General features: G+C 37.2%; 110 protein-coding genes, 4 tRNA genes, 2 other RNA genes, 1 pseudogene, 2 riboswitches and 1 other annotated feature (2 of these 120 cut by a window edge). Of the genes and pseudogenes, 32 read left to right on the top strand and 85 right to left on the bottom strand.

The annotated features are described in order from the left end of the window. Positions 1 to 802 carry the 5' portion of a YitT family protein gene (locus IGL13_RS04710; RefSeq protein ID WP_194181325.1) on the bottom strand. 155 nt of this gene lie to the left of the window's left edge, so only the first 802 of its 957 coding nucleotides appear in the window; the start codon lies at positions 800 to 802; its stop codon lies off the left edge, out of view. Positions 803 to 1,033: 231 nt separating this feature from the next. Here IGL13_RS04710 and IGL13_RS04705 point away from each other — a divergent pair, with 231 nt between their 5' ends. Further along, complete coding sequence (locus IGL13_RS04705; RefSeq protein ID WP_002357974.1) at positions 1,034 to 1,528, top strand: YajQ family cyclic di-GMP-binding protein; 495 nt, start codon at positions 1,034 to 1,036, stop codon at positions 1,526 to 1,528. Between the two features lie 16 nt (positions 1,529 to 1,544). Here IGL13_RS04705 and IGL13_RS04700 read toward each other — a convergent pair whose 3' ends face one another. The 16 genes from IGL13_RS04700 to IGL13_RS04625 all read right to left on the bottom strand — a co-directional run bounded on the left by IGL13_RS04700 (position 1,545) and on the right by IGL13_RS04625 (position 17,175). Next, positions 1,545 to 2,228: an HD domain-containing protein gene (locus IGL13_RS04700; RefSeq protein WP_002378196.1), complete on the bottom strand. Its 684-nt coding sequence runs from the start codon at positions 2,226 to 2,228 to the stop codon at positions 1,545 to 1,547. A gap of 21 nt (positions 2,229 to 2,249) precedes the next feature. Next, complete coding sequence (locus IGL13_RS04695) at positions 2,250 to 3,215, bottom strand: asparaginase (protein ID WP_002378195.1); 966 nt, start codon at positions 3,213 to 3,215, stop codon at positions 2,250 to 2,252. Continuing rightward, positions 3,212 to 5,674, bottom strand: a complete 2,463-nt coding sequence (locus IGL13_RS04690) for a helicase C-terminal domain-containing protein (protein WP_002401447.1) — start codon at positions 5,672 to 5,674, stop codon at positions 3,212 to 3,214. The genes IGL13_RS04695 and IGL13_RS04690 overlap by 4 nt, the downstream gene beginning before the upstream one ends. A gap of 36 nt (positions 5,675 to 5,710) precedes the next feature. Next, positions 5,711 to 6,229, bottom strand: coding sequence for a GrdB-related putative oxidoreductase (locus IGL13_RS04685; RefSeq protein ID WP_002378193.1), 519 nt, complete (start codon positions 6,227 to 6,229; stop codon positions 5,711 to 5,713). Positions 6,230 to 6,246: 17 nt separating this feature from the next. Beyond that, a complete protein-coding gene (gene celB / locus IGL13_RS04680; RefSeq protein WP_002384702.1) occupies positions 6,247 to 7,602 on the bottom strand; it encodes a PTS cellobiose transporter subunit IIC in 1,356 nt (451 codons plus the stop codon). A gap of 18 nt (positions 7,603 to 7,620) precedes the next feature. Next, positions 7,621 to 7,950, bottom strand: a complete 330-nt coding sequence (locus tag IGL13_RS04675; protein ID WP_002357981.1) for a PTS sugar transporter subunit IIB — start codon at positions 7,948 to 7,950, stop codon at positions 7,621 to 7,623. 19 nt (positions 7,951 to 7,969) lie between these two features. Continuing rightward, a complete protein-coding gene (locus tag IGL13_RS04670) occupies positions 7,970 to 8,923 on the bottom strand; it encodes a N(4)-(beta-N-acetylglucosaminyl)-L-asparaginase (protein ID WP_002361636.1) in 954 nt (317 codons plus the stop codon). Positions 8,924 to 9,092: 169 nt separating this feature from the next. Beyond that, positions 9,093 to 10,391 carry a Sapep family Mn(2+)-dependent dipeptidase gene (locus tag IGL13_RS04665; protein WP_002386630.1) on the bottom strand — a complete coding sequence of 433 codons (1,299 nt, stop codon included), beginning with the start codon at positions 10,389 to 10,391 and terminating at the stop codon, positions 9,093 to 9,095. Next, a complete protein-coding gene (locus IGL13_RS04660) occupies positions 10,388 to 11,152 on the bottom strand; it encodes a GntR family transcriptional regulator, LSA1692 subfamily (RefSeq protein WP_002361633.1) in 765 nt (254 codons plus the stop codon). Before IGL13_RS04660 ends, IGL13_RS04665 begins: the two co-directional genes overlap by 4 nt. A 173-nt stretch (positions 11,153 to 11,325) precedes the next feature. Further along, positions 11,326 to 11,973 (bottom strand): endonuclease III, encoded by a 648-nt coding sequence (nth, locus tag IGL13_RS04655; protein WP_002357985.1) that lies wholly within the window; start codon positions 11,971 to 11,973, stop codon positions 11,326 to 11,328. Between the two features lie 14 nt (positions 11,974 to 11,987). After that, the gene (locus IGL13_RS04650; protein WP_002361632.1) at positions 11,988 to 12,704 is read right to left on the bottom strand and encodes a DnaD domain protein; all 717 of its coding nucleotides are present in this window, start codon (positions 12,702 to 12,704) and stop codon (positions 11,988 to 11,990) included. Between the two features lie 32 nt (positions 12,705 to 12,736). Continuing rightward, positions 12,737 to 14,233, bottom strand: coding sequence for a carboxypeptidase M32 (locus IGL13_RS04645; RefSeq protein WP_002377826.1), 1,497 nt, complete (start codon positions 14,231 to 14,233; stop codon positions 12,737 to 12,739). 18 nt (positions 14,234 to 14,251) lie between these two features. Beyond that, positions 14,252 to 15,415, bottom strand: a complete 1,164-nt coding sequence (locus IGL13_RS04640; protein ID WP_002357989.1) for a THUMP domain-containing class I SAM-dependent RNA methyltransferase — start codon at positions 15,413 to 15,415, stop codon at positions 14,252 to 14,254. Positions 15,416 to 15,652: 237 nt separating this feature from the next. Next, positions 15,653 to 16,021, bottom strand: an RNA gene (gene rnpB / locus IGL13_RS04635) — RNase P RNA component class B. A gap of 107 nt (positions 16,022 to 16,128) precedes the next feature. Then, positions 16,129 to 16,539: a cell division regulator GpsB gene (gene gpsB / locus IGL13_RS04630; RefSeq protein WP_002363721.1), complete on the bottom strand. Its 411-nt coding sequence runs from the start codon at positions 16,537 to 16,539 to the stop codon at positions 16,129 to 16,131. A gap of 93 nt (positions 16,540 to 16,632) precedes the next feature. Continuing rightward, on the bottom strand, positions 16,633 to 17,175 hold the full coding sequence (locus IGL13_RS04625) for a DUF1273 domain-containing protein (RefSeq protein ID WP_070415908.1): 543 nt from the start codon (positions 17,173 to 17,175) through the stop codon (positions 16,633 to 16,635). A gap of 62 nt (positions 17,176 to 17,237) precedes the next feature. On the opposite strand from IGL13_RS04625, the gene recU reads away from it, so the two are divergent. Together recU and IGL13_RS04615 are read left to right on the top strand one after the other, a co-directional pair. Further along, positions 17,238 to 17,855 (top strand): Holliday junction resolvase RecU, encoded by a 618-nt coding sequence (recU, locus tag IGL13_RS04620; RefSeq protein WP_002388848.1) that lies wholly within the window; start codon positions 17,238 to 17,240, stop codon positions 17,853 to 17,855. A 41-nt stretch (positions 17,856 to 17,896) separates the two neighbouring features. Then, positions 17,897 to 20,233, top strand: a complete 2,337-nt coding sequence (locus tag IGL13_RS04615; RefSeq protein WP_002360569.1) for a PBP1A family penicillin-binding protein — start codon at positions 17,897 to 17,899, stop codon at positions 20,231 to 20,233. Between the two features lie 83 nt (positions 20,234 to 20,316). Here the strand turns inward: IGL13_RS04615 and IGL13_RS04610 are convergent, their stop codons facing one another. The 3 genes from IGL13_RS04610 to IGL13_RS04600 all read right to left on the bottom strand — a co-directional run bounded on the left by IGL13_RS04610 (position 20,317) and on the right by IGL13_RS04600 (position 23,366). Next, a complete protein-coding gene (locus IGL13_RS04610) occupies positions 20,317 to 21,927 on the bottom strand; it encodes a CTP synthase (protein WP_002357995.1) in 1,611 nt (536 codons plus the stop codon). 307 nt (positions 21,928 to 22,234) lie between these two features. Then, entirely contained in the window at positions 22,235 to 22,852 is a 618-nt protein-coding gene (rpoE, locus tag IGL13_RS04605) for a DNA-directed RNA polymerase subunit delta (protein WP_002357996.1), read from the bottom strand. 76 nt (positions 22,853 to 22,928) lie between these two features. Continuing rightward, a complete protein-coding gene (locus IGL13_RS04600; RefSeq protein ID WP_002382132.1) occupies positions 22,929 to 23,366 on the bottom strand; it encodes a DUF1934 domain-containing protein in 438 nt (145 codons plus the stop codon). Between the two features lie 331 nt (positions 23,367 to 23,697). On the opposite strand from IGL13_RS04600, the gene IGL13_RS04595 reads away from it, so the two are divergent. From IGL13_RS04595 to yidA, 3 genes are read left to right on the top strand one after another with little or no spacing between them, the layout of a single operon-like run. Next, a complete protein-coding gene (locus IGL13_RS04595; protein WP_002401349.1) occupies positions 23,698 to 24,513 on the top strand; it encodes a lipoate--protein ligase family protein in 816 nt (271 codons plus the stop codon). Next, positions 24,510 to 25,880: a dNTPase gene (locus IGL13_RS04590; protein WP_002357999.1), complete on the top strand. Its 1,371-nt coding sequence runs from the start codon at positions 24,510 to 24,512 to the stop codon at positions 25,878 to 25,880. The genes IGL13_RS04595 and IGL13_RS04590 overlap by 4 nt, the downstream gene beginning before the upstream one ends. Before the next feature lie 18 nt (positions 25,881 to 25,898). Continuing rightward, positions 25,899 to 26,711, top strand: coding sequence for a sugar-phosphatase (gene yidA, locus IGL13_RS04585; RefSeq protein WP_002360571.1), 813 nt, complete (start codon positions 25,899 to 25,901; stop codon positions 26,709 to 26,711). A gap of 66 nt (positions 26,712 to 26,777) precedes the next feature. On the opposite strand, the gene IGL13_RS04580 is transcribed toward yidA, so the two are convergent. Continuing rightward, positions 26,778 to 27,224 carry an NUDIX hydrolase gene (locus IGL13_RS04580; RefSeq protein ID WP_002363716.1) on the bottom strand — a complete coding sequence of 149 codons (447 nt, stop codon included), beginning with the start codon at positions 27,222 to 27,224 and terminating at the stop codon, positions 26,778 to 26,780. Between the two features lie 148 nt (positions 27,225 to 27,372). On the opposite strand from IGL13_RS04580, the gene gloA reads away from it, so the two are divergent. Further along, a complete protein-coding gene (gene gloA, locus IGL13_RS04575; protein WP_002358003.1) occupies positions 27,373 to 27,747 on the top strand; it encodes a lactoylglutathione lyase in 375 nt (124 codons plus the stop codon). Between the two features lie 142 nt (positions 27,748 to 27,889). Further along, positions 27,890 to 28,612: a gamma-glutamyl-gamma-aminobutyrate hydrolase family protein gene (locus IGL13_RS04570; RefSeq protein WP_002358005.1), complete on the top strand. Its 723-nt coding sequence runs from the start codon at positions 27,890 to 27,892 to the stop codon at positions 28,610 to 28,612. A gap of 50 nt (positions 28,613 to 28,662) precedes the next feature. On the opposite strand, the gene IGL13_RS04565 is transcribed toward IGL13_RS04570, so the two are convergent. After that, positions 28,663 to 29,535 carry an aldo/keto reductase gene (locus tag IGL13_RS04565; protein WP_002382129.1) on the bottom strand — a complete coding sequence of 291 codons (873 nt, stop codon included), beginning with the start codon at positions 29,533 to 29,535 and terminating at the stop codon, positions 28,663 to 28,665. A 28-nt stretch (positions 29,536 to 29,563) separates the two neighbouring features. Further along, positions 29,564 to 29,926 carry a hypothetical protein gene (locus IGL13_RS04560; protein ID WP_002358008.1) on the bottom strand — a complete coding sequence of 121 codons (363 nt, stop codon included), beginning with the start codon at positions 29,924 to 29,926 and terminating at the stop codon, positions 29,564 to 29,566. A gap of 169 nt (positions 29,927 to 30,095) precedes the next feature. Here IGL13_RS04560 and IGL13_RS04555 point away from each other — a divergent pair, with 169 nt between their 5' ends. Next, positions 30,096 to 31,016 (top strand): mechanosensitive ion channel family protein, encoded by a 921-nt coding sequence (locus tag IGL13_RS04555; RefSeq protein WP_002382128.1) that lies wholly within the window; start codon positions 30,096 to 30,098, stop codon positions 31,014 to 31,016. A gap of 44 nt (positions 31,017 to 31,060) precedes the next feature. Here IGL13_RS04555 and IGL13_RS04550 read toward each other — a convergent pair whose 3' ends face one another. The 10 genes from IGL13_RS04550 to ulaG form a co-directional block, all read right to left on the bottom strand. Continuing rightward, on the bottom strand, positions 31,061 to 32,230 hold the full coding sequence (locus IGL13_RS04550; protein ID WP_194180153.1) for an N-acetyldiaminopimelate deacetylase: 1,170 nt from the start codon (positions 32,228 to 32,230) through the stop codon (positions 31,061 to 31,063). A gap of 36 nt (positions 32,231 to 32,266) precedes the next feature. Beyond that, the gene (dapD, locus tag IGL13_RS04545) at positions 32,267 to 32,968 is read right to left on the bottom strand and encodes a 2,3,4,5-tetrahydropyridine-2,6-dicarboxylate N-acetyltransferase (protein ID WP_002358012.1); all 702 of its coding nucleotides are present in this window, start codon (positions 32,966 to 32,968) and stop codon (positions 32,267 to 32,269) included. Positions 32,969 to 33,048: 80 nt separating this feature from the next. After that, entirely contained in the window at positions 33,049 to 33,537 is a 489-nt protein-coding gene (cbpB, locus tag IGL13_RS04540) for a cyclic-di-AMP-binding protein CbpB (protein WP_002358013.1), read from the bottom strand. 257 nt (positions 33,538 to 33,794) lie between these two features. Next, entirely contained in the window at positions 33,795 to 34,505 is a 711-nt protein-coding gene (locus IGL13_RS04535; RefSeq protein WP_002378186.1) for an L-ribulose-5-phosphate 4-epimerase, read from the bottom strand. After that, complete coding sequence (locus IGL13_RS04530) at positions 34,495 to 35,355, bottom strand: L-ribulose-5-phosphate 3-epimerase (protein WP_002358016.1); 861 nt, start codon at positions 35,353 to 35,355, stop codon at positions 34,495 to 34,497. The genes IGL13_RS04535 and IGL13_RS04530 overlap by 11 nt, the downstream gene beginning before the upstream one ends. A gap of 4 nt (positions 35,356 to 35,359) precedes the next feature. Beyond that, positions 35,360 to 35,998 (bottom strand): 3-keto-L-gulonate-6-phosphate decarboxylase UlaD, encoded by a 639-nt coding sequence (locus IGL13_RS04525; protein ID WP_002401348.1) that lies wholly within the window; start codon positions 35,996 to 35,998, stop codon positions 35,360 to 35,362. A 13-nt stretch (positions 35,999 to 36,011) separates the two neighbouring features. Beyond that, positions 36,012 to 36,311: a PTS sugar transporter subunit IIB gene (locus IGL13_RS04520; RefSeq protein WP_002358018.1), complete on the bottom strand. Its 300-nt coding sequence runs from the start codon at positions 36,309 to 36,311 to the stop codon at positions 36,012 to 36,014. A 14-nt stretch (positions 36,312 to 36,325) separates the two neighbouring features. After that, a complete protein-coding gene (locus IGL13_RS04515; RefSeq protein WP_002361608.1) occupies positions 36,326 to 37,813 on the bottom strand; it encodes a PTS ascorbate transporter subunit IIC in 1,488 nt (495 codons plus the stop codon). 12 nt (positions 37,814 to 37,825) lie between these two features. Continuing rightward, on the bottom strand, positions 37,826 to 38,284 hold the full coding sequence (locus tag IGL13_RS04510) for a PTS sugar transporter subunit IIA (RefSeq protein ID WP_002378185.1): 459 nt from the start codon (positions 38,282 to 38,284) through the stop codon (positions 37,826 to 37,828). Positions 38,285 to 38,301: 17 nt separating this feature from the next. After that, on the bottom strand, positions 38,302 to 39,369 hold the full coding sequence (gene ulaG / locus IGL13_RS04505) for an L-ascorbate 6-phosphate lactonase (RefSeq protein ID WP_002378184.1): 1,068 nt from the start codon (positions 39,367 to 39,369) through the stop codon (positions 38,302 to 38,304). Between the two features lie 193 nt (positions 39,370 to 39,562). On the opposite strand from ulaG, the gene IGL13_RS04500 reads away from it, so the two are divergent. After that, entirely contained in the window at positions 39,563 to 40,327 is a 765-nt protein-coding gene (locus IGL13_RS04500; RefSeq protein WP_002381990.1) for a DeoR/GlpR family DNA-binding transcription regulator, read from the top strand. Between the two features lie 93 nt (positions 40,328 to 40,420). On the opposite strand, the gene IGL13_RS04495 is transcribed toward IGL13_RS04500, so the two are convergent. From IGL13_RS04495 to racE, 3 genes are read right to left on the bottom strand one after another with little or no spacing between them, the layout of a single operon-like run. Then, complete coding sequence (locus IGL13_RS04495) at positions 40,421 to 40,933, bottom strand: metallophosphoesterase (protein WP_002381991.1); 513 nt, start codon at positions 40,931 to 40,933, stop codon at positions 40,421 to 40,423. Between the two features lie 12 nt (positions 40,934 to 40,945). After that, positions 40,946 to 42,301: a ribonuclease PH gene (rph, locus tag IGL13_RS04490; protein ID WP_002358026.1), complete on the bottom strand. Its 1,356-nt coding sequence runs from the start codon at positions 42,299 to 42,301 to the stop codon at positions 40,946 to 40,948. Then, entirely contained in the window at positions 42,294 to 43,121 is an 828-nt protein-coding gene (gene racE / locus IGL13_RS04485) for a glutamate racemase (RefSeq protein ID WP_002369623.1), read from the bottom strand. Before racE ends, rph begins: the two co-directional genes overlap by 8 nt. A gap of 264 nt (positions 43,122 to 43,385) precedes the next feature. On the opposite strand from racE, the gene IGL13_RS04480 reads away from it, so the two are divergent. Genes IGL13_RS04480 through IGL13_RS04465 form a run of 4 tightly spaced genes read left to right on the top strand, consistent with a single transcriptional unit; the run spans position 43,386 to position 46,415 of the window. Further along, complete coding sequence (locus tag IGL13_RS04480; RefSeq protein ID WP_002361604.1) at positions 43,386 to 44,117, top strand: amino acid ABC transporter ATP-binding protein; 732 nt, start codon at positions 43,386 to 43,388, stop codon at positions 44,115 to 44,117. A gap of 34 nt (positions 44,118 to 44,151) precedes the next feature. Further along, the gene (locus IGL13_RS04475) at positions 44,152 to 44,979 is read left to right on the top strand and encodes a transporter substrate-binding domain-containing protein (RefSeq protein ID WP_002360586.1); all 828 of its coding nucleotides are present in this window, start codon (positions 44,152 to 44,154) and stop codon (positions 44,977 to 44,979) included. Between the two features lie 45 nt (positions 44,980 to 45,024). Further along, positions 45,025 to 45,738 (top strand): amino acid ABC transporter permease, encoded by a 714-nt coding sequence (locus tag IGL13_RS04470; protein WP_002363695.1) that lies wholly within the window; start codon positions 45,025 to 45,027, stop codon positions 45,736 to 45,738. A gap of 11 nt (positions 45,739 to 45,749) precedes the next feature. Then, complete coding sequence (locus IGL13_RS04465; protein WP_002382114.1) at positions 45,750 to 46,415, top strand: amino acid ABC transporter permease; 666 nt, start codon at positions 45,750 to 45,752, stop codon at positions 46,413 to 46,415. A 197-nt stretch (positions 46,416 to 46,612) separates the two neighbouring features. Here IGL13_RS04465 and pheT read toward each other — a convergent pair whose 3' ends face one another. The 9 genes from pheT to IGL13_RS04420 all read right to left on the bottom strand — a co-directional run bounded on the left by pheT (position 46,613) and on the right by IGL13_RS04420 (position 62,038). Continuing rightward, complete coding sequence (pheT, locus tag IGL13_RS04460; RefSeq protein WP_430604625.1) at positions 46,613 to 49,036, bottom strand: phenylalanine--tRNA ligase subunit beta; 2,424 nt, start codon at positions 49,034 to 49,036, stop codon at positions 46,613 to 46,615. A gap of 7 nt (positions 49,037 to 49,043) precedes the next feature. Then, positions 49,044 to 50,090, bottom strand: coding sequence for a phenylalanine--tRNA ligase subunit alpha (gene pheS / locus IGL13_RS04455; protein WP_002358034.1), 1,047 nt, complete (start codon positions 50,088 to 50,090; stop codon positions 49,044 to 49,046). A gap of 56 nt (positions 50,091 to 50,146) precedes the next feature. After that, positions 50,147 to 50,365, bottom strand: a binding site (T-box leader). A 43-nt stretch (positions 50,366 to 50,408) separates the two neighbouring features. Next, entirely contained in the window at positions 50,409 to 50,753 is a 345-nt protein-coding gene (locus IGL13_RS04450; RefSeq protein ID WP_002358035.1) for a winged helix-turn-helix transcriptional regulator, read from the bottom strand. 69 nt (positions 50,754 to 50,822) lie between these two features. Further along, complete coding sequence (gene addA / locus IGL13_RS04445) at positions 50,823 to 54,617, bottom strand: helicase-exonuclease AddAB subunit AddA (protein ID WP_002361599.1); 3,795 nt, start codon at positions 54,615 to 54,617, stop codon at positions 50,823 to 50,825. Continuing rightward, positions 54,610 to 58,200, bottom strand: coding sequence for a PD-(D/E)XK nuclease family protein (locus IGL13_RS04440; RefSeq protein WP_002415187.1), 3,591 nt, complete (start codon positions 58,198 to 58,200; stop codon positions 54,610 to 54,612). The genes addA and IGL13_RS04440 overlap by 8 nt, the downstream gene beginning before the upstream one ends. A 110-nt stretch (positions 58,201 to 58,310) precedes the next feature. Further along, a complete protein-coding gene (gene lepB / locus IGL13_RS04435) occupies positions 58,311 to 58,859 on the bottom strand; it encodes a signal peptidase I (protein WP_002358039.1) in 549 nt (182 codons plus the stop codon). A 220-nt stretch (positions 58,860 to 59,079) separates the two neighbouring features. Then, entirely contained in the window at positions 59,080 to 59,799 is a 720-nt protein-coding gene (locus tag IGL13_RS04430) for a LutC/YkgG family protein (protein WP_002361597.1), read from the bottom strand. Continuing rightward, entirely contained in the window at positions 59,792 to 61,264 is a 1,473-nt protein-coding gene (locus IGL13_RS04425) for a LutB/LldF family L-lactate oxidation iron-sulfur protein (protein ID WP_002378181.1), read from the bottom strand. The genes IGL13_RS04430 and IGL13_RS04425 overlap by 8 nt, the downstream gene beginning before the upstream one ends. Positions 61,265 to 61,276: 12 nt before the next feature. After that, the gene (locus IGL13_RS04420) at positions 61,277 to 62,038 is read right to left on the bottom strand and encodes a (Fe-S)-binding protein (RefSeq protein ID WP_002365495.1); all 762 of its coding nucleotides are present in this window, start codon (positions 62,036 to 62,038) and stop codon (positions 61,277 to 61,279) included. 369 nt (positions 62,039 to 62,407) lie between these two features. Here IGL13_RS04420 and IGL13_RS04415 point away from each other — a divergent pair, with 369 nt between their 5' ends. The 4 genes from IGL13_RS04415 (at position 62,408) to IGL13_RS04400 (ending at position 65,096) form a co-directional block, all read left to right on the top strand. Beyond that, positions 62,408 to 62,695: a hypothetical protein gene (locus tag IGL13_RS04415; RefSeq protein ID WP_002386008.1), complete on the top strand. Its 288-nt coding sequence runs from the start codon at positions 62,408 to 62,410 to the stop codon at positions 62,693 to 62,695. Between the two features lie 180 nt (positions 62,696 to 62,875). Next, positions 62,876 to 63,061, top strand: a complete 186-nt coding sequence (locus tag IGL13_RS04410) for a hypothetical protein (protein ID WP_002358046.1) — start codon at positions 62,876 to 62,878, stop codon at positions 63,059 to 63,061. 171 nt (positions 63,062 to 63,232) lie between these two features. After that, the gene (locus tag IGL13_RS04405; protein ID WP_002382100.1) at positions 63,233 to 64,585 is read left to right on the top strand and encodes an amino acid permease; all 1,353 of its coding nucleotides are present in this window, start codon (positions 63,233 to 63,235) and stop codon (positions 64,583 to 64,585) included. A 109-nt stretch (positions 64,586 to 64,694) separates the two neighbouring features. Beyond that, complete coding sequence (locus IGL13_RS04400) at positions 64,695 to 65,096, top strand: YxeA family protein (protein ID WP_010710167.1); 402 nt, start codon at positions 64,695 to 64,697, stop codon at positions 65,094 to 65,096. Here IGL13_RS04400 and IGL13_RS04395 read toward each other — a convergent pair. The 3 genes and pseudogenes from IGL13_RS04395 to IGL13_RS04385 all read right to left on the bottom strand — a co-directional run bounded on the left by IGL13_RS04395 (position 65,093) and on the right by IGL13_RS04385 (position 69,500). Beyond that, positions 65,093 to 65,827 (bottom strand): class I SAM-dependent methyltransferase, encoded by a 735-nt coding sequence (locus IGL13_RS04395; protein ID WP_002401345.1) that lies wholly within the window; start codon positions 65,825 to 65,827, stop codon positions 65,093 to 65,095. The two genes, IGL13_RS04400 and IGL13_RS04395, sit on opposite strands and share 4 nt — an antisense overlap. Before the next feature lie 69 nt (positions 65,828 to 65,896). Further along, positions 65,897 to 67,492: pseudogene (locus tag IGL13_RS04390) on the bottom strand (ATP-binding cassette domain-containing protein). 124 nt (positions 67,493 to 67,616) lie between these two features. Then, positions 67,617 to 69,500: a collagen binding domain-containing protein gene (locus IGL13_RS04385; protein ID WP_002378177.1), complete on the bottom strand. Its 1,884-nt coding sequence runs from the start codon at positions 69,498 to 69,500 to the stop codon at positions 67,617 to 67,619. Between the two features lie 334 nt (positions 69,501 to 69,834). Here IGL13_RS04385 and IGL13_RS04380 point away from each other — a divergent pair, with 334 nt between their 5' ends. The 4 genes from IGL13_RS04380 (at position 69,835) to IGL13_RS04365 (ending at position 73,312) form a co-directional block, all read left to right on the top strand. Then, entirely contained in the window at positions 69,835 to 70,140 is a 306-nt protein-coding gene (locus IGL13_RS04380; RefSeq protein ID WP_002360604.1) for a DUF898 family protein, read from the top strand. A 138-nt stretch (positions 70,141 to 70,278) separates the two neighbouring features. Continuing rightward, positions 70,279 to 70,645: a transfer-messenger RNA gene (ssrA, locus tag IGL13_RS04375) on the top strand. 454 nt (positions 70,646 to 71,099) lie between these two features. Next, positions 71,100 to 72,851, top strand: a complete 1,752-nt coding sequence (locus tag IGL13_RS04370) for a DUF262 domain-containing protein (protein WP_002378176.1) — start codon at positions 71,100 to 71,102, stop codon at positions 72,849 to 72,851. Between the two features lie 266 nt (positions 72,852 to 73,117). Next, positions 73,118 to 73,312: a hypothetical protein gene (locus tag IGL13_RS04365; RefSeq protein WP_002360606.1), complete on the top strand. Its 195-nt coding sequence runs from the start codon at positions 73,118 to 73,120 to the stop codon at positions 73,310 to 73,312. 412 nt (positions 73,313 to 73,724) lie between these two features. Here the strand turns inward: IGL13_RS04365 and IGL13_RS04360 are convergent, their stop codons facing one another. The 3 genes from IGL13_RS04360 to IGL13_RS04350 form a co-directional block, all read right to left on the bottom strand. Next, a complete protein-coding gene (locus IGL13_RS04360; RefSeq protein WP_002384733.1) occupies positions 73,725 to 73,910 on the bottom strand; it encodes a hypothetical protein in 186 nt (61 codons plus the stop codon). Then, entirely contained in the window at positions 73,895 to 74,407 is a 513-nt protein-coding gene (gene entV, locus IGL13_RS04355; protein WP_002358120.1) for an enterococcin EntV, read from the bottom strand. Before entV ends, IGL13_RS04360 begins: the two co-directional genes overlap by 16 nt. Before the next feature lie 359 nt (positions 74,408 to 74,766). Next, entirely contained in the window at positions 74,767 to 74,970 is a 204-nt protein-coding gene (locus IGL13_RS04350; RefSeq protein WP_002381996.1) for a DUF378 domain-containing protein, read from the bottom strand. Positions 74,971 to 75,166: 196 nt separating this feature from the next. On the opposite strand from IGL13_RS04350, the gene IGL13_RS04345 reads away from it, so the two are divergent. Beyond that, positions 75,167 to 75,460, top strand: coding sequence for a hypothetical protein (locus IGL13_RS04345; protein WP_002358125.1), 294 nt, complete (start codon positions 75,167 to 75,169; stop codon positions 75,458 to 75,460). Between the two features lie 13 nt (positions 75,461 to 75,473). Next, positions 75,474 to 75,752 carry a hypothetical protein gene (locus IGL13_RS04340; protein WP_010710166.1) on the top strand — a complete coding sequence of 93 codons (279 nt, stop codon included), beginning with the start codon at positions 75,474 to 75,476 and terminating at the stop codon, positions 75,750 to 75,752. A gap of 21 nt (positions 75,753 to 75,773) precedes the next feature. Here the strand turns inward: IGL13_RS04340 and srtC are convergent, their stop codons facing one another. The 4 genes from srtC to ebpA all read right to left on the bottom strand — a co-directional run bounded on the left by srtC (position 75,774) and on the right by ebpA (position 83,503). Continuing rightward, positions 75,774 to 76,631, bottom strand: coding sequence for an Ebp pilus assembly class C sortase (gene srtC, locus IGL13_RS04335; RefSeq protein ID WP_002378175.1), 858 nt, complete (start codon positions 76,629 to 76,631; stop codon positions 75,774 to 75,776). Positions 76,632 to 76,724: 93 nt separating this feature from the next. Continuing rightward, a complete protein-coding gene (gene ebpC / locus IGL13_RS04330; protein ID WP_002378174.1) occupies positions 76,725 to 78,608 on the bottom strand; it encodes an endocarditis and biofilm-associated pilus major subunit EbpC in 1,884 nt (627 codons plus the stop codon). Next, positions 78,605 to 80,035: an endocarditis and biofilm-associated pilus minor subunit EbpB gene (gene ebpB / locus IGL13_RS04325; RefSeq protein ID WP_002378173.1), complete on the bottom strand. Its 1,431-nt coding sequence runs from the start codon at positions 80,033 to 80,035 to the stop codon at positions 78,605 to 78,607. Before ebpB ends, ebpC begins: the two co-directional genes overlap by 4 nt. 3 nt (positions 80,036 to 80,038) lie before the next feature. Further along, positions 80,039 to 83,503, bottom strand: coding sequence for an endocarditis and biofilm-associated pilus tip protein EbpA (gene ebpA / locus IGL13_RS04320; RefSeq protein ID WP_430604641.1), 3,465 nt, complete (start codon positions 83,501 to 83,503; stop codon positions 80,039 to 80,041). A gap of 174 nt (positions 83,504 to 83,677) precedes the next feature. On the opposite strand from ebpA, the gene IGL13_RS04315 reads away from it, so the two are divergent. Continuing rightward, complete coding sequence (locus IGL13_RS04315) at positions 83,678 to 85,099, top strand: helix-turn-helix domain-containing protein (protein WP_002401338.1); 1,422 nt, start codon at positions 83,678 to 83,680, stop codon at positions 85,097 to 85,099. Positions 85,100 to 85,284: 185 nt separating this feature from the next. Here IGL13_RS04315 and IGL13_RS04310 read toward each other — a convergent pair whose 3' ends face one another. The 18 genes from IGL13_RS04310 to IGL13_RS04225 form a co-directional block, all read right to left on the bottom strand. Beyond that, complete coding sequence (locus tag IGL13_RS04310; protein WP_002358131.1) at positions 85,285 to 85,680, bottom strand: DUF805 domain-containing protein; 396 nt, start codon at positions 85,678 to 85,680, stop codon at positions 85,285 to 85,287. A 70-nt stretch (positions 85,681 to 85,750) separates the two neighbouring features. Beyond that, entirely contained in the window at positions 85,751 to 86,464 is a 714-nt protein-coding gene (locus IGL13_RS04305) for a DsbA family oxidoreductase (protein WP_002369662.1), read from the bottom strand. A gap of 139 nt (positions 86,465 to 86,603) precedes the next feature. After that, positions 86,604 to 87,050, bottom strand: coding sequence for a GNAT family N-acetyltransferase (locus IGL13_RS04300; protein ID WP_002390030.1), 447 nt, complete (start codon positions 87,048 to 87,050; stop codon positions 86,604 to 86,606). Between the two features lie 373 nt (positions 87,051 to 87,423). Further along, entirely contained in the window at positions 87,424 to 87,666 is a 243-nt protein-coding gene (locus IGL13_RS04295) for a hypothetical protein (RefSeq protein ID WP_002358134.1), read from the bottom strand. A gap of 69 nt (positions 87,667 to 87,735) precedes the next feature. Next, on the bottom strand, positions 87,736 to 88,167 hold the full coding sequence (locus IGL13_RS04290) for a universal stress protein (RefSeq protein ID WP_002391595.1): 432 nt from the start codon (positions 88,165 to 88,167) through the stop codon (positions 87,736 to 87,738). A gap of 52 nt (positions 88,168 to 88,219) precedes the next feature. Further along, positions 88,220 to 88,525: a hypothetical protein gene (locus IGL13_RS04285; protein WP_194180152.1), complete on the bottom strand. Its 306-nt coding sequence runs from the start codon at positions 88,523 to 88,525 to the stop codon at positions 88,220 to 88,222. A 17-nt stretch (positions 88,526 to 88,542) separates the two neighbouring features. Then, positions 88,543 to 88,740, bottom strand: a complete 198-nt coding sequence (locus tag IGL13_RS04280) for a hypothetical protein (RefSeq protein ID WP_002360617.1) — start codon at positions 88,738 to 88,740, stop codon at positions 88,543 to 88,545. Between the two features lie 71 nt (positions 88,741 to 88,811). Then, positions 88,812 to 89,201, bottom strand: coding sequence for a hypothetical protein (locus IGL13_RS04275; RefSeq protein ID WP_002358138.1), 390 nt, complete (start codon positions 89,199 to 89,201; stop codon positions 88,812 to 88,814). A 4-nt stretch (positions 89,202 to 89,205) separates the two neighbouring features. Beyond that, positions 89,206 to 90,528, bottom strand: coding sequence for a Y-family DNA polymerase (locus tag IGL13_RS04270; RefSeq protein ID WP_002382081.1), 1,323 nt, complete (start codon positions 90,526 to 90,528; stop codon positions 89,206 to 89,208). 144 nt (positions 90,529 to 90,672) lie between these two features. Beyond that, positions 90,673 to 91,827, bottom strand: coding sequence for a multidrug efflux MFS transporter EmeA (gene emeA / locus IGL13_RS04265; protein WP_002358140.1), 1,155 nt, complete (start codon positions 91,825 to 91,827; stop codon positions 90,673 to 90,675). A gap of 192 nt (positions 91,828 to 92,019) precedes the next feature. Beyond that, on the bottom strand, positions 92,020 to 92,460 hold the full coding sequence (locus IGL13_RS04260; protein WP_002378167.1) for a GNAT family N-acetyltransferase: 441 nt from the start codon (positions 92,458 to 92,460) through the stop codon (positions 92,020 to 92,022). Between the two features lie 48 nt (positions 92,461 to 92,508). Then, positions 92,509 to 93,021 carry a GNAT family N-acetyltransferase gene (locus IGL13_RS04255; protein WP_002384748.1) on the bottom strand — a complete coding sequence of 171 codons (513 nt, stop codon included), beginning with the start codon at positions 93,019 to 93,021 and terminating at the stop codon, positions 92,509 to 92,511. Positions 93,022 to 93,087: 66 nt separating this feature from the next. Next, a complete protein-coding gene (locus tag IGL13_RS04250; protein WP_002384750.1) occupies positions 93,088 to 93,387 on the bottom strand; it encodes a hypothetical protein in 300 nt (99 codons plus the stop codon). Between the two features lie 27 nt (positions 93,388 to 93,414). Then, entirely contained in the window at positions 93,415 to 93,981 is a 567-nt protein-coding gene (locus tag IGL13_RS04245) for a kinase (protein WP_002414355.1), read from the bottom strand. Between the two features lie 9 nt (positions 93,982 to 93,990). After that, positions 93,991 to 94,995 carry a LacI family DNA-binding transcriptional regulator gene (locus IGL13_RS04240; RefSeq protein ID WP_002358146.1) on the bottom strand — a complete coding sequence of 335 codons (1,005 nt, stop codon included), beginning with the start codon at positions 94,993 to 94,995 and terminating at the stop codon, positions 93,991 to 93,993. Positions 94,996 to 95,001: 6 nt separating this feature from the next. Continuing rightward, entirely contained in the window at positions 95,002 to 96,492 is a 1,491-nt protein-coding gene (gene galT / locus IGL13_RS04235) for a UDP-glucose--hexose-1-phosphate uridylyltransferase (RefSeq protein ID WP_002378166.1), read from the bottom strand. Positions 96,493 to 96,506: 14 nt separating this feature from the next. Further along, a complete protein-coding gene (gene galE, locus IGL13_RS04230; RefSeq protein WP_002378165.1) occupies positions 96,507 to 97,496 on the bottom strand; it encodes a UDP-glucose 4-epimerase GalE in 990 nt (329 codons plus the stop codon). 15 nt (positions 97,497 to 97,511) lie between these two features. Further along, a complete protein-coding gene (locus IGL13_RS04225) occupies positions 97,512 to 98,675 on the bottom strand; it encodes a galactokinase (protein ID WP_002386588.1) in 1,164 nt (387 codons plus the stop codon). 198 nt (positions 98,676 to 98,873) lie between these two features. Between IGL13_RS04225 and galM the strand changes: the two genes are divergently transcribed. The 3 genes from galM (at position 98,874) to IGL13_RS04210 (ending at position 100,968) form a co-directional block, all read left to right on the top strand. Continuing rightward, positions 98,874 to 99,932, top strand: a complete 1,059-nt coding sequence (galM, locus tag IGL13_RS04220) for a galactose-1-epimerase (RefSeq protein WP_002401587.1) — start codon at positions 98,874 to 98,876, stop codon at positions 99,930 to 99,932. Between the two features lie 130 nt (positions 99,933 to 100,062). Beyond that, positions 100,063 to 100,209 carry a hypothetical protein gene (locus tag IGL13_RS04215; RefSeq protein WP_002384758.1) on the top strand — a complete coding sequence of 49 codons (147 nt, stop codon included), beginning with the start codon at positions 100,063 to 100,065 and terminating at the stop codon, positions 100,207 to 100,209. A 120-nt stretch (positions 100,210 to 100,329) separates the two neighbouring features. Beyond that, positions 100,330 to 100,968, top strand: a complete 639-nt coding sequence (locus tag IGL13_RS04210; protein WP_002365472.1) for a sugar O-acetyltransferase — start codon at positions 100,330 to 100,332, stop codon at positions 100,966 to 100,968. A gap of 45 nt (positions 100,969 to 101,013) precedes the next feature. On the opposite strand, the gene IGL13_RS04205 is transcribed toward IGL13_RS04210, so the two are convergent. The 5 genes from IGL13_RS04205 to IGL13_RS04185 all read right to left on the bottom strand — a co-directional run bounded on the left by IGL13_RS04205 (position 101,014) and on the right by IGL13_RS04185 (position 106,352). Then, positions 101,014 to 101,445: a VOC family protein gene (locus IGL13_RS04205; protein ID WP_002382065.1), complete on the bottom strand. Its 432-nt coding sequence runs from the start codon at positions 101,443 to 101,445 to the stop codon at positions 101,014 to 101,016. A 66-nt stretch (positions 101,446 to 101,511) separates the two neighbouring features. Then, the gene (locus IGL13_RS04200) at positions 101,512 to 101,991 is read right to left on the bottom strand and encodes a GAF domain-containing protein (RefSeq protein ID WP_002365470.1); all 480 of its coding nucleotides are present in this window, start codon (positions 101,989 to 101,991) and stop codon (positions 101,512 to 101,514) included. A 234-nt stretch (positions 101,992 to 102,225) separates the two neighbouring features. Then, entirely contained in the window at positions 102,226 to 103,443 is a 1,218-nt protein-coding gene (locus tag IGL13_RS04195; protein ID WP_002378162.1) for an amidohydrolase, read from the bottom strand. Next, positions 103,440 to 104,690: an amidohydrolase family protein gene (locus IGL13_RS04190; RefSeq protein WP_002378161.1), complete on the bottom strand. Its 1,251-nt coding sequence runs from the start codon at positions 104,688 to 104,690 to the stop codon at positions 103,440 to 103,442. The genes IGL13_RS04195 and IGL13_RS04190 overlap by 4 nt, the downstream gene beginning before the upstream one ends. Further along, positions 104,691 to 106,352: a peptide ABC transporter substrate-binding protein gene (locus IGL13_RS04185; RefSeq protein ID WP_002378160.1), complete on the bottom strand. Its 1,662-nt coding sequence runs from the start codon at positions 106,350 to 106,352 to the stop codon at positions 104,691 to 104,693. A gap of 380 nt (positions 106,353 to 106,732) precedes the next feature. Between IGL13_RS04185 and IGL13_RS04180 the strand changes: the two genes are divergently transcribed. Continuing rightward, positions 106,733 to 108,403: a PucR family transcriptional regulator gene (locus tag IGL13_RS04180; protein ID WP_002378159.1), complete on the top strand. Its 1,671-nt coding sequence runs from the start codon at positions 106,733 to 106,735 to the stop codon at positions 108,401 to 108,403. A gap of 54 nt (positions 108,404 to 108,457) precedes the next feature. Here IGL13_RS04180 and IGL13_RS04175 read toward each other — a convergent pair whose 3' ends face one another. From IGL13_RS04175 to IGL13_RS04165, 3 genes are all read right to left on the bottom strand, one after another. Next, entirely contained in the window at positions 108,458 to 108,883 is a 426-nt protein-coding gene (locus tag IGL13_RS04175) for a universal stress protein (RefSeq protein ID WP_002358161.1), read from the bottom strand. Beyond that, on the bottom strand, positions 108,883 to 110,481 hold the full coding sequence (locus tag IGL13_RS04170; protein ID WP_002382010.1) for an Nramp family divalent metal transporter: 1,599 nt from the start codon (positions 110,479 to 110,481) through the stop codon (positions 108,883 to 108,885). The genes IGL13_RS04175 and IGL13_RS04170 overlap by 1 nt, the downstream gene beginning before the upstream one ends. Positions 110,482 to 110,749: 268 nt before the next feature. After that, positions 110,750 to 111,265 (bottom strand): AAA family ATPase, encoded by a 516-nt coding sequence (locus IGL13_RS04165; protein WP_430604623.1) that lies wholly within the window; start codon positions 111,263 to 111,265, stop codon positions 110,750 to 110,752. A gap of 314 nt (positions 111,266 to 111,579) precedes the next feature. Continuing rightward, positions 111,580 to 111,747, top strand: a riboswitch (M-box (ykoK) riboswitch). Positions 111,748 to 111,791: 44 nt separating this feature from the next. Here IGL13_RS04165 and IGL13_RS04160 point away from each other — a divergent pair. From IGL13_RS04160 to IGL13_RS04150, 3 genes are all read left to right on the top strand, one after another. Continuing rightward, positions 111,792 to 113,564 carry an ABC transporter permease subunit gene (locus IGL13_RS04160; RefSeq protein WP_002384764.1) on the top strand — a complete coding sequence of 591 codons (1,773 nt, stop codon included), beginning with the start codon at positions 111,792 to 111,794 and terminating at the stop codon, positions 113,562 to 113,564. An 88-nt stretch (positions 113,565 to 113,652) separates the two neighbouring features. After that, the gene (locus tag IGL13_RS04155; protein WP_002360638.1) at positions 113,653 to 114,432 is read left to right on the top strand and encodes an ABC transporter ATP-binding protein; all 780 of its coding nucleotides are present in this window, start codon (positions 113,653 to 113,655) and stop codon (positions 114,430 to 114,432) included. Positions 114,433 to 114,494: 62 nt separating this feature from the next. Next, positions 114,495 to 114,662, top strand: a riboswitch (M-box (ykoK) riboswitch). Positions 114,663 to 114,726: 64 nt separating this feature from the next. Continuing rightward, positions 114,727 to 114,987: a hypothetical protein gene (locus IGL13_RS04150; protein WP_002401593.1), complete on the top strand. Its 261-nt coding sequence runs from the start codon at positions 114,727 to 114,729 to the stop codon at positions 114,985 to 114,987. A gap of 17 nt (positions 114,988 to 115,004) precedes the next feature. Here IGL13_RS04150 and IGL13_RS04145 read toward each other — a convergent pair. The 4 genes from IGL13_RS04145 to IGL13_RS04130 all read right to left on the bottom strand — a co-directional run. Continuing rightward, positions 115,005 to 115,088: transfer RNA gene (locus IGL13_RS04145), tRNA-Leu, on the bottom strand. Between the two features lie 13 nt (positions 115,089 to 115,101). Beyond that, a tRNA-Cys gene (locus IGL13_RS04140) sits at positions 115,102 to 115,172 on the bottom strand. A gap of 25 nt (positions 115,173 to 115,197) precedes the next feature. After that, positions 115,198 to 115,269 (bottom strand) — tRNA-Gln (locus IGL13_RS04135). A gap of 14 nt (positions 115,270 to 115,283) precedes the next feature. Further along, positions 115,284 to 115,343: transfer RNA gene (locus tag IGL13_RS04130), tRNA-His, on the bottom strand; it runs 13 nt beyond the window's last position.

Below are 115,343 nucleotides of genomic sequence, written 5' to 3'. Positions count from 1 at the left end.
CGATACTGTAAACTGCTTGTTCTAAATCATAGAGCTCGTAGCGAGTAATGACCATCATAATCATCCGACCTTCTGCACCTGAATAGCCGCCGATTGAAGGCAACAAGGTCATGCCACGAGCGATTTGTTGAGAAACTTCTAAGGCAACAGCTTCTGGTCTCGTGGTGACAATCATTGCTGTGACTTTTTGGTGACTGGTATGAATCATGTCGACCACCTGACTCAAACAGTAAATAGAAATAATAGTATACAACGCACTTTCCCAGTTAAATACAAAACCAGCCAACAGCACAATAATACCATTTAATAAGAACATAAAATTACCAACGGTTTTCCCTGTTGTTTTTGAAAGAATCAGTGAAATAATATCCATGCCGCCAGTGTTAAAGCCCATTTTCAATGAAAGCCCTGCGCCAACGCCGACTAAGACACCACCCATAATTGCGTTCATCAAAGGATTCGTTGTGACTGTTACGATTGGCACAAACATAGTGACAACGGAAATACCAATAACATTGATGAAACTAAGAATCATTGATTGTTTCCCTAATTTTACAAACCCTAGAATGAAGACGGGAATGTTTAAAAATAAAATGAAGATCCCTGTATTAATATGGATTCCTAAATTTGTATATAATAATGTAGCAATGATTTGCGCAATTCCGTTCATCCCTGCCGAAAAAACTTTTGCCGGAATCAAAAAGAAATTCAAACCGACCGCAGAAGTCAAAGCGGTTATCGCCATCACTGCTATTTTTTTTATCGATTCATTTCTTTGGTAAGTACTAACCAATCGACTCATTTTTCTTCGCTCCTTCGCTATTCTTCTGACTTAGAATAACAGGTTCTATCCTAAAAGAAAAGGGGCTAAAAGCGAACATTGAAAATTTTTTTTGCAACGTTTCCATGAAAGAATGCGGGAAGATATCCCTAAAATTGATCTTCTTATTTCTCTATTCAAAATGATTCTAGCCTAACCTTTTTTACTATTTCATGATATGATGAAGCAAAGAATATTTTAGGAGGTTTTTACATGGCTGCAAAAGAAGCAAGTTTTGATGTAGTTTCAGAGGTCAATATGGAGGAAGTCAAAAACGCAATTCAAATTGCCTTGAAAGAATTGAAAAATCGTTTTGACTTTAAAGGGTCAATTGCTGATATTAAATTGGAAAACGATAAACTAGTAGTCGTAGCTGAAGATGATTATAAAGTCGAGCAAGTGAAGGATATTTTATTTGGAAAATTAGTCAAACGCAATGTTCCGATTAAAAATATTCATTTCTCAGAAAGTGAAAAAGCCTTAGGCGGTACTGCTCGCCAATATGGTGATTTAATCAGTGGTATTGATAAAGAAAATGCAAAAAAAATCAACACAGCTATCAAAAACTCTGGGATTAAAGTTAAGTCACAAATCCAAGAAGACAAAATTCGGGTAACTGGAAAAAGTCGGGATGATTTACAAAAAGTCATGGCTCTTTTACGAGAATTAGATTTACCAATGGCTCTTGAGTTTAACAATTATCGCTAAAAAAATCCTTCAACTGTTAATGAACAGTTGAAGGATTTTTTTGTTTTGGTACCGGCCATTCTTGATTATTCAATAAAACGATTGGTCGGCGTTGAATTTTTTCTGAAAAAGCGGCAATTGCTTTGAAGACCTTTGGCATAAAATAAAACGCATTTAATTCTTCTAAATCCAGTTCTTCTTCTGCCGTAAACGCGACACAAACCTCTTGTTCTGAAAGCATAATTTCAATTTTCTTTAAAAATTGAAATTGCCGCATTCCTGGCACGAAATAACCAGCCTTTGCAACACGAGAGGTTGTAATATCTAACTTATCACTAATGATTAGCGCTAGTGTCATTAACTCTTCCGAATCAAAGCCATTACTATGATTTTCTATAGAAGATAAAATTTCTTCTTGATAAGGCAAACAAATCTTTTGCTTACGAAAATATGCTTCTGCAAATTGTTTCCCACGAAGTGCATGTCCTGCTTTTCCTTGTAGCGCACCCACATCATGGAGCAGTGCCGCAATTTTTGCCGCCTCTAAATACTCCTCTGAAACAGCAAGTTGTTTCAAAATCATTTCCGTCATGGCTACGACATTGGTTACATGAAACCAATTATGGTATGCCCACCCAGCTTCTTCATCTTCCATTTGACCAATTGCATCATAAATTTGTCGAATTTCAGTATCTTGATGAATGCGTTCAAACAACTTCATTTATTTTCTCCTTAAAATTAGTTACTGTTCCAAAAATTCTTTTAACTCTGCAGGATTTTTTTCGCTGTTTAAACCAACAATTAAACGAATCCGCGCTTTCGGTCCGTTTAAACCACGGGCAAAAACGACCCCCATTTTTTTCAAGCCAACGCCACCACCAGCATAATCATAGATATCTTCAGCAATGCCATTGGAACAACGAGAAACTAAAACGACTGGAATCCCGTTGTCTAGCATCTTTTGTAATGCTGGGAGCGTTTCTGGCGGTAAATTACCCGCGCCTAGCGCTTCAATTACTAACCCATCCGTTTCTGGGGTGTTTAATAATTCAAACATCCGTTCACCCATCCCCGCATAGGCCTTCACTACGTGAACATTTCCTTTCACAGAAGAAACATCGCAAACTTCTTGTGGTAAGACCTCTTTCGCAAAAAAAGCACGTTCTTTCGCAATGGTTCCAATTGGTCCAAAAGTTGGCGTCCGAAACGTTGCTACGTTCGTTGTATGTGTTTTTGTCACATAACGCGCCGTATGAATTTCATCATTCATCACGACTAAAACACCTTTATCGTACGATTCGTCTGAACAAGCAGTCCAAATAGCACTGATGAAATTATACAAGCCATCACTACCGATTTCGTTACTTGACCGCATTGCTCCTGTTAAAACAATGGGAATTTTTTTCTCTAAGGTTATATCTAAAAAATAAGCTGTTTCTTCTAATGTATCTGTTCCATGCGTAATAACCACGCCATCAATTGGTTCAGAATAAGCTTTTTGAATCCGTTCTTTTAATTGAAACATCCGTTCTAAGGTCATGTGTGGTGAGGGAATATTAAAAATATCTTCGACAACTAAATGAACCTTGCCAGAAAATAATGCTTCTTGTTCCATCAACGGATTTTTTTTATTCGGGGCAACACTTCCTCCTGCTACTTTCGACATGGAAATGGTCCCACCTGTATGAAGGACTAAAATGGTCTTCATTTGTTTCCTCCTTTGTTTTCTTTATTTTTTAACCAAAATTGTTTCACTTGTTGAATGAGTTGTTCATTGGTGTTTGCCTTTCGATGCGCCAACCAATGCGGCGGAAAGAAACGCTGGACACTTGGTAATTCAAATCGTTCGTCTAATAACAACACAAAGCCTTTATCTTCCGCATCTCGAATGACACGTCCAGCCGCTTGCAAGACTTTATTCATGCCAGGAATTTGATACGCAAATTGAAACCCTTGCCCTCGCTCTTCTTGATAAAAAGTGCGAATCAGTTCTTGCTCCGGATTCATTTGTGGTAGCCCGACACTAACAATTATCGTACCAATCAATCGGGTACCTTTCAAGTCAATTCCTTCTGAAAATATACCACCTAAAACACAAAAACCGATGAAAGTTTCTTGAGGATTCTCTTTAAATTCAGCTAAAAATGCTTCTCGCTCTTTTTCGTTTAAGTCCGTTCCCTGAATTTGAGTTTTTACTTGCGGGTAACGTTGGCTAAATACTTGATAGACATCATCCATATAGGCATAAGAAGGGAAGAAAATTAAATAATTACCTGTTTTTGTTTCACTTAACTTTCCTAAAAGTTCACTAATCTGTGGATAACTTTTTTCACGGTTTTTATAGGTTGTTTGAAGATGACTACCGATCATCAACAATTGATTTTCTTCTGGAAAAGGATACGGAATCCGATAACGTAGGCTTTCTTCACCTCCACCAAGCACTTCTTGATAATAATTCAGAGGTGTTAAACTTGCCGAAAATAAGATACTCGCTTTCCCTTTATCTAATCGTTGTGACAATAAATAAGCCGGATCGACACAAAATTGTTTCACAACGCAGTCATAGTTTCGCAAAGAAATAGACGTATAAAAACCGTTGTCGTAATACTCGCTGATTCGAAGATAACTTAAACAATCAAAATAAAAACTGAGAATCGACGCCAATTCCTCAATGTGTTGATTTTCTGGCAACCATTCTGCAATTACTTCTGTTAATCGCTGTATCTGTTTAACTAATGAATCAATTGGCGCGCGTTGGGCAAAAAAATCCGTGTCTTTTTCTTCACAGATTGCTTCAATATCATCAAACGTAGTTAAGACTTTTTGACAAGCTCTTTTTAATTGAATAGATTCTTTTTGCAATCTTTTTTGAATTTGCAAAACCGCATTCCTAGAAATAGCGGCCGAATACATCTCCCGTGAACGATTAACCAAATTATGGGTTTCATCCACTAAAAAAATATTCTCTTCTGCACTTTGGGGTTCTTCAAAGAAGCGCCGTAAATAAACCGTTGGATCAAATAGATAATTGTAATCGCCAATAATTAAATCACACCAAAGACTTGCATCTAGCGACAACTCGAATGGACACAATTGGTGCTTTTGTGCATACCGTTCAATAACCTCTCTCGTTAAATGATTTTCATGTTGCAATAAATCCCACAGTCCCTCATTTAAACGATCATAATAGCCGTCAGCAAACGGGCAATGTTCTGGTGTACAATTTCGTTCAGTTAAAAAACAAATTTTATCTTTTGCTGTTAACGTAATACTCTTAGTTTGCGCTTGTTTTTCGGACAGCGCTTTGACGGCATCTTCAGCCACTTGCCGCGTGATGGTCTTAGCTGTTAAATAAAAAATCCGTTCACCTTCTTCTTCACCAATTGCTTTCATTGCTGGAAAAAGAGTGGACATTGTCTTGCCTGTTCCAGTTGGTGCTTCCACGAAGAGCCGCTGTTTACTAAGAATTGTTTTATAGACGGCTACCGCCAATTCTCGTTGCCCTTTGCGATACTCCCCGTAAGGAAAACTAAGATTTTTTAATGATTTATTTCTCAAAATACGCCACTCTTCTTTAAAAATTACCCACTGTTCATAGCGCTTCATCAAATCAGTAAAAAACTCCGCTAATGCAGCTTCTGTAAAATGGCGTTCTTGTCGTGTGATTTGTTTTGTGGTGGTCTGATAATAAGTGAGTTGAAGCGTTATTTCAGAAAGTTGTTCTTGTTGGCAATACATGTGACCATAACACATCGCTTGATACCAAAACAATTCGACCTTTTCTGGCGGCAATTCTTCAAACGCTGGTTCGGATGTTTTAATTTCATCAATGACCACTTGCCCAGTTTCTTTCACAAAAATGCCGTCTGCACGACCTTCTACACAATAATTATGGCCATTTAAAGGCACCTCAATTTTTAAAGATACTTCCTTTTGATAAAGGCTCCCCGCTTCCTTTTGCAACATTCGATGAAGGCGACTACCTTCTTGTGGTGTATGTTCACTCACATGGCGAGAATCGATACTTCCCCGCCTTAAAATAAATTCGACCACTTGACGAACCGCAATTTTTCTCGTTGATTTCACGTAATCCCACCTATCTGCCTCCCTATTATAGAACATACATTCGCTAAACAAAAGCAAAAAATCCAAAACGAACACAATCATGTGTTCATTCTGGATTTCTCTTTAGATTATCAACAATTAAAAACAACTTTTTTCTTCTAACTGTTTGGTTTCTTTTCCATTTGCTTTTGCCACGACCAATTGCGCCATTTGTTTAAACGAATTATTTAAACCAATGCCGCCCTTTTTGGGCATCTTCACAATCGGTACTTGCTGATAATAGTGACTAACTGCTGGATTTTCTTCTGCCATCGCTGCAATTGCAGGAATGCCTGCAGCATTAAACTTACAAGCTAGATGAGCGGCCATTTCTCCAAAATTAGGATAATGCATGGCAGGTCCGCAAAGAACCGCATCGGCATGAAACTTTTTTGCAAAGCCAATAAATTTCTTTGCTACCTCTTCCTCGTTTTCCAAATAATATTGGTCACCACAATAAAGTGTCGCAACAATTTCCGCTCCTTGCTTCTGTAAAAATGGTAGCAATGTTACCCCTGGACCTAAGGGAGCTTTTTTACCACTTGGTTTCAGCTGAGCTTGTTCATCACTGCCAAATCCTGCTAAACTGTGGTTTAAGACTAAAAGGATTTTTTTCACGCCTATTTCCTCCTTTTTTATAAATCATCGAAGTCAAAGGAATCAAAATCAATTTCTTCACTCTCTTCTTCTTGTGCTTTCCATTCTTCACGTAAATATTGGTCATCCATAACTCGAATAAAAGGATAGTAAATGAACATTCCTAGTACCAATAAGAGAGCTTGCAGAATTGATCCTTGCCAACCGCTGACTAAAAATCCTGAGATAATTGGCGGGGTCGTCCACGGCAATTGAATACCGTTCGTCAATGGAACTAAGCCCCAATCCATAGCAAAATAGGCAATAATAATATTAATTGCGGGTACTAAAACAAATGGAATTAAAAGGATTGGATTTAAAACAATTGGTAACCCAAAAATGATTGGTTCGTTAATCCCAAAAACACCAGGAATTAGTGAAAGTTGCGAAAGCTTTTTAATTCGTTGACTTTTACAGAATAAGACCATCACAATGATTAATGAGAGTGTGGAACCGGCGCCACCAAATGTTGCAAACATATCTTGAAATTGTCCAGTGATGATGTTGGGAATTTCATGACCGTCTTTAAATGCTTGTAAATTTTCAACAGACAATGCCCGCAAAACAGGATTAAAGACTGCGCCAACCACACTACCTCCGTTAATGCCAAAGAACCAAAAGAAGTGTAAAAATAAATAAGCAATGCTCATCGCACCTAAGGTATTACCAAGACTCAATAAGGGCGTTTGTAGAAATTCAAAAATAACATCTTGTAAATTACCATAAGGAGTTAAAGCAGCCAGCCAATTGACTAAAAACATGAGAGTAACAACTAAAAAACTCGGAATCAGGGCCTCAAAAGACTTAACCACTGTTGGTGGCACTCCTTCTGGCATTTTTATTGTCCACCCTTTACGAACAATGGCCACAAATAAACGAGTCGCAATTAATGCGACAATCATTCCTAAAAACAAGCCACTGGAACCCATCCATTTTAAAGGTAAACTAGTAACTTCATAAACCTTTGAACTATTTTCCGGTGTAAATAATGTTTGATAAGGCGTTACAATAAAAAATGAAACCAATGCGATAATTCCTGCTTGCATTGCATCCACATTGAATTGTTTTCCTAAACTATAGGCAATACCGACAACGGCCAGAATAGTCATTACATCAAAACTAGCACTAGCTGGAACAGACATCATTGTCGCCCAGTCTTTACCAAGCAAATGAGACATCCAAGTATCCCATTGTGGCAAAGGAAAATTAGCAATTAATAAGAAGACCGAACCAACAATCAACAAGGGCGTTGATAAAAGGAAGCCATCACGAATCGCTACTAAATACTTATTTTCTCCTATCACTTTTGCCAAAGGGGTCAATACGCGCTCTAACCAATCCAAAAATTTTTGCACGGTCGTCACTCCTATCTATTATTTTTTATTTTGCTTAATTAACCGCAGCGCTTCTTTCAATGCTTTTTCGCCATCCATCATGCCATAAATTTCTGGCGCAATTGCAGCGACAGGAATCCCTTGAGGAGCAAATTGTTCTTTTGTTTTTTCTAATAAAAAACGGACTTGTGGTCCTAATAAAATAGCAACAGGCTTCTCTGCTTCAACCACTTCTTGTGCTCTTGCAATAGGAAAAGCAGTAATCATTAAAGGCATTTGATGTTTTTCCACCACTTCCATCATTTTATTCACCATAATACTTGTAGACATCCCTGCATCACAAAAAAGATAAATTTGTTTTTTACTCATGTTCCTTCACTCTCCTCATTTATTCAATTGGTGCTTTGATTCTTTTTTCATAGGCCGCTAACCATTCTTGTGAAATCGGCTGAATCTCTGTGGTATGATTCTTGCCTGGATTTGCAATATAGATTTCTGGTTGCTGCATATCAGTACCAACCGTAAAAGTAAATTCCACATTCGTAGCTACGCCCCAGTCTCCCTGTTTGTTCATGGCCACTAGTGAAAAAGCTCCTGCTTTCCCATAACGTTGGGTCAATTTTTCATGAAAAGCATAGACGGCTTGATCACATGCTTGTTGTGGCGAGCGCCCTTCCCCCATTAAACGAACGATTTCATAAGAAAGACAGCCTTTCATTAAATCTTCACCTAAGCCTGTAGCCGCAGCACCACCAATTTCGCTATCAACATAAAAACCAGAACCTGACAGTGGTGAATCACCAACACGTCCTGCTTTTTTCATAAAGAGTCCCGAACTGGAAGTGCCAGCTGCCATTGATCCTGTTTGGTCTAACGTAATAGCGCCGACAGTATCATGCCCATCATAGGGGTTCAACTGATTTTCCTGAATTTCTTTTAAACGCTTTTGCCACCATTGATTAGCGCGTTCTGTCAACATATTCTTTCTTTCAAAACCGTGCAACATTGAATATTTCGTTGCACCTGCGCCAACACGAAAACTATTAAACTTCTCTTTACTTAATGCTTTAGCCACTGAAATCGGATTTTTAACATCTGTAATTCCCGCCACAGCACCAATTGCAAATGTGTCTCCATCCATATAGGCAGCATCCATTTCTAAAATCCCTTCCTCATTAGGTAAACCGCCGTAGCCCACTGACTTATAAAAAGGATAGTCTTCTACTTCTTTAATTAATTGTTCCACGGCCGTGCCTGCAGCACCTCCTTGTTGTAATTCTTCTGTAGCTTTTAGTAACCCATCATGTGCCATCCGCCATGTCGCAATTGCACCCCAAGTCATTTTCCATCCGCCCTTTCGTTAACGCTTACATTTCTCCACCATTATAAACTAGTATATACTGTTTTGTATATACTGAAAATGAAATTTTATACAGAAAAATAGAAGATACACGTATGCGACCTCTACGAAAAACATTGGCTTCTTCTCATACGTGTATCTTCTATTGGTTTTATGCTTCTGTTAATGCAATCATCGCTTGCATATAGATTTCCAGATTAAGCAGTAAATCTTTTTCATCCATATATTCATCTTGGTTATGCGCAATGCCTTTTTGACCAGGAAATGATGGACCAAAAGCAACGATATTCGGCATAAAGCGAGCATACGTAGCACCTGTAGTTGTGACTGGCGTCCCATCTAAGCCAGTAATTTGTTCATAAACCTTGGTTAATTTTTGAACATTGCGCTCATCTTTTGGAAACAGCGTACTAGGGAGGCGGCGGATGACGGTCACTTCACTTTCTGGAAATAGTGCCTTCGTTAGCTGCGTGGTTACTTCGTTTTCTGTAATAGAAACAGGATAACGCACGGCCAATGATAACACCAATTGCTGTCCTCTTTTTTCCAACGCATAGGGCGTTAAAATCAATTGCCCACTATCCTGATCCTTAAAGTCCAGAGCTACTCCTTCGCCATAGTGCTTTTCGTGAAAACTAGCGGTTAACCAGTCGAAATACTGTAATAAATTTCCTTTGACTAACTGTTCCTCGCTAATTTTCTGTGCCAATAAAGTAATCGCGTTCTTGCCTAGTTCTGGCGCATTGGAAGGAGCACGTTTTCCCGTGATTGCTGTTGTTTTTCCCGCAATCACCACACTTAATTGATCAGGTACGTGGTCTTTTGCTTGATCACCTATAATCTGACCAATTTGTTCACTTGAATCATCTGGGATGGTCGTTGTGATCTCATAATTAACAATCCCTCGCTCCCCATAAACTACTGGATATTTACAATCTGGAGTAAATCCAAAAACGGGTGCGTTTTCCTTCTCTAAATATAAGGGGATATCTCCACTCCCACTTTCTTCATCCGTGCCAAACATTAAGCGAATGGTTTTCTTTGGTTGGTAACCAAGTTCTTTCAGTAATTTCATTCCATACAGGCAAGCCAAGATAGGACCTTTATTATCTAGAATTCCTCTACCATACAAACGTTGATTTTTTTTCGTTAATTGAAAGGGCGGCACTGACCAACCAGAACCTTCTGGTACTACATCTAAATGACCAATAATTCCCAGATATTCTTCCGCTGTTCCCCATTGCGCATAGCCAACTGCGTCATTGACAATCCCAGTTTGAAAACCATAACGCTCTGCCAGTTTCAGCGTTTCTTCCAAGGCTCTTTTCGGTCCTTCGCCAAAAGGTGCCTCTTTTTTAGGCGACCCTTTCACACTTCGAATCGCGATAATTTTGTTTAAGTCTTCATAAAATAAATCTTTTTGAGCGGCTATTTCTTCTTTGATTTTCATTCGTTCCAAGAACCTCCTAGCTCCACTTGGTTGTTTTCAGACGGGCTATAGCGGGTCAGTGTGTTTTTAAATGTGTACCGATCTGCTCGATATAAAGAGACATCATATAAAATAGGGGTTGCATCAAGCGCATAGGTGATAGAGTGGACTTGTAAAAGTGGCTGGCCCACAGGAACATTCAATAATTCGGAAATTTCCGCTTCAACTAAGATTGCTTCAATTTCTTGATGCGAATAAGCAATCTCGACGTTCTTCTCGATTAAGCAGAAAAGAGAGCCCTCGAAGTCTTGCTTCGTATGGCCTTGTACGTATGCCTGTGGCAAATAAATTTTTTCAACTGTCATTGGCTCGCCGTCTAACATTCGGCGGCGAATCAGTTCATAAATTGCCTCATTTTTGCCCACTTGGAGCGCCTCCCGAATTTTCTCATCGGGATGTACTACTTCTTCAAAGGAAATGACTTCTGTCTGGCTTTTTTTCCCGTAAGCTTTGGCTGCCTCAGTAAAACCTTGTAAGCCAGCGCGGCCACTTTGAATTTTCGCTTGCGACATCACATAACTACCTTTACCATGTCGTTTTACCAAAATATTTTTGCGGATCAAATCATCAATCGCTTTACGAATGGTCAAGCGACTGCAGTTGTATTCTTTAGCTAAATCATACTCTGAAGGTAATTTTTGTGCACTTACATACAGACCGTCTCGAATCTTCTTTTCAATTTCTGCAGAAATTTGCTTAAATTTGGGTGCATTTTCTGTCATTTCATCGCCTATCTTTCTTCAAAAAAATAAATTTCCTAGTATATACCACACTGTCTATACTAAATCAATTTTTAAGAAACCGCAATCATTTGTTGCGTTTCTTAAACATCAAAAAAGAAAGCGAGCCACAAGTCGGTTGGACTTGTGGCTCGCTTTTTTAGGAAAAAAATATGTTATTTCCCTTTCATCCGTTCTTTGCCTTCTTGACACATATAGAGTAGCGGACAGGCTTCACATTTAGGCGCTCTTGCTAGGCAGTGATAACGCCCAAAGAAAATCATGGTATGGTGCGTTTTCACCCAGAGTTCTTTCGGAACTTTACGCATTAAGGTTTGCTCAACTTCAGTAACATTCGCATTTAGCTTACAAATTCTAAGGCGCTTGGACACTCGTTCCACATGTGTATCTACTGCAAAAGCCGGTTCGCCGAAAGCATCTCCCATTACTACATTGGCTGTTTTTCTCCCCACGCCAGGTAAACTGACCAGTTCATCTCTGGTTTGCGGAACTTCTCCATTGAAACGTTCTAAAAGTTGTTGTGCGCACGCTTTAATATTTTTTGCTTTATTGCGATATAAGCCAATGGTTTTTATTTTAGCAATAATCTCCTCCACCGGTGCAGCTGCTAAAGCTTCTGGAGTTGGAAAAGCTGCGAATAAACCAGGAGTAGCTTTATTTACCGATACATCGGTTGCTTGCGCACTTAAAATCACAGCAATTAATAATTCAAAAGGATTCTTATGTTTTAATTCACATTCTGCATTTGGAAACATCTCATACATAATTTCAATAGCTTCCATCGTTTTCTCTTTTGATAGCATGGCCCACCTCCTTTTTATTCACTGTCTTCTGGATTTAACCAATTGTGTAATGTAACCTTTGGTAGCGCTTCTTGTGTCTGACCTTGTTGTTCAATCTCATTTTGAATCATAGAATCTTTTCGTTTTTTCTGATCAGCAGCCACTTGTTCTTTGGTGGTAATATTTTTACGCTCCCACGCAAGTAAAATACGATCAATATATTTCAAACTATAGGCCTGATTTAAAACGGCTTCTCGCAACGCTAACCGGATTAATTCAGGGGAATAATGGTCCGTGTTCAACCACTGACCAATCATTTCTAATTCAATGGGTGAAAGTGGACGTCCGAATTCTTTTTCAAAGCCTTGGTAAAGCTGTTTAATTTCATCTTCGTGGTTTGCGACAACTTGTTTTTCTTTGCTCGTTTGTAAAAATAATTGAATCTTTTGAAAAACAGGCAGTAAATCATACGTATCCATCATTTGACCTTTTTGGTTTTGTTGTGTTTCAATTCGAATAAAACCGCGAGAAACCAATTGATTTAATAACTTATAAATCGTATCTGGCGTTTTACCCATCGTCTCTGCAATCGCCATTAAGTCTGGAAATAAATCGCCTGCATTTTGCGAACGAAAAAGTTGCAGTAAAAAGAGAAATTCATCATCTTTCAAACCAATTTTTTGGTAATGATCAAATAGTAAGTTTGAGATTGTTGTTTCACCAGCTTCTAAATATTCACGAATTGATAACATTGTTGTTGTCCACTTCCCCTTGCTTGTTTCACTTATTGCACTTGATAAACATCAAAATAAATAGCTTTCATATAATCAATTAAATAACTAGGATTCAATTCTTCTCCCGTTGCATCATAAATTAATTGATTTGGTTTACGTGAAGCGCCGTACTGATGAATATGTTGTGTTAACCATTTACGGATATCAGAATAATCCTCCGAAGCTAAAATTTCATCAACAGATAATTCTTGTTTCATTGCGTGAAATAGTTGCGCGGCGTACATATAACCCAAGGCATAAGATGGGAAATAACCAAAGCTACCTCCAGACCAATGAACATCTTGAAGGACACCTTCTAAATCATTTTCAGGTGATACGCCTAAGTACTCTTGGTATTTTTCGTTCCACACTTTTGGCAAATCAGCGACTTCCAAAGAACCATTAAATAACATTTTTTCAATTTCATAACGAATAATGATATGCAAAGGATAGGTGAGACTATCGGAATCAATCCGAATCAAACTTGCTTTCGTTTCTTTTAAAGAAGCATAGAAATCTTCAAAAGCAATATCATCAAAAGTACCTTCTGCGCATTCTTGGAAAAACGGGTATTGTTTTTGCCAAAAAGCCCGGTTGCTACCAATGATAATTTCATTAAAGAGCGATTGTGATTCGTGAATCCCCATAGAGGCACCTTCGCTTAGCGGCGTAAAGTCAAATTTAGGATCAAAATTTTGTTCGTACATCCCATGACCCGCTTCATGAATCACACCAAATGTTGCCATTGAGAAATTATTTTCTTCCCAGCGCGTAGTAATCCGCGCATCATTTCGATTTAGAGCTGTCATAAATGGATGAACTGTATCATCTAATCGGCCTTTTGAAAAATCATAGCCTAATTGCTCAACCACACCAATCACAAAACGGCGTTGTTGTTCTTTGGTCATTTTTCTAGATAAAAAGTCAGTTCTAGGCGGCGTACCTTTTTCTGCTAAAACGGTCCGAATCTCTTGAATCCCTTGTTTTACTTGGTCGAATACTTGGTCTAGTTTCTCAACCGTCATCCCTGGTTCAAATTGATTTAATAACACATCATACGGAGTTTTTTCTTCTTTTTGCCAATAAGGAATGAACTCTTTTTGGAACGCAACGACCTTCGTTAAGGTTTCTTCTAACAAGCCGAAATCTTGTGCAGCGCGTGCTTTTAGCCAATCTGTATGTGCTTGGTTTAATACTTTAACATATTCTTGCATACGTTCAGCTGGAACATTTTTATTCAAAGCATATTCTTCTTTTACTTTTTCAAAAACCAGTTTCCCTAATTCAGATAATTCTTCAGGGCGTGTCTCAAAATAGGCCAATGCTTCTTGAATAACTGGGCCAATACTTCGTTCAAAATATAATCCGGTTAAATACCCTTCTACTTCTCCTCGAAAAGGACTACTTTTTTCTGGCATCCCAGTTGATGAATCCCAGTCTAATAATGTCAAGGCATTTTTTAGTAATTGAATTTCTTTCACTTCTTGTAAAAATACAGCTTCCTTCATTTTTTTACACCAGCTTTCTTAGTCTTCCCGTGGTTTTCTTGGTGGACGTGTTCCCCAGTATTGGAATAAATCTGTTCGTAAGGCTCCGTTGTAAAGCTTCCGTTTTTTAGTAGCTTTGGCACCATAATATTCTTCAAAAGCAAGATCACTCGTCAGTATATACTTGCTCCAAGTAGTTAACGGACGGAAAACATGGCCCATTTCTTTATACAAACGACGAACACTTTCCTCTTCTCCTAAACGCTCACCATAAGGCGGGTTAGCTACCATTACACCATATTCCTTCTCGGTTGTAAAATCTTTTAATGCCAATTGTTTAAAGGTAATTGAATCACCTAAACCAACTTCCTCAGCATTCGCTCGTGCGACTTCAATCATTCGCCCATCAACATCTGAACCACAGATATCTAATTCAACATCGTAGTCTGCCTTTGCCTCGGCTTCGTTACGTACTTTTTCAAAAATCGCTGGATCAACCCAATCCCATGTTTCACAAGTGAAACTACGATTAAAGCCAGGGGCAATGTTATGGCCAATTAATGCTGCTTCAATACAAATTGTTCCAGAACCACAAACTGGATCATAAAAAGGACGATCTTTGCGCCAATTGGTCAACATCACTAAAGCAGCTGCCATGTTTTCCTTAAGAGGTGCGCCCCCCTTTTCAATGCGATAGCCTCGTTTAAATAAACTTGGTCCAGTCGTGTCCAACGTCAACGTCACTTTATCTTTTAACAGAGCCACTTCTAATTTAAACAAAGCTCCTGTTTCGGTTAAAGGCACCGTCGCTGGACGATGGTAAACTTCTCTTAAACGGTTAACAATGGCTTTTTTGGTGATGGCTTGGCAATCAGGAACACTATACAATTTTGACTTAATTGATTTACCTGCAACTGGAAATTCTGCATCTAAAGGCAAATAATCTTCCCAAGGAAGTGCTTTAACTTTTTCAAATAATTCATCAAAACTATAGGCGTTAAATTCGCCAACGACGATTTTAATCCGATCTGCTGTCCGTAGCCATAAATTGGCAGTAGCAATTGTTTCAACAGTGCCTTCAAAGACGGCCCGGCCATTTTCTACTTCACAGGGAATCCCTAAATCACGCAATTCTTTTCCAACTAATGCTTCTAAGCCACTAGCAGCCGTTGCAACAAGTTTGAATGTTTTTTCTTTCGTCATAAAAACTCCTTCTTGACTCTTTTTTATTGTCTGGAGCTAACAGTCCTGCCGACTACTGCTCCGCTTGTTTTTTATAATTGTCCGCTTTCTCTGAACTAAACGGTCCTGTCCCGGCCTCTTTAGAACAGACAGCTTACTACTTTTATCTCAGTTTCTTTATTTTAACATTTTTTTATTCTTTTCGTAAAAAAAGCCTTCACAACTACGTTGGAAGGTCTTCCTGAATTACTTGTAATTTTCTATAAGCCATGTTCTGTATCACCAATTCTTCAGGAAAAATTGGTGACGGTCATCATCTATCTGCAGAGTAAACTCTGCCTCTTCTACTCGTTCATTTCCTTTAGAAGAGCGCCCCTACCATTGTTTGGGTTGCTCGCTCGAGGGGTTTACCGCGTTCCACCGATGGAGTTTCCCACATCGCTTCGTCACTGTGGCACTTTCAAGGATACTTTGACATAGTCGAAACCTTAGTCATTTTTCCTGCCGTTACTCTAAAAGAGTACCTTAGCTTATGATTTCGCTAAGCACGAACACTACAAGCATCTCAGCTTGTGCGAGCATGGACTTTCCTCAGCTTGCAAAAGCAAACCGCGATCACCCGAAAATTACAAATCTGTTTAAACGAACAGCAAAAATTTATACACTAAAACAAGTGTCCGCTATTCTAACAAATGCTTTCTGTTCCTCGTGAAAACTTGACTTAAATTGTCTTGTTAAAATTGACGTGTTTGTGCATTATCAACATCATGATTCGCTGGTTCTGCAGGCATTGACGGTGCAGAAGGAGTTACAGGTGTTGAAGGTGTTTCATCTAACTTTTTACCAAAAACTTCACGCTCTAAGTTTGATAAACGTTTTAAAATATCAAAGTTGGTCACTGCTGCACTTTTTGGTACTTCTTGAGCAACACGAGGCGTTGGTTGGGCTTTTGATAATTGGTCTAATTTTGCCATTAAGCGGCTGTTTTCTTCTTGCAAGCTTAATAATTCTTTATTATAAGCTTCGTAGTCTTTAATAACATTGTCTAAAAATTCGTCTACTTCAATTGGGTCATACCCGTTCATCATTTTCGTTTTAAATTCTTTTTGTAAAATGTCTTTAGGACTATATACTAAATTTGCCATGTTTACACCTCATTTGTTTATTTACGATAGAAAATTTCATAGTTCCACAAATACTATTGTAACGAAAAATAGCTAGAAAATCAAACAGATTCTCTAATCAATCACCGAGTTTTGTAAATCATCCATTGTAATTAAGCGAATATCATAGGGTTCTCGTTCCGAAAAATGTTGTGCGTCCTTTAAAAAATACTCCGTTTTGCCAGGGTACTCTTTGTCATAAATAAGTAAGCTGCCCCCAGAATGTTCCAAAAGAAATTTTGTATGCATTTTTAATTGTGCTGGCGATTGATAGGGCTGGTGACTTACTGAGTTGATATAATCAGCCAAACTTTCCGCTTTCGTTAACAGTTCTCGATTTTGTTCATTCCAATTATTGCCAAAGTCTTTAAATGGATAAAGCAAACCTAGCTGGATTTCTGGATATTCCGTTTTTAATTCCCCAACTACTTCAGCTGTCCAAAGTTCAACACCTAAATTGCCAGAAATCAAAATCCATTCTACTCCCGCTTCAATATAACTGGCTAACTCTTTTTTTAAGACATTTTTAATAACTGTGATTTTCGGGTCTTTTCCTTGAAATATCCCCAATTCAAAGCTGCGATAACCGGTGACATAGAGGGTTTTTATCATTTCCATAAGTCATCCCTTTTCTTTCAGGTCTTTTTTTTGGTATAATACAGGCTAGGAGTGTGATAAACGTGACGTTCCATTATCCTAACGGAATACCTTATAATCATCATGAAGCACAATCACCAAAAAAACAAGTAAAAAAGAAACGCCCCGTTGAATTTGGTAATCGTGGGATGGATTTCGAAGAAGCGATCAATCAAAGCAATCAATATTATCTATTGAATAAGCAAGCAGTCGTTCATAAGAAACCCACTCCTGTTCAAATTGTTAAAGTAGATTATCCCAAACGAAGTGCGGCTGTTATTAAGGAGGCCTACTTTAGACAAGCTTCAACGACTGATTATAACGGTGTATATCAAGGCCGTTACATAGATTTTGAAGCGAAAGAAACGAAAAATACCACGTCCTTTCCCTTTAAAAATTTTCATCAACATCAAATTGATCATATGGAACAATGTATAGCACAACAAGGGATTTGTTTTGTGCTATTATGGTTTTCAAGCTTAAAACGCTGCTTCTTTTTTAGTGGTGAAAATCTAATAACGCATTGGAAAAACCAAGCAGTTACTGGAAAAAAATCTATGCCGCTTGCACTCATCGAGAAAGAAGGAATTGAATTATCTTTTGGAATCGCACCGCGAATCCCTTATCTCGACGCAGTGGAACAATATATTCAGACACACTAGATTCATAAAGTTTTGAAAGTATAACAAAGGAGTTGCTATTTATGCCAACCGCAAATTCAGGCTCGCGAGCTGCTAGACATGCATCCAACACCTCATCGAAGTCGAGTTACAAGAAAAAGACACAACCGCCGAAAAAGAAAAAACGGCTTGTTTTAAAAATCTTTCTTGGCTTACTTATCGCTGGGATGGTCGCTTTTTTAGCAGGCGTTGGTCTTTTTTGGTTCTATGCACGACAAGCCCCAAAATTAGAAGATGACAAACTGAATGCGACAGTTTCATCGAAGCTTTACGATATTAATAATGAAATTTTTGAGGATTTAGGCGCAGAAAAGCGTGAATTAATTCAACCAAATGATGTGCCTCAATTATTAAAAGATGCCATTGTTTCTGTCGAAGACCGTCGTTTCTATAAACACATTGGTGTGGATCCGATTCGGATTATCGGTTCTGCCCTTTCAAATGTCAAAAATGGTGGATTACAAGGCGGAAGTACCTTAACCCAACAATTAATTAAATTGTCTTACTTCTCTACAAAAGAATCTGACCAAACCTTGAAACGGAAAGCACAAGAAGCATGGATGGCTGTTCGTTTAGAACGTGAAAAATCAAAAGAAGAAATTTTAACTTACTACATTAACAAAGTCTACATGGCGAATGGTTTTTATGGAATGGAAACAGCGGCTGAAAATTATTATGGTAAACATTTATCTGAACTTGATTTACCACAAACGGCCCTACTGGCAGGAATGCCACAAGCGCCAAACTCATACGATCCCTATACAAAACCAGATACTGCTAAAGAACGTCGGGATGTTGTACTTTACACAATGTACGACAATAAAAAAATCTCGAAAGCAGAGTACGAAAAAGCTAAAGCTACCCCAATCGATGAAGGCTTAGTGCCATTAAAAGCCAGTGATGACAATCGAAAAGTCGTAGATAATTATGTCAAAGAAGTAATCAATGAAGTGAAAGCCAAAACTGGTAAAAATGTTTACACAGACGGACTAGATATCTACACAAACTTAGATATGAATGCCCAAAAACAACTTTACGATATTGTCAACAGTGATCAATACGTTGCGTTTCCAGATGATAAAATGCAAGTAGCTTCAACCGTTATTGATGTTGCATCTGGACAGGTCCGAGCACAAATTGGTGGTCGTCACATTCCTGATGATGTGCAATTAGGAAACAATTTAGCTGTTAACACCCAACGTGATGTTGGTTCAACCGTGAAACCAATCATGGATTATGGTCCCGCAATTGAGAATTTAAATTATTCGACAGGTCGCCTCATGGTGGATAAACCAACGAAATATCCTGGTACCGACATTGATGTCTTCAACTCTGATTTAACATATCAAGGCGTCATTACTATGCGCCGTGCGATTATGGGTTCTCGTAACACCACCGCGGTCCAGACGTTTGATGAAGTTGGTAAAGAAAACATCATGCCTTTCATTAAAGGGCTAGGAATTGACTATAAAAACTTAGAAGCGTCGAATGCCATTTCAAGTAACACAAGCGATGTAGATGGCGATAAATACGGGATTTCCTCATTGAAGTTAGCAGCAGCTTATGCGGCTTTCGCCAATAACGGGATTTACAACAAACCGTATTACGTAAACAAAGTCGTTTTCAATGATGGAACTAGCGTTGATTATCAACCTGATGGTAAACGTGCGATGAAAGACTCTACCGCCTATATGATGACGGATATGTTAAAAGATGTTTTAAACGGCGGAACAGGATTTAACGGCGCCATTCCAGGCTTAATCCAAGCGGCCAAAACAGGGACTTCTAACTATACTGATGAAGATTTAGCACGAATGGGGACAACAGAAAAAGGAATTGCCCCGGATAGTACCTTTGTTGGTTATACAACACACTATGCCGTTTCTGTTTGGACTGGATACAATGATCGAAATACACCAATCTATCAAGAATACTATGGGATTGCCTCGGATGTTTATCGTGAAATAATGAGTTACTTGTCTCAAAATGTTTCAAACGATGACTGGGTGCAGCCAGACAGTGTTGTGCGGGTAGGTAATGAATTATACGTGAAAGATGCCTATGAGGTACCAAATGTACAAGTTTTACCAAGTACTACCTCTTCAGCACCACAGCCGGAATCTAGCAGTACGGTGGAATCCTCTTCCACAAAAGAAGCGGAAAGTTCATCAAGTTCTAGTTCAGAAAGTGCGCCTTCTTCCTCTGAAGCGCCACCCTCAACCGAACAACCGGCAAGCTCTTCCTCAGCAGAGCAACCGGCAACATCGGAACAACCACCTGAACCATCAAGTTCTAGTTCACAAGAACCGCCGCAACCACCTGAAAGTAGTTCTAAACCAGATGAAAATAAAGCAGCATAAAAAGTACGGGGCTCACCATGAGCCCCGTACTTTTTTAGATTAAAAATGGACGAAGTGAACTGAATCACTTCGTCCATTTTTGCTTATTTACTTTCTTTATTTGCCAAAGCTGCACCAACAAATCCTTTGATTAAGCGTTGTGGGCGATTTGGACGAGAAATTAATTCTGGGTGGAATTGACAAGCCACAAAGAATTGTTTTTCAGGAATTTCAACAATCTCAACTAAACGATTATCTGGTGAAACTCCAGAGAAAACTAAGCCATTTTCTTCAAATAATTGACGATATTTGTTGTTAAATTCATAACGATGACGGTGACGTTCTTGGACAACATCTTCATTTCCGTATGCTGCCGCAGTTTTCGTTCCTTTTTTCAATTTACATGGATATAAACCTAAACGTAGTGTGCCACCTAAATTCTCGATGTTTTCTTGATCTGCCATTAAATCAATAATGTTATTTGTCACGTCAGGATTAGTTTCTGCAGAACCAGCATCTTCTAAGCCCACAACGTTACGACCAAATTCTACACAGGCCATTTGCATACCTAAACAAATACCAAGGAATGGTACGTCATTTTCGCGAGCAAAACGAATCGCTTCAATTTTTCCTTCAATTCCACGATCACCAAAACCACCAGGAACCAAAATACCATCTGCTGAACCAATTCTTTCAGCGACATTTTCAGCAGTTAATTCTTGTGAATCAACCCAATCAATTTCGATATCTGAATCAAAATCAAACCCAGCATGTTTTAATGCTTCTACAACAGAAATATAGGCATCTGGTAATTCAACATATTTACCAACCAGCGCAATTTTTGTTTTCTTTTTCAAGTTAAGAACTTTCTCTTCTAATGCACGCCACTCAGTCATATCTGCAGCCGGTGCGTCCAATTTTAAATGATCACAAACAATTTGATCCATGTTTTGTGCTTGAAGTGCTAATGGAATGGAGTATAATGTTTCAACATCCCGAGATTCAATTACCGCTTCTGGATTAACATCACAGAATTGTGCTAATTTGTTTTTAGTGTTTTGAGAAACAGGTAATTCCGTACGGACCACTAAAATATTTGGTTGAATCCCTAAACTTCTTAATTCTTTGACACTATGTTGTGTTGGTTTAGTTTTCATTTCGCCAGCCGCTTTTAAGTAAGGAATCAAGGTTGTATGGATGTACATTACGTTGTCACTACCCATATCAGCTTTCATTTGACGCAACGCTTCTAGGAAAGGTAATGATTCGATGTCGCCGACAGTACCACCTACTTCTGTGATAATCACATCGGCATCCGTCATTTTCGCTGCACGCATGATTTTTTCTTTGATTTCATTGGTAATGTGTGGAATAACTTGCACTGTTGCACCTAAGTATTCCCCTTTACGTTCTTTACGTAAGACTTCTGAATAAATTTTCCCAGTGGTTACGTTTGAGTATTTATTTAAGTTAATATCAATAAAACGTTCATAGTGACCTAAGTCCAAATCTGTTTCGGCACCATCATCTGTGACAAAAACCTCTCCATGTTGGTAAGGACTCATTGTCCCCGGATCCACATTAATATATGGATCGAATTTTTGAATCGTTACTTTTAATCCACGATTTTTTAATAATCGTCCTAAAGATGCTGCGACAATCCCTTTTCCGATAGAAGAAACCACGCCACCTGTAACAAAGATGTATTTTGTCATAATAGTTAAAAACCCTTTCTTTGATAATATTTTGTAGAGAGAAGTAAAACAACTTTGAGACTCTTACGTTTCTCCAAATAAAAAAGAAACAAAAATAGAAAAGCTCCCTATCCATTACGAATAGGGAGCTTGTAAGTTCGTTCAAACTTCTGACCTTCTTAAAGGTGCCCAAGTAGTATAATACAAGCAAACGGACATCAGGTCAAGTACTTCTATTCAAGAAAATAATTTTTTCTATTTTCTCATTTTTCTTAAGCATTCAACTAAAAAGCTTGACTCCTTCTTAGGAATCAAGCTTTTTGGTTTCTTACTCTTCAGAATATTCGTCATCAAAATCGTCTTCATCTTCAACATCATCGTCATCAATGATCGTTAAATCTTCTTCGATTTGCGGAATGTCTTCTTCATCATCGTCTGAATCTGCACCAATCTCTTGTAAGTCAGAGTTGTATGCTTTGATTTCTTCATCTTCATCTTCTTCATCATCGTACAAGATGTCTTCTTCATCATCATTTGTTAATTCAGCATCTTCTGGATCGTCATCGTTATAGTCAATTACATCTTCATCGTTTGGATTAGTGATGAAGGCATTTACTTTTTTACGTTTTCTACGACGTGGTGCATCTTCTTCGTCTTCTTCCAAGCCATGTGTAACTTCTTCATCGATTGAATCGATTGGATACCATGAACGTAAGCCCCAACGATTGTCTCCCAATGAGATAAAGCTACCGTCGATGTTTAAATCTGTATAAAATTGTGCTAATTGGTCACGAATTTCACTATCAGACTTGCCAAGATAATTTTGGATTTGGTTAACTAAATCAGAAAAATCCATTACATCTGCATGTTGTTCTAAAATAGCGTGTGCTACTTCAATCATGGATAATTCTTTTTTGTTTAACCCTTCAAATACATTAATTTCCAAGAGGTACACGTCCTTTCACAGTCTACTCCTTATCATACAAAAACATTGAAAAAAAATCAATTCTATTCTGCAATATTTATGCAGTAAATTCTAATTCTAAATGATATTCTCCGATTCGCTCTGTTTGAGAGTATAAATCATAATCAACTAAAATCTTACCAGACATTGGTTGATCTTTTAAACTAACACGTAAATTATGTGTAAACGTACTAATCTGTAGCAAGCCATAAGGGGTTCGATAACTTGTATCTAATTTTTCCTGATAGCCAAATCTTAAACGCATCCGTAATTCGCCGGCACGAATCAGCTGAACATGCCCGTCTGGTTCAATTTTAATGGTTACGGGGGTTGGTTCTGTATCCTCTAATAATTCTTCTTTGTAACGAATGTATAATGTATCACCCATTTTTACTAATTGACCTTCTAAGTCAAAGAAAAAATCTTTTTGTTCATTGCCTTGTTGGACAATCGTTTTTAGTTGAATCGATACAGGAACGCCTGTTGATAAATCCATAATGGTCACTCCTTTTCCAAAATATAACTTTCTTATTGTTGACTTTTTCAATGTATTTGTCAACTAAAGTCAATTTTTCCTTGTTTATGTACCTTTTCTTATTGTATAAGCTCTTTTCACGGGTTGCAAGCATTTGTTTCATCTATTTAATAAGAAAACCGTTTACTATTTTAGAGAATTCCTTCAGAATTCGTTTATATAACATGCTTTTTTGCGTTTTTTGTATATAATATAAGAGAGAGTAAGAAAATAAACGTATTAAATGACGTAATTATAAATAGACAGGACGTTTTTTATGAGCACAACTTTTCCCCTTCACACCGAATCATTTATGCTCCTTGATTCAGGTTGTTTAACAAACAGTGACTATTTTTTACCTTTTGCCTTGACCGATGTTTTAACTACTTTTTCAGGAATGCAGCACCAACCAATCATTCATTTCTGGCAATTGGATCAAGCAATGATTCTTGGCATGAAAGATACCCGTGTACCACATCTAAAAGAAGGCATCACTTCTCTGCAAGAAAACGATTATTCTGTAGTCGTTCGCAATGCCGGCGGTTTAGGGGTGATTGCCGATTCGGGTATTTTAAATGTTTCACTTATTTTACCAAATAATTCTGAACACAAATTAAGTATCGATGCGGCTTATGAATTAATGTGGGCTTGGCTCCGTCAGAGTTTTCCGGAGAAAGAGATTGACGCCTTTGAAATTACTACATCCTATTGTCCCGGTACTTATGATTTAAGTATTGGCGGTCAAAAGTTTGCTGGGATTGCCCAACGACGCGTCAAAGACGGTATTGCTGTCATGATTTACATCAGCGTTAACGGCAATCAACTTGCTCGTGGAGAAGTGGTTCGAAACTTTTACCTTGCTGGCTTACAAGAACAATTTGGTGAAAATGGCTATCCACCCGTTGATCCAACAGTGATGGCAAATTTAGAAACCCTGATAGAGACTCCATTAACAATAGACGCCGTAAAAACCCGTTTAATCGAAGCATTACCTCAACAATTTGAAAAATCTATTGATCCAAACTTAACCGAACTAATTATAACCTCAGAATGGTTTCAAACAAATTTAACTGTCCAGCTGGAAAAAATGGCGCAACGAAACGCCTTAATTAAAGGAGAGATCGTATGACGATTCCGTATAAAGAGCAACGATTACCAATCGAAAAAGTTTTCCGTGATCCCGTCCATAATTATATTCATGTCCAACATCAAGTGATTTTAGACCTTATTAATTCTGCTGAAGTGCAACGATTACGTCGCATTAAGCAACTAGGTACTTCTTCTTTTACGTTTCACGGTGCCGAACATAGTCGTTTTTCCCATTCTTTGGGTGTTTACGAAATTACACGTCGGATTTGTGAGATTTTCCAACGTAACTACTCTGTGGAACGATTAGGTGAAAACGGCTGGAATGACGACGAGCGCCTGATTACACTTTGCGCAGCTTTATTACATGATGTCGGTCATGGTCCTTATTCACATACATTCGAGCATATTTTTGATACAAACCATGAAGCAATCACGGTCCAAATCATCACCTCACCAGAAACGGAAGTCTATCAAATTTTAAATCGTGTTTCGGCAGATTTTCCTGAAAAAGTCGCCAGCGTTATTACTAAACAATACCCAAATCCTCAAGTGGTGCAAATGATTTCTAGTCAAATTGATGCCGATCGCATGGACTATCTGTTACGTGATGCTTACTTTACAGGGACGGAATACGGAACTTTCGATTTAACTAGAATTTTACGTGTGATTCGACCCTACAAAGGAGGCATTGCCTTTGCTATGAATGGGATGCATGCAGTGGAAGACTATATCGTTAGTCGTTACCAAATGTATGTCCAAGTCTATTTCCACCCTGTTTCTCGTGGGATGGAAGTGATTCTTGATCATTTATTGCATCGGGCGAAAGAATTATTTGAAAACCCCGAATTTGACTATGATTTACAAGCCTCTCTGCTTGTACCATTCTTTAAAGGGGACTTCACCTTACAAGAATATTTAAAATTAGATGATGGCGTCCTCTCTACGTACTTTACACAATGGATGGATGTGCCTGATTCAATTCTAGGTGATTTAGCCAAACGTTTCCTTATGCGTAAGCCTCTGAAGTCAGCCACCTTTACGAACGAAAAAGAGAGCGCAGCAACGATTGCTTATTTAAGGGAATTGATTGAAAAAGTTGGTTTCAACCCTAAATATTATACTGCCATTAATTCAAGCTATGATTTACCTTACGATTTTTATCGTCCAAATAAAGACCGTCATCGTACACAAATTGAATTAATGCAAAAAGATGGCTCATTAGTGGAATTGGCAACGGTCAGTCCCCTAGTTGCAGCACTTGCTGGTCAAAGTCAAGGAGATGAACGTTTCTATTTCCCTAAAGAAATGCTTGACCAAGGAAATAAAAAACATTACGATTTATTTGATGAGACGTATCGTGAGTTTTCAAGTTACATTCATAATGGTGCGTTAGTTTTAAAAAAATAGGTTTTCTAGGAGGATTCTATGTCAATTAAGTTAGTTGCTATTGATATCGACGGAACATTGCTAAATTCACAACACAAGATTACCCCACGGGTCAAAGAAGCGCTCCAAAAAGCAAATGATCAAGGCGTTCGTATTGTTTTATGTACAGGCCGTCCTTTGCCAGGCGTGAAAGAACAATTGGATGAATTAGCCTTATATGGTGAAAATGATTTCGTGATTACCTACAACGGTTCGCTTGTCCAAGCAACCAAAGATAATGCGATTATTTCACGCTATACCTTGAGTTATGAGGATTTTTTAGAAATTGAAATGTATTCTCGTAAAGTCGGCGCTCACTTGCATACAATTGATGATTCCGCTATTTACACTGCCAATCGCAATATTGGTAAATATACGATTCACGAAGCATCTTTAGTGAACATGCCTTTGAAATATCGTACGGTGGATGAAATGACACCAGAGATGAACATTATTAAAATGATGATGATTGATGAGCCGGAAGTTTTAGATCCTGCCATTGCAAAATTACCATTACATTTTACCGAAAAATATACGACTGTTAAAAGTACGCCTTTTTACTATGAAATCATGAATAAAAATGCTAGCAAAGGTAATGCTCTAGCAAAATTGGCAGACCATTTAGGCTTAAATAAAGACGAAGTGATGGCCATTGGTGACAATGAAAATGACTTATCCATGATTGATTACGCTGGGATTGGTGTTGCGATGGGCAATGCGACAGAAAATGTTAAAACAATTGCCGATGTGCATACCACTAGTAATGACGAAGATGGTGTCGCTCAAATTATTGAAAAAATGGTTTTAATTTAAACATTCTTTTCAATAACAATAACCCTCAATCTAATCAACATAGATTGAGGGTTATTCGTTGTTATTTTATGATGCTGCCGCTAGCCATTTTTCAACGGCCCAACGGTGGCTTCCTCTTTTTAATAAACGGACTGCTTCTTCTGGTGCAACCCAGTGTAAAGTATTGGTCCTTTCTAAGGGTTCGCTAAGTTGCCGCCAAGTATTCGCTACATAAAAATAGCCAGGATTATAATAGGCAGTTTGGCGATGGTTCGAATAAAAATATTCATCAGCTTCCCCTAAATAACGGCCAATTTCTACACTAATTCCTAATTCTTCTAGCACTTCTCGATGGATCGCTTCTTCTTTCGTTTCGGTGCCTTCAATTTCGCCTCCTGGTAAAAAATAAGCTCCATTTGGCGCTTGTACCAGAACCATTGTGTTATTTTCTGGCTTTGAAACAATAATGTATGCAGCATATCTTGTTTGATAGGTCAATGTCTCTTCTCTTTTTCCAAACGTTGGCGTTTTCATTGGCGCACCTCTTCTCTTTTCATCTATTTTACCTGAGAAATTCCTTTAGAACAAGTCAGAAACCAAGCGTTTTTCTCTACATTTCACGTTTATCTATGCTACTATTAACGTTGGAAATATAATTAAGTTTGAAAGGGAGTTTTTAACTATGAAAATGGCTCATACATGTGTGCGTGTAAAAGATTTAGAGGCATCATTAGATTTCTATCAAAAAGCCTTCAATTTTGAAGAAAGTCGCCGTCGTGATTTTCCAGAAAATAAATTTACTTTGGTTTATCTAACTTTACCAGGAGACGACTACGAACTAGAACTAACTTATAATTATGATCATGAAGCATACGATTTAGGAAACGGTTATGGTCATATCGCCATCAGTACAGATGATTTAGAAGGATTACACGAAAAACATCAAGCGGCTGGCTTAACTGTCACTGACTTAAAAGGCTTACCTGGAACTGCACCATCTTATTACTTTGTTGTCGACCCAGATGGTTATAAAATCGAAGTCATTCGTGAACGTTAAAAAGTTTCACTTGTTCACTTACTGAGCTTTTTGTGTTTGAGAGCTGTCCGAGACAAAACTTGTCTCGACTTCTTCTCAAACACTTTTTTCAAAAAAAGTGCTACAATAGAACGTATGAATTTATTGAGGATGTGATGTTATTATGACAAAAAAAATTATTGGAATCGCTGGCAATCAACTTTTGCAGGCAGCTGAAGTGTTTCACGGTAACCAAGTGACTTACACCCCACAAGGTTTTGTTAGCGCTGTTCAAGCCGCAGGTGGCGTTCCTCTCGTTTTGCCAATTGGCCCCAAAGAATTAGCCGCTACGTATATACAACAAATTGATAAACTACTTTTAGCAGGCGGTCAAGATGTTGCCCCTGAATTTTACGGACAAGAACCCCATATAAAATTAGAAGAAACGAATCGTGATCGTGACGAGTTTGAGTTAGCCCTAATTGAAGAAGCCTTAAAACAAAACAAACCTATTTTTGCGGTTTGTCGTGGAATGCAATTAGTCAATGTTGCTTTAGGTGGCACATTATATCAAGATTTATCGATGTATCCTCAATGGTCAGTTAAGCACGGACAACAACCCACTCAACCAATCTTTGCGACGCATCGTATTGATGTTGAACCAGACAGTCAATTATCAAACATATATGGTACAACTGGTCAAGTCAACTCGTACCATCACCAAGCACTACATACTTTAGGAAAAGATTTACGCGTTACTGCTTGGTCCTCTGATGGCCTTGCAGAAGCAGTGGAATCAACAAATGAACAGCAGCCTTTATTAGCTGTTCAATGGCATCCTGAACTAATGTACGCACGTGATGCCAAATCCCAAGCACTCTTTAACTACTTTGTTCAAAAATTATAGTAAAAACGGAGGGACGTCTTTCGCCCCTCCGTTTTTACTTGCTATCATACTTAAAAATCAAAATTATCTGGATCTGCACCAAAACGATGATCCTTATTTAACTGATTAATTGCGGTTATTTCTTCTGGTGTTAATTCAAAATCAAAGACAGCAAAATTTTCCTGAATTCTTTTTTCGTGAACAGATTTGGGAATCACGATAATATCATTTTGTAAGTGCCAACGAATAATCACTTGAGCCGCTGATTTACCATATTTTTCACCAATTTTCACTAGTACTGGTTCAGATAATAAATTACCTTGTCCTAGAGGAGACCAAGCCTCCACGGCAATCTTATTTTCGGCTAAATATTTTCGTAGCGGTTCTTGTGTTAACGTAGGATGTAATTCAATTTGATCCACCATTGGCACAACATTTGCTTCTGTTAATAAATCTTCCAAATGATGTTGATGAAAATTGGAAACGCCAATTGCTTTGGCACGACCACTTGCGTAAATTTCTTCTAATGCTTTCCATGATTCTTTATATTTACCAGCAACAGGCCAGTGAATTAAATATAAATCAACATAGTCTAACCCTAATTTTTCTAAGCTTTTATCAAATGCTTTAATCGCATTTTCATAGCCTTGATCTTCATTCCATAATTTCGTCGTCACGAAAATTTCTTCGCGGGGAATACCCGATTGACGAATGCCTTCGCCCACCCCTGCTTCGTTTTTATAAACGGCTGCCGTATCAATCAAGCGATAACCCGCTTCTAAAGCCCATTTTACTGAATTGGTTGCTTCTGAGCCATCTTCTACACGCCAAACGCCTAAACCTAGGCGTGGCATTTCATTGCCGTTTGCTAATTTTTTTGTTTTATCCAAAGTCATGTGTTTCTTCAGTCCCTTCATTTTCATTACTTTTAGTATACTACGCATTCTTCTTTCACGAAACAATCACGACTCGTCAGGTCATTTTCTTTATTTTCAATAAATAACGACGCCAATAGGTCAGCACTCCGATTAGTGCCACAACTACAATTGTTCGACCGCTAACGCTTCCAATCCACAGTTTAACTGCAAGTAACCAGATACAAAAGAGATAAACACAGGACCAATTAAAGGAAACTTTCAATGTACATGATTCCGCAATTTCGATTATCTGACTACTAAAAAAACGACTCCCTAATCGTAAAGCGACTGGATTATGGAAGATGAATGTTCGTCGCTTGTCAGCCGTTAAGCGAGTAGCACATCGCTCATCAATAAAAATTGTTACAGGTAATTTAGAAAGTAAATCATTTTTTGCCCATTCAATTGAAACTTTCACGCAGCACTCACAACCTTTAACAAAATTATAAAATATATTATTTATTTACAAAATTATAACATTCCTAAAAAAACATGTTAAGTCTTTAAAAAAACTTTCTATTTTCTTCCCCTTTCGCCGAGAGATTTAGTATACTAAAAGAAGAAATTTTAGAGAAAGTTGGATTTTTATGTTGATACTTGGTTTAGCCAGTACTGAAACAGTCGATTCTTCTGCTCCTGATTTAGCAGAAGCGACCGTAAAAAAAGTGAGCGCGCTACAACGCTTTTGGAACAATATTAATTGGGATGCCATTGTCGCTACCTTAATTGAAAAAAGTTTATCAATTTTATTTTTAATTTTTCTATTTTTTATCATTCAGCGAATCGGGAAATATTTAATTGATCGCACCTATGCAAATTATAGTAAAAAGCAACATTTTAGTGAAAGCCGTTTAAAAACATTACACACTTTAATCATTAATGCATTTCAATATACGCTGTTCTTTTTCTTCATCTATTCTCTTTTGACCATTGTCGGTGTGCCTGTTGGCTCATTATTAGCCGGAGCGGGAATTGCCGGTGTTGCCATTGGTTTAGGGGCTCAAGGATTCATGAATGACTTAATTACCGGATTTTTCATTATTTTAGAACAACAAATGGATGTAGGCGATTATATTCGCTTATTGGCGTTAAATATTGAAGGAACTGTTACTTCTGTCGGATTACGAACCACTCAAATTAAAGCGGTTGATGGAACTGTTCATTTTATTCCAAACCGAAACATCACCACAATCAGTAACCTGTCTCGTGCCAATATGCAAGTATTAATTGATGTCCGCATCAATCCTGAAGAAGGTTATGAAAAAATTTGTGAAGTGATTACAGAAGTCAATGAAACGTTAAAAGAAAAGTATATCGAAAGTATTCAAACTGGGCCAGATATTTTTGGTATGGTCGATTTAGGCAATGGCAACTTTGCGGTACGAACGACCATGTATGTACTAAACGGCAAACAATTTGCGGTCAAAGAAGAATTTCTAGCTCAATATATCAAAGCATTAACAGAGGCCGGTTTTACGATTCCCAATACGCCCATTATTGCAAAATAAAAAACAGCCACCAGATACTTATTAGTTATCTGGTGGCTATTTTTCTAATTGTCCAATGATTTTAAAAGGCCACTAACTGCCTCCACTCCAAACAATAACGCCTCTTCGTTCGGTTCAAACTTAGCAGAATGAAGGCTATAAGGACTTGCCACGCCTAACCAAAACATCGTGCCTGGGACTTTAGACAATAGATAGCCAAAATCTTCACCTGTCATTGCAACCGATGCTTGTTGAAATTGAACTGTTGCTTGTTTGCTCATGTATTCAATCAAATTCGTGGTACATGCTGGCTCATTCACTACAGGTAAATACCCTTTCTGATCAAGATGAACAGTTACTTCACATTGAAAAGATTGCGCAATACCTTCACTAATTTCGCGAATTCTTCGCTGCGTTTGTTCATTAGTTTCTGCTGTCAATGTGCGAATTGTACCAGATAAAGTTGCTTCTTCGGCAATCACATTACAGGCAGTCCCTGCATGAAAAGTCCCAAAGGTAACGACTGCCCCGACCACAGGATCAACATTTCGACTAACGATCGTTTGCGCTTGCTGAATTAAATTGGTGGCCGCCAAGACCATATCATTTGCTTGATGCGGAAAAGCCGCATGTCCACCTTTTCCTTTTAAGGTAATGTTCACTTCACAAGTGGCAGCAAACAATGTCCCTACTCTGGTACTAATAGTTCCGACTGGCAAATCAGGATTAACATGAAGCGCATAAAATTCATCAGGTAACCACTCACCAAACGCGTGATCTTCATACATCAACATCCCCCCTGCTTCATTTTCTTCAGCAGGTTGAAACAAAAATAAAAAGTTATTGTCTGGTTGCTGTTGACTTAATTCTTTCAAAACCCCTAAGCCGATTGTCATGTGAAAATCGTGCCCACAGGCATGCATAAACCCTGGTCGTTTTGATTGAAAAGCAGAAACCACTTCCTCTTGAATAGGCAAACCATCAATATCAGCACGCCAGCCGATGGTTTTCTGAGGATTTTTGCCTTCTATGAATACTAAAATCCCCGTTTGCCATGTTCGAACTTGCAGATAAGGTTGCTTCATTTTATCAATTTCATTAAGTAAAAAGGCTTGTGTTTCCTTTTCTTCTAAACCGATTTCAGGTATTTGATGTAGTTGCCGTCTAATAGCAATTAATTCTTCTTGCTCCACAAAAGCCACTCCTTCATTTTTTGGGTAATCGAAAGCCGCCATGAAGAAGTTTCTTCATCGCGACTGACTAATTTATTTTTAGAGTTTACGTAATTCTTCTAAAATCTCTGTTTTACTCTTGGTTTTATCATCAATTTGTTTAATTACTTTTGCTGGCACGCCTGCGACAACGGTATGCGCTGGAACGTCTTCCACAACTACTGCCCCAGCAGCCACAACGGCACCTTCACCAACACGAACCCCTTCTAGTACGACCGCATTCGCTCCAATGACAACCTCGTTTTCAATAACCACAGGTGCGGCACTTGGTGGTTCAATGACACCAGCTAAAACCGTTCCTGCGCCAATATGACAATGCTTCCCTACAGTTGCACGACCGCCTAAAACAGCGCCCATATCAATCATAGTCCCTGCACCAACGACGGCGCCAATATTTAGAATAGCCCCCATCATAATCACCGCTTGATCGCCAATTTCAACTTTTTCGCGAATCAAAGCACCTGGTTCAATCCGAGCATTAATGTCTTTCAAATCAAGAAAAGGAATTGCTGAGTTACGTGCATCGTTTTCTACAACATAATCCTCAATTTTTTCTTTGTTTGCTTCTAAAAAAGGTTTTACGTCAGCCCAATCGCCAAACAATGTCCCAGTTTTACAATTATTAAAGACCTTAATTGTTTCCGGAAACGTGACTTCTTTTAATTGCCCTTTCAGTGTTACTTTAACAGGCGTTTGCTTTTTGGCATCGCCAATATACTGAATAATCTCATATGCGTCCAATCACAGCACTCCTTTACTTCGTGTTATCATACAGAATAACGCATTTATGAGAAAAAAGTAAAGAGTTTCTTGCGTTTTATTTAAATTACTTTCATTTCTTCTTCTGATTTAGGCAGAACAAGATGATGTTTTTCTAATTCATGCGCCATATGATTGACCGCTTTTAAAATTTCTTTGCGTGTAATGATACCTTTAAAGCGTTGATTATCATCAACCACTGGTAAAAAAGAAGCATCTACTAATAAATGTAACACTTCTTCTAAATCCCACGATTCACCAATTACAGGAACATTGACTTCCATTACATCGGCCACAGTAAATTCATTCAATTTTTCAAAATCCACTGAAGTCAAATCAAACATTTTATCTACAACGTCTGTCAAGCCGATTAAGCCAACAAAGCGATCTCCCTTATCTAACACAGGAATCTTGGAATAGCGAACTTGCGATAAGACTAATGCCGCATGACTTAATGGATTTAAACACATTACGTTGGCGACATTTTCGGCGGGTACTAAAAACGTTTCTTGTTTTTCTAATAATAATTCTTTTACAGCAGTCCCTATCATGATTGGGTTGCCTCCATTTCTAATTCTTTAACACGTAACTTATTGTACCTAATTCTGCGGAAAAAGTCTTGGAATTCGCAAATTCTTCATAACTTAACAAACGAAAATTAACGTTTTGTTCTATTCTCCCCCAAAATAAGAGAACGCTTTCTTAAAAAAACAAAAACTTAGTTGTCCCATAACAGACAACTAAGTTTTTATAAAAGACCAATTAATCAGTCAATTATCCTTCTTTTTCACACGTTTCATCACAGCCATCACTGACCATAATAAGCGGAAATCCCATGTTTTCTAAGATAGTGTTTATCCAATAAAAAATGATCAATTGGTTCAACAGCTGGGTTAATTATTTCCGTCAAACGTGCCATTGAACAGATTTCATCTAAAATCAAGCTGTTTTCAACTGCTTTTTCCGGAGTCATTCCCCAAGTAAATGGGCCATGTCCATAAACTAGCACTCCTGGAACTGCTAAAGGATCTAGTTCTTGTTCATGAAATGTTTCAACAATGACTTTGCCAGTCTCTTCTTCATAGTTTTCTTTAATTTCACTTTCATAGAGCGCTCTTGTGCAAGGTACAGCGCCATAAAAAGCATCCGCATGGGTGGTACCGTAAGGAGGTAAGGCTCGCCCTGCTTGAGCCCACGTAACACTATTCAGGGAGTGCGTGTGCGCAATCGCTCCAATTTCTGGCATTTTTTGATAGAGATAAAGATGCGTGGGTAAATCAGAAGACGGCTTTAATGCATTGGTTTCCAATAGTTGTCCCTTTAAATCAGTCACTACCATCTGTTCCTTGGTCATTTCTTGATATTTGACGCCGCTTGGTTTAATTACGATAATTCCTAATGACCGATTGATTTCACTAACATTGCCCCACGTTAATTTGACTAAGCCCAGTTTTGGCAAAGCCAGATTCGCTTCATAAACACGTTGTTTCATTGCTTGGATGATCGCTTTATTGTTCATAATAACCCACCTCTGCTAATTTGGGATAGAGATACTGCTGCGCGGCTTGAATTTTTTCTTGAAAATTCAAATCCGTTTCATTCCACATTTCAATTAAAAAAGGACCACTATAGTTTAACCGCTTGAGTGTTTTCAATAAGCCTGTAAAATCAACACAGCCTTCTCCAAAAGTAACTTCCCGAAACTTCCCTTCAAATGTGTCTGTTACAGCGAAGGTATCTTTTAAGTGAATAGCAGCGATTTCAGCAATTCCCTTTTCAAGCTCAACCGCCGGATTATTTTCCGGCCAAGCAGACAAATTACCTAAATCAGGATAAACATGCAAAAAAGGGGACGGAATTTGTTCCTTAATTTCTAGAAATTTTTGTATGCTATTCATAAAAGGGTCATCCATAATCTCAACAGCCAGAATGACACCGTATTGTGCAGCTTCCTCAACGCCCTTTTTCAGACCTTGAAGAAAAAATTCCCTTGTTTCAGCAGTTTTTTCTTCGTAAAAGACGTCATAGCCAGCTATTTGAATTACCCGTATGTTTAATTGATGAGCCAAACGAATCGCTTGAGATAAAATTTTCCGCCCTTTTTCACGTGTTTCTTTATTTAAAGAGCCTAAAGGGAACCGCCGATGACCACTTAAACACAAAGAATGGATAAAAAAATCTTCTTTCACCATTAATTGAGAAAGTTCTTGTAACTGGCTTGGTGTCCAAGCCAATCGTGCTAAACGTTCATCGGATTCATCAATTGACATTTCTAAAAAATCAAACCCTAACTTTTTGGCCCATGTTAATCGTTCTGCCCAAGTTAAATTTTGCGGGAGTGCTTTTTCATACAGTCCAATTCGTGCCATTTTATCACTTCCAAATCTGATCGATTTTTTTTTGAAAATCTTTGGCTGCTTGTTCAGGATTTTTTGATTCAGTAATCCCACGGCCCGCAATAAATGTTGCGACTGCCATTGTTTGAAACAATTCAAGCGTTTCGACAGTTAAACCACCTGTGACGGACACTTCAAAGCCTAAGTCAATTAGTTCTTGAACTTTATTCAAATCTTTCTCTCCCCAGCTGCCGCCAGCTAAAAGAGCATCTCTACTTTGATGATAAATCACCTGATTAATCCCTAATTCTCGCCATTGTCGAGCTTGTTGCATTGTCCAATCTCCATATAGTTCTACTTGTAATTCTCGGACTTCTTTTTGAGCTGCAGCCATCGTTGGCAAGGTGGCGCAACAAATGACCGTCATGAAATCAGCGCCTGCTTGTGCGACATTACGAGCAACTGTACCGCCCGCATCAGCACATTTTGTATCAGCAACAATCGTTTTATTAGGAAACATGCGTTTTAAACAACGAATTGCTTTTTGGCCTTCTTGTAAACACAAAATAGTGCCAACTTCGATAATATCGACAATTTCTCCAACTTTCATACAATCTGCTAAAGCGTCTTCTAAGCTATTATGATCTAAAGCGATTTGTAAGTTTGGTCTTTTCATCTTTCCCACCCTTTTATTCAGATTTTTGATAACGATCTGAAGCCATATATTTTTCTTGAATTTCTTTTGCAGACATTACATTTTTAATGCCAATCACTGTGACTCCACGTTTTTCTGCTTGCTGAAACATTTGTAAAAAATTGACTGGAGTAAAAACAACGTCGTATTGGCTAGCAGAGCTTTTTCCTTCTGAAATGGCGCAATGATGAATTTTTGTAATCGGTACGCCTAGTTCTTTCATTGCTTTTTCAACACTCCGCATCATCATTAGACTCGTGCCAGAACCATTGGCACAGGAAACAAGTATTCTCATTTTAAATTCCTCCTTTAATTCTCTTGAAATTTTTTAGCATATTGTTCATAATCATTGACAATCATAAAGTAACCTTCTGGATTTCTACGATACTGAAGTTGCGGAATTATTAGTAACCCAATCACCACCACTGCTACGCCAACATAGCCTAGAACTTTCATAATGATTGTAAATAACGGCCAAGCTGTTGCCCAATCGAACATGCCCAAATAACCGCCATATTGAGATAATCCAATCCATGTAGCAAATAAAGCTGAGCCACCTACTTGGATTAAACCTGAAAGGAAGGGGAATAAACAAGCAGCTTTTACTCCACCACGATTATTTGCATAAACAGCTATGACAGCGTTATCAAAAAACAATGGGATAAAACCCGCAATAACGATTGTCGGAGACTTTAATAGAATCAGTAAGCCAATCATTAAAAACTGGCCTAATGCGCCAAAGAGAAACCCAATTGTTACTGCGTTGGGCGAGCCAAATCCGAAAGTCGCTGCTACATCAATCCCAGGAACAGCGCCTGGTAAAATGGTATTTGAAATCCCTTGGAATGACTGCGTCAACTCGTCGACAAAGGTTCTAACGCCTAATTGTAAGATAGCTAAATAGACAGCAAAATTTAATGAAGTGGTCATGATATAAAAGAAGAAACTCTGCCCTTCTTGCATAAATTTAGCTTGAATTAAATAATCTTGTCCCAAAACAAGCAAGATAATGCCAAAGAAAAAGAGCATCAAAATGGACGTAGCAACCATATTTTCATTAAAAATGGATAGAAATCCTGGTAATTCGATATCTTCCAATTTTTTATCGACCTTCTCTGAACGATGTTTCTTTTGATCACGTTTTTTCAACCATTCTGCTAATTTTGCAAAAATAAATATGCCAAACATTTGTTGATGGGCTACCGCAAAACCAGCACCTTCTGTTAATTCCTGCGTAATCCCTACCGTTAAATTTGAAGCAACTGCCCAATAACACCCAAGAATTAAGCCCATAAAAATTAGTACTTCGATTCTACCTAAGTTAGGAAAACAAAAGAGTAAAATCCAGAAAGCGGTAGCTGCTTGTTGAATCTGAACATTCCCTGTTGTAAAAACGGCTCTCAATTTTGTATATTTTTGAAAACGAACCAACAAAATATTCATAATAAATGCGATCAATAACAAAATCATCACATCACCAAAGGTTCGTCCAAAGGTTTTCATCAATCCAGCATCGACTGCATTTTGCCCGAAATATGGATCGGTAACCATTGCCTGTAAATTAAATCGCTCTTTCAAGCCTACTAGAATAGGGCGAAAATTATTAACCAAACCACCAGAACCAACACTCAAAATAAAATAACCAACTGTTGCTTTCAGAAAACCTGCTAAACATTCATAAAAGGGCCTCCGTAACAAGAGATAACCTAATAACACAATGAAACCAATCAAATATGCTGGCTGTGTTAAAACGTTCGTAGCAAAATAAGTCCAACTATTTAACAAGAACTCCCCCATTGATTTTTCCCCCTATAATTGATATTTCTCCATAACTTCTTTAAAATCCATTGGCGTGTTTGTTTCTAACAAGTCAGCAATCACGCTATCCGTCATCAATAAATCCATCAATTGCTGAATATTTTCAAGATGTTCGGCGGGATTTTGGGCTGCCAATGTAAAAAATAATGTTGCTGTTTTCGCTTCTTGATCGCCAGCAAAAGTGACTGCTTGCTTAAATTTTGTAAAAGAAATGGCCGTTCCAAAAATGCCTGCGCTTTCCTCTGATGAATGTGGCATGGCTACTTCAGGAGCAATGATGATATAAGGTCCAAACGTTTCGACACACTGAATAATCTCATCGACATAACTCTGATCGATGATGTGTTTTTGGAGTAAAATCAAACAACTTTCCTGAATCGCCTCTTGCCAACTAACCGGTTCTTTATCAGGGTAATGAATAAGCTCTTGCTCCCAAAAATAAGTTAACATTGTACATCCAGCCTTTCTTACAAGAATGAAGGAAATGGTGTATCATTTTCTTTAACAAAAACATCATCAAAGCCACGATCAAAGTTAAATTCTAAGTTGTCTTTGTCATCTGGATAAACAAATTTGCCACCCACTTGCCAAATATATGGTTTAAATTGATAATGTAAACGATCTTTTTTAAATTTCCAAATTTCCATGATTTCTTTTGGATCCGCCATAAAATTAGACCAAATATCATAATGAACAGGAATGACTACTTTCGCATTTAAAGATTCGGCCATTCTCAACATATCAACAGAAGTTATTTTATCTGTGATACCGCGAGGATTTTCGCCATATGCTCCTAAGCAAACATCAATTGCATATTGATTACCATGTTTCGCAAACAAGTTAGAATAATGAGAGTCTCCGGCGTGATATACCGTACCACCTGAGGTTTCAAATAGATAATTGACAGCTAGTTCATTCATGTCCTGAGGCATTTTACCTTTAAATGTATTTTCAGGATCATCAGAAGTAATTAGCGCGGTTCGATCAAAAGCTTCCAAGGCCACTACATTCACATCATTCACTTTTATTTCTTGACCAGGCTCTATAACCCGTGTTTTTTCTGCCGGAACACCCCAACGTTGCCATGTTTTCACTACTTCTTTTGGACCAATAAATAGAGCCTTAGGACAATTTTGATGAACAGCAGCAGCTGTGTGAATATCCAAATGGTCTGAATGAATATGTGTGACAACTAAAGCATCAACCTCTTTTATTTCAAAAGGATCAATCACAAAAGGTTGTGTTCTTAAATTAGGTTGCATTTTTTGGCAACCACTCATGCGCATCATTTGATGGCCATTTTTCATTAAGCCGTTCCCGTGCGTTTGTTTTCCTGTTCCACACCATAAATCACATAAAATATTCGTGTTCTCATGCGTTTTCAGCCAAATGCCTGTACAACCAAGCCACCAGAGTGCAACCGTTCCTTGAAGCACAGTTGTCTGATTAATTTCTTCGTTTAAATAAGTACCCCATTCTGGAAATGTCGCCTTCAACCAACTTTCTTTTGTAATTTCATGAATCGATTTGCTCATGCTACCACTCCTCTTCTCAAATGATTGTGTTATGCTTTATAAGAAAATCATAGCCGCAAAAAATCACAATGAAAACCCTTTTATATGATTGTTTGCACTTTTAATGATTCTTTTACGTGTTTTCTTTTCCTATGAGTTATACTATTTCATGGGGGACCGTGTCCAAAAAAATAACTAAAGGAGGTTGTATTACTTGAAAAGTTCATTAGAAACCATTGAAAAAAGGCAACAAAACATTCTCGCGCTGCTGCAAAAAAACAAACAAATGACTACCTATAAATTAGCAGATGTTTTAAATGTTTCCTTAAGCACAATTCGTCGTGATTTAAATGTCTTAGAAACTAAGAATGACATCATTCGAAAATATGGGTATTGTATTTACAACGACCAAAATCAGAAAGACTTTGATCAATCAGGACCGGAGTTATTAAAACAAGCCATTGCTCGTGTTGCTTGTAGCTATCTAAGTGATTATGATACCGTTTTCATCAATTCAAGTTCCACTGCTTTGAATATTCTCCATTATTTAAAGGCCGACCATCTGACCATCGTAACGAATAATTTAAAAATTGCCACCAAGCCTCATGTTTCTCAATACAATTATATTTTGACCGGAGGCGAATTACGTTTTCCCAAAGAAGTTCTGGTAGGAGATATTGCCATTAACACAATCACCGCAACGCATGCCGATGTTTGCGTAATTGGCTGTAGCGGGGTCAGTTTAGAACATGGCGTCACTACAAAAATTTTCAATGAAGCAAAAATTAATGAGCTTATGATAAAACAAACAACAAAAGTAAAAATTCTGGTCGCGGACCATCGAAAAATCGGCTTGACATCTAAATTTAAAATTGCTGATATTACCGCTTTTGATTGTTTGATTACAGACAAACATTGCTCATCAACTTTAATTACAGAACTTCGTAAGACCGGCTTAAAGGTTATCCAAGTCGACTAAAAAAAGAGCGTAGGACAAAAATCAAAAAGAGATTTTTGTCCTACACTCAAAATCTGATAAATAAAAAAGTAGCACTTATTTCTTAACATTCACTTACTTCGTAAACGTTGCCTTTAATCGTTCCAATGGTTGGTGCTCTTTGTTATAGTACTGAACGAGATATTGTTCAGGTGTACTTTCAATTATGGCATATGTTTTCTCTTGAACTGGTCCACGAGGTAAACGAATACTTCCCGGATTAACAAAGAGAATGTTATTGTGTCGCTCTGCGCCCAGTACATGAGTGTGACCAAATAAGGCAATTGTCGCTCCTGCTTCTTCCGCTTGTAAAGCAAGTGTCGTGAGCCCCATTCTAACATTGGCCAAATGACCATGTGTCATATAAATAACTTGATCCCCCACTTTTTTAGTCACAGTTTTGGGAAATTCATCATAAAAATCACAATTTCCTTGGACTACAATTAATTTCTGCCAAAGTTCATCTGTCGGTTCTAATTCAGAATCACCACAGTGAAAGAGTGCATCGACTTGTCCTTCATAATGATTCACTAAGTCAACTAAACAGTCACGGTCGCCATGATTATCGCTTACTACCAAGATTTTCATACGTTTCAACTCCTATTTTTTTAGCCATTCTTCCCATTGTTCTTTTAATTTTGCCACTGCTTGTCCACGATGACTAACTTTATTTTTCTCTTCTCCAGACAATTCAGCTGCCGTCTTACCAAGCTCTGGGACATAGAAAAGTGAATCGTACCCAAAGCCTCCTTCACCACGAGGAATCGTGCCGACTTCTCCTGGCCATTCAGCTTCGACCACCAGACTTTCTTTCTTTGGTTCAGCAAAAACCAATGTACAATGGAAACGCGCTTGTCTTTTTTCTTTTGGCACGCCCGTTAACTCGTGCAATAGTTTCGCATTATTTGAAGCATCATTAGTTGGTTCACCAGCAAAACGAGCAGAATAGATTCCTGGCATTCCCCCTAACGCATCAACAATTAATCCCGAATCATCTGCTAATACTGGTTTCTGTAAAATTTCTGCAATTGTTTCAGCTTTTAGACGAGCATTTTCTTCAAATGTTCGACCAGTTTCTTCTACATCTGGCAAATTCGGATAATCTAATAACGTCTTAACTGTATATCCTTTTTCACCAAAAATTGAACTAAACTCTTTCGCTTTACCAGGATTTCTAGTTGCAATGACAATCACTTTCTCCTCTGAATCTTGCGAAGGGACTTCTTCAGAGGCTAAAGCATAAAGCGCTTCTTTCTGATACGCAATTAATTCCTCAATCCCTGTTTTTCCATAAAAGAGCATGGCATTTAACTCATCTCCTGAGAAGGTAGCTTCTTCACCCGTTCCTTGAATTTCCACAAATTCACCAGACTCGGTCATCACGATGTTCATATCCACTGCAGCATTCGAGTCCTCTGCGTAATCTAAGTCCAGCACACAATAACCATCGGGTAAAATACCCACGCTGACAGCAGCTAAATGCTCTTTAATTGGGTCTTCCGCTAGCGCACCAGTCATCAATAAATGATTGACTGCTAAGCGTAGAGCAACAAAAGCGCCTGTAATACTAGCTGTACGGGTTCCCCCATCTGCTTGAATCACATCACAATCGACAACAATGCTCCGTTCCCCTAACTTTTCTAAGTCAACAACAGCTCGCAATGACCGCCCAATCAAGCGTTGAATCTCCATTGTTCGCCCTGTTAATTTTCCTTTCGCACTTTCCCGAATATTTCTTGTGTTCGTCGCGCGAGGGAGCATGCTATATTCAGCTGCTACCCAACCTGTTCCCGCGCCTCTTAAAAATGGGGGGACCTTTTCTTCGACAGTGGCTGAGCAAATTACTTTTGTATCGCCAAACGAAATAACCACCGAACCTTCTGGATGTTTAAAAACATTGGTTTCAATAGTGATCTTTCGCAATTCTTTTGGTGCACGACTATCATGTCTAATCATTTTCGTTTCCTCCTAAGTGAATCTGTTGTGCTTTTAAGTTCTCTATACCAAGCCAACTGCTTGCAATCTCTTCAAACATTTTTGCAGAACCAGTTGTATAAAATTCATGGGGCTGTGTAGGCGCTTCAGGCGTGTGGGCAATGTCAAAATAATCGAGAAGCATGCTGACTTCGCCAACTGTTTCGGCTCCTGAGTCAATTAATGTCACATGACTCCCCATCACATTTTGAATCACCGGACGTAACAACGGGTAATGGGTACAACCTAAAATCAACGTATCAAGTCCTTTTAATTGTAGTGCTTGAAGTGTTTCTGCCACAATTTTTTTTGCTACGGAAGAACGATATTGATTACTTTCAACAATGGGGACAAATTTAGGGCAAGCTAAACTAGTCACCTCAATTGTTGGTGCCTTACTTTTAATGGCGATTTCATAGGAAGCACTTTTGATTGTCCCTAACGTACCTATGACACCAATTTTGTTATTTTTTGTGACTTTAACGGCTGCTCGTGCGCCAGGTAAAATAACACCGACAACTGGAATTGGCAAGGCAGCTTTAATTTCTTCTAATGCGACAGCCGTCGCGGTATTACATGCGATTACTAGCATTTTTATTCGTTTTTTCAATAAAAAATCGGCCATTTCCCAAGTAAACTGAACGACTTGTTCGGCTGGTCGTGGACCATATGGGCAACGGGCTGTATCTCCTAAATAAATTAATCGTTCATTTGGTAATTGTTTTAGCGCTTCCTTTAAAACAGTTAATCCACCAACGCCAGAATCAATTAATCCAATGGCTTCTTGATTGCTCATTCTCATCCTACCTTTGCCTTTTATTCACTGCCTTTATTTTCTACTTTTTAAGGACTATTGTCAATTTTTCCTGTTTTGCTCTCATTTATTTCTTTTTTTGAAGGAAATCTTTTTCGATTAAAAAACTAGTAATTCATTTTTTTGTATGTTATAATTCCTAACATTGAGAATACAATTAGAAATACATTTGGTTAATTTAATTTAAATAACACGTTTCTCACCGAATCCTCTGTTATCTTTTCTGCCAAATGATTGCAAAGGAGACTGCCTATGATTTCTTTAGAACATGTAAATAAGTATTTTGGGGAGCATCACGTTTTAAAAGATATTACTTTGAATGTAGAGCAAGGAGAAAAAATTGTCATTATCGGACCCTCCGGCTCTGGCAAAAGTACATTAATTCGGTGTATGAACCAATTGGAAAAAGTCAATGATGGTTCCGTCGTAATTGATAACATTGACATCACCAAACCGAAGGCACCGATTCAAAAGGTTCGCCAGAAAGTTGCCATGGTCTTTCAAAATTTTAACTTATATGCTCACAAAACGATTATTGATAATTTAACGTTAGCACCGATTAAAGTGATGGGCGTTTCCAAAGAAGAAGCGGTTCGTACTGGCATGGAGTATTTAGAACGAGTCGGTTTGGCTGATAAAGCTTCTGCTTATCCTTCGCAGCTTTCTGGCGGGCAGCAACAACGGGTCGCTATTGCTCGTGCCTTAAATATGCATCCTGAGATTATCCTTTTTGATGAACCGACTTCGGCACTTGATCCAGAAATGATTCAAGAAGTTTTAGATGTAATGGTCGATCTTTCCAAACAAAATATTACCATGGTTTGTGTCACACATGAGATGGGCTTTGCTCGTCAAGTGGCTGACCGTGTAATCTTCATGGACCAAGGACAGATTATTGAACAAGGAACGCCTGAACATTTCTTTACAAGCACTGAAAACCCTCGTGCAAAAGAATTTCTAAGTAAAATTATTCATAACGGGTAATGAATAAAAAACAAAAAATTGGAGGAATGAAGGAATGAAAAAACAAAATAAATGGCTGGCTGGACTCTCCTTACTTGTATTAGCAGGCATCATTGTGGGCTGTGGTAGCGGCAACAATGACTCAACTTCCAAAAGTGCTTCATCAAACAAAACGGTCACAGTAGAACAATTAAAAAAAGCAGGGAAAATTAAAGTAGGTGTCAAAGAAGACATTCCTAATTTTGGCTATATGAATCCTGATACAAACAAAAATGAAGGAATGGAACCAGATATTGCACGCTTGATTGCGAAAGAAATTACCGGCAGCGAAGAGAATGTGGAATTTGTGGGCGTGACAGCGAAAACGCGCGGTCCCCTTTTAGACAATGGTGAACTAGATATGGTAATTGCTACATTTACAATTACTGATGAACGTAAAAAGACTTATAATTTTACAACTCCCTATTATACAGATGAGATTGGTTTCCTTGTGCGCAAAGAGGATAACTTCTCCAGTATGAAAGATTTAGACGGAAAAACAATCGGCGTTGCACAATCTGCTACGACAAAAGAAAACTTAGAGAAAAAAGCGCAAGAGGAAGGAATCAAATTTACTTATCAAGAATTAGGTTCCTATCCAGAATTAAAAACAGCGTTAACTTCTAAACGAATTGATGCATTTTCAGTGGATAAATCAATCCTATCTGGCTATGTGGATGGCAAGACAGAAATTTTAAAAGATGGTTTTTCGCCACAAGAATATGGAATTACCACAAAGAAAGCAAATACTGAATTAAATGATTATCTAAATGGTTTAATTGAAAAATGGGAAAAAGACGGCACACTAGAAAAAATTTATCAAGACTGGGGCTTAAAAAATTAATCATTCCTAAGACTTGAAGAATCAAAAATTTTAGGAGGGATTTTTATGTTTTTGTTAGCCAATATTTCCTGGCTTGAAGAAGGGCCATTTGCCTTATATCGTTGGGAGGCTTTATTTCAAGATTGGCGAATTTTTGGTCAGGCATTTCTCTATACTATTCTGCTTTCTTTAGGAGCGATCTTAGTTGCCTTTGCTTTAGGCATTTTCTTTGGCAGTTTATCAGCGACCAAAAGTAAACTTTTACACGCAATTAGTCGTGTCTATGTAGAATTTTTTCAAAACACACCTTTGTTGATTCAATTTATCGTAGTCTATTATGGCTTTCCTCTGCTAAGCCCGCTGCTTTCATTTTCTATTACTACGATTGCCATTCTGTGTGTAGGCCTCTATCATGGCGCCTACATTTCTGAAGTGGTTCGCTCAGGAATCGGAGCTGTCCCAAGAGGGCAATTTGAAGCGGCTTACTCCCAAGGATTAACGTATGGTCAAACGATGCGGTATGTGATTTTACCACAAGCATGGCGGATTATGTTACCGCCTTTAACCAATCAAGTAGTGAACCTAATTAAAAATACGTCAACAGTTGCCATTATTTCTGGCGCTGACGTAATGTTTGCTGCCAATAGTTGGTCGTCTGTCAACTTGAACTATATTCCCGCCTTTGCGCTTGCTGGTTTCTTATATTTCATTCTTTGCTTCCCATTAGCGAATTTGGCTAGAAAAATGGAAGAAAAAAATAAGAAAGCATATAGCAGATAGGAGGAAAACAGATGCCTTTTTCAGAAGAAATGCGTCAATTACTGACAGCAAATAATTTTCAATTTCTATTTAACGGCTTAAAATTGACTCTCTATATTTCCTTCGTCTCAATTATTTTGAGTACGATTTTTGGCACCATTCTAGCCGTTTTGCGAAATCAAACCCATGGACCACTGAAGTTACTTGCCAGTATTTATGTAGAAGTGGTGCGTAATATTCCAAACTTATTGTGGATTTATGTTATTTTTTTGATTTTCAAAATTAAATCCACACCTGCTGGAATTGTGAGTTTTACTGTGTTTACCACCGCTGCTTTAGCGGAAATTATTCGTGGTGGTTTAAATGGGGTCGATAAAGGCCAAATTGAAGCGGCACGTTCTCAAGGTTTTTCAAATTGGCAAATTCTTTATCATATTGTTTTGCCTCAAGCCATTCGCAATGTTTTACCAGCGATCGTTTCTCAGTTTGTTACTGTCATCAAGGATACAAGTTTCTTGTATTCCGTAATTGCTTTACAAGAACTCTTTGGCAAATCTTATATCTTAATGGGGCGCTACGCACAAACAGGACAAGTATTCACTATTTACGGAATCGTCGCCCTAATTTATTTCATTATTAACTTTAGTATCTCACAATTTTCACGTTGGCTTTCACGAAATTGGGCGAAAAGTTATTAATGTAGTTAAAAACAGGAGGCTGAGACAAAAGTGTTTAGCTCCAAGAAATAAGAAGGAATTTCCGAAAATTGTTCTTTAATTTTTGGAGAATTTCGGCTTATTTCCGAAGGAGCTGCTTTTGTTCAGCTGATTATCTTAAGATTTAGAAAGTGGGGCATAAGTCATTTCGACTTATGCCCCACTTTCCTGTTTTTATTTTATCTTACTTCTACTTGATGTTTTTCAATTAGCGCTTTTTCAACCTTTTCCATTGAACGGTTAATTTCTTCATCCACTAATGTCGCTTCTGCATTAACGAAAGTTAAACTATACGCCATTGATTTTTTGCCAGCACCTAGTTTTTCACCTTGATATACATCAAATAAATGAATCTCTTTCAAATATTTACCTGCGTTATCTGAAATAGTTTTAACTAGTTCTTGATTGGTAACTGTTTCATCGACTAATAAAGCAATATCTCGAGAAACTGCTGGGAATTTAGAAACTGCTTCATAAGTAACCCCGCCTGCTTCTGTGGCTACTAATTGTTGCAAGTTTAATTCAGCTACATATGTTTCAGGAATATCGTACGCTTTTGCTGTCGTTGGGTGAACTTGTCCGACAAAACCAACCACTTCATCTTCTAAATAAATCCATGCTGTCCGGCCTGGATGCATTTCTGGAATCGCCGTTGTCGCTTGATAACTGATTTTTTCTGTTAATCCTAAAACAGCTACAATACTTTCCACTAAGCCTTTTACTGTATAAAAATCAACGGCTGTTGCTTTTGTTTGCCAATCTTTAACCATTGTATTACCAGTTAAAGCAAGTGCTAAGTGATTTTCTTCTGTAGGTAAATTTTTTGTTGGATCTTCTGTTTGGTAGAAAACGCGTCCTACTTCGTAGAAGGCGATATTATTATTTTTACGTGCCACATTGTATGCGACATCATCTAATAAACCAGAAATTAAGTTCATACGTAACACAGAACGCTCTTCACTCATTGGCCATTGCAAACGTGTTGTTTGACTTTCTTTCATCATAAATTGACGGGATTTTTCTTCTGTTGTCAATGCATAGCTGATGGCTTCACTCGTACCATGACCTTCCAGTAAGCTCTTTAATTGGCGCGTAACATGTTGTGCTTTGGTTAGACTTCCAGCAACTGTTTCTCCACTTGGCAATGTTGAAGGTAAATGATCATATCCATAAATGCGCGCCACTTCTTCAATAATATCTGCTTCAATTGCAATATCCCAACGTCTTGGTGGAATCGTAATTTCATATGCGCCTTGATTTACTTCATAAGCAAAACCGAGTGCTTCAAAAATTTCATTCACCGTTGCTTCATCTAATGCAGTGCCTAAATATTGGTTGATTCGCTCTAAAGTCACAGCTACCTGCGCTTCTTTAACGGCCACTTCAGAACCAACTGCAGTGCCTGAGACCACTGTTCCGTTGGCTAACTCTGCAATCATCGCGGCTGCCACATCACAAGCTAGCCCAACTGTCGCTTGGTTGATGCCTTTTTCAAATCTACTTGAAGATTCACTCCGTAAATTGAATTGTTTAGACGTTTTGCGAATAGACAATGGATTGAACAATGCCGCTTCTAAAGCCACAGTTGTTGTTTCTTGACTGATTTCAGAATTAGCCCCACCCATTACTCCGGCTAAGCCGACAGGCGTTTTTCCATTCGTAATGACGATATTTTCTTCTGTTAATTGACGTGTTTCACCATCTAATGTAATTAGTTCTTCTGCTGCTGTTGCTCGACGAACCAAGATTTCTTTGCTATCTAATTTTTGATAATCAAATGCATGCAATGGTTGACCAAATAATAATAAAATATAATTTGTCACGTCCACCACATTGTTAATCGGACGGATTCCTTCATTCATCAATCGATTTTGCAACCACTGAGGACTTTCTGCAATCGTCACATCTTTAATGACACGAATTTGATACGCTGGTGCATCTTGTGAATCTTCAACAGTCACTGTTGCGTAATTTCCCACGTTATCTGAAGCATCTTCTTTGAGTTCGGGATCATTAAACTGAGGCGTTTGACGATAAATTGCGCCAACTTCATAGGCTACCCCTCTCATACTTAGTGCATCTGCACGGTTTGGTGTAATTGATAATTCAATAATCGCATCATCCATGTCTAAATAAGGGAAAACAGGTGTCCCATTCACTGCTTCTTGAGGTAAATAATAAATCCCTTCAGCGTAGGCTTTTGGTACGACATTATCTGAATACCCTAGCTCTTCTAACGAACAAATCATTCCGTTAGAGACTTCGCCACGCATTTTACCTTTTTTAATTTTTTGATTTCCTGCAATTCTTGAACCAGGTAACGCTACGATGACTTTAATTCCGGCTTTTACATTTGGTGCTCCACAAACAATTTGTGACAATTCTTCTTCACCGATGTCTACTTGGCAAATTGATAAGTGGTCAGAGTTTGGATGAGGAACACATTCTTTTACTTCACCGACAACAATTTTCTTTAATCCTTCTTCAGGTACAGCAACTCCCTCAACTTCGATACCTGTCACAGACATTTTGTCCGCTAATTCTTGCGGAGTAACGTTTGAAAGATTAACATATTCATTTAACCATTTATAAGAAACTAACATTTTTCAACTACTCCTTTACCTTGAATTGATTTAAGAAACGTAAATCATTTTGATAAAAATTACGGATATCATTTACACCGTAACGTAACATAGCAACGCGATCTGGTCCTAAGCCAAAGGCAAATCCTGAGTACTCTGTTGGATCAATCCCTGACATTTGTAATACATCTGGATGAACCATCCCCGCACCTAAAATTTCAATCCAACCTGTATGTTTGCAGACGTTACAACCTGCGCCGCCACATTTAAAACAGCTAACATCTACTTCGACTGAAGGTTCTGTAAAAGGGAAATAGCTAGGACGTAAACGAATTTTACGATCTTCACCAAACATTTTTTTCATCATGACTTCTAACGTCCCTTTTAAATCACCCATTGTGACATTTTTATCGACAACAAGGCCTTCAATCTGATGGAATTGGTGACTATGTGTCGCATCATCTGTATCACGACGGAATACTTTCCCAGGAGAAATCATTCGTAATGCACCTTTTGAAAAATCGTGTTTTTCCATTGTTCGAGCTTGAACTGGTGAAGTATGCGTACGAATTAACATCTCATCTGAAATATAAAACGTATCTTGCATGTCGCGTGCCGGATGATCTTTTGGTAGATTCATGCGTTCGAAATTATAATGATCGGATTCTACTTCGTATCCTTCCACTACTTGATAACCCATGCCTAAGAAAATATCTTCAATCTCTTCCATAACTTGTGTCAAAATATGACGTGTACCTTGAGGCATTTGTTTTCCAGGTAAAGTTACATCTAAACTTTCTTCTTTTAGTGCCGCATTTAACGCTTCGTTTTCTAAAACAACTTTGCGCGCTTCAATTGCTTCAGTTAATAAATCACGAATTTCATTTGCAAAGCCCCCCACCACTGGTCGTTCTTCTGGTGAAAGGTTTTTCATGCCTCTTAATACTTCGGTGATTGGCCCTTTTTTCCCTAATGTTTCTACGCGAATTTGGTTTAATTCTTTTAAAGTAGCAACTTGTGCGATTTCTTTGAGCGTATTGTCTCTAAGAGCTTCTAATTGCGCTTGTAATGTCATTATGCGTTCCCCTCTATCTTTTATTTAAACTAAAAAAAACGATAACCCATTCCTTTCAAAGGAACGAGCTATCGTGTTACCATCCTAATTCATAACAAATTGTTGTCATGCACTCATTTCATTTAACGGCAATTACCGGTTTGCTTTCTTCTTGAAAACAAACAAACTCAGGAAGTGAATTTCGCTTGGTGACTGTGTAAATCAGCTTCCAGTCTCTGGCTGACTCTCCCTAAAACACGTCAATTCAAACTACTTGTTTCCATCACTGTTTTTTTAGTTATTTAATTACGTTTAGTTTACAAGAAGTTTTGCTTGCGGTCAACTGCATTCTTCGTCTTTTACCCATTTTTCTGCCCAATGTTGAATTTGTTCCATTGCTAATTGCAAGTCTTCGCCTTTTTCGGTTAGGAAATATTCTAAGCGATTTCCTTCACCGCAACGAACAGCTTTGGTGATAATTCCTTCAGCTTCTAGTTCCTTCAATCGCTCTACTAAGACACGATCACTTAACATTGGAATTTTTTCTTTTAATTCGCCAAAACGTTGAGGACCTCGTTCTAATAAAACATCAATAATTAAACCATTCCATTTTTTACCAAGTATTGAAAATGATTTTTCAAATTTGGGACAAAGTACAAACGATTCTGTTTTTACTTTTTCCATCTTCCTCACCTCTTCAATGAGTATAGCACATCCCTTACAAAATGTAAGTGTTTCTGCTTCTAATTTTTTCTACTTTATAAAATCTACAACATTTCCTGTCTGCATGTCAATAATTACTCCTCCATTTAATAAAATTAAATAGACGTGCGACACCTCTTTATGCGTTGCCTCTTGTAGTGCTCTACGATAAAGATTCATCTGTCCGCGATACCGTTCGACAATTTCAGAAATCGCTTGGGGAGAGGTGCCTTTTACATGATCGGTTTTATAGTCATACAAAATGCATTGATTGTCTAATTCGATATAGCCATCAATAATCCCATGAATTAATAAATCATCTTGTGTCGTTTCTGGATAATTTTGAATGAGCTCTTCTGCTTCAATCAGCATAGAAAAAGGTTGTTCCCTTCTAACGGTTTGATGGTGTTGAATCAATTGTTTTCCTAAAGCGGTGTCAAAGAAGGCCACGATTTGTTCCAGATTCATTTTTTCAGCAATTGCTGGTAAAATCAATTTATTTTCCACTAAGCGTTCTTGAACAGCTCGCACTTCCTCGTAAGAAGGTTGCGTACTTAAATCAATTAGTTGTAATAAATAATGGGTTGCTGTCCCAATTTCAGCTGCTGAGGGCGCTTGAACCGTATCTAAAAATTTAGGCTTACTTAAATCTCCTTCAATCATTCGATTGACAATCAACGGTTGCGCTTGAATAGTATTGTCTTCCCGAACCTCAATTTTACCAATTTCTTTGTTATCGGGGTCATCAAATACTCGCTTGATTTCAGAAACAGACTGATAACTGGTGGTCCGAGTAGCCACTTCAAACGGATAATTGAAACTTAACCGTGCAAGGCCACGATTGATTTTGTCAGCAGATAATTGCGCTTTTTCGGCTAAATCCTCTGCTTGTCTTTCTGGCAATTGTAATTGCTGAATGGCTGCTCGTAGTTGTTCTTCGTTGAACCACTGAATATGAAAGTTAGCTGGGTGCTTTTTGACTTGCGAAACGTTACTTACTACTACTTCTTGCTGATATTCATCGGCTTTTTGATGGCGTACCAATGTCATCCCAACCCAATTCATTAAACTACTTTTACTTTGCAAGCGATTTTCAGCTGGTAGCACCAGTGTTTCTACATCGCCAACTTTCAGCCACTCTTTCCACATCGCCGCTTGGTCTTTATAGGAGCCCACCAGAAAAAGTTTCTGTTCTGCACGTGTCAACGCCACATATAACTTCCGCATTTCTTCAGATAGTAATTTTCTCAATCGTACTTGTTTAATCGCCAAAAATGGTAAAGTATCGTACATAACTCGTTCTTCAGGTTGTAAATAACGAATGCCTACCCCTAAATTTTCTTCAAAGATATAGCGTTCATTCAAATCACTGACATTAAATTCTTTGGTCATATCTAAAACGAATACCACCGGAAATTCTAACCCTTTACTAGCGTGAATCGTCATGACGCGTACGGCATTCTCTTCACTTAAAACGACTGGTTCCGCTAAATCTTTGTCTTTTTCTTGCATTTTTTCGATGAAGCGAACAAATTGAAATAATCCGCGGAAGGTTGTTTTTTCATACGCCGCGGCCCGATCGACCAACGCATATAAATTGGCTTGGCGTTGTTTGCCAACAGGCAACCCACCAACATAATCAAGGTAGGCCGTTTCCCGATAAATCGTCCACAGCAAGGTACTAATCTGGTTGCGTCGAGCCTGTTCCCGCCATTTTTCTAATGATTCAGCAAAACGTATAGTTTTTTCCTGAACAACTGCTTCCTCCATGGTTGGTTCCATCTTTTGATTAAACGTTAAAAATGCTTCGTAGTAACTGGTTTCCTTATTAGCCAAACGAATAAGCACTAATTCGTTTTCTTTTAATCCAACAATTGGTGAACGTAACACAGCTGCCAAAGGAATGTCTTGATAGGGATTATCAATCAATTGAAGCAAGGCAATCATTGTACGAATTTCCGTTGCTTGGAAATAATTTTGAGCATCATTGACTTGAACTGGAATTTCTAATGATTTAAAAACATCTAAAATAGTTAAATTATTTTTCTTCGTAGGCGTTAATAAGACAATATCTTGATAAGTAATCGGTCGATCCGTTTTCAGCTTTTTATCATAAATTAAGAAATTTTGGTCAATTAATTCACGAATTTTCAAAGCAGTAACGTAAAGTTCCCCTTCTGTCTTATCTTCAATCAACAACTCAGGAGATTGTAATTCTGGAAATTCAACTGATTCTGTTGCTTTTTTTTCATAAATTAGCAATTCAGTTGAATAATCAGCCGCCTCCGAAAATTGATCAAAACCATGAACCAAAGCGGCTGACTCATCGTAAGCAATTTGACCCACTCGCTCATCCATTAATTGACTAAATACTAAATTCGTAAAGTCTAAAACGTCTTTGCGGGAACGAAAATTTTCAGCTAGAATGATTCGTTTACCCTCTTTGCCTTGCCCATACTGATTGTATTTTTCAATAAACAATGTAGGATCTGCCAAGCGGAAAGAATAAATAGACTGTTTCACATCTCCTACCATAAAAAGGTTTCCTTCTGCGCTAAGCGGGCGGCGCAACCAATACAAAATAGATTCTTGTAATTGATTGATATCTTGGTATTCATCGACTAACACTTCATCAAATTTTTCGCGATAGTAAACCGAGGCTTCTGATGCTTGCCAGCCATCTGCCTGATTTTTCGCTAAAATAGCTAACGTATAATGTTCTAAATCGTTAAAATCCACTAAATTTTTAAGCCGTTTTTCTGCGCCATAGGCCTCCATAAATTGTTTCCCCACGTGAGCCATTTCTTGAACAATGGGCGTGGCCTCTTTCAAGACTTGTTTCATGGCATCTGGGGAAAGTGTAAACAGTTGCTTTTTCAAATCATTTAACGCTTTTTTATTTTGTTCTCGTAACTGTTTGGCTTGTTCCGCGGTTGGTTTCAACTCTTCGGCACGAACCGTTGGGTAGCGGTCAAAGCTCAACAATTCAGTCAAATTATAGGCGCTTTCTAAATCATTTCTCTCTAAAAATTGTAAAAATTGTTTTGTTTGTTCCTTTTCATTTTGAGCTAAATACCAAATCTTTTGAAGTTTCTCTTCGCCCTCTGTTAAGGTCACCATTTCTTCGTAACGCTGAAGAGTTCGTTGTAACGTCTCAACAGCTAGCGGTTTTAAATACGTCTGAAATAACGTTGATTCGCCTAGCTGATCCCCTACTTCGTAGGCTTGTGTTAAGCCATTAATCCACGCCTCTGGATCAGGATTGGCTTTGGCAAATTCATAAAAAGAAAAAATTAAGTTAGTGAGTCCGTCATCACTACGATCATTGGAAAAATTCGCTGTTAATTGGTAAAATTCTTCTTGATTTTCCGCATAAAATTGTTCACGTAATGCATCCCAAACATCTTCTTTTAATAACAATGTTTCTGTTTCATCTGTTAACATCCGAAAAACTGGATCTATGTCAATTAAATAATAAAAACGACGAATAACAGTTAAACAAAAGGCATGTAACGTGCTGATATTGGCTGTTGGCAAAAGAGCAATTTGACGAGAAAAATGCCGTCTTCTTTCTGGATCTTGTTCTTCATTCATTGCCTTTTGTAAAGCCACTTGGATACGTTCTTTCATCTCACGGGCGGCGGCTTCAGTGTACGTCACAATCAAGAGACGATCGATATCGACGCCGCTTTTGACTTTTTCAATGACACGGCGGACTAAAACAGTGGTTTTTCCTGAGCCAGCCGAAGCAGAAACTAAGATATTTTCATCGCCATCAAACACCGCTTGCCATTGACTGTCGGTGAATTGCTCATTGGCTGGACGTAGTGGAATTGTTTTACTCATCTTCGGTTGCTCCTTCCTCATCTTTGTTTAACAAGCGCGCCATAATTTCCTCTTTGGATAAATTCTCAATACGATGATAATTATTTTCTTTTAGCATCACATCAAAATCACAGACACTTCGAAACGGACAATAGCGACAAGCAATCCGTTCCTTGCCTTGATAAGCGGGATTAAGTTGAACTTCGCCGCCAATAATTTGATTCCCCGCTTCAATAAATTTATTTCGGTTATGGGAAAGCAACGCGCCTAATTCTGGTTCTGTCACAAATTTATCTTCTTGGCGACGACCAGGTTTAATTTGTTCTTTGGCGGATTCTTCAATCGGAAACAGCAACGAACTTTGTTTAGCTTGCAGACTCGTATCTAAATGATCCAATAAATCTGGGTCTTTCATCAAAAGACCATCAAACTGATATTTTTTAAGCATTTGTTGTTCAATGTCGTCTTTGCCTTCATAAGATAACGTAGGATTGTGTACATGCAGATAAAGTGAGCCAGCAGGTTTAGCTTCTTGACCAACTAATTGCACAGCATCCATTAAAGCCACATCCAAGTACGTCAGCATTTGCATGGCTAAGCCGTAATACGCTTCTGTCATATTAAATTTACGGTGACTCGATTTATAATCAATCACACCTAAATAGGTTGATTCGGGTGTAACCAATTGATCAATCCGGTCGATTTTCCCCCGAACATGAATTTTCCCTTGATTTTTTAATGGTAATTCCAAACCAGAAATTCCTTTTTTAGCGGCAATTTGGCCAAATAACACTTCTGTTTGAACAGTCGTCATGCCACTTCGTTGGCTTTGACGTTTCAGCGCCCAACTGACTTTTTTAATTGTTTGACTCAATTGATAGCGAATATAGTTCATGCGACTAGAGGTCGTTAATACAGAAAAACGTGCATCCCCTAAAATACTATTTAGTACTTCCTCCGCCAATAAATTGACTTCCTGATCGGTTAATTCAGATAAGTTCCGTTGATTCATAATCAATAATTTAAAGAACTGATCCAATGCTTCATGGAAAAATTCCCCTGTAGCTGCTGGCGAAAGCCCAAAGACATCTCTTTCTTTCAAACGTAAGCCATAGCGAGAAAAGTATTGATATTGACACCGATAAAAACTCTCCATCCGAGAAACGGACGTATAAATATCTTTACCATATAAAGGTTCTGCTAAGACCTCATCAATCTTTTCAGGAATATTTTGATGCGTTAAACTTTCGAAAACTTGCTTGGCTAGCGGCGCAATTGATTGGTTCATTAGCGCTTTTTCCATATTTAACCAGAAAGGCAACAATGCTTCTTGTGTTTCTTTCCGTTGTCTTTTCAAACGCGTTAATTCACCGATTAACGTCCGATACGTACTAATATGGGCTAAACTGGTCGTTTCATCATCGAAAATGGTTGTTTCATTTTTTTCAAAAACGGGCAAATTTAAATCTTTTTGGATATTTTTAAAATAAGGAGACGGTTTGACTTCTTGAGCGGTGTCTTTAACACTTGGATAGGTTAAATATAACCGTTCTCGCGCTGAAGAAAAGACGAGATACGCAACAAACGGTTCTTGCGCAATTTTGCGCCCAGTTGTCCCACGTAAATATTGGTTTTCCGTTAAAGTATCATTGATTGTCTGACGTTCTTCATCAGACAATAGTGTTTTATTTTCAATCTTTTGTGGAAAAATTTCTTCCGTCATCCCAATAGCAAAAGTAACCTTGGCAGCGCCAGGTCGAGTTAAATCCATTGCGCGAACTTGTACTTGGTCAATCGCTGTCGGCACTTTACTATAGTGCAAACCTTCCAAGCCACTAACAAATATTTCTTGAAACGTTGTAAAATCAAACGAACTTTCTCCGTAAACAGTGACGTATTCATCTAGTAATGACATCAATGCATCCCAAGTCTGTTCATGGTTACGAGCTGTTTCTAGTTGACCTGCTTCGATAGCTTGTAAGCGCCACATTTTTAATTGTGTTGCCACACCACTTTGCAGTAAAAAGTGATAGAAGACGGTCGCTGCTTCCAAACCAGTTTTGGCACTTATCATTGCTTGAAAGTAACTAGGTAACAGCCGTTGAAGCGATTGACGAATCGCATTTGACTCTTCTTCCATCGTAGCGACATCTTCTTGCTCTTCCGCTTCAAAATCATACCGAATAAATTCCCAATCTTTTTCTTGTGACCAATAATAACCTTCATAGCCGTATGCCAGGACTACATTTTCGGTAATATCAACTTTTCTGCGCCAAGCGTTCCGTTGGTTTAACCAATCAGTCAAGCTTTCTTCAGAAGTAGCGAGTTGATTCATTGGCATAAATAATTCCGTTCTCAAAAAACGGAGCACATCGCGATAACGATAATTGTACGAATGAATAGCAAATAAAGATTCAATCCATTCGACTAAAGGATGCCGATCCATAGCCATATCTCGGTCGACATAAACAGGAATCTCGTGTTCCGCAAAAATCGGTTCTAATAAATTTTCATAACAATCTAAATCACGAGTCAACACCTGAATTTCTTTGTACCGATACCCTTCTTCCACCACTAAACGGCGAATTTCGGTTGCAACATGTGTTAATTCTTCTTTAACGTTTTCAGCACGCCACAGAAATAAGCCATCGCCACTCCAGTCAGTTGTGCTTAATGGAGGCAGGTGTTCTTGCGATTGAATCCAATAATCATTTAATCCTTGCAAGTCTGGGTTTGTAATTAATACCTCTTTCTTTTCCACATAATCTGAAAGAATCGGGATTTGCTTCTGTCTTGCTAGTTGATAAAGCTGATGATAGGTTTGTCCCGCTTCATAAAATAACGACCGCGGATCAGGTAAGTCATGCGGATATTGTTTGTCCAATAAAAGGGCTACTTTCACAGAACCTGCTTGCGCCATTAGTACTTCAATCAACTTTAATTCTCTGGCAGTAAACTGCTGATAGCCTGAAATAACGAATTGGACATTCGACAAATCAACCGTTTGTAAATACTCGCTTAAATGTTGAATAATCTCCGCTGATTCATAGCCATACTGACTCATTTGCAATTGGAATCGCGTAAAAATTAACGTTAAATCTTGAAACTTAAGTTGTAAATCTTGTCCTTTAGGGTTCTCCATTTGTTTTTCTAAAAATGGATAAAGCTCCGCAATCTCAATATTGCCTTCGCGCATTTCTTGATAAAGCTGAAATAGTTGCTGAATAAAGCCAGGCTTGTTAATTTCACCTCTAAAAATTTGTAACTCTTCTTCTGCTTCTACTAAAATTTTGCGAAAAATCATCGCAGCACCTGCATCAGATAAAACATCTGCCGAGTAAAAAGGTGTATGTTGTAAATAGTACCAAGCCAAACGATAAAAACTAAAAACCTGCAGACGGGTACTGGTTATTGAATCAGACGTAGTTGTCTGTAATTGACGTAACTTTTGCAAGACTTGAATTTCTTGCTCAAACTTAATATGGTTCGGGACTAAATAGAATACTTCATGCTGTGCGTCTTCCTCTAGCCATTGTTTTGTCGCCTGTATAAGTGGCGCTTCTAAGTCTGCCACGGCGGTTCCTCTAATAAACTGCACACTCATGGTTTCACATCCTTTTCCTTTGCACTGCCTTTATTTTACCACAAAAGAAGGACGGAAACATGTGTTTGTTTTTACACATTTCCGTCCTTCTCTTTTACTCATTGTCTCTTTTATTGTTTTGACACTTCTGGTATTGGACCAAACCGTGAGAATGGCCACATCACAAATTTCACTTCACCCAAAATATCTTTTTTATGAATAAAACCAATGACACGACCGTCTTTTGAATTCCGTCGATTATCACCTAAAACAAAGTAGCTATCTGCTGGTACTTTTTCTTTTAATGAAAAATCGCCTGTCAAAGGTTGACCATCTGTTAAGGCTTTTTTAAATTCATCTAAATAGGGTTCGTCAACTTCTTTTCCATTGATGTACAACGTATCATCCTTGTACGCAATTGTATCTCCAGGTAAACCAATCACACGTTTAATATAATTTTTATCTGGTTCATCTGGCGCTGGGAAAGTAATAATATCGAAACGATTAATTTCTGTGTTTTTTAACGTAATTACCCGTTCACCATCTGCTAACGTTGGATCCATTGAATGACCTCTCACTACGACAGGCGTAAATACAAATTGTCTCAGTAAAAACAGACCCAAAGCTAAACAGGCAAAAAAGACGACTGTTTTAATTAATTCTTTTGATTTCAAACTCATTCCTCCAAAAACCTTATTATCTTATGTCTCATATTCTACCACAAAGTAAATCAATCCTATAGTGCTTAACACCCAATTAATTTTTATGTACGCTTTTTTTACAAAATGGTCAGAAAAAAAACGTATTTCTTTCAAATTTGATTCTTACTTTTTTGATCCTGCTCATAAAAAAAGCATAATCAATTCTAAAAAGGGCTGAATTGATTATGCTTCTAGCGTTTTAGCGATCCATCACAACCACGTAACAAACTTCTAAAGGACCATGCAACCCGACAACCAGTTGCATTTCAATATCTCCTGAATTAGAAGGCCCTGAAATAAAGTGAATCGCTGAGCCGATTTTTTCACCTTTTTCTATTTTTTCTGTATAAAAAGCTGCTGGCTGAGTCGAACGTGGAACGAGTTTGCTAAACGGTATAATTGAAATGTAATGCTTCGGTAAAAAGTGTAAAGCTCTGCCTTGCCCCGCATTGGACTCCACCACAATCGTTCCTGATTCAGCTAGTAAAAACTCAGCAAAGGCAATCGCGATATTTGCCTGAGCAGCTGTTTGAATATTCGCTTCTCGTTGCTCACTTCCAGGTTGCCATTGCTTAACAGAAACAGCCTCTAATGACTTAGCTAAATCAGCTAATCCATAGGCTTCAAAACGTGCATCTGTTGGCAATAAAAGATTGCCCCCACCAAACTCAGCAACAATTTGCTGAATCGTCGTCAGTAAATTTTCTTGTGTGGTTTCCACTAAGTTCGTGTGAATCGTTTCCACACGTTCTTTCACAATCGTTAATAGCTCTGCTGGTGTTTTATCTGCCAACTGTTCTTCTGGTAAATGATTAACTGGCTCAAATGGATGGGCCGAAACAGGCTGTTTTTCTACGCCTAATTTTTCTCGTAGATTTTGTAAAAAAGGTTCTCGATTTTGAATCGCTTCATTAGTCATTTTTTTCACCTTCTTGATGTTTTTTGAACCAACTTCTGAAGTTTTCTGAAGATTTTGGTGGTCTTGGCAAATCACGAACATCGGTCCAACCTTTTACTAACCCTGGTCCTTTATCAAGGTAGCCCCCATGATTATACATGTTTTCAACAGTAATGTCTTTTTGTTTACTTAAAATGCCCGCTGCAGCATGATCGACTTTCATGGCTGCTTTAAACATTGCTGGTGAAGCAGTGGCTTTACCTACCATACGCATTTGGAAATCTTCAAATCCATGTTTCATTTTCAGATCATCGGTCATCACTTTACGATGTTCAATTAATAATTCGTGCAATGGAATTTTCACAGGACACGTTTCCGTACATGCCCCACAAAGACTAGATGCATAAGGCAATTCCCCAAACTGTTTATATCCACCTAAAATTGGAGAAAGCACAGCACCAATTGGTCCTGGATAAATAGAGCCATAACCGTGCCCTCCAATATGGCGATAGACCGGACAAACATTCAGACAAGACCCACAACGAATACACTGTAAGACTGGCTGAAAGGCTGTTCCTAACGCTTTTGAACGTCCGTTATCCAAAATGACCACGTGAAATTCTTCTGGACCATCGGATTCATCCGCATTTTTTTGCCCGGCAAACGTCACATACGTTGTTAAATTTTGACCAACGGCACTTCTGGCTAAAAGGTTATCTAAAACCTCTGCTTCACGCATTGTTGGTACGATTCTTTCCATCCCCATTAACACGATTTGTGTCTTAGGAATACTGATGGTCAAATCAGCATTTCCTTCATTTGTATTTAAGTTAATTAAGCCGCTATCCGCAATAGCGAAATTACAACCTGTAATGCCAATCTCCGCTTCCAAAAAGAATTTGCGCATCACTTCTCGTGCACAGCGTGCCAAATTTACCGGGTCATTATCTCCTTGATACCCTAATTTTTTCGCAAAAACCTGACGAATCTGTTCGCGATTTTTATGAATACTTGGGAAAACAATATGTGACGGCTCATCCCAGTCATCCATTTGTAAAATGAATTCCGCCAAATCTGTTTCCATCACACTAACATCGTCTAATCCCAATAACATTGGATCTATATCGACTTCGGTCGTCACCATTGATTTAGATTTCACAATTTTTTTCGCCTTTTTTTCTAGAACCACTTGTTTCACATATTCATTGGCCTCTTCGGCGGTTTGAGCAAAAAAGACTTTGCCACCTCGTTTGGCGACGTTATCACTGAACTCTTCTAAATAGTCAGGCAGATACTGAATTGTATGTTGGCGAATTTGTTCTCCCAGTTCACGCCATTGTGGCCAATTGCCTAAAACTTCCCGCGCACCTTCTCGTTTCTCCCATTGGGCATCTTGTGCTTTGGCGACAGCCTTTTGCATAAACACATCTTTTTTACTTTCTTCAATTCGTTCACTTAACGGCTTATTGCTCGTTGATAATCCCACAGTTCTTCCCCCTTACCCTACCGATATGATTTGCGGTTGGTCCATGCGTGCTTCATCCACTTCGTGATTAAGGACTTCTGCAATATGCATAATCTTAATCTTTTTCCCATCACGATTGAATTTACCCCCGATATTCATCAGGCAACCCATATCCGCACTAATTAAAATTTCTGCGCCTGTATCAATCACATCGTTCATTTTTTCCGTCACCATTTGTTCAGAAATAGCTGGCATTTTCACTGAAAACGTTCCGCCAAATCCGCAACAATTTTCAAGATGTCCTAAAGGAATCATTTCTAATCCTTTCACATGATCCAACAAAACAAAGGGTGATTCTCGTTCATTTAAAATTCGCGTCATATGACAAGAACGATGATAAGTGGCTTTCCCATGTAACGTTGCGCCAACATCTTTGACCCCTAAGACACGATAAAGAAACTGACTAAACTCGTAAGTTCGCTCAGCTAAACGTTGTGCTTTTGGTCCATAAATAGGATCATCTGCTAAAAATTTGTGGTATTCTTTCATCATGCCGACACAAGACCCCGCAGGTCCCACCACATAATCGGCACCGTCAAAACTATCAATTTGATTCTTAAGCGTTGTCGTGCTCTCTGTCACATAGCCACTATTGTACGTTGGCTGACCACAACACGTTTGGCTTGTTGGTAAAACCGTCTCACAGCCATAACGTTCCAAAACCTCTACCATTGCTTGCCCTACATTTGGAAAAAGTAGATCCACCACGCATGTCGAAAATATACTCACTTTCACGCAAAATAACCTCCTCGTTTTCTACGAAAAGGCTCCATGAAATTAATTGGGCGGCTGTCATTAAAAGTCACTTGGCTGTCGTCTCTAACTACTTCACAGTGCCTTTTCAACAAATACGTTATTTGTAACAAAAATCGTTTTTTAAAATGATTCTTATACAATAATTATTTTACCAGTATCTGGTTTTAACAGCAAACGATTCCAGAAATTTTGTGCATTTTCACACAAAAAAGGAGGCTTTTTTATAAAAGTTTCTTTTAACCCCTTTGAAATTCGTTTTTTCTGAAGAAAAGAGTGACGAAATTTTGAAATTTTGGTAAACTAAGAAAAAACGAGAAACGAGGGCCATGCATGTTCATTTCATTTAACATGTTTATTCTATTAATTGTTGCAACGATCCTAATGATTTTTCTGATTATCTATTTGACAGTCACTGGAAATGATAAAAATAATAAAAAGAAACAAAAGAAAGAAACAAAAAGAACTACGCCAACTTTAAACAAAAAAACAACCGTTCCCCCTTCTCAGAAGCCAAATGTTGTGACTGATGTTGCAAAAAAGAGCGAGCCGGAAAAGCAAGCCGTACAACGAACACAACAACCAACCACTAGAGAGGACGAGACTTCTCAATTTACACGAAGCCAACGTCATAAATAAAAATGGGACATAAGTCGAAATGACTTATGTCCCATTTTCTAATTCTTAAGATAATCAGCTGAACAAAAAATCCGCTAGTGGTTTCACTTTTTCTTTTAATTAATGATAGTTTATTCTTCTTTTCAGGTGTATACTAAATGATTGAAAAGAGACTTTAACTAATTAGGAAGAGGTGATTTTTTGTCTGCAAAGCGGTTTATTCAATTATTCATTTGTTATGCTATTTCAATGATTGTCGCAATACTTTTAACGGACTTATTTAATTTCTCGAGTCCTATAGCTTATTTAGTAGTGGCTAGTATCATCGGCTATGTAGTCATTACTGTTCCATTAACAATTATGACTCTATTAAAAAATAAAAATTAATAAAAAAATTGAGCGATTTTAATCACTTAAATTGCTCAATTTTTTTATTTTCATAATATTTTTCACTTATTTTTTCATTTTCATTGACAGAATAGTTGTAATTGTCAGAAAATTGTATATAATAAAGAAAGTTATTTTCATATTATTTTTTTTCAATTAAAGGAGAATCCTATGAGTGAAACACAACAAACAACCTTAAAAAAACAATTAAGCTCGCGCCACATTACGATGTTAGCCTTAGGGGGAGCGATTGGCGCAGGTCTTTTTAAAGGAAGTGGCGAAGCAATTGGTATTGCCGGTCCTTCTGTTTTAATCGCCTTTCTAATTGGCGGTGCTGTTCTCTTCATCGTCATGAGTGGTTTAGGAAAACTTGTTTTAGATGGCGGAGACACACATCATGGTTTGTCTGGCTTAGTTCGACCATTTTTAGGTGCACATTCTGCTGACTTTATTGATTGGGTTTATTATTCCATGTGGACAATTAATATTATCGCAGAAGCGGTTGCCGCAGCTTCCTTTTTACAACTTTGGTTTCCTAATATTCCTGCTTGGTTTTTTGTTTTTATTTTAGCTATTTTAACGACGCTCATTAATCTTTACTCGGTTCGTTTATTTGCAGAAACAGAATATTGGTTGGCGTTTGCTAAAATTAGTGTCATCATTTTGTTAATTATTTTTGGTGTTTATCTGGTGGGACAACAAATGCTAGGCAGTGGTGTCTTCCCTACTTTACAAAGTATCACCGATCATGGTGGCTTCGCCCCACATGGCATGAAAGGTATAGTTAATTCTTTATTAGTAGTTATTTATTCTTATGGCGGTTCAGAATTAATCGCGATCACTGTCAGTGAAGCAGATGATCCTAAAAAAGCCATTCCTAAAGCGATTCGTGGTGTGATGGGACGGATTATTTCCTTCTATATCATTCCATTATTCTTACTTTTGATTATTTTCCCTTGGAATACCTTAGCAGGCACAACGGTGAGCCCATTTGTTATGGTTTTTGAAAAAATGAATATTCCTTTTGCTGCTGACATCGTAAATTTTGTGATTATTTTAGCCTTGTTTTCTTCTATTAATTCTGGGGTATACGCCTCTTCTCGCCTTTTATATTTTCGCTTAAAAGATAAAAAAGGACCCATGAGTAAACTTGCGGTTTTAAACAAGCACCAAGTACCTCAACGTTCAGTTTTCTTCTGCGCCAGTGTTTTATATCTGGGCGTTATTCTTTCTTATTTTGTTGGCGATGAATTATTTGGTTACTTAGCCGGTTCTCTCTCTTACACTGTCTTGCTAATTTGGATTTTAATTAGCGCTGCGGCGTTTGTTCTTTCTTTAAAACGAGGATCTCTCTTTGAAAAAAGTATTAATCTCCTTGCTTTAATCATTTTAGGCCTCATCTTTATTGGCATCTTATTTACAAATTCGTTAGGCGTCACTCTTTTAACAGGCCTACTGTACTTTGTTATTTTCTTTAGTTATCGTAAGAAAAATGATTCCTTTCTACTCTCTGATGAAAGCTAAATAGACCAAAAAAACGAACAGTTTTGTAAGACAACTGTTCGTTTTTTCGATGTTCCATCTCCTTCTTCTTTTGCTATGCTATTTTTGTAAATTGTTAGGAGGAGAAAAAATGAAAAAAATCGGCGCTATTTTATTGATTGGCGTATTGATTGTTGGTGGTTATACAGGCTATCGTTATTATGCAGATACATATAAGGGTGAAAAAGCCTATGCACAAGTTCCTCTAGAAATTCCTGAACGAAAACAAACAGTAGATGACAATCAAAAAAGCATAGATGGCCAATATTCTTTACACTATCGACTAACTTTTGTTAAAAGTAATGGAAAAACACAAGTCATGGATTACGAACGGACAGACAAAAATCCTCAACCTTTGGAACCAAATGCTTACATAGAAGCAACCATTAGTAAAAAAAGAATCATCCAATCTCCTGTCAAAATTGATAAAAAAGAGATTCCAGAAAAAGCTTTCGCACAATTAAATAACCGAAAAACAACCAGCGATAATTAGTCATCGCTGGTTGTTTTTTTACATGGAATAACAATTAATTCATAAATAATGGTACGCTGATTTTGCTTAATTTCATGAGAACCAAAAATTTCTTGTACGCGTTGTTCTAAAATTGGAACTGACCATTGTTCTTCAAAATAGCTGCGGAAAAAGTCTTTTGAAATAGTTTCTGATGCTTCAAAGAAAAATTTTTTTGTGAAAAAGGGTCGCTGTTCTTTTTTTAGAAATGCTTTGTATTTTGCCATCCAATTTAACTGCGGGTTGCTCTCTTGCTCAAAAGGAGAAAATAACGAATCTTGCTCTTCCACTAGCCGAAATATAAGACACCATTCCTCACTTAATTGGCACAATGCATTAACTTTTTCCGGCGTATCCAAAGCAGGATTCATGGCTGAAAAAACGACTTGAAATTTTTTCCCAGTCTCAATCAGTCTTTCTTGGCTTTGGTGAAGAAAAACAACGTTGCTTTGTGCTTTTGCTTCCGCAATCTCCAACATTCTCTGAGAAATATCGGCTAGCGTATACTCCGTGACTTGCTCTTGAAAAAAAGGTAAGTATCGTCCCGTCCCACCTGCGATATCCAGAAATGTCTGACACGGAAAAATGCCTTCTTGGACCAAGAAATCACGTAATTCTCGAGCAATTGGAAATGGCGATTCTTGTTGAATTTCTTCATATTCTTCTGCAAATTCATCCCAAAATTCCGCTAATTCTTGCTCATTATTATTCATCAACAATTGCCCCTTTCTCTCAATTCTTATAAAAAGTGTAGCAAAAGAAGCGCCAAAGAGCTAACAAGTTCACTCATTTAAATCAATAATTTCATCTACAAATCGCAGGGTTTTAGGTCGATGAGTAACCAAAATAGTCAACTTATTGTGGGTAAATTTTTGTACTTCTTGTAACACTTTTTCTTCGGTCTTTTCGTCCAATGCAGAAGTCGCCTCATCTAAAATAAGGATCTCTGCTTGTGTAAATGCTAAGCGTGTGAAAGCAATCCGTTGTTTTTCACCACCAGAAAAATTCATTCCTTTTTCACTCACAATAGTGTTTAAACTTTCCGGTAACCGTTCATAAAGTTCCCCCAACTGAAAACGATACATAGCTTCAATTACTTGTTCATCAGAAATTTCTTGATTAAATACAATATTTTCTTTCAACGTTCCTTGAAATATTGGCACATCTTGAGATAAATAAAAAACTTTTTCATAATAATCTTCCAAATTGAATTGTGTTAGAGGAAATTGATTCACATAAACTGTCCCCTCTGTCGGCTTCAATAATCCTAAAATCAATTTAATCAGGGTAGATTTGCCTGTCCCACTTTTTCCAATCAAGCCATAGGTTTTGTTCATTGAAAATTGTCGATTTTGTTGGGATATAATCGTTTGACTATCTACGCTAAAACACACCTATTTTAATGAAATTGTTTGAATTTCAGGTAACGCTTTGCCAGGAACCGCTAAGTCAGGATCATCTTCTTTTTTATAAAAATCTTCCAAGCGCTGATAGGCTACTTTATCCAAATTATATTGAACAAATAAAACATTAAATATGGCTATCGGCGTATAAATTCGATCGATATACATCACTATCGCTACAAGTCCACCTAAACTCAATGTCACAACGTTAGTAAAACTAAGTACGACAATGCTTACTTTGATAAGTGCGACTAACAAGGCAAAAAAGCCAAAGAAAAATTCATGGATCATAGTCATTTTTGTTATATTTTGACTATTTTCCTCTGCCATTAACGCGTAATTTTCAATCTCTTTTTTATATTTTCGATTAATTCTAAAAGTTACTAGTTCTGTCATCCCTCGTATCAAAGTAGCATTCATTGCTTCTTCAGAAATAAGTGTTTTTTCTTTCATTTTTTGTAGCGTTTTCAAAAGTATTTTGGTTAAAATAAATACAATCACATAACCAATTAGAATTGCTGGCAGTAATTTTTTATCAATCAATGCTATGAAAAACAAATTAAATAACGTCTCTGGAATTAGCTCTCGAAATAAGCGTCCATAAAAATTCAAGTGGATATTTCTCCCAGCTGCTGCACCAACTTCTACTTTTTGTAGTAAAGCTCCCGCTCCCAGTTTTAGATATTCTTCATAGGAAATCTTGCTCATTTTTATTAAACTTAATTTCTTCAAATAGAAATAGATGCCATTAGTTAAGTAAGCTTTCGGTTTCTGTTCACAGTAAGACAATAGCGGAATTAAAATAATTGTCGTTCCATACGCTACTAACAACCCTAGTTGGAAACTTTTTTGATAATGATCTAACAACTGTTGAAAAAAATAAATTGCTAAAGCACTACATAATGAAACAATCACACCAATCAAAATGTACCAAGTGAAGCTTTTCTGAAAGTGCGACCATATTTTTTTAGTCATTTACTCCCTCCTTTTCGAGCATTATATACCTTACTGTAGCATAGTTTTTGATTGGCGCCTATCAGCAATTTATCTCCAGAAAATAGAAAAGCCCCCCAGCGAAAGCTGGATGGCTTTTCTATTGTTAATTCTTTCTGATTTGTAGATAACTTACACCTAAAACGGCAAATGTACTTGCCAGTATTCCTGCTATTAGCATAAACGGTGTTTTTGTTGTGCCTGTTTCGGGAAGTTCTCGTTGCCCGTTTGCTTCATTTAATTTTTGAATTGGTTCACTAAGCAGTTGTGGAGCCAACTGTGGTCTTCCTTCATTTTTCAATGTATTTAATGGAGCGTTTAGTATTTGTGGTTGATTTTTTAATGTAACATTTTTATTTTTCTCCACAGTTGTTTCTGTGGATGGCTGTTTTTTCTCAGTTGTAGTAATTTCTTTTGTTGGTGAGACATGAACTTCTGGCTGGCTGCTTTCTGCAGTTTCCGTTATACCATTCTCTTCAGTTGTTACGCTTGGTTTTTCAGGTAGGATTGGTGCAATCGTGCCTAGTGTTTCACTTTCATCTGGATTTTCTTCTTTTGTTGGCGACACATGAACTTCTGGTTGACTGCTTTCTGCCGTTTCCGTTGTGCCATTCTCTTCAGTTGTCACACTTGGTTTTTCAGGTAGGATTGGCTCAATCGTGCCTAGTGTTTCACCTTCATCTGGATTTTCTTCTTCTGTTGGTGAAACATGAACTTCTGGTTGGCTGCTTTCTGCAGTTTCTGTTACGCCATTCTCTTCAGTTGTCACACTTGGTTTTTCAGGTATGATTGGTTCAATTGTACCTAACGTTTCACTTTCATCTGGATTCTCTTCTTCTGTTGGAGAGACATGAACTTCTGGTTGGCTGCTTTCTGCAGTTTCTGTTGCGCCTGTCTTTTCACTTGTTTCTGTTGCCTGTTCCGAAGTAGGTGTCTTTGGTTCCCATTCATCTATTGTCTCTAAAGGAATGTCTAGACTTTCTTCTGTTGGCATTTCCACATTTTGATTACCGCTTGCCTCGCCTTCTACAAAAACATTTTTAACCTGTGATGTATTTTTTTCATTCGTTGCGTCTTGATTGTTTAGTTGATAATTGATGTCATAACTATTTTCAAATGTTGCTTGATGTTGGCCTGCTTCTGTGATTGTCGAAGTGTAACGGACGATAAAGGAAGTAAAGCGTGCTTTATCCTGATAAAAACGTAAATTAAAGTCGTTATCTGTCACAAAGTCAATTTTGCCATAACCTTGTTGCTCAAACTCGGCAAGTGAAATATATTTAGTTTCTTTGTCATTCACAATATCAAATGTAAAACTCTCTTTATTTAATTGTTGACCACTTCCTTGTCGATCCGCAATTGAAATATCTTCTGTGACATCGGATTTATTGAGGTTCACATTTAAAAACCAACGTACTTGATTTGACTCTCCAGCCAAATCGCCTACTTTATAAAAAAACGGATAGTCTCGCTCAATTTGGCCAGTCTCTGTGTTAGTCACTCCTTCAATCGTCAAACGTTGAGTCGCCGTTGCTGTTCCGAAATCCGTTTCTATCACGTTCGGTTGCGAACTATTGGTGATAAGCGTTTTAATCCCGAAAGAAAAATGCCCATTCACATTATGTAAAGATTCAACTTTTTCATTAAATGTTGCTACAACATGATCTTTATAGATAAAAACTTCCCCTAAACCATTTAAATTGATTTTTCGTGGTGAGCCATCGTTCTCGGTCATTCCAACTAATGCATTTGGTAAAGTTAAAGTAATAGTATCTCCAGGTTTTATTTTCTGATTTTCTTTGTCACTAAAAGATACTTTAATGGAGGTCATCTCTCCTTGATATAAAGTAGTATGATCCAATTCTACTTTGTCAACGATTGGACTTTTGCTCAATTCGGCGCCAAACGAAATTGGACCAATCAATAACGCCCCCGCAATTGGTAGAATCATTACCAACAGTAACACTAAAAATTTTACACTTTTTGTCATAAAAAATTATTCACCCTTCTTTTCTCTTATTTTTTCCACTTAGTGGTCTTTTTCAGAAGTTGACAATAGCAAAAAGATATGTCTCGTACAATATTAATGCTCATTTAAGTAGCCTTTTTTTTAAATTTCTAATTCACTTCCTAAGGAAAACGTTTTATTATGGTAGTTACATTAGATAACATTTGTTACAAAATATCTAATGCTGCCAAGTTTGAGTTGCATAAATAACATATTTCGAACCAATAATGAATAAAAATACTTATTTCATCCTCATTTTGTTTCCCCGGCCATTTATTCTTGTTATAATAAAGTTTATGAGATAAGGAGGAAAAGAATGAAAAATTCATATTTTGACGGTGGTTTAGCCACGTATATCGGGACTTCAATTTTAGCAACCTTGATTACTGTCTTTACATTAGGCATTTGCGCACCTTGGGGAATTTGTATGATGTACAACTGGAAAATCAAGCATACCGTTATTGATGGTAAACGCCTTTATTTTGACGGTACAGCTATGCAATTATTCGGTCATTGGATTAAATGGCTTTTATTAACTATAATTACTTTAGGAATTTATGGTTTTTGGTTGAATATCCGTTTGCAACAATGGATTACAAAACATACCCACACACTTTCATAAAAAGAGGATGGATGAACTGAGTTACGGTCCATCCTTCCTCTTTTTATGAATATCTAACAGAGTGTTATCCTACTCTTTGAAAAAACAAGGAATTTATGCTATACTTTGATAAGTATCAAGGGATACTTATGTTATTTCGGGGGCGTTACGGATTCGACAGGCATAGTTGAGCTTGAATTGCGTTTCGTAGGTTACGGCTACGTTAAAACGTTACAGTTAAATATAACTGCTAAAAACGAAAACAATTCTTTCGCTTTAGCTGCCTAAAAACCAGCTAGCGAAGATCCTCCCGGCATCGCCCATGTGCTCGGGTCAGGGTCCTAATCGAAGTGGGATACGCTAAATTTTTCCGTCTGTAAAATTTAGAAGAGCTTACCAGACTAGCAATACAGAATGCCTGTCACTCGGCACGCTGTAAAGCGAACCTTTAAATGAGTGTCTATGAACGTAGAGATTTAAGTGGCAATATGTTTGGACGCGGGTTCGACTCCCGCCGTCTCCATTAAAAAGGAACTTGCTAAACGTTGTTAAATCAACGATTTAGTAAGTTCCTTATTTTCTTGGGAGTTGGACTGAACTCGGACTTTTGAGAAAAATCATAAAGAAAATAGAAAAAGGTATCAACTAATAATCAAAATTTGGTGAATACTTTCAAGAAAACATTATTAAAAAGGTAATCTTTTACATAACGAACCAATTTTCTGCTGAATAATTTCAATTTATTTAAATTATACTTGATTCGATTAGCTTCACATGGATATCCACTTTTTCTAAAATGAATCTCCATTGTAATTATTTCATATTTATGAATAGATATTCTAATGGATAAACCTGTAGAAATTTCGATTTATATTACCTTATAGAATCCAGATAACAAATTTGTATAATAAAAATAGATTCAATATTTTTGTATTTTATGTGGTAAAATTAATTAAATAATGTCAAAGGAGATTCTCAAAATGGGTTACGTAAATTTCACTATAAAAAATTTAATTAAGAAAATAGATAACAATGAATATGTACTACCTGCGCTTCAAAGAGAATTTGTATGGAAACCAGAACAAATTGAAAGATTATTCGATTCCATTATGAAAGGATATCCCATCGGCTCGTTCTTATTTTGGAACGTCCAAAATGAAAATATAAATAAATATGAATTTTATAACATATTAAAAGAATACCATCAAAGAGATGCTAGACATAATACAAAAATCAATATTTCACATAAAGATAGTGTTACAGCAATACTAGATGGGCAACAAAGAATAACATCTATCTATATAGCTTTGAAAGGTACCTACAGCTACAAAATAAAAGGAGCATGGAAAAATAATGACAATGCTTATCCTTCGAGACAGCTTTATTTAAATATCGTTTCTCCAAATTTAGATACCAACAAAGATGTTCAATTTGATTTTAGATTTTTAACTAATGAGGAAGCAGAAGATTTTACCGAAGATACTCTTTGGTACCCTGTCTCCGATATTTTGCAATTTGAAGTAGGTGAAATGTTTACTGTGATTGCTAGATATCAAGAGCTTTATCGGAAAAATTTTCCTAATGAATCCGTTGAAAAAACAAGTTATATTATGAATTCTTTAGGAACTTTACATCAAATGATGGAAAAAGATATATTGGCATATTATGAAGAAAACTCACAAGAAATTGATAAGGTTTTAGATATCTTTATCAGAATGAATAGCGGTGGTACTACGCTAACTTATTCTGACCTTTTGCTTTCTTTAGCGACTGCTAAATGGCAAAATCTGAATGCTCGAGAAGAAATTTATTCATTAGTTGATGAACTAAATATGATAGGAAACGGTTTCAATTTTAACAAAGATAATATTTTAAAGGCTGCTTTAGTTTTAACTGATAAAAAGAATATTAAATTTAGAGCTTCCAATTTTGACAAACAAACCACAAACCTAATCGAAACTAACTGGGAAAAGACAAAAAAAGCAATATCTTTAGCAGTGAATTTACTTTCAAATTTTGGGTTTAATGGAGATACTTTAATTGCTAATAGTGTAATCATCCCTGTTGTTTATTACCTATACAAAATTGATTGCCCAAATAACTATTTAGAAGCTGATAGATACTTAAATGATAGGAATAAAATAAAATATTTTGTTCAGATTTCTTTGTTAAAAAGAATCTTTGGAGGAACTCCAGACTCAATATTACTTAAAATGAGAGAAAATATGCAGGATTTATCCGAAGGGTTCCCATTGTCAAAACTTCTTAAAGTTAGAGATACAAACAAATCTTTAATCCTAACGGATGAAGACATTGATTATTTACTAGATACAAAAATTGGAAAGTACTCTTTCACACTTTTATCGGTAATTTTTCCAGCCATAGATTTAAAAAATAAGTTTCACCAAGATCATATATTCCCTTCAAGCAAATATAAAAATAAAAAGAATTTAAGAGAAATAGGTTATTCAGAAGAAGAAATAACATTTATTGTTGAACACATCGATACAATTGTAAATTTACAATTACTAGAAGGCATTCCTAATACAGAAAAAAATAATAAGTATTTCGATGATTGGGTATTAAAAAGATATAATTCTAACGAGGAACTGGATTATTATCTAAATAGGAATTTACTAAATAAAGTTTATAAAAAGAATGAATTCATCCAAATGTATACAGATAGGAAGGAAGAATTAAGAAAAAGACTGCTACAAAACTTATCTTTTTAGCCATCTTTTCAATTACTAATAACTATGTTTTATATCAAATCTAGATAGTATAGAAATAAACTAACCCTATTATTCTTGCTAGTATTCCCTTCTCTATAGAATAATTCTAGCAAGAATAACATGAATAATAAAAATTATGTATTACTATTATTAACTATCGTGTTAGTCGGTTTAGTACTGACACTTTTTACTGTAATTAATTGGATTACTTACTCAGTGATCTTGTTAATTGTAGGCATATTAAGCAAAAGAAAGTAGTTGATTAAATGACTTACACTGAAAAAATCGAAAAATTAATAGACCTAGATTTAACGAGCTATCGTATTGCAAAAGAAACTGGAATCAGCACGCAATACATTGACAAAATCAGAAGTGGAAAAACAGCTATTGAAAATATTGGACTTGGAAAAGCGGAAATATTAGTAAAGTATTTTGATGATTTAGAAAAAAACATATCTTGATATGATGTAGTTTTTAGCTTCTATATTTCTAATATCAATATTTTTTTCAACATCTTTTTTGATTCACAAAAAAAGACCCCCAAAAATTCTGTAGAATTAAAGTTACTGAACCCATTCTAAGTAGGAATCAAGTTATGCTAAGCTTATCAAAGAAACATTGAATAGTTTAAACCTGAATGTTATATAGGATACTTATATTTCTACCTTAAGTGTAATGAAATTTCTATGGCTTTTTTATAAGTATTACCTCTTAAACTGTTAATGTGGTTGTCGTGAACCAAACTTCATTTTAACGGTTTGGTAGGCTTTTTAGCTATCTTGAACCATCTACATAGCAAGTCAATAAAAAAATAAAGAGAAGGCTCGTTACCTCCTCTTACACTTCCTATCACATTATCTTTCTAAAACCACTTCATTTTCTTTTTCTATTGGTGATTTTGGGTATTGCATAGAACATGGCTAAAAATATTATTGTTATCAAAAGAGTTTTTAAGATTTCAATTTCTCCTGAATCTATCCAAGTATACACAAAAGCGATGATAAAAGTAATTACTATTTCCGTAACATGATCTTTTAAATTCATTAGCTTAGCCCACATTGAACTGCCCATAAAGCTAGTTGTCCAGCCACAATAATAGCATTCGTCTTTAACCCATTGGCTTTAGCGAAGCGTAATACAGTCACTGCTAATTCTTTCCAGGCTTTCTTTTGTGCAGCTTTTACAATTGCGCTGATACTAATCATTGCAAAAAACTCATCTTTGATTTTGTTAGCAACGCAACTTCCTAATGCATTCCAATTAAAACGTGCTTGAACTACTGTTGAAGCATCAGAAATATTTACATTTAATTCTTCCTCAACTGAAGAAATCTCTTGCTGAGCAAAATTATTTTTGACATAGTTTTTAAAGTTATCTTCCGTCACTCCATTCGCATACATTTCTTCCAGTCCTTTTGCTACAGCCTCAACTTCTGAATCCTCTAGCTGGTCAGATGCATAAACACTTGTACCAGCGCTGATAAAAATACCTAATGTCATTAGTAATGCCATCGCCAAACAAAAAAATTTAGCCTTTTTTGTCACCTGTAATTCCATAAATAAATCCCTACTTTCTTTTTCCTTGTTATAATCATAACAAGGAAAAAGATAATTTATCATCAAAATCCCTATTTGATGCTTATATTTTCCTATATATCCTAGAGCTGATTTTTCTCACTAGTGATCACATCAATTTGAACTAATGATTCAAAAAAAGACACAGGTTATTTGAGGTACGTTCGAGGTAATGCTAGGTTCTATTTTGAAAACAACGCAGCTCTCTTGAAATATTTTTTGAGCTTGTCTAAACCTTCTGAAACGAATATAGAAAATAAAAAAAGAGTCCCCTTTCTCAAGGAAACTCTCAATTGCTAAGTCAAAATAACTTCACGTTATCTAAATCTTTTAAATCAATCCTATGGTTCGCGGAACAAAGGAGCTAAAAACTTAATAGAATAAATCGCACAAATTCCGACAATAATATAGATAATTTTTGCTAATGGTGTGGTTGCACCGCCACTAATTGTTGCAACTAAATCAAAATTAAATGCACCAACTAATAACCAGTTTAAACCTCCGACAATCAATAAAATTAAAGCAATAATATCCAGATATTTCATTTTTAACACTCCTTCCAAATTTGATAAGCCAAGAGTAACACGTTTATTCTTTATTTACGAAAATAATGATTCAGGAAAAAAAACTTTTTTTCAATTATTTTCTCGAATCATTTTTTCATTATTAAGAATTTTATGATATAACTAAAGAGTAGACAAAAACAGATTCATTATCTCTGATAAGAAATGGTGGTTTATTATGCGTGCTAAGTTATTTTTAATTTTGCGGAATCGAGTGTTATCCCGTGTTGTCTTTGTCATTCTATTTTTACATGTGCTTTTTACCACAAATGATTTCACGGTGTTACTGCTCCTCTTACTATTGAATTATTTACTCACGCTTGAGGATAGCGCGAAAAAAAACAGAAAAATCCAAACTTGGCAGGAATTTAAACAGTCGATTGATTGGCCCTTTGTCGCTTTTTATTCAGGGCTTGCTCTTTTAGTTATTTCGTTAATACTTCTGTTTCTCTGGTTCAATTATGCACGATAAGGAGGATTAAAAATTGAAAAGCTATTTTTTTACTCTTTTTTTTAGTATGTTTAGCCTTTTCGTCATACTACTTTGGTTTTCTGGATATGATAGTAAGGGATTTCTATTGGCCCTTACAGATTTTCTAGGTTTTTCTATTATTCACCAAACTCCTGTGCTGGATACTTATTATTCCCAGCAGCCTTTAACAACCAAAATGTTGATTTCTTCTGGGCTTCATTTTTGTACTTATTTTTGCTTAGGTTTGGTCATTGATTTACTACGTAAAGGGTTTAAAAAAATAAAAACATAGTCACTTTTATTATACGAATCGTTAATTTCCATGCTTTCTGGTCGTCTTTTTCCGTCGCTTGTACCAGATAATGAAGCCGCTAATAATTAACGCACAGGCAATTAAAAGTAATGTCCATAATAGTAAATTTTGTTGTTGTACCACTTTTTTCATCCCCGCTGCTGCTTTTTCTGGTTGATATGGGATACGATGTCCTCGAACTAATAACCGATGACTGTTTATCATATACGGTGTGCAAGTTAATAAAGTGACGAGATCTTGGCCAGACTCAATGTGTAAATCTTTTGTATCAGTTGGTTCAACGGTTTTTATTTGATCTACTTGATAAGCAAGTGTCTTCCCATTAACTTCGATATAAAATTCATCGCCTTTTTTTAATTCTGGCAAATCTGTAAATAATTTGGCTTGTGGGAGACCACGATGGCCTGAAATGACCGCATGTGTATTCGCACCACCTGTAGGATAGGAGGTTCCTTCTAACAAGGAGCTTCCTTTTTCCAATAGCAATGCATTCGTTTTATCAAAAATTGGTAAACGGACATTTATTTTTGGAATGGTTAAAACACCAATCGTATGACTTTCAAAATAGGATTTGTCTGGTTTTTTCGTTGTTTTTTGCGTTTCAGAAAAAGGATCTAATCCAGGATTGCTGCCTTTTTTCGCTAATTCATGGTTTTTCTTTTCCATTTTTTCTTGAAGTTCAGCCATTTCTTTGGTGTTTTCTTGGCTTGCTTTTGCTTGATAATGAGCGATAATTTGTTGATCCAGATAGTTATTTAATGCATCGCTAACAAAAGGATACGCAAATGCACCTATTCCAATAATCAGTAAAAGAATCATAAAACCATCAATGATACGACGTTTCTTTTTTGACTTCATTGCTTCCTCCTTAAAAATAAAGCATGAGAGCCTGGGACAGTGATTGGCCCAGGCTCTTTGTTTTTCTAAAAATTTCTTCGGTGATGCTAGAAATTAAGCATTTTCTTTTCTACGTCTAGCAAAGTAGACTCCTGCAATAAGTAGCAAGACTGCGCCACTTCCTAAGTAAACGTAGATTCCTTTGCCACCTGTTGAAGGTAAGGTACCTTTGTGTTTGTTTGGTACTTTTTCTGGTGAAACTAGGTTTTCTGTTGTGCCATATGATTGTTCATTGACCACAAATTCAATCCGATTTGTTAACAAGACATAATCATCAGGAGCTACAGTTTCTTCTAAATAATAGGTACCGTATTTAAGCCCTGTGATATCAACTAATCCATCAGCCGTTGTTGTAAAAGTAGTTGCTTCAGCTTTTGTTTTCACCCAAGTTGCTGCTTTCGTTGTTTCATCGATTTTCAAATAATTTGCTGTGTCGCTGTTTTGATCACGGACGACAAAGGAAGCTCCCGCCAAGGCTTGTGTCGCTGTCACATCGCCATCGACTTTAATGAAACGTTTCCCACCTGTCACAACTTCAACAGTTGGTGGTGTTTGGTCGTCGGTATGACCGTTATCAACATTCGCCTCATTTTTAAAGCCTTTCGTAGGATCTGCTTTTTCATTTAAATGCATAAAGTAAACGAATTTTAGTGTGCCGCCTGGTGTTAGCGTAGGAATATACGCTGGATTAACGGCGACAGTGAAGCCATTTGCTTGTTCAGTCACTTGATAATTTTCAGGAGCAATCACTGTATCCCCATCATATAACGCATAGGCATACTCTCCAGAAGTCACGTTATCAAAAGTTAAGGCTGCATCATGTTTATCAACTAAATTGAATTTGACGTATTTATTAGCGTCGCCTTCTTTGTCTGCAATCCCCAATGGAATATTTACAGAAATTTGATATTTAATTTTTTCGCCAATTGCCACATCTTTACCATCTAAGTTTGGTGTTGTTTTATCAACTTTAGAGGTATCATTTTTGACTGTTTTTTCAACAGGTGTTTGATTGTTTGCTTCAATTGTAAATGGTGTTTTTGTTTGATTTTCAATTAATTCTGCATTATTTGGAGCTTTTACTTCTTCTAAAATATACGAACCAACCTCAAGATTTTTAACTGTTAATTCTCCCGTTCCATTCTCTGCTTCTGTGAAATCATTTTCGCCAATTTCATAACTTTTCCCAGTAATAAAGCGTTTTGCTTGTTCTTTATCCGTTGTCCATGTATATAATCCATCTTTGACTCCTTGGATATATTTTACTGTGCCTGGTGAGCCTTCGCTTTTGGAAATAACAAATTCTGCGCCATTTAATCCTTCATTTTCAGCAGTTCCTACTTTTTTCACATGTAAACTACCATCATTGGCTACCACATTTTTAGGATAAATATGAACAACCGCTAATTCTTCTGTTCCATATTTATAGGAACCATCTGCTTGCTTGATCATTTCGTAAACTGGGAACGCCACCACCATATTCGTAGCAGCAACTACACCCTCTTTTGGTTCTTCTTTAATGGTATACACTGCATCTTTACCATTTTGTTTTTTAGGTAACTGAACAGTGACATTCCCATTTGCATCGGTGGTTCCTTGAGCAACAGGTTTCCCAGGAGTTAAACTTTGGACAGCTTGTTTAGCTGCATCAACGCTTGCGCCTGCCGCTCGTTGCTCGTAAAATTCGCTCGTCACGTTATAAATACTAAACGTCACATCTGCCAGTCCTTGATATTTATCAAACTCGCTCATTTCTTTCCCGCTATTTTGAATAAGCGGATCTGGTAAATCCGTCATTTTCTTTTTGTGAATCACGAGCTGTGCGCTCTCCCCATTTTCTTCTGCAAATGCAGTTGTTGTCCCTAATACACTTGTGAAAAGTGGCAAAATTAGTAACAAGGTACTAACGGCGTACCAAACTTTTTTTAATTGCTTCATTTTCTCTCTCCTCTTTTTTGTTTTTGATAAAATAGCCAAATGACTACCAGCCCAATGATTAGCAGGCCTGCAATCGTCAACCAAATAGAACGTTCTTCATTTGTTTTTGGTAAGAAGCCTGACTCTTTTACTTTTTTATTGATTACATGTAACGGTGCTGTTCGTTGTCCGTTCGTTGCATAAGAATTTTTTTCCACCGTAAAAGGAATTTCTGTTTGATTCAGAAGATAACCTTTTGGTGCAGAGATTTCTTCCAAGAAGTACTGGCCATCTTTTAAGCCTTTAACTGAAAATTCACCGGCTTGATTAGACGTGAATTTTTTAGCTAATGCTTTTTCTTTTTGCCAACGATACCCGTTTGCTGTTTCATTGAGGTATTCCCCCGCTTGATTTTTGACGATAAAAACAGCCTCTGGCAAGGTGATTTTCGCATTTTCACTATCAACTTTGACAAAAGACTTGCCGCCTGTACGAACTGCGGCTCTTTTAGTCAAGGTATGCTTGTCCGTGACTAATTGTCCTTCGTTGTTAATCGCAGTGTCTGGTTCAGCGGTCTTTTCTAAACGCATTTGATAGGACACAGTCATTGTTTGATTTGCAAATTTTTGTAAGTCTTTAATTGAAAAATCAAGCGTAAATCCATGCTTTTGCGTCGTCAGTGTGTAACCTGTAGTAACTGTTTTTCCAGCCACTTTTACCTCAATTGATTCTGGTAAAAGTGTCAACGTTGTATCCGCCTTATCTGACAAACGGAATTCCTGATATCCTAAAATATTCGCTGGAATCTGAGTCGTTAACTGATAGTTAATGTGCTCTCCTTGATTAAAGCCTTGTTGCTTATCGAGTACCGTTTTTTCAAGTGGTGGTAAGTCATAGGCATTTTCTTCATTTTTTGGATATAAATGAATATGCGTTAACGATTGCCCTTGTGGATCTTGAACAGGCAAAATCACTACTAGGTTGCTAGCTTTTTCCTTTACCACTTCTGGTGCTTCCGCTTCAACAAATAAATAGGCTTTATCTCGTTGCTGCGAATCTTTGCTAGCTAATGAAAAAGAAACCACTCCATCTTCTCCATTTATTGTCTGTGTTTTATCTTCTGCGATCGGTTTTCTATTTGTTGCACCGGTTTCTGCTAATTGACGCTGTGCCTCTTGGACCGTTTTTCCTTCAGAACGAAGCTGATAAAACGGATCCGTCACATCATAGACTTGATAAGTGACGTCATTTAAGCCCCGATAATTTTGAAGCAGCGTTCCCTCTTCCCCTGTGTTTTGCTGCTGTTCTGGTAATTGACCATCAGGGAACAATAATTTGTGCAACGTAACTTGAACGCTTGCTTGCGATGCCTCTGCTAATGCTTGATGTGAAAACCCGAAAAGAGCGAGTAGCATGACGCAAATACTTAACCAACGTGCGTTTTTCATTGATTACACACTCCCTTCTGGTCGTCTAATAAAGAGATAAACACCCGCTATCACGAATGTACTAATCGCTATCAAGTAAAACCACAAGCGTCCTATGCCACCAGTTTCAGGTAAAGGAACCTTTGCTTGGTTAGTAACATCTAAAGTAATTTGATTATTCTTCTCTCCAGAAATTAAAACATCTGCTACTTTTTCCCCATCTATCGTGACTGAACCATCTTCACGAATTATTAATTCGATTGGTTCTTTTAACCCCTGATATCCTTCTGGCGTAAAGGTTTCTGTTAGAACATATTTCCCTGGTTTTAAGTTTTCAAAAACAAAAGTATCCGTTTCTTTGCCATCTTTTGGTAATTCAATATCCGTATCTGGTCCTGTTAAACGGAATTTCGCTCCTTTAAGTGGCGTCTGATTATCGGCTTTTTTATGAACCGTTAAGTCAAAAGGTTTCAAATGATTTTGATGTGTCAGTGTCCATTCTGGCGCATTTTCTTCAATATTTTTGCCTGCATAGTGAATTTCCCCATATTTATCAACAGTAAATTCATAATTTCCAGAAAGAGTGTCGTATCCTAATGGTCCTGATTGTTCCACCATTCGATACTCACCAGGTTCACTAATTTTAAAATAGCTCAATCCTGCAGTATCTGTTTTTTGAGTTGCCACAGTTTGGTAACTTCCTTGAGCATTTTTTCTTTGCAACGCAAAAGTCGCCTCTGCTAAGTTCACTTGTTTGCCATTTTGCATGGTGTATTTTCTAATTCTGATTGGCAAAGAAGAAAATTTATTTTCAATTTCCAATGGAATAACTTGATTTGTGGTGGTCACTTCTTGTCCATCGATGCTTACTTTGCCTTGCTCATTCACCTCAATTTGCCAAGTCGTTTTCTTACCTAACTCATGTCCTGCAGGTGCTTTTACTTCAGTTAATATATAGCGTTCCCCTTTTTGTAGGCGCACATCTTTTGGCAAGGAATAGCTACCATCTTTATTGTCCACTAATGTTGTCTGAACATTTTTACCACTCAATTCAAAAACGGCTCCCACTAAGTTTTTCTCACCTGAGGAAGAATTTTTGATTACTTTTAAATCTAATGGCTTGAACTGCTTCGTGTTTTTCCAAGTAGTATCGTCGATTTTTTCTTGACTGTAACCAGGAACTGCTAATTCACGGGTTGTTTGATAATTGAAAGCTTGTCCTTGATTGTTGTATTGGGGAAGTCCAAGAACTTCTTGATAGCTTTCATCCGCGGTTTTGGAAAGTTGGGTTACATTTTTGCGCTCCCAACTATTGCTGGTATCATTTTCTGGTTTTGATAATTTAATATACCCAGTTTGCCAGTTGGCTGTGTCAGTTACTTGCTTTCTACTAATTTCATAAATCACATTATCTGGCCGACTTGTCGGGTCTTGATCATACTCTTCCCAGATTTTTTTCACGTTTAACTTCACGCCAGGTGCTTTTCCCGAAGGAACCCCAAAATCAACTTTTTCAGGGGCCGTGGCTAATGGCTGAAACGTTGTCCGACCATTCATTTGATACCAAAAATCAGGTTTGAAGTTTTCTGACTCTGTTTGAATACGTACTTGATAATGAATTTGAATTTCTTGCCCTTTACCCAAATAAATCTCATTACTATTAATTGTAGCGCCTGTTAGCGACACTTCTGGTAATGTTTGAACCTGAACAGGACCCACACTTTTCATTGATAATGTATTTGGCTCGTATTTAAAAGGTTCAGCAATTGGATCAACTACTTTTCCGTTTACAACCGTTCCTGAAATCTGAACGGCTTTTTTCGCTAAATAATCAGAAATGTCTGGTGCATAATCCGCGGATTCATAATAAAGGTCTCCATTTTCATCGGCTGACACCATCTCACGCATTTTATCTTCAACTTGTTGTTTAGATAAATTAGCTCGTGGATCGCTTTGCAATTGAATGCCCAATCCATGTATTTCAATCCCACGTTGTTTTAAGGCCATTGCCTCACCTATCGTGGCGATAAACGTACTGTTAATCCGTTTATTGATATTGTTTTGATCTGGCGCATTATAGCTACCAGAGATATAAGAAGTGCTACCTGGTTGATCTTGTCGATTCGTAAATTGTGTCCCGTAAAAGCGACCATCCGCCTCTGTTTGAACTCGACTCACTTTATAAGAGAAGGTTGGGACGCCATCCGTTAAAAGTACAATGACTTTCTTATGTCCATTTGGCGTTGCTAACATATCACCAGCATCTCTTAATGCTTTTTGAGTGAAAGTTCCTCCTCTAGTGCTACTTGGCGTAATATTTTTAATTGGATTTTTGACTGTATCAAACGGCCCCATTTGAATGGCGTTGTTATTATAACCGTCACTTGAGTAGCCAACATAGCCCATGTTGATGTTATTGGTAATACCGCTATCTGCCAATGTATCAACAAAACGGTTCACTCCTTTTTGAACTTCACCAATCCGATTGTTTTCATTCATACTACCGGACCAGTCAACGACTAAGACCAAATCCAATGGCGTGATTTCTTTCTGAACATTCCCACGCACATTAAGATATACATCAAAAAGCCCTGGTGTTGTTGTTTCTCTAGCATATTTTCGGATGGCATAATCGGCTTGGTCTCCTGTACCGCCATACTCAATATAAGAATTTGTGCGATTAGTAGGGTCCCCATTCCAACTCGTTTGGCCGTCCCATTGTGCACTACCGTCTTTATTCCCTTGATGGTTTAACACATTTTGATTGCCTGTGGGCTGCCAATTAGCTGTCGGATAAGTCCCAGAATTATCCGTCGTGTATTGTGGTGCAATTAAAGGCAGTGCCAGATTCGCTCTCAAAGTAGCTGGCGCCATTCTTGCTTCTGCAAATGGATTGGTTACCTCTTCTGTTGCGGTCGGCTGTTCTGTTTTTTCTGGAGCCGAATCATTTTTGTTAGTTTCTTTCGTATTTTCTGGTACAGTTATTTTTTCTGGTTCAGTTGATTCTTTAGCAGAATCCTCTACTGTTATTTTTTCAGAAGTAACTGAAACATCATATTCGTTGTTTTCATACAATAACTTAGGTGGCTGAGCTGTTTGAAGCGAACTTTGCTCAACAGCTAACGAAAGCTGTACCGGCTTTTTTACTTGTGCGTCCAAAGTCAGATAAAGCGTACCATTAGTCACTTGGTAAGAATATCCGTCTTTTTCAATTACAGCAGTATCCATGAACTGTGCATTTTTCAATTGAATTTCTCGTTGTAATGGCTGCTCTGTTTGGTTGAGAAGATTTAACTCGATATTAATATTCGTTTTATCATTCTCATCTGTTATCATTTGAGCGGATGTAATTTCAACTTCTTTGGCTGTTTCTGCATAGCCAATGAGCGGTATGAAATAGGATGAGACAAGTAAAAAGACTACGCCGAAAACCCCAAATTTCTTTAGTAATTTAATGTCTGTTCTCTCCTTTCTTTTATGAATTAACAGTTAAATTAGAATTGCCTAGCACGTAAAATTTCATTATTCTAATCTGATAATTATTATACAGAGAAGGAGCTCATTAAATCACACCAGCTTTCATACCAAGCGGTTTCATTTCTGAAATTGCGTTATTGTTTCGATGATTGTTTCATTAAAGTAAAGGACTTGGGAGGAAACAATATGATTAGGTTTTTAGAAAAAAATTATCGGAAAATGGAAGAAATCATTCGTGTCTTATCCATTTCTGATAAATGGATGACTAAAAAAGAACTTGCAAAATATATTGGTAGTTCTGAGTCTACTTTTATTCGTTATATTGAGGAGATTAAACAGCGTTGGGGCGAAAGTTTAACCATTAAAACATCGCATAAATTAGGCTATCGTTTAGAAAACTTTAATGTGTCCTTATATTTAAACGTGCTGACGGATATGGCAAAAACGTCAACGACCACCCAATTGCTCCATGAGTTTATCCAAAATCCTGGCAAAACCATCGAATATTATTGCGATACCATCAATATTAGTCGCTCTTCTTTTGCTCGAAAATTGAAGCAGTGTAATCAGGTCTTGGAAACTTACTCTCTTCGCGTTATCGTTGATCAAGGCTATCAATTAACTAGCCAAACAGAAGAATTGCCTTTACGTATTTTTACAACCTTTTTCTTTTTAATGTATTATGGTCATTATGAATTGCCTTATCAATTAGATAAGCAGGAAATCAAACAATTAATGCGTCGTAATCAATGCCAATTAAATATTATTAGTATGGATAACAGTTATGAACACGATTTCTTTATTATGTATTTTATTGTTGATTTATTAAGAGAGCATCAAGGATTTCAACAACGTTTCCAGAAAAAAACAGATAAAAAGAGTCCGATTAAAATGGAAGATTATCTTTTACTCAGTCGTCATTTTACTGGGCTCAGCCGTGAAACCTATCGGGAAGTTCTCCGATATTTTCAAAGAGGCGCTTTTCAGCAATACTACTCCGAAGACCAAGAAGTCATCAGTCAAAGAATACGTGAAAATTTAAAATTTAATGCTTTTTCACAGATTGAACAATTAGCAGAAGAAGTCGTCGACTTCGCTGTTCACTTGTTAACCTGTCTTTATTTGTTTTCTCAATTAGTGCCTTTTGACACCTCCGAATTGACACAAAGGGCCACCTTTTTCACTCGACAAATTCATTTTACTCAGCTTCACTTATATGCACGATTAAAAGCAGAATTGCATTTCTTTTCCGCTCTTTTAGAAACAAATCTATTAAACTATTCATCTTCTTATATTTTTTGGTTGCTTAATACTTTTCCAGAAATTAACCAGAGTTTCGACTCAAAAAAGATTTTGATTATTAGCGACATGGGCCTGAATCATAGTCAATATATTGGAAACTATGTCCACGATATTTTAGCTTTGCATCGGATTCGTTCAAATACGTTAGCAATTACGGAAGAACAATTAGGTGACCATCGACTCGAAGAATTTGACTTGATTATTACCAATCAACCAATTATTGAAACCAGTGTTCCAAGTATTTTAATTAATGATGCTATCTTATTTTCTAACAAAAGAGAATTGCTCGATTTATTAAACTTTTAACGTCTTAATGGTTTTCCCTATCTACCAAAAAGATAGCCCTTTTATCAAGAACCGCGTAATGTGAGGTGCCATCATACAGAAGATATTTTTATTTTTCTGAAATAAAAAAGAAAATAGGACATAAGTCGAAATGACTTATGTCCTATTTTCACTCTTAAGATAATCAGCTAAACGAAACCAGCAAATTAAATTTCTGATTGATTCACTGGCCATCTTGTGTGACTTTTACTTGGCAAAATTAATGTAATGAAGATCACTAAAGTACCGATAAAAGGAAGTAAATAGAATAAAATCCACCAGTTACTGTGGTCGCGATCATGCAATCTTCTTGCTCGAACAGTAAAGTTTGCCAACCAAATTAAAGCAGTCAGCAAGAAAAAGATAATGGTCACAGTATTCCATTCTTTAATGATTGTTCCATCATTGGGTGTTACTTCAATATATCTGTAAACGCCCGTAATTGCTGAATAAATCCCTAACACCAAATAATTAATTAATTGTGGCCACCAATATTGTGCTCGTGTTGCTGACGCATTCATTGTTGTAATATTATTCCAGTATTCTCTATACGCGTTAAACATATTATCACCCCCGCATTAACTATTACAGAAGTCTTTCGTTTTGTCAAAGAATAACGTTATTTTATGCCGCTTAATGACACGTCCATGTGCCTTCCTTAAACTCACACGAAGCTGACTCTTCAGAAGAAGGAGTTAATGAAACTAACGGTTGCTGTTGTTTTTCTTCTGCGAGAATTTTTTGAATAGTTTGGCTGATTTGCTGTTTCGGTACTGCACCATTAATTAAATATTTTTGATTAATGATTAGTGCGGGAACTCCTTGTAGACCATAAGCAGAAGCTAGCGCGAAATCTTCTTGAACCGCCGTCCAAACAGCCTCGGAAGCAACAGCTTCTTTCCATAAAGCAAAATCAATCGTTGTCTCTTTTACTAGCTCCTCAATTACTTCTGGCTCTTCAATATTTAAACTTCTCATAAATAAACCTTCTTGTAACTTATCAAACAGTAACCAATAGGTGTCTTGATTGCCAATGTATCCAGCTGCTTTTGCTGCTAATAATGCATTCTTTGATGTTGGAAAATCAAATCGTTGCTTCCTCATCCCTTCAATATTAAAACGATGCTTTGAATCGTTTTGATTGGCATGCACCCAATGCGTCAAAACTTCTTCTTTTACTGCTGCTCGTGAGCCAAACATTGTTTCAAAATCGTTTGCTGACCATCCCAACGCAAACGACCGATGAATCAATTCAATTTCAGGAAATTCTTGTTGAATCTCATGCATGCGGTCAGACATTGGAAAACAAAAACTACAAATAACATCATGGAAAAATTCTATTTTCATCCTTACCCTCCAGTAACTCTTTTTTCAAAACAGATTGAACTAAATTTACCATTTTACTTACTAAAAGTAAAGAAATGAAGCCAATTAAAAGAAAAAGGTGAAACAAAATGCGCTTTGGCTTTTGTCTCACCTGTTCTATCTACTTATTCTGATATGTCCATTCCATTACCCGCTCGCCATTCGTATCTAATTCACCATTAAATACAAAACCAAGTTGTTGATACAACCGAATTGCTGAGCTGTTCGTATCATAAACACTCAAGTATAGCTTGTTTGTTTGGTATTTTTCTATTAGCATTAACATTAAAAGTCGACAGGCTGCTTTCCCATAACCTTGTCCTTGGAACCGTTGATCAATTAAAAAGCGGTCTAACCAAACGCGCCCATCTTGCCAACGTCCATACATGGCATAGCCGATTAATTGATTGCCGTCATAAATACCTGCCGATTCCCATTCTGGAAATTGGTCCGATTCTTTTAGATTTTCTGCCATTGATTCAATGAAGGTTTGTTGTTCAGCGAAAACTTGTAAGTTTTCCACTGCTTTACGATTATCGCTTGTTACTTTTTCAAAATGTATTTCCATTGTTTTCACCTAATTAGTTGTTATTTTCTGCATACTTATCTTCTTTCTTGCTTCTTATTTTAACATACTTATTTCCCTTTGCTTTCTCTAACTCTCTGTGATTATACGTTTCTCTTTTTTATGGGAAATCTTCCCTATAAATGGAGACTCTTTTCAAGAGATTTCTTTTTACACTACCCGTTTCAAATGATATAAATGATATATAGAGTGTTTTAACTATGTGCAACATGATTAAAAGTTAACTGTTGGGGAGCAGTTAACTTTTTCTTTTTAACCACAAAAGAGAGGATCCGCTGTGAGAAATAACTGCAGTGGATGCTCCCTTTTGTATATTATTTATTTATTTACTAGCCGATAGTTGAAAGCTTTCCCGTTACTCAGTAGTATCGATTTTGTCTTCTTGACTATCTAAAGAACGGTCAACTTTTTCGTCGTAACTTTCCATGGAATTTTCATTTTTATGTTTCTGCTTATCGACCGTTTTATCGACTTTTTCTTTCTGTCGATCAATTGTTTTTTCCATCTCTTCGCCAGCCGACGTACAACCACTCAGTAAAAGGAAACTTGTGAATAAAAACGCTGACAAGATAACTGTTTTTCCGATTTTTGTTTTCATAAACTCACCTCTCGTTTAATTAAAAAAACGTCCCGATAAAACATTGTTCCCTTGATTATTTACTCACAATTAGCGAACGACTAAGACATTGCACAAAGCATGGTTAACCACATAATCTGTAGTAGAACCAATCAAGGTTCGTTGAATAGCACCTCTTCCCGTGGCACCTAGCACAATTAAATCTATGGCATAATTTTCAGAAATCGTGTTGGCAAGATAACGTTTTGGGCTCCCAAGCTCAACAATTTTTTTGACTGTTTTTACACCAATTTCACTCGCTTGTTTTGCCTTTTCAGTGAGCATCTCTTCTGACTTGTGTTTTTCTAAATCATACAATTCTTCAAAAGAAAATGGACTCGTCGTAAATTCAGCATCATTAATAATTGTAGCTAAATAAAGAGTGGCTTGTTCCTCTTTGGCAATCCTGACAGCTTCATGAAAAGCTTTTTCAGATTGATCTGAGCCATCAAGAGCAACCAAAATATGTTGATATACTGACATTTTATCCGCCTCCTTAACCAAATTAAGAATCAAAACTAACACAACAGCTGTGTTACATTTTAGTAGCTATCTGTTGTAATTTTTCCACAGTTAATGCTTGATAATTTGTTTCTTCAAGTAGTCCCGTTTGAATTTCAACAGAAACATCTTCCGTACATGTTTCTAAAAACATTGTGGTATAATCAAACTGTTGCTCTAAGAATATTTCATATTCCAGTCGACAACGTAAAAATTCTTTCGCGGTATCTGAAACATGTAAACACATGCGGCGCTTATTCGCTTTCTTGGTTATCACAAAATAGGTTCCTTCTAAAATCGTGGTAATCTCTTCAATAATATACGCTGCATCTTTTACCATTCCGTCAATCCAGTCCTTTATTTGTTTTCAGTGTCGTTGCTTTTTTCTTTGTCGTCACTTAATAGCTCTTTAATTTTTTCACGATTATCGTATAACTTTTTTCCTACACCCACTAAGGCGCCGCCTGCCAATAACTTTGTTAAAAAACCGCCATTTGCGTTTGTTTTTTTGCCGTGGTGTCCTTTTAAATGATGTCCCATCCTAGCCACCTCCATAATTTTTATTTCTATTACCTATGAACATTATCTCATATGTTTTCACAAAACGCACGTATAACAATAGTTTTTTAATCAAGGCTCGACCACTTTGTAAACTCATGACTTTTAATATGCCGAATCTCTTCAAATAAAATATGTGTATGTCCAACTTTTGCATACTCCATTGAACTCATCCCTTCAAAAACACCAACAATTGGCGGTTGAACACGGCCAAAATCATCCAATGTATTCAATTGGATTTCTAAAACCTGGTTATTTTTTAAAGACTGCTCTAAGTATTCTTCAATTTCTTCTGTTGTCTGTTGCGGTAAGCGTTCAAACGCTCTCTTAGAATATTCGTCAGAAGCTTCGATTCCTTCTTGTAACTCCCCCAATGCAAAAGCGGTCGCCCATTTCAGTTCAAAGGGCCGATCATGGTACTCATTATAAGGTGTAAATTCTTTTTTTGTTCGTTTCATGATGTTATCCTCCTAAACCGACATTTCCTCCAGCATGTCCACCGACTAATCCTGAACGATGAATTGCCGTCGCGCCTTCCAACAAAGAAGAGGCGTGGATTAAAGCTTGAAAGCCAAATTTTTGTCGGATTTTATCAATCAGATAGTTTAACTCCATTTCACTAATTTGCTCTTCTGGTTCCGAAAATAAATCTAATTGTAAAGATTCATTCCAAACTAATTTCCCATAAGAAAGCCCTAATTGCCGGACATCGGTTCCCGCTAGATAATGTTCTCTAAAAAGGGCTAATACATAGGTAATCAAAACTTTTGTATTGTTTGTTGCAGGAATCGTTTGTTGTTTTCGCCAACCAGTTCGTCCTTCACGGTCAATTTGACCTTTGGAATAACCAACGTAGACTGTGATACATTCCGTTTGACAATGCGCTTTTCTTAAACGAGCAGCCACTTGTTCTGTCAGTTCCTTTAAGACTAGTTCAATCTGATCTCTTCGCGCATAATCTCTCGGTAAAATCTGACTATTCCCAAATGATTTTTCAGCTTTATGTTGCGCTTTTTTCCCTAAAAAGGTACGATCAATCCCCCATGAATGAGCATACAATTGAAGCCCCATCACGCCAAATGTTTCTTGTAAAAGATGCGGATTCGCTTGCGCTAACTCATATACAGAATCAATTCCTAAACGATTCAGTCGTTTAGCCATTCTGCGACCAATCCCACAAAAATCTGTCAAAGAAGGCAACTGCCAGACAGTATCTGGTACACGATCATACCGCCATTCTGCAATAAAATCTGGCGAATGTTTGGCGCCATTGTCCAACGCCAATTTAGCCAGTAACGGATTGTCCCCTATCCCAACGGTCACATAAATACCCACATGATTATAAACGACTCTTTGGATAATCCGAGCCATCTTATAGGCGGTTTCACAATGAAAATAACTTAAAGAAGCCGTTACATCAAGAAATGATTCATCTACACTAAACACAGAGTGATCTTCATCTGCGACAAACTTTTTATATAAATTATTGATTTCTTGATTTTTTTTCATGTACAAATTCATTCGTGGCGGAACCACATATAAATCAGGATGAGCGGGCACTTGATTTTTACGCGTAACATTTGAAACACCTAAAACTTTTTTTGCCATTGGCGATGCTGATAAAACTAATCCCCCCGCATTTTCGGCATTACTCATCACTACTAACATCGTTTTCAACGGATCTAACCCACGTTCTGCGCATTCTACACTAGCGTAAAAACTTTTGCAATCAATACAAAGAATATCGCGACTAGGTTCTTTTTCATAATCAAATTTCACAAACATCACCTCACTTGCAAAACCATTATACGAACAAACGTTCGATTAATCAAGCGAATACTGTTTATTTTTTTGTTTTTTTCAAGAACGGTCGGTGATCAAAAAAATAAGTATTCGGAATTATTATATTCCAAATACTTATTTTTTATTTTACATCTTATTTCGATTTAAAAATAACGATAAAAAGCCCGTTCCTAACAGAATTACTGCTGAAACATAATAAGGGAAAAAGTGATTGATATCAAATAAAGCTCCTGCTGCCATTGGTCCTAAAATATTACCAAAACTTGTAAATGTCGAATTTAGTCCGTTGATGGTTCCTTGTTGATCTCCAGCATGTTTGGATAAATAAGTAGTTACTGCTGGTCTAAACAAGTCAAACGCTAAAAAGACAATAAACGTTGAAAATACAACAACTAAATTATTTTTTGTAAAGGCAATCACGGCAATAAAAATGGCACTTGCAAAAAAGGTTAATTGGATTAAACCCATTTCACCTATTTTTTGGACGATTGCATCAAAGAAAAACAACTGACAAATCAACGCTAAAATACCACTAACCGTAATCACGATTGCTATTTCACTTGTGGTAAAGCCAAAATTAATAGTCGCCATAATACTATAAATAGATTCGAACGCTTGCAGGCCAAAAGAGGAAATTAAGATAATCACAAATAATGAGGTAAACATTGGATTTCTTAAAATATCCATAAATGAACCTTTTTTCGCTTCAACAGCGGCTAAAATTCGTTTCTCTGGCTCCTTCAAAACAGTTAATGTCAAAATAAAACCAATAAACGCTAAAAATGCGGCCGCAAAAAATGGAGCGCGAATACCTAAATAAGCAATAAAACCACCAACTCCTGGTCCGATAATAAAACCACCACTAATTGCAGCTGACACAAGCCCCATCGCTTTCGGACGTTCAGAAATCGTGGTCATATCTGCCACAAAGGCTGTCACTGACGGCATTAATAACGCGGCGGCAATCCCACCTAAACCACGAGAAATATAAAAACCGCTTTTCGCTTGGGCTAAACCAAATAATAACTCAGAAATTGAAAAAACCAACATGCCCGTCGCAATCATTTTTTTCCGACCAATTTTATCCGAAAGGACACCTGCGATTGGCGATGTGATTAATTGGGCAATCGCAAAAATAGAAATCATCATTCCCATTGTGGTACCAGAAAAATGCATTTCTTCTTTTAATTGGGGAATTACGGGAATGACTAGGCCTACGCCTAGAAAAACAAGAAATAAGTTAGAAATTGCTAAGTACATCATACTATTTTTTTTCGTCATAATTTGCCTCCTCCATAAAAAAACAGCCATCAAAAATGGCTATTTCTGTTTCTTTGTATGTACTTTCTTTGACAGTGTTTCGGCTGAAACACTCGTTGAGTCATTGAGATACATTTTACACTAATTCACTGAAAATTTCACTAGTTTTTACTTATTTTTTTAAAGGAAATTGTTATTTTTTAAAGACATAACTTAAGTATCCAAGTATTTAATGAATCGCTTTTGTTTTTTATCAGAAACATAGCCAATGTGTTCATAAAATTGATGTGCTGCTGTACGCTGTTCCCCTGAATTTAAGCGAATCGCAGACAAGTTATACTTTTTAGCTTCCGTTTCTAGTTTCGTCATTAATTGTTTGCCAATTCCACGGCCTTCTGCTTCTTTTGCCACTGCTAACCCCAGAACGTTCAATAACGTTTGGGAATAAATTGTTTCATACAGTTGCGCATGCACATAGCCTAAAATCTTGCCTGTCTTCGTTTCTTCATAAACATATAAAAACTCTCTGTCACTGGCTAGTAGTAATTTCTCAATCTGTTTACAGGTCACGTCAACGGGAACTTCATAGCCCAATTGTTCTTTATTAATGATAGTTAACGCCGCTGCATCTGTTGGCTTCATTTTTCTAATCAAGGGTAACAACCTCCTAAATGATATTTATAGAGTATTACTTTGGCTACTCTATAGTTTTTTCGATAAATAAAGAACTAACTCATCATCATTAACACACCGTTCGTTTGGTTTCAGCTGCTTATTTTGAAACCAAACTCCTGAACCATCTGGCACATATCCTTGTTTGATATATAATCTTTGCGCTGCACCATAACCAGGATGCAGGCCTACTCCCAAGGAAACAGTATCTGCATAACTTTTGGCAACATTTTCTGCACGATTTAATAATAACCGCCCCACTCCTTGTTTTTGAAATGGCAAGAATACATTGAAATCAGCTATTTCAGGATATAAATTTTTAAAAGGTCCTTCCTTAGCTAATGGCAGTAACGTCACATAACCTAACAGCGTTGCCTTTTTCTCCGCTACAAAAACCGTTCGTTGCTTGACTAATTGTTCTTCTAAATAGTTCATTAAAATCTCTTGGCGACTTGGCCAACCTTGTTGGACAAATTGAGTATCCAGCGCTAAGATATCTTTCTCTTGCATTTCTCTAATAACCACTAGCTCAGACATTAGCATTTCCTCCCGAAAAGCGTTTTCATTTTATAAAACGAAGCGAATACTTCTTCGCTCCCTTATTCATTTTCAAAAACCATCGAGTTGATGATATTTGGGCAAAACAGCAACACATGTTTTTTCTGAATTAACAGCAATAACGAACCCTTGCCATAAGGACCACGTCACCGCTTCACCTAATTTCTCTTTCACTCGTTGAATCATTTCAGCTTGCGTTAAGTCTCGTGCAGGAAAATGTTGAACTTTATCGTTACTGATTAAAAAAATAAATGATTCTGAAAAAGCTGTCATGACTTCAGGTGGTAAATTTTTTAATCGTTCTTGGTAATCCATTGAAACCACTCCTTCTTTTTTATCATACCACAACATCCATTTCTCTAAAAAGCGCAGCACTTACTACTGAATATCTGCTAAAATTTGCCTGATAATCTGCTTTTCAGACAGTTGTTCAGATAACCGCTGTTCTCCCGCAAGCCCTAAATAATCTTCTGGTAGCCACCAACGTTTCATTTCCACGACACCAAATTCTTGATTCTTGTTTCTCTGGCTATGTCTTTTCAACGTTTCTTCAAAAGAAATATCAAAATAATAAACCTGAACGTTTCCTTCAAAGAGATGGATTATTTCCTGAAAAAAGGAATGATAAATGGCTTTTTGAAAAATCCCTTCAACAATCACATACTGGCATTCTTGATACCCAAAAGCTACCAACTGTTTTAACAAAGCAATACTTAGATTACCTGTTTCATCTTTAACACGAAGCATTTCTCTGCGCACCACATCTTGAGAAATCAATAACGATTGTTCTTTAAGACACTGATGAAGCGCGTTAGCTATCGTTGTTTTACCACTACCAGAATTACCACGTAAAATAATTAATTTCGGTTGCATCTGTTTCCCTCCATTTTCTTGATTGTTGAAAACCAGCACAAAAGAGCAAAAAACTTGGAAAAAACTCTCCAAGTTTTGCTGTTATTTTGATGAATGTTTCGTTGAATCTCGCTGAATGAATTCCGTTCCGACAATAATTTTTCTAGGAACTGGGGGGGTATTCAAGCATAACTCTTTCATTGTCTCAACGGCTAGCTCACCCATCCATTCAGTATGAACTTTAACTGTTGTTAATGTTGGTGAAACATATTTTGCGACACTAATATCATTAAAACCAATGATAGAAATATCTTCTGGCACACGAATGGCTGCTTCTTGTAACGCCCGCATTGCACCAATCGCCAATGTATCACTTGCAGCGAAAAAAGCGGTTGGACGAGTGTCCGCTTCTTCAATAAAGTCTTTCATCGCTTGATAGCCTTCTTCAACAGAAAAAGCTGCTTCGACAACCCATTCTTGATGATAAAGGTCCAGATCTTTTAAGGTTTCTTTAAAAGCGACAAAACGTGGATCAACCAATGCCACGTGGGACTCTTTCGTATATTCTTGCCCAGAAAGCATACCAATTTTCTGATGCCCTTGCGCCAAAAATTCTTGCACAATTGTTTTAACACTTCCAGCAAAATCAACAACAATGGAGTTTTGGCCAAAAGCCATTGCATCAAAGTCTACAAATAGAAGAGGTGCGCCTAAGGCGGCTAAGGCCGCCACTTGCTTTTCATCAAATTTTCCTAGGGCAATTGTCCCATCAAATCTTTTTTGAGACAGGTTTGTCAGAGATTCTTTGACTAAAAGAAAACCCAATTCCTCTGCCCGCTTTTCAACACCTAAACGAATCGATAAATAGTAAATATCATCCAGTTCTTCTGGATCGCTGAACCATTGGACAAACCGAATTTTCTTTTTGCCTGCTTGTTTTTTTCTGGCTCGCTTTTTATAATTTAACGTTTCTGCTGTTTCAAATATTTTCTTCTTCGTTTCATCACTAACTGATAATGTTTCATCATAGTTCAAAACTCTCGAAACTGTCGCTGAAGAAACACCGACTTGCTCTGCTATATCTTTAATGGTTACGATGTTCCTCACCTCAAACTAATCATTTTCTATACATTGAATAAATCGTTCAAAAGCACGACGACCTTCTTCGTCACGTTTAAAGACGCCGGCATCTGTTAAAATTTGAACAAAAATTGTCCCAATTCCTTGTTGGATCACTTCTTTGACATTGGCTTCAGTGATGGTTTGCTGACTGAGTTCATCCGCCCAAGCTCGATGACTTTCAGCAATTTGATTGGGTTGCTTTAATAAATACTTTTCGACTTCTCTTAATTCTTGTGCCAGCCTTGGTGGCAAAATAGCTAGTCCCATTACTTCAATTAAGCCAATATTTTCTTGCTTAATATGTTGTACTTCTGGATGTGGATGAAAAATGCCATCTGGAAATTCCTCCGAAACATTATTATCTCGTAAAACTAAATCCAATTCAAATAATGACCCTTTGCGTCGAGCAATTGGCGTAATCGTATGATGCGGTGTGCCATCTTCTGAATAGGCCCGAACTGAGACTCGTTCATCAGAATAATTGCGCCATTTGGTCAAAATTAATTCGGCCGCCTCAACTAGTTCCTCTTGACGATCACTTTGAAGACGAATCACAGACATCGGCCATTTTAAAATACCCGCAGTTATCTCAGGATATTTTTTCAAAGAAAATCTTTTTTCCATTGGCGCTAAATCCATTGGAAATGTATGACGTCCTGCTTGGTAATGATCATGAGATAAAATAGAACCACCAACAATTGGCAAATCTGCATTAGAGCCCACAAAATATTCAGGGAATAACTCCGTAATTTTAAGGAGCCGCTGGAACGTTTTTTTCTCGATTTTCATTTCTCGATGTTGTTGGTCCAAGAAAATCGCATGCTCATTATAGTAAGCATATGGCGAATATTGAAAGCCCCAAGCTTCGTCCTCTAAATTTAGTCGGATAATCCGATGGTTTGTACGTGCTGGATAATTTACACGGCCATAATAGCCTTCATTCTCCATACATAACATACACGCTGGATATTTTTTTTGACTCATTTTCTTTTCAGCCAAAATTTTTCGAGCATCCTTTTCTGGCTTCGATAAGTTAATGGTAATTTCTAGTTTACCATAGGGTGAGTCCATTGGGAAAATAATATTTTTGGCGATTGCTTTCGTTTTAATGTAGTTATTCGTTTTACATAACTGATAAAAATAATCCGTTGCTTTTCGTGGAGACTCTTGATAATAATCCATAAACTTCTGATTAATGATGGTTGGGGTCGGCGTAATAAAATCCATTAACTCCGCTTCTAGTTGTTCTGCTTCCGTAATTGAGTCATCGGTTTGGTGATTGGCTTGTGCAATGTTTAAAAGATGTTCCACCACACGCAACGGTTCTTGCTCACAAGCAACCGCTTCTGGTTGTTCAAAAAAATCACAGCCAACTAGTTTGGCAATCCGATTCGTCAAATAATAGCGGTCTGTTTCCGTCCAATCGCCATTTTCTATGATTATCTCTACAAATGCAGCAATCCATTTACTACTTTCTTTCATCATCTGATGTTCTCCTATTCATTATAGCCTTGAGGATGTTTCACATGCCATTGCCAAGCGGTGGCGATAATATCCTTGACCTCAGTTACTTCTGGTTGCCAGCCTAAAACTCGTTTGGCTTTTTCACTAGAAGCAATTAACGTACTAGGATCCCCTGCTCGGCGTGGCGCGATTGTCGCAGGAATTTCTTGACCTGTCACTTCGCGTGCAGCATCTAACATTTCTTTAACAGAATAGCCGTTGTTGCTACCCAGGTTAAAGACGTCACTTTCGCCGCCATTTTTCAAATATTCTAAAGCCAAAATATGTGCTGCAATCAAGTCTTCAATATAAACATAATCTCGAATGCACGTGCCATCTGGTGTATCATAATCATCCCCAAAAATACTTAGCTCTGCTCGTTGGCCCAATGCCACTTGTAAAATAATTGGCACAATATGCGTTTCTGGCGTGTGATCCTCACCAATTGAGGCATCTTTTTTTGCTCCTGCAACATTAAAATAACGCAAAGCAACATATTTCATTCCATAAGCGTTGTCGCACCATTTCATGATTTTTTCCATCATTAATTTACTTTCCCCATACGGATTTTTAGGATTCGTTGGGGTTTCTTCTGTAATAGGCATTGCTTTTGGTTCGCCATAAGTGGCCGCTGTGGAAGAAAAAACAATGTGTTTCACTCCGAATTCTTGCATAACTTCCAAGGCAATTTGAGTGCCGTGAACATTGTTATTGAAATACATTAACGGTTGCTCCACGGATTCTCCTACCAAAGAATTGGCCGCAAAGTGCAACACCCCTTCAATTGATTCTTTTTCAAAGACACTACATAAAAAAGCTTTATCACGAATATCGCCTTCATAGAAAGTCGCTTGTTCATGAACTGCTGAACGATGCCCCGTTAATAAATTATCAACAACCACAACGGCATAGCCTTTTGAAATTAATTGATCAACGGCATGTGAGCCAATGTAGCCTGCGCCACCTAATACTAAAATAGACATTTAAAGCCTTCCTTTCTAAAATAACTTTCTGGCACCATCATCAATTGATGCAGGATAAAAATCAGCAGCATAGCCAATTTTATCTTGATAACTCTGGCCAACAGCTTCAATAAATGCATCTATATTTTGCTTTGGTACCAAAGCAATACTACAACCGCCAAACCCTGCACCAGTCATCCGTGCGCCCAAAACGCCTGGTTGTTCTTGCGCACAAGCCACTAAGGTATCTAACTCAATGCCAGTTACTTCGTAATCTTCTTTTAGCGAACGATGTGAGGCATTTAATAATAAGCCAAATTCTTCCAAATCCCCTTCAGTTAGCGCTTGTTTTGCCAATAAAGTTCGTTCATTTTCTGTGACGGCATGACGCGCTCGTTTAATCAACGCTGGATCTCCAATCAATGCTTGATATTGTTCAAATGTCTCGCTGTCTAATTCACCTAAAAATTCAATAGATAACTCTTTTTGAAGCAAACGAACGGCTTCTTCGCATTCTGCACGACGTTCATTATATTTTGAATCTGCTAATTCACGGCGTTTGTTAGTATTCATAATGACAATCGTATACTCACCTAATTTGGCGGGAACCATTTCATAGTGCATATTATTGGTATCTAGTAGAATAGCTTGATCTTTTTCTCCCATCCCTACGGCAAATTGGTCCATAATTCCTGAATTAACGCCAATAAATTCATTCTCCACTTTTTTACCGATTTGCACCAATTCAAGCATTGGACAGTGTAAGGCATATAAATCATTACAGATCGTTCCCATTAAAAGTTCAATAGAAGCAGAAGAAGACAAGCCAGCACCATTAGGAATCGTACCGTAGAAGAGCACATCTAAGCCAGAATCAATATTGTGTCCGCTTTCAATCAAGTAATTTAAAACGCCTTTAGGATAATTTGCCCAATCATCTGAATCTGAATAGGTTAAATCTTCTAATGAAAATTCGATGAGACCAACCTCTTTAAAATTATCAGAAAACATTCGAATTTTTTGGTCGTCTCTTTTTCTTGCCACGCCAAATGTCCCTAACGTAATAGCCGCCGGGAAAACATGACCGCCATTGTAATCTGTATGTTCACCAATCAAATTAATTCTTCCAGGGGCAAAATAACAGGCTGTCCCTTTCTCACCAAATATTTCTACAAATCGATTCATTAACAGTTCTTCCATCACTAATCGCTCCTTTCACTAGTAAACAAATTGTATAATATTTACTAAACTTTTGCAAATGTTTACTTAATATTTTCTTAATTGTCATTTCAATTGAAAACGTGTACAATACAATTAAATAAAGATCTATTTTCTTAGCATTTCTTTTCGACTATTTAAATAATCTAAAAAACAAAATTAAATTTACTAAATATTTACTTGAAGGAAGGATTGATTATTTTGACTATTTCAACTGAATCATTTGGACAAGGAATGCTTCTTTACACACTGACGAATAAAAATGGTGTGACTTTAAAAGCAACAGATTTTGGTGCGCGAATTGTTGCGCTCGACGTTCCTCTTACAAAAAATGAATCCCGATCACTCGTGCTAGGCTTTCCCTCAGCAGATGAATATTTGTCTAAAGACTTATATTTTGGTGCAACAATTGGTCGAACAGCTGGCCGAATTGCCGATGGCTCCTTTGAACTAGCGGGTAAAAAGTATCAAACGATGATTAATACTCCTACTCAAACAACACTTCACGGTGGCACACCTGGGTTTGAAAGTAAAAAATGGCACAGCGAAATCCAAGAGGCACAAGCGAATCCTTCTGTGAAATTTTGGCTAGAGAGTCCTGCTGGTGAAAATGGTTTTCCTGGAAATCTCACTGTTTCAGTCACGTATACATTGACTGAAGAAAATGAATGGCAAATTGAGTATCAGGCAACTACAGATGAACAAACACTTTTCAATCCAACCAATCATGTCTACTTTAATTTAACTGGAAATCCTACAATCCCCATTGATGCGCATGAGTTACAAATAAATGCCCAAAAGTTTGTCCCGCTTGATGAAAGAGTTTTACCGCTTGGAGAATTAGCTTCCGTCGACCAGACAGCTTTTGATTTACAAAAACCTAAAAAATTAGCTGAGGTTTTTTCAAGTACCGATGAACAAATTCAAAAGATGAACGGCTTCGATCACCCTTTCATCTTAACCAATCATGATTTAATTAACCCGGATGTTATCTTAAAAAGTCCTACTAAAGATATCACCTTAGAGATGTTCACTGATCAACCTTCAGTTGTTATTTTTTCAGCAAATTTTGCTGATAACGGTCCCGATATTCAAGGAAAAAAATTAGTCAATCACGGAGCGCTCACATTTGAAACCCAAGTCTGTCCTGGTGCTGAAAGATTTCCGTTGTTCGGTTCAATCATCCTCTCACCTGAACAGGAATTTCACTCAACGACCCGTTTCAAACTAATTTATTAAGTGAAAAGATGCTCTTAACCAAGCTTATCTTCGAACTAAAAAAGATAAGAATGGTTAAGAGCACTTCTATTATTTGACATTTTTAATCGCTCCATTTACACTATTTTCAATTAGAAAGGCGGTGATGTCTATGTATGCAATCAAATTTTTTCATGGCTATTTAACTGCAGATGGTAAACGTACGCGAGATAAATCAGGTTGTTTAGTTTACCACTCTGAAAAAGAAGCACAAAAATTAGCAGATAAAATTGGCGGGAGAGTTAAAAAAATTGGATAACCTTAGGTAAAGGATAGATAAGCAAGGCTATTTTGCTATCTATCCTTTTTTATTTTACATATTCCTCGACTTATTGTATTGATTTGATACAATAGAGAAAAAGCCTAAAGGAGCGCTTACATGAAACAAAATGACTTTGATTATATGCAAATGTTAAAAGGTGAATTATATTACGCCCCCACCATTTTACCCGAAAATAAATCAACAAAAGGCAAGGTGTTAGCTCAAAAAATCAATCAACTTCCTATCGATAACGTGAAAGAAATTGTGGCCCTAGAAAAAGAATTATTAGGAAAAACTGGCAATGAGTTATATATCACCCCACCCCTCTATGTAGATTACGGTCGCCATATTGAGGTAGGAGAAAATTTTTATGCAAATATGGATTGCATTTTTTTAGATGTAAACAAAATCATCTTCGGTGATAATGTCATGGTTGGCCCTCGTGCTAGTTTTTATACTGCCGGCCATCCAATTGATCCAACGATTCGAACTGCAGAATTAGAATTCGGTACGCCAATTATTGTTGAAGATAACGTGTGGATTGGCGGAAGTGCCACCATTTTACCTGGCGTTACAATTGGAAAAAATGCTATTGTCGCTGCTGGTGCTGTGGTTACAAAAGACGTTCCTGCCAACACGATTGTTGGGGGTAATCCAGCAAAAGTCATTCGCAAAATTGATGAAAACGATCAGCAATTTTGGACAGAAAAGCAACGGCAGTATCAAATCGCTAAGAAGCAATTCTTTCATGAATAAAAAATCCCCAATCCAATGAAAATAACGGATTGGGGATTTTTTATTTTAATCTTCTTCATAATAATTAAACATCCAATGGATGCCAAACTGATCTTTTAGGGAACCATACTTTTTGGACCAAAAAGTTTCAGATAATGGCATTGTAACAGTGCCACCTTCAGATAATCGTTTAAATAAGCGATCAATTTTTTCATCATCATCTGTGCTAACCACGAGCGAAAGGTTATTTCCTTCCGTAACTTCAAAACCAAACATATCAGGAACATCTGAAATCATTACATAGGTTCCTTCAATAATGATACTTGCGTTCATCACTAAATCCTTTATCTCGTCGTTTATAGGATGCTCAGGATCCTCAGGTGCTTCGCCAAAAGTCATTAAATTTTGACATTTTGTATCAAAAACATCTTCATAGAACGCAATTGCTTCTTTTGCTTCACCTTTAAAATTTATATACAGCTCTAACAAATGACTCACCTTCTTTCATGATCAAATTTTATACTTTATTTTCTCATGATTTGTCAGAAAGCAAAAATAGTCTGCTTAAAAATCTGATTTTTCTAGTAACAAGGTAACAAATTTTTCCAAATACAGTTGGTCAACCGCATCATAGCTATTTGTTACACCACTATCAATATCTAAAACACCGACCAATTGATGATTTTTTACCATCGGTACAACGATTTCAGACATCGCAGCTGAGTCACAAGAAATATAATTGGCGTGTGTCTTCACGTTATCAACAATCAATGTAGCTTGTTTTTCCGCGGACTCACCACAGACACCTTTGCCCATTTTAATTCTGGTACAAGAGACTTTCCCTTGAAAAGGACCCAAAACTAATTCTTCATTTTTATATAAATAATACCCAGCAAAAACAGTGTCTGGTAACGTTTGCGCAAGTAACGCAGACGAGTTTGCTAAATTTGCAATAGCATCCGTTTCTATTTCTAACAAACCGCTCAATTGTTGTAAGCACAATTCGTAGGCTGCTTTTTTGTTTTCTCTCGTTTGTTCAGTCATGCTTGGTTCATCTCCTTCATTTTGTCTTATTATAAAGGAAGATACGCAAAAGTGCTATGTTAAAGTGAGTCAAACAAACTTGAAAAGCTGATCCACGTTGTGAGCAGAAGCACTTTATAAGGATTAAACTGTGACGAGTAACCGCTGGACTGACACTATGCGTTTCTCAGAGCTGAACCCTGTTTCCTCTGTTTGGCTTTTTAGCATTCTATTTCTACCTAATTTTAAAGCAAGTTAAACCCATTGTCCTTTCAACATAATCTTGCGTTTCTGCGGTTTTCTAGCAATCACTTCTGCTGTAGAAGCTGCTTCTGTAAAGATAAAGTTTGCTTCGTCGCCTTCTGTAAACCAAAGACGTTCTTCTTCAAATGAAAAAGGTGCTTCTTTGCCGCAGCCATGGACGTAAGCTTGAGTAAGTTGCTCTTCTGTAATCTTTCCTGTCATTTCACAAAAATTACGTAATTTTTCAAATAAATCACCTGAAACATTAGAACTCCAAGAGTCAAAAAAGCCATCACTACCTAAATGAACCGATACACCAGTTTGGCGTAACACATCAATTGGTGGCAATAAATAACGAGGATCATAGGGAATTGTAGACATAATCGCCGTTTGATGCGTTGCCAAGCGTTGGTATAGTTTTTCTTTTTCTGCTGGTCGTACATCTAGCAGCGCAAAGGCGTGACTGATAGCGGTTCGCTGAGTAAATTTTCGTTCTTCCAAAATGTCTAAAAATTTATCAATTGTATAAACACCCACTTCCCCCGTATCATGCAAGTGAATATCGATTCCTACTTGAAATTCTTCTGCCAGATCGAAAATAGTTTCTAAAGATTCTTCAATTGCATAATCAATGCCTGCAGGATCTAAACCGCCAACCATTGTTCCACCATTTTTTAGGGCTTCTCTCATGAGTAAAACCGTTTGGGGATTTTTTAATAATCCATGCTGTGGAAAGACAACAATATCATAATCAATCACATGCGCATATTTTTCTAAGGCTCTTTTGACGCCCCAGAAGTTTTCTAGTTCTACATAAGGATCAATGTTGACATGTGTCCGAATATAAGAGGCTCCATAACCAATCAATTTTTCAATCATGGCCGTCGCTCGTTGTTCTGTTGACGGCGCTAACAATTTAAGTTCACTGGCTTCGTCTGCTAAACGCTCTTTTAAATTCTTAACAGGTTGGCTAGCACGCCAGCCTAATGAAAGGTAGGTTTTATCTAAGTGATTATGGCTCTCTTGAAAAGCGGGAATAGCCAGTTGTCCGTTTAAATCAGTGCCTTGTTGCTTTTCAGTGACTTGATTTTGCGGAATAATCGCTTGGATTTTGCCTTCTTGAATCGCTAAAGTATAGCGTGCGGTTTTAGTATACGTTAATTCGTGGTGGTCTTTAGCAAAACCAGTTTCTAAACGAACATTATTCAAATAAACAATGGATGCTGTCATTCTCTTTCCCCCTTTTGAACGGCTTCAACCAGTTGTCCTTTTAGTATCAGTTGTTGGATTGGCTGTTGGCGTGCAATCACGTGAGCAGTGCTCTCAGCATTAAATAGTAGGAAATCTGCAGAATCGCCGACGTTAGGCCAAACTCGCTGCCCGTTAGGATCAAGAGGCGTTACAAAATTACTCGCTAAGCCCCATAAACGATTCAAGCGATACTCATCGCTAATTTTAAATCTTTGAGCGGCTGTATTTAATTTTTCTATTGTATTGCCACTGCCAAAAGGCGACCAATGATCCGTCAAACTGTCATGAGCCACAGAGATCTTAACACCTTGTTCAACCAAGGTTGGAATCGGCATGGTGGGCATTCCAATTGGTACAGTCGAAGTCAAATCAATACCTGTTTCGATGAATTTTTGCGCAATGTCTCTAATTGCTGCTTCTTCTAAGCCCCCTAAGGCTAAAGCATGACTTAAAGTGACTTCTCCAAACATCTTTGCTTGTTCTGTATAATCAACAAATTTATTAAATTCATAAAGTCCCAAAGTATCACGGGCGTGTAAATGAACATCAATTTTTTTATTAAATGTGGTAGCTAATTCAAATATTTTTGCGATTGAATGATCCACATGACGATCCACAAGGGCTGGATCAACGCCGCCGACATGAGTTGCCCCCATGCGTAAGGCTTCGCGCATCAAAGGTTCGACTTGTGAGCGGAGTAATCCGTGTTGAGGAAAAGCCACAATTTCATGAGTAATGTATTGTTCATATCGACTAAATGCTTCTTTAGTGATTTCAATATGTTTCGTTCCAATAGATGGATCTACATTACAATGACTGCGAATATGATAATGGCCTTGTTGAATATACTGCTCAATAACTTGGCAAGCACGTTCTAAACTAGTTGGTAATTGTTCAGGTAACAGCCAAGTTTCTTCTTCAATACGTGTTAAAATTCCTTTCGTTAGTGGACGACAGGCCTTCCAAGGTCCCCCAAAATACGTTTTATCAATATGAATATGCATTTCTCTTAGAGCAGGTAAAACGAGTTGCTGATTCACATCGATAACTGTTTCGTTCTCTAAAGGCCTTAACTGCGGTGCGACCGCAGTACAGACCTCGTTTTCAATTCGAATATCATAGCTAGCTGTTTCTGTCGCAACAATTCGCTGATTCACAGTAGAAAATCCTGTTTCTAATTTACAGTTTTTTAAAAGCATGACAAACCCCTTCCTACCTTCATTCAATTAGTTAACATAAGCCCATTTTAAACTGTACGTAGGTCCAAATGAATGCCAATACAGATCCTTGATTTTTTGATTAGCTAATACAGAAATGCTTCGATTGTAGATTGGTGCTAAAACCGTTTCCTGATTCACCAAAATATCTTGTGCTTGAGCAAAGTCATTTAAACGAGCCTCTTGATCAGCCGCATGTGTTGTTCTAGTCTCTTGGATTAATTGATCATACGTATCACTCTTGAACGTTACGCCGCCCAAGGTACTATCCGAAGTAAAGATGCGCATAACTGTTAATGGATCACGATAATCGGTTCCCCAACCAGATAATTCTAAATCATAGTCTCTCGTTTGATCACGATCAACACGAATAGTAAAAGGAACTTGAGTAACATTCACTTCTAATCCATCTAGATTTTCTTCCAATTGAAATTGGAAAAACTCAGCAGCTTTTTTGGCGCTGTCTGTATCATCTGTTAAAAATTCTAATTTGATTTTATCCAGCCCAATTTCTTTTTTCCCTTTTTCCCAGAATTCTTTTGCTTTCGCTGTATCGTAGGTTAAGTAGCTATTTTTCTTAGCAGCTAGTTTTGTGAAATCTGTTCCATCTGGCGCAATCGTTTGCCCTGGCGGAATTACTTGATCTGTAGCCGTGGATTGATCTTGCAAGACTTCTTTTACAAAACTTTCTTTATCAAAAGCTTGTGCCAACGCTTTACGAATATTGTTGTTCGCTAAAGCCGGATTTTCTTTTCCATCACGAACACTGTTCATTTTTAAAAAGTATGTGACGAATTGAGGAATTGAAAGAAAGGCTGGATTATCAACATAACCAGGTATAAATTCACCACTTAGCTTATTCACTACATCCAATTCATTCGAGTCAAACAAATTCACCGCTGTCGTTGGGCTCTTAATTACTGAAACTTTCGCTTCTGTTAATTTAACTCTTTCAGCATCCCAATACGTATCATTTTTTTCGTAGGTCCAGTCATCGGAAGAGGCATTATCCCATTCTTTCAATTTAAAAGGACCATTATAAATCAAATGTTCTGCATCAGTGGCATATTTATCCCCTTGTTCTTTGATATATTTTTCATTTTGTGGAAACAAAACAGGAAACGAAAGTAATGATTTCAAATAAGGGGTGGGCCGCTCTAAAGTTATTTCTAACGTTTTATCATCTAGCGCCTTAACCCCAAGAGTATTCACATCTGCGCCTTCTAAAGCAATTTCCTTAGCATTTTTAATGACATCAAAAAATAACGCTTGATGAATCGACCCTGATTTAGGGGAAGCAACTTGTTGCCATGCATAAACAAAGTCATTTGCTGTTACTGGATCATCATTCGACCATTTGGCATCTTCTCTAATCTTAAATGTATAAACGGTTTCATCTTCAGAAATCGCTGGTTCTTCGGCAGCGACCCCCAACTCTAATTCATCTTCTTTACCTAAAACATAGAGTCCTTCATAAACTTGATTCATGACTAAAGTCGAGGTCGTATCCCCCGCTGTGTGTGGTTCCATTGTCGAAATAGCCGCTTCAGAACTAATTGCAATTTTTTGTTCCGCTACTTTGTTACTATCAGCCGAGTTTCCCGTTCCCGCCTGACAAGCCGTTAAAGCTAAAAGCAAACCGACGCATCCTAACATTTTTAATTTCTTCATACCGATCCCTCCATTTTACAAACTATAACCTTCAAAGTTACCAGAATTTTCTGATAAAATATAGAAAAAGAAGCATATCTGATAAGAGTCTCAAAAAACTTACAGATTATAGAAATACTTGAGAAATTTAAAGTAGCTGAAACAATAGTAAAAGCATTAAAAATTAAGTATACTATTGCTATATCTTTAAACGATGCGTTTCTATAGGTTGTAAGCGCTGATTGTTCTTATTTGGTCACTTGTGACTACCAATCACGTGATGACTTGGAACTTTTTTCTATTAGTATAAGGATACCTTATTTTCCCTAAAATAGTTTTGTAACATCTTACAATAAATACACTTAATTTTTAGATAATTCATATAAAAGGAGGCCTTGCTAATGATGACGGTCAATGATCTACTCCATGCAGAAGAACTAGCTGGTTTAACCTTATTGACACACGAGACCAATTTAGATGCGCCAATTCTACAAGCAAATATTTTAGAAAATCCTGATGCTTTTGACTGGTTAACGCCAGGAGAAATTTTATTAACTACCGGCTATATTTTCAAAGATCAGCCTTGCTTGCAAAAACGTCTTATTCAAGAACTAGCAAATATGAACTGCGCTGCTCTAGGCTTTAAAGTCCAACGTTATTTCAATGAAGTTCCACAAGAGATGATCCAATTAGCGAATGACGTCGGATTACCAATTCTCTCAATCCCTTATAATTACAACTTTTCTCAAATTATTTCATTGGTCAATCGCCGAGTCAATCAACCTGACGAAACGATTAGCCAACATTCTGTTCATATGCATAATAAATTTTATACAATTATCAAAGCTGGCGGAAAAAGTACCCAATTACTGGAAGTATTAAGTGCCGCGATTCAAGCGCCTGTAATGCTTTTAGACGAGCGTTTTCAGATTATGAATCATTTTGATTTACCTGATGCGCCAACAAGAATCACCAGTATTTTAAACAACGCGACTCTCAAAAAACAGTTTGAGACAGCTTTAAAAGCCCAGAACAATGAGCTCCTATTATTTTATAAAGAACCATTGACTGTTGAATTTTCCTTAGCGAACCATCAGTTATCTTTGCGAATTTTACCCATCAAAAAGAAAAATCTCAGCTTATCTTACTTAGTGATTTGGCAAACTACCAAAAAATTACAGACGATTGATTTATTATCTGTGGAGGTCTGTGCTCACTACCTTTTACCACAACTTCAATTAGAATCTTCGGAAAATTTAACAACGAGGCAAAAGATCGGGGCGCTGTTTCAAGACCTTATCCAAGAAAAAAATACCAATCCTCAAGCTTGGCAAGAATTTAGTAATTATCTGCAATTAAATGAAAAAGACACATTTAGTCTCTTGCTTGTAGCCATTGAACAATTGGAACAACTGTTTAATCCGACTATTCAAATGAATAGCATTGGCCATCAATTGAATCATATTTTAGAAGGATATCGACAAAAAATTACTGCCTTTCCTACACAAACTGGCTTTATTTTATTACTAGAAAATCCAGCACAAGAGGAAGCCACCTACCTTGCACAAACCACTCATCTTGCCAAGAATTTACTAGAGCAACTAATGAAACTGAATCCAAAATTATCATTTAAATTAGCGATTGGGCCAACTGTCAAAAAAATCACCAATCTGTGTGATTCTTATAAATTAGCACAAGAAACATTCCACTTAGCACAAGCAAGTCAAGAATTACAACAACGAACTATTTTGAATTATGACGACCTCTTTTTTTATCGTTTAATGATCGAAACCCTGACCAAACAAGCCAAACAAAAAATATATCAACGATTGATTGAACCATTAGAAAAAGAAGATCAAAAACATGAAAGTTCCCTACTAGAAACCATCAATACCTACTTTCAGTCGAATAAAAATATTTCGTTGACTGCCACAAATATGTATGTACATCGTAATACAATTATTTACCGCTTAAAAAAAATAGAAGAGATTCTTCACTTAACTTTAGAATTTCCTGATAGTTCGCTACAACTAAGTTTGGCTGTTTATTTATATAAACAAAAATTACTATAAAAAGGCCACCACGAATAGTAAATCGTGGCGGCTTTTTTAACTGTTTCAATTTTGTTAGCGAATAATCATTACAGAAATTGGGGCATATCGAGCCATATAAGCTGCTTGGCTACCAAAAAAGCTTTTTAATTTGCTAGTTGACTTGGAGCCAATAATTAACAAATCTGGTTTATTCAAAGGAATAAGCTTATTAATAATTAATTCTCCTGGGTTCCCTTCATTGACAATTACACTTACTTTATCGATGCCATTCGCTAACGCTTCTTGTTGATATTTTTCCGTTTGTTTCTCTAATTTCGCCAACTGTTCTTGCCAATAATTTTTATCTAACGATTGGTAAACATTAATCTCTTTCTCTTCTAAAATCGAAACAATAACCAATTCAGCTTGTTCTTCTTTTGCTTTTTGGATAGCATAATGAAATGCTTTTAACGCATCTGGCGACTCTTCAACACCAACCATAATTTTTGAAAATTTCATTATTTAACCTCCTCTACTTGTTGCTCCATAGCTGCAAGCTGCTGTGCATATCGTTTATCGCCTTTATATAATTCCACAACCGTCCAAACTAACAAGAGGATGACGAGTGCTATGATGACATAGGCAATATTATCGGCTAACGTAATTTGACTCGCTGTCGGATTATCACCGAAAAATCCTTCAATTTGATCAGGTAAGCCTTTCATATTGAGGTAAATTAAGCCAATGACAGAAACCCAGCCTAACAATTTAATTAACCACGAGTTTTTAAAATGTTCACCCATTTCAACACGGCTATCTGTAAACATCAGTAAAGGCAACATCGAAAATGGCAAAGCAAATGCTAGAAAAACTTGTGAATTGTTCATTAAATTATTAATCGCAATATGCTCCTCCACTGTACTTTTTCCGCTGGTCATTAAAACACAGATTAAGACAGGAATAACAGATAACAAACGTGTGACCATCCGACGTAACCAAATTGGTACGCGCATATGAATAAACCCTTCCATAATGATTTGACCAGTTAAGGTTCCTGTAATTGTTGAATTTTGTCCTGATGCCAATAAGGCTACCGCAAATAAAATTGATAAAATTCCAGAACCTGCAATATGCGCTAAAATAGAATTACTCATAACCGCTGGATTTGATAAAGCATCAAACAAACCAAAGAATGAAGGATCTTTGACACTGCCGGATTTAAAAACGGCCACACCCATAATCAATAACAAAGAGTTAACAAAAAATGCCATCGTTAATTGAATATTAGAATCCCAAGTTGAAAAGCGTAAAGCGCGTTGAATATCAGTTTTATCTTTACGATCAATTTTACGACTTTGTACAACAGAAGAATGCAAATACAAATTATGAGGCATCACTGTTGCACCAATAATCCCCAATGCACCTGTCAGTGGCGTTTGCCCATTCACCGCATGTGATGTAGAAAAAGCTTCTGCGCTAGGAACCAGCCCTTTAATTACATCTCCCCATACTGGATTTGACAATGCCACTTGATAAGCAAAAATCACAAAAATAACAACAATTAAAGCAACAACAATAGCTTCAATTTTTCTAAAACCAATTTTTGTCAATAACAACAAAAGTAAAACATCAAATACCGTAATGAAGACAGCCAGACCTAAAGGAATATGAAATAATAAATATAAGGCAATTGCGCCCCCGATAACTTCAGCGATATCTGTAGCCATAATTGCTAACTCTGTTAAAATCCATAATACAATACCTAACGTCTTACTAGTTCTAGCACGAATCGCTTGTGCTAAATCCATCTGTGAAACAATGCCTAATTTAGCAGCCATATATTGGAGCAACATTGCAATCAAACTGGAAATTAAAATAATCGACATCAATAAATATTGAAAATTTTGTCCCCCAGTAATTGAAGTAGACCAGTTTCCTGGATCCATATACCCCACTGCTACCAATGCTCCTGGACCTGAGTAAGCAAATAACGTTTTCCAAAAACTCATATTTTTAGGCACGTCGATGGTGCCATTAATTTCTTCAAGCGAAGGACCATTTGCATATTCAATCAAATGATGTCTTTGCTTTGGTTCATGTTCTTCTGAATTTTTCAATTCAATTCCTTCTTTCGTTTTGCAATAATTTTAAAAGGCCCTTCCCGTTAGAAGGTTTACCTCTAATATATTTTAGGTACACCTAAAATATACTGCTAAAAATAACAAAATGCAAGACTTGAAAGAAAATTTTGACAGTGTAAAAATAGGTTGTCGTAAATGTGCGATCTTAAAGTTTGAAGAAATCAGGGTAGCTGGTAGTTGATTATCTTAAGAAGTAGAAAATAAGGGACCTAAGTCATTTCGGCTTAGGTCCCTTATTTTATTTTTATTCGGTTATTCTATTAAGAATGGATGCTACAATTTCTGTCGTGTCAGCTGAATGATTTCTAAAAATCTCGGTAAACTTAATCTGACGAAAACCTTCAAGTACTTCGGGCAACTTATTTTTCCCCCATTCAAAAGTTCCATCATTTCTTTTCAATAATCTTTGTAAAATTTCTTCTTTCTCGACCGCTAACAAAAAATGACAAACGTTAATGCCTGCTCGTCTCAAATAACCAATCAGCTCTTCTTCATATTCTTTTTTATAAAGGGTCATTGGAACAATAATCGGCCGTCCAGACTCTTTGGACATTCGTTTTAATAAATGAGCATTCCAGCAACGCCATTCCTGATACTCTTGAAAATCATTTTCTTTCATTTCTTCGGGAGCTAGCTCCATCAATGCACTACCAATAATTTCTGGATCATAAATGATTGCGTTGGGAAGTTTTTGTTGTAACTCATGTGCAATGGTCGTTTTTCCGGCTCCAAACGCACCGTTTAACCAAATAATCATCATAATTTCCTTTCTTCTGAACAAATTTCTTTGTTGTTTAATTTAGGTGCTAGATTACTTTTAATTTTTTTAGCCATTCACTTATAGTTACTACTTACATCTTTAACAGTAAACGAGACAAACTAAAAATACAACATCCTACGCTATTAACCTCGGGTTATATAACATACTCATCTGATAATTTCTCCCTAAAAAAACAGAATGTGGGCAATCTTTTTAAGAATCATTGAATAGAATAACAACAAACAGTAATTCAGGTATAACCAGCTAGAAATTGTTTTATTTTTAGTCACGAGTATGATAAGCATGTAAATCAAATAGAATCATATTAGGTGAGGTTACTCTGAAGAACACAGGTTATCGCTCGGAAATGTCGAGAGACAGTAACGAGTAAAGCAGGGATTGTCGAATTAAGGCTTTCCTAAGATAACTAGAATTTTTTTCTTACGTCTCAGAAAGCCAAAGCTCAATTATTGTGATTACCCTATAATCTTCTTCTTTTATTCGGCGACCTCTTTAATATGATTAATTGGAGGTTTTTAAATTGAAAGCTGTCACTGCATCATCTAAGAAAAATACCCTACTTGCTAAAAGTATCGGGAATCTTACCTTGCTCATCATTTTAGGCATTTTCATTTTTATCATCGTCTTCTCTTGGCTAAAAATGAATCGCCCTCTCCACACCCTTCCCTCAGAAGAATTCCTCGCAACACCAAGTAAAACAGATGATTTCTTATCTCCATCAAATCTTTTTTACTTTTCAATTCGAACCATGTTTCGAATGATTGTGGGTATGGCTTGGTCCTTCCTGTTTTCCTTTGTTTTTGGTATTTTAGCCGTAAAATATAAAACGGCAAGAAGAGTCATTTTACCATTAGTTAATTTCCTTGAATCTGTTCCATTGCTAGGTTTTTTGACCTTTACAACTGCTTGGTTACTTGGTTTATTTCCAGGAAATGTGATGGGCGCAGAAGCGGTTGCTATTTTTGCCATCTTCACAGGTCAAGCTTGGAACATCATGTTGACTCTTTATCAAATAATGGAAGTTATTCCTTCAGATCTAGTCAATGTGACCGATCAGTTCAAGTACAATGCTTGGGAAAAATTTTGGCGGCTTGAATTTGTTTACTCAATTCCTGGCTTACTTTGGAACGTTATTATTTCTCAAACTGCGGCTTGGTTTGCCTTGGTGGCCAGCGAGCAAGCTTCTGTTGCCTTTCCTAAAGAAACCAACCTTTATTTACCAGGAATTGGTTCTTATATCCAAGTAGCATTAAATCGAGCCGACTTTAAATCCTGTTTATGGGCTGTTTTTGCCTTATTAATCAATGTGGTGATTTTAAACTTTTTAGTTTTTCAACCTTTAGTTCGAGCCACTTATTATTTTAAATATGAAACAGATGTCGAAAGTACGACGCCACCTAAATCCATCATTTATCATTTATTAAAAAAAGCAACTTTAACGAAATACTTTTCAAAAGCTTTTGTGAAATTCAGTCATTTTTGGATTTACGATTTACCAAAAGTTTGGTACTTTTTCAAGCTAGACTATCTCTATCGATTACTAGCAAAATTACGCCATTTCTTCAAAACATTATGGTATGTCAGCTTAACCATTATTGGGGTTTATTGTTCTATTAAGCTCTATCATTTCTTGCCCCATCAAGATTTCAGCATGATTCCTAGATTAACCCTTTATACTACACTACGGGTTACCTTGGCCATGGTCGTTGCTGGCATTATCTTTACTCCCTTAGCAATTTGGGTTGCGAATGATAATCGGCGCTTAAGTATCGTTCAACCGATTGGACAAATTTTAGGCTCCATTCCGTCAAATGTTTATACTCCATTCATTGTGTTGATTATTAGTATGGGCTTCAACAAATTAGAATGGTGGATTTTACCACTCATCATGGTTGGTTGCCAATGGTATTTTTTCTTTAATGTAATTGCTGGCTACTTAGCCATCCCTGATGATATTCGTGACGTAACCAAACTTTTTAAATTATCTAAATGGCAATGGTGGACAAAATTTTTGATCCCTTCTATTTTACCTTACCTCATTACAGCAATTATTAACGCTGCTGGTGCTGCTTGGAACGCTGATATCGCAGCAGAAAGCATTCAATGGGGCAAAAAATCAATAGATGTTACTGGCCTAGGACAATATATTGCGGCAAACGATGGCGTAAAAGATAAATCTGCCTTAGGAACCTTAGCGATGTGTTTCGTTGTTGGTTTATGTATCGCCTTTGTTTGGCAACCTTTATATCGAGCAGCAAAACAAAAATTTCACTATTAATAGCTGGACGACTCAACTCGACTAAATTTTTAAGATAAACTAGAGAGGAGAACGATAGGTGATTTCCCTTTACCTATCTAATAAGACGATGGAAAATAAAGAATTATTAAGCATAAAATCAGTATATAAAGAATTTGAAATTGAAGGACATTCAGAACATTTAAAAGTCCTTGAAAATATTGATTTAACAGTTAAAACGAATGAATTTTTAAGTATTATCGGACAATCAGGAACAGGAAAATCAACGTTGCTCAGAAGTATTGCTGGACTTCTTCGTACAACTAGAGGTGAAATTACTTTTGAAGATAAAATCATTAATGAGCCTGATGCCAATATCGGCATGGTTTTTCAACATTTTGCCCTTTTTCCTTGGTTGACAGTTGAAAAAAATATCAGCTTTGGCTTAGAAAACCGTAAAGAAATTTCTCGCGAACAAATAAATAAAAGAGTCAGTAATCTCATTGAAATGATTGGTTTAACTGGTTTTGAAAAAGCTTATCCCAGAGAGTTATCTGGTGGAATGAAACAGCGTGTAGGCTTTGCTCGTGCTTTAGCCATCGAACCTAGCTTATTGCTCTTAGACGAACCTTTTTCAGCTTTAGATATCATTACAGCCAGCCAATTATCTAACGATTTATTAGAAATTTGGCTAAACAATCAAATTGCGACTAAATCAATTGTGATGATCACGCATGATGTTCAACAAGCAGTTCAACTTTCTGATCGGGTTGTATTAATGGATGCAAATCCTGGTCGTATTGCCAAAATTTACTCAATCGATATCCCCAGAAATCAACGTTCGCCAAAAACAACCATTGATATTGTAGAACAAATAACAGAAGAAATGGTTCGTCGCATTCATTTGTAAATAGAACTGTTTTGACTTCTGCTTATGTCTTGACAAAGAGTTACTTAAAAGACTATTATTTCTTTGTAATAAGTTAGGTGAGGCTCCTATACAAACATAGGCTATTGCTCAGAAATGTCGAGAGACACCAATGAGTAGAACAAGACTGGTCGAGGAGAAGGCTTTTCTCAAAATAGCTAAGAGTGATCTTTACGTTGTATAGTGCTAAAGCTCAACGTTCATGTTGATGTATCTTTTTAGTCTCTAGTTAATCAGTTAAGTACTTTTATTTAAAATTAAGAGAGGAGTGAAAGTATGACTACTATGTTAGCAATCATTGGAACTGTTGCAATCATCACAGTTCAAGTTATTGAATATAATATGACAGAAATTCATATTCCTACTGCAGGAACATTTAATGACGACGATGCAGAACCCCCACATTCTTCTGTAACCCTTGTATTTATTCGCACTATACTTATCACTCTCTCACTTAACTTTCCATCTCATTTTTTTGAGATGGTTTTTTTATGTATTCGAGAAAATAATAAACAAAAAAGACTGTTAAATCATTGATTTAACAGTCTTTAGTATACCGGCGGCCGGGGTCGAACCGGCACTCCCGTGAAGGAACTGGATTTTGAGTCCAGCGCGTCTGCCAATTCCGCCACGCCGGCAAGATATTTTGGAAGGCGGTAACCGGATTTGAACCGGTGATGAAGGTTTTGCAGACCTCTGCCTTACCACTTGGCTATACCGCCATATTCCATTTTTGTTACAAAAAAACTGGGGTAGCTGGATTCGAACCAACGCATGACGGAGTCAAAGTCCGTTGCCTTACCGCTTGGCTATACCCCAATAAAATTACAAAGGGCGACCGATGGGAATCGAACCCACGAATGCCAGAGCCACAATCTGGTGTGTTAACCACT

Origin of the sequence: Enterococcus sp. DIV1937 (genome assembly GCF_050535975.1) — a bacterium.
GTDB lineage: Bacteria > Bacillota > Bacilli > Lactobacillales > Enterococcaceae > Enterococcus > Enterococcus faecalis.
Note: the sequence above shows the minus strand (reverse complement) of the source record. Positions and strands in the feature narration are given on the sequence as shown.

Bases quoted from the DNA above. Each gene is read 5' to 3' on its own strand.
- rph (WP_002358026.1), bottom strand. From the start codon at position 42,301: ATGATTAGACATGATAGTCGTGCACCAAAAGAATTGCGAAAGATCACT.
- IGL13_RS04360 (WP_002384733.1), bottom strand. From the start codon at position 73,910: ATGTGGGCTAAGCTAATGAATTTAAAAGATCATGTTACGGAAATAGTA.
- IGL13_RS04155 (WP_002360638.1), top strand. From the start codon at position 113,653: ATGGAAAATAAAGAATTATTAAGCATAAAATCAGTATATAAAGAATTT.
- IGL13_RS04600 (WP_002382132.1), bottom strand. From the start codon at position 23,366: ATGGATTTATCAACAGGCGTTCCTGTATCGATTCAACTAAAAACGATT.
- IGL13_RS04530 (WP_002358016.1), bottom strand. From the start codon at position 35,355: ATGGCACGAATTGGACTGTATGAAAAAGCACTCCCGCAAAATTTAACT.
- IGL13_RS04225 (WP_002386588.1), bottom strand. From the start codon at position 98,675: ATGGAAGAACTGTTAATGAATCGATTTGTAGAAATATTTGGTGAGAAA.
- IGL13_RS04610 (WP_002357995.1), bottom strand. From the start codon at position 21,927: ATGACAAAATACATCTTTGTTACAGGTGGCGTGGTTTCTTCTATCGGA.
- IGL13_RS04520 (WP_002358018.1), bottom strand. From the start codon at position 36,311: ATGAGAATACTTGTTTCCTGTGCCAATGGTTCTGGCACGAGTCTAATG.
- entV (WP_002358120.1), bottom strand. From the start codon at position 74,407: ATGGAATTACAGGTGACAAAAAAGGCTAAATTTTTTTGTTTGGCGATG.
- nth (WP_002357985.1), bottom strand. From the start codon at position 11,973: ATGCTATCAAAAGAGAAAACGATGGAAGCTATTGAAATTATGTATGAG.
- IGL13_RS04385 (WP_002378177.1), bottom strand. From the start codon at position 69,500: ATGACAAAAAGTGTAAAATTTTTAGTGTTACTGTTGGTAATGATTCTA.
- IGL13_RS04535 (WP_002378186.1), bottom strand. From the start codon at position 34,505: ATGAACAATAAAGCGATCATCCAAGCAATGAAACAACGTGTTTATGAA.
- ulaG (WP_002378184.1), bottom strand. From the start codon at position 39,369: ATGAGCAAATCGATTCATGAAATTACAAAAGAAAGTTGGTTGAAGGCG.
- IGL13_RS04525 (WP_002401348.1), bottom strand. From the start codon at position 35,998: ATGAAAAGACCAAACTTACAAATCGCTTTAGATCATAATAGCTTAGAA.
- IGL13_RS04515 (WP_002361608.1), bottom strand. From the start codon at position 37,813: ATGGGGGAGTTCTTGTTAAATAGTTGGACTTATTTTGCTACGAACGTT.
- gloA (WP_002358003.1), top strand. From the start codon at position 27,373: ATGAAAATGGCTCATACATGTGTGCGTGTAAAAGATTTAGAGGCATCA.
- IGL13_RS04695 (WP_002378195.1), bottom strand. From the start codon at position 3,215: ATGAAGACCATTTTAGTCCTTCATACAGGTGGGACCATTTCCATGTCG.
- emeA (WP_002358140.1), bottom strand. From the start codon at position 91,827: ATGACGAAAAAAAATAGTATGATGTACTTAGCAATTTCTAACTTATTT.
- IGL13_RS04250 (WP_002384750.1), bottom strand. From the start codon at position 93,387: ATGTTGTGGTATGATAAAAAAGAAGGAGTGGTTTCAATGGATTACCAA.
- IGL13_RS04595 (WP_002401349.1), top strand. From the start codon at position 23,698: ATGCTCCTTGATTCAGGTTGTTTAACAAACAGTGACTATTTTTTACCT.
- IGL13_RS04645 (WP_002377826.1), bottom strand. From the start codon at position 14,233: ATGAAGGAAGCTGTATTTTTACAAGAAGTGAAAGAAATTCAATTACTA.
- IGL13_RS04650 (WP_002361632.1), bottom strand. From the start codon at position 12,704: ATGTTATCAATTCGTGAATATTTAGAAGCTGGTGAAACAACAATCTCA.
- pheS (WP_002358034.1), bottom strand. From the start codon at position 50,090: ATGACATTACAAGCGCAATTAGAAGCTCTTAGAGACAATACGCTCAAA.
- IGL13_RS04215 (WP_002384758.1), top strand. From the start codon at position 100,063: ATGTATGCAATCAAATTTTTTCATGGCTATTTAACTGCAGATGGTAAA.
- IGL13_RS04310 (WP_002358131.1), bottom strand. From the start codon at position 85,680: ATGTTTAACGCGTATAGAGAATACTGGAATAATATTACAACAATGAAT.
- IGL13_RS04165 (WP_430604623.1), bottom strand. From the start codon at position 111,265: ATGATGATTATTTGGTTAAACGGTGCGTTTGGAGCCGGAAAAACGACC.
- srtC (WP_002378175.1), bottom strand. From the start codon at position 76,631: ATGAAGTCAAAAAAGAAACGTCGTATCATTGATGGTTTTATGATTCTT.
- IGL13_RS04640 (WP_002357989.1), bottom strand. From the start codon at position 15,415: ATGACGAAAGAAAAAACATTCAAACTTGTTGCAACGGCTGCTAGTGGC.
- IGL13_RS04400 (WP_010710167.1), top strand. From the start codon at position 64,695: ATGAAAAAAATCGGCGCTATTTTATTGATTGGCGTATTGATTGTTGGT.
- ebpB (WP_002378173.1), bottom strand. From the start codon at position 80,035: ATGAAAAACGCACGTTGGTTAAGTATTTGCGTCATGCTACTCGCTCTT.
- IGL13_RS04345 (WP_002358125.1), top strand. From the start codon at position 75,167: ATGCGTGCTAAGTTATTTTTAATTTTGCGGAATCGAGTGTTATCCCGT.
- IGL13_RS04565 (WP_002382129.1), bottom strand. From the start codon at position 29,535: ATGCGTAGTATACTAAAAGTAATGAAAATGAAGGGACTGAAGAAACAC.
- IGL13_RS04295 (WP_002358134.1), bottom strand. From the start codon at position 87,666: ATGAAAACAAAAATCGGAAAAACAGTTATCTTGTCAGCGTTTTTATTC.
- IGL13_RS04395 (WP_002401345.1), bottom strand. From the start codon at position 65,827: ATGAATAATAATGAGCAAGAATTAGCGGAATTTTGGGATGAATTTGCA.
- IGL13_RS04470 (WP_002363695.1), top strand. From the start codon at position 45,025: ATGTTTTTGTTAGCCAATATTTCCTGGCTTGAAGAAGGGCCATTTGCC.
- IGL13_RS04370 (WP_002378176.1), top strand. From the start codon at position 71,100: ATGGGTTACGTAAATTTCACTATAAAAAATTTAATTAAGAAAATAGAT.
- yidA (WP_002360571.1), top strand. From the start codon at position 25,899: ATGTCAATTAAGTTAGTTGCTATTGATATCGACGGAACATTGCTAAAT.
- IGL13_RS04510 (WP_002378185.1), bottom strand. From the start codon at position 38,284: ATGTTAACTTATTTTTGGGAGCAAGAGCTTATTCATTACCCTGATAAA.
- IGL13_RS04440 (WP_002415187.1), bottom strand. From the start codon at position 58,200: ATGAGTGTGCAGTTTATTAGAGGAACCGCCGTGGCAGACTTAGAAGCG.
- IGL13_RS04275 (WP_002358138.1), bottom strand. From the start codon at position 89,201: ATGAAACGAACAAAAAAAGAATTTACACCTTATAATGAGTACCATGAT.
- IGL13_RS04175 (WP_002358161.1), bottom strand. From the start codon at position 108,883: ATGAAATTTTCAAAAATTATGGTTGGTGTTGAAGAGTCGCCAGATGCG.
- IGL13_RS04615 (WP_002360569.1), top strand. From the start codon at position 17,897: ATGCCAACCGCAAATTCAGGCTCGCGAGCTGCTAGACATGCATCCAAC.
- galT (WP_002378166.1), bottom strand. From the start codon at position 96,492: ATGAAAGAAAGTAGTAAATGGATTGCTGCATTTGTAGAGATAATCATA.
- IGL13_RS04450 (WP_002358035.1), bottom strand. From the start codon at position 50,753: ATGGAAAAAGTAAAAACAGAATCGTTTGTACTTTGTCCCAAATTTGAA.
- IGL13_RS04665 (WP_002386630.1), bottom strand. From the start codon at position 10,391: ATGAAAATCAAAGAAGAAATAGCCGCTCAAAAAGATTTATTTTATGAA.
- IGL13_RS04415 (WP_002386008.1), top strand. From the start codon at position 62,408: ATGTTTATTCTATTAATTGTTGCAACGATCCTAATGATTTTTCTGATT.
- IGL13_RS04150 (WP_002401593.1), top strand. From the start codon at position 114,727: ATGACTACTATGTTAGCAATCATTGGAACTGTTGCAATCATCACAGTT.
- IGL13_RS04380 (WP_002360604.1), top strand. From the start codon at position 69,835: ATGAAAAATTCATATTTTGACGGTGGTTTAGCCACGTATATCGGGACT.
- IGL13_RS04675 (WP_002357981.1), bottom strand. From the start codon at position 7,950: ATGAGTAAAAAACAAATTTATCTTTTTTGTGATGCAGGGATGTCTACA.
- IGL13_RS04270 (WP_002382081.1), bottom strand. From the start codon at position 90,528: ATGTTTGTGAAATTTGATTATGAAAAAGAACCTAGTCGCGATATTCTT.
- IGL13_RS04700 (WP_002378196.1), bottom strand. From the start codon at position 2,228: ATGAAGTTGTTTGAACGCATTCATCAAGATACTGAAATTCGACAAATT.
- IGL13_RS04570 (WP_002358005.1), top strand. From the start codon at position 27,890: ATGACAAAAAAAATTATTGGAATCGCTGGCAATCAACTTTTGCAGGCA.
- IGL13_RS04210 (WP_002365472.1), top strand. From the start codon at position 100,330: ATGAAACAAAATGACTTTGATTATATGCAAATGTTAAAAGGTGAATTA.
- IGL13_RS04670 (WP_002361636.1), bottom strand. From the start codon at position 8,923: ATGACTTGGGGTGCAATTGCGACATGGCGGATGGCACATGATGGGTTA.
- IGL13_RS04495 (WP_002381991.1), bottom strand. From the start codon at position 40,933: ATGAAAATCTTGGTAGTAAGCGATAATCATGGCGACCGTGACTGTTTA.
- galE (WP_002378165.1), bottom strand. From the start codon at position 97,496: ATGTCTATTTTAGTATTAGGTGGCGCAGGCTACATTGGCTCACATGCC.
- IGL13_RS04625 (WP_070415908.1), bottom strand. From the start codon at position 17,175: ATGGAAATGATAAAAACCCTCTATGTCACCGGTTATCGCAGCTTTGAA.
- pheT (WP_430604625.1), bottom strand. From the start codon at position 49,036: ATGTTAGTTTCTTATAAATGGTTAAATGAATATGTTAATCTTTCAAAC.
- IGL13_RS04280 (WP_002360617.1), bottom strand. From the start codon at position 88,740: ATGGAGGTGGCTAGGATGGGACATCATTTAAAAGGACACCACGGCAAA.
- addA (WP_002361599.1), bottom strand. From the start codon at position 54,617: ATGAGTAAAACAATTCCACTACGTCCAGCCAATGAGCAATTCACCGAC.
- lepB (WP_002358039.1), bottom strand. From the start codon at position 58,859: ATGAGTTTGAAATCAAAAGAATTAATTAAAACAGTCGTCTTTTTTGCC.
- IGL13_RS04195 (WP_002378162.1), bottom strand. From the start codon at position 103,443: ATGACAGCATCCATTGTTTATTTGAATAATGTTCGTTTAGAAACTGGT.
- ebpC (WP_002378174.1), bottom strand. From the start codon at position 78,608: ATGAAGCAATTAAAAAAAGTTTGGTACGCCGTTAGTACCTTGTTACTA.
- IGL13_RS04405 (WP_002382100.1), top strand. From the start codon at position 63,233: ATGAGTGAAACACAACAAACAACCTTAAAAAAACAATTAAGCTCGCGC.
- IGL13_RS04365 (WP_002360606.1), top strand. From the start codon at position 73,118: ATGACTTACACTGAAAAAATCGAAAAATTAATAGACCTAGATTTAACG.
- IGL13_RS04305 (WP_002369662.1), bottom strand. From the start codon at position 86,464: ATGAAAATAGAATTTTTCCATGATGTTATTTGTAGTTTTTGTTTTCCA.
- IGL13_RS04350 (WP_002381996.1), bottom strand. From the start codon at position 74,970: ATGAAATATCTGGATATTATTGCTTTAATTTTATTGATTGTCGGAGGT.
- IGL13_RS04590 (WP_002357999.1), top strand. From the start codon at position 24,510: ATGACGATTCCGTATAAAGAGCAACGATTACCAATCGAAAAAGTTTTC.
- gpsB (WP_002363721.1), bottom strand. From the start codon at position 16,539: ATGGCAAATTTAGTATATAGTCCTAAAGACATTTTACAAAAAGAATTT.
- racE (WP_002369623.1), bottom strand. From the start codon at position 43,121: ATGAGAATGAGCAATCAAGAAGCCATTGGATTAATTGATTCTGGCGTT.
- IGL13_RS04290 (WP_002391595.1), bottom strand. From the start codon at position 88,167: ATGTCAGTATATCAACATATTTTGGTTGCTCTTGATGGCTCAGATCAA.
- cbpB (WP_002358013.1), bottom strand. From the start codon at position 33,537: ATGATAGGGACTGCTGTAAAAGAATTATTATTAGAAAAACAAGAAACG.
- IGL13_RS04285 (WP_194180152.1), bottom strand. From the start codon at position 88,525: ATGGTAAAAGATGCAGCGTATATTATTGAAGAGATTACCACGATTTTA.
- IGL13_RS04465 (WP_002382114.1), top strand. From the start codon at position 45,750: ATGCCTTTTTCAGAAGAAATGCGTCAATTACTGACAGCAAATAATTTT.
- IGL13_RS04180 (WP_002378159.1), top strand. From the start codon at position 106,733: ATGATGACGGTCAATGATCTACTCCATGCAGAAGAACTAGCTGGTTTA.
- IGL13_RS04475 (WP_002360586.1), top strand. From the start codon at position 44,152: ATGAAAAAACAAAATAAATGGCTGGCTGGACTCTCCTTACTTGTATTA.
- IGL13_RS04300 (WP_002390030.1), bottom strand. From the start codon at position 87,050: ATGGAAATACATTTTGAAAAAGTAACAAGCGATAATCGTAAAGCAGTG.
- IGL13_RS04705 (WP_002357974.1), top strand. From the start codon at position 1,034: ATGGCTGCAAAAGAAGCAAGTTTTGATGTAGTTTCAGAGGTCAATATG.
- IGL13_RS04690 (WP_002401447.1), bottom strand. From the start codon at position 5,674: ATGATTGTGTTCGTTTTGGATTTTTTGCTTTTGTTTAGCGAATGTATG.
- IGL13_RS04580 (WP_002363716.1), bottom strand. From the start codon at position 27,224: ATGAAAACGCCAACGTTTGGAAAAAGAGAAGAGACATTGACCTATCAA.
- IGL13_RS04185 (WP_002378160.1), bottom strand. From the start codon at position 106,352: ATGAAGAAATTAAAAATGTTAGGATGCGTCGGTTTGCTTTTAGCTTTA.
- IGL13_RS04660 (WP_002361633.1), bottom strand. From the start codon at position 11,152: ATGACAGAAAATGCACCCAAATTTAAGCAAATTTCTGCAGAAATTGAA.
- IGL13_RS04255 (WP_002384748.1), bottom strand. From the start codon at position 93,021: ATGCTAATGTCTGAGCTAGTGGTTATTAGAGAAATGCAAGAGAAAGAT.
- IGL13_RS04550 (WP_194180153.1), bottom strand. From the start codon at position 32,230: ATGGCGGCTTTCGATTACCCAAAAAATGAAGGAGTGGCTTTTGTGGAG.
- IGL13_RS04555 (WP_002382128.1), top strand. From the start codon at position 30,096: ATGTTGATACTTGGTTTAGCCAGTACTGAAACAGTCGATTCTTCTGCT.
- IGL13_RS04315 (WP_002401338.1), top strand. From the start codon at position 83,678: ATGATTAGGTTTTTAGAAAAAAATTATCGGAAAATGGAAGAAATCATT.
- IGL13_RS04430 (WP_002361597.1), bottom strand. From the start codon at position 59,799: ATGACTAATGAAGCGATTCAAAATCGAGAACCTTTTTTACAAAATCTA.
- IGL13_RS04200 (WP_002365470.1), bottom strand. From the start codon at position 101,991: ATGACTGAACAAACGAGAGAAAACAAAAAAGCAGCCTACGAATTGTGC.
- IGL13_RS04480 (WP_002361604.1), top strand. From the start codon at position 43,386: ATGATTTCTTTAGAACATGTAAATAAGTATTTTGGGGAGCATCACGTT.